Source organism: Salinicola endophyticus (assembly GCF_040536835.1).
GTDB lineage: Bacteria > Pseudomonadota > Gammaproteobacteria > Pseudomonadales > Halomonadaceae > Salinicola > Salinicola endophyticus_A.
This window is the reverse complement of the sequence record NZ_CP159578.1, coordinates 2,843,948-2,956,839: the sequence shown is the minus strand read 5'-3', so window position 1 is coordinate 2,956,839 and position 112,892 is coordinate 2,843,948. Positions and strand designations below refer to the sequence as shown.

At 65.2% G+C, this 112,892-nt stretch carries 106 protein-coding genes (2 of these 106 running past the window's edge); 74 read left to right on the top strand and 32 right to left on the bottom strand.

Translation table 11 applies throughout. The annotated features are described in order from the left end of the window. Together ABV408_RS13280 and ABV408_RS13275 are read right to left on the bottom strand one after the other, a co-directional pair. Positions 1-61, bottom strand: the start of a protein-coding gene (locus ABV408_RS13280) for a hypothetical protein (protein ID WP_353979404.1). Its footprint begins 143 nt before the window's first position; the window shows 61 of its 204 coding nt (coding positions 1-61); the start codon lies at positions 59-61; its stop codon lies beyond the left edge, outside the window. Positions 62-236: 175 nt separating this feature from the next. Further along, the gene (locus ABV408_RS13275; protein ID WP_353979403.1) at positions 237-569 is read right to left on the bottom strand and encodes a hypothetical protein; all 333 of its coding nucleotides are present in this window, start codon (positions 567-569) and stop codon (positions 237-239) included. Between the two features lie 192 nt (positions 570-761). On the opposite strand from ABV408_RS13275, the gene ABV408_RS13270 reads away from it, so the two are divergent. The 13 genes from ABV408_RS13270 (at position 762) to ABV408_RS13210 (ending at position 10,884) form a co-directional block, all read left to right on the top strand. After that, the gene (locus ABV408_RS13270; RefSeq protein ID WP_353979402.1) at positions 762-1,310 is read left to right on the top strand and encodes a terminase small subunit; all 549 of its coding nucleotides are present in this window, start codon (positions 762-764) and stop codon (positions 1,308-1,310) included. Then, a complete protein-coding gene (locus ABV408_RS13265; protein WP_353979401.1) occupies positions 1,285-3,261 on the top strand; it encodes a terminase gpA endonuclease subunit in 1,977 nt (658 codons plus the stop codon). Before ABV408_RS13270 ends, ABV408_RS13265 begins: the two co-directional genes overlap by 26 nt. After that, positions 3,252-3,476: a hypothetical protein gene (locus ABV408_RS13260; protein WP_353979400.1), complete on the top strand. Its 225-nt coding sequence runs from the start codon at positions 3,252-3,254 to the stop codon at positions 3,474-3,476. The genes ABV408_RS13265 and ABV408_RS13260 overlap by 10 nt, the downstream gene beginning before the upstream one ends. Beyond that, entirely contained in the window at positions 3,469-5,067 is a 1,599-nt protein-coding gene (locus ABV408_RS13255; protein ID WP_353979399.1) for a phage portal protein, read from the top strand. Before ABV408_RS13260 ends, ABV408_RS13255 begins: the two co-directional genes overlap by 8 nt. After that, positions 4,964-7,114 (top strand): ClpP-like prohead protease/major capsid protein fusion protein, encoded by a 2,151-nt coding sequence (locus ABV408_RS13250; protein WP_353979398.1) that lies wholly within the window; start codon positions 4,964-4,966, stop codon positions 7,112-7,114. The genes ABV408_RS13255 and ABV408_RS13250 overlap by 104 nt, the downstream gene beginning before the upstream one ends. A gap of 100 nt (positions 7,115-7,214) precedes the next feature. Then, a complete protein-coding gene (locus tag ABV408_RS13245) occupies positions 7,215-7,580 on the top strand; it encodes a capsid cement protein (RefSeq protein ID WP_353979397.1) in 366 nt (121 codons plus the stop codon). Further along, positions 7,580-7,891: a hypothetical protein gene (locus ABV408_RS13240; protein ID WP_353979396.1), complete on the top strand. Its 312-nt coding sequence runs from the start codon at positions 7,580-7,582 to the stop codon at positions 7,889-7,891. Before ABV408_RS13245 ends, ABV408_RS13240 begins: the two co-directional genes overlap by 1 nt. Positions 7,892-7,895: 4 nt before the next feature. After that, positions 7,896-8,495 (top strand): hypothetical protein, encoded by a 600-nt coding sequence (locus ABV408_RS13235; RefSeq protein ID WP_353979395.1) that lies wholly within the window; start codon positions 7,896-7,898, stop codon positions 8,493-8,495. After that, positions 8,492-8,917, top strand: a complete 426-nt coding sequence (locus tag ABV408_RS13230; RefSeq protein ID WP_353979394.1) for a hypothetical protein — start codon at positions 8,492-8,494, stop codon at positions 8,915-8,917. Before ABV408_RS13235 ends, ABV408_RS13230 begins: the two co-directional genes overlap by 4 nt. A gap of 35 nt (positions 8,918-8,952) precedes the next feature. Then, on the top strand, positions 8,953-9,144 hold the full coding sequence (locus tag ABV408_RS13225) for a hypothetical protein (RefSeq protein WP_353979393.1): 192 nt from the start codon (positions 8,953-8,955) through the stop codon (positions 9,142-9,144). Next, positions 9,137-10,096, top strand: a complete 960-nt coding sequence (locus tag ABV408_RS13220; protein WP_353979392.1) for a phage tail tube protein — start codon at positions 9,137-9,139, stop codon at positions 10,094-10,096. The genes ABV408_RS13225 and ABV408_RS13220 overlap by 8 nt, the downstream gene beginning before the upstream one ends. 102 nt (positions 10,097-10,198) lie before the next feature. Beyond that, on the top strand, positions 10,199-10,546 hold the full coding sequence (locus tag ABV408_RS13215) for a hypothetical protein (protein WP_353979391.1): 348 nt from the start codon (positions 10,199-10,201) through the stop codon (positions 10,544-10,546). A gap of 5 nt (positions 10,547-10,551) precedes the next feature. Next, positions 10,552-10,884 (top strand): DUF1799 domain-containing protein, encoded by a 333-nt coding sequence (locus ABV408_RS13210; protein WP_353982240.1) that lies wholly within the window; start codon positions 10,552-10,554, stop codon positions 10,882-10,884. A gap of 12 nt (positions 10,885-10,896) precedes the next feature. Here ABV408_RS13210 and ABV408_RS13205 read toward each other — a convergent pair whose 3' ends face one another. Then, on the bottom strand, positions 10,897-11,250 hold the full coding sequence (locus tag ABV408_RS13205) for a hypothetical protein (RefSeq protein WP_353979390.1): 354 nt from the start codon (positions 11,248-11,250) through the stop codon (positions 10,897-10,899). 74 nt (positions 11,251-11,324) lie between these two features. On the opposite strand from ABV408_RS13205, the gene ABV408_RS13200 reads away from it, so the two are divergent. From ABV408_RS13200 to ABV408_RS13165, 8 genes are all read left to right on the top strand, one after another. Continuing rightward, complete coding sequence (locus tag ABV408_RS13200) at positions 11,325-18,017, top strand: EF-hand domain-containing protein (protein WP_353979389.1); 6,693 nt, start codon at positions 11,325-11,327, stop codon at positions 18,015-18,017. Beyond that, positions 18,014-19,465, top strand: a complete 1,452-nt coding sequence (locus ABV408_RS13195; RefSeq protein WP_353979388.1) for a hypothetical protein — start codon at positions 18,014-18,016, stop codon at positions 19,463-19,465. The genes ABV408_RS13200 and ABV408_RS13195 overlap by 4 nt, the downstream gene beginning before the upstream one ends. A gap of 3 nt (positions 19,466-19,468) precedes the next feature. Beyond that, entirely contained in the window at positions 19,469-20,344 is an 876-nt protein-coding gene (locus ABV408_RS13190; protein WP_353979387.1) for a hypothetical protein, read from the top strand. Continuing rightward, positions 20,344-21,831, top strand: coding sequence for a hypothetical protein (locus tag ABV408_RS13185; RefSeq protein WP_353979386.1), 1,488 nt, complete (start codon positions 20,344-20,346; stop codon positions 21,829-21,831). Before ABV408_RS13190 ends, ABV408_RS13185 begins: the two co-directional genes overlap by 1 nt. A gap of 5 nt (positions 21,832-21,836) precedes the next feature. After that, a complete protein-coding gene (locus ABV408_RS13180; RefSeq protein ID WP_353979385.1) occupies positions 21,837-22,211 on the top strand; it encodes a hypothetical protein in 375 nt (124 codons plus the stop codon). Then, a complete protein-coding gene (locus tag ABV408_RS13175; protein ID WP_353979384.1) occupies positions 22,211-22,648 on the top strand; it encodes a hypothetical protein in 438 nt (145 codons plus the stop codon). Before ABV408_RS13180 ends, ABV408_RS13175 begins: the two co-directional genes overlap by 1 nt. A gap of 149 nt (positions 22,649-22,797) precedes the next feature. Continuing rightward, positions 22,798-22,992: a Com family DNA-binding transcriptional regulator gene (locus ABV408_RS13170; RefSeq protein ID WP_353979383.1), complete on the top strand. Its 195-nt coding sequence runs from the start codon at positions 22,798-22,800 to the stop codon at positions 22,990-22,992. After that, on the top strand, positions 22,943-23,713 hold the full coding sequence (locus ABV408_RS13165) for a DNA adenine methylase (protein ID WP_353979382.1): 771 nt from the start codon (positions 22,943-22,945) through the stop codon (positions 23,711-23,713). The genes ABV408_RS13170 and ABV408_RS13165 overlap by 50 nt, the downstream gene beginning before the upstream one ends. Before the next feature lie 29 nt (positions 23,714-23,742). Here ABV408_RS13165 and ABV408_RS13160 read toward each other — a convergent pair whose 3' ends face one another. From ABV408_RS13160 to ABV408_RS13150, 3 genes are all read right to left on the bottom strand, one after another. Continuing rightward, positions 23,743-24,051, bottom strand: coding sequence for a hypothetical protein (locus tag ABV408_RS13160; protein WP_353979381.1), 309 nt, complete (start codon positions 24,049-24,051; stop codon positions 23,743-23,745). A 177-nt stretch (positions 24,052-24,228) separates the two neighbouring features. Then, positions 24,229-24,474: a DUF1654 domain-containing protein gene (locus ABV408_RS13155; protein WP_353979380.1), complete on the bottom strand. Its 246-nt coding sequence runs from the start codon at positions 24,472-24,474 to the stop codon at positions 24,229-24,231. Positions 24,475-24,953: 479 nt separating this feature from the next. Next, positions 24,954-25,547, bottom strand: a complete 594-nt coding sequence (locus ABV408_RS13150; protein ID WP_353979379.1) for a LysE family translocator — start codon at positions 25,545-25,547, stop codon at positions 24,954-24,956. Positions 25,548-25,687: 140 nt separating this feature from the next. Here ABV408_RS13150 and ABV408_RS13145 point away from each other — a divergent pair, with 140 nt between their 5' ends. From ABV408_RS13145 to ABV408_RS13135, 3 genes are all read left to right on the top strand, one after another. Then, entirely contained in the window at positions 25,688-26,230 is a 543-nt protein-coding gene (locus ABV408_RS13145; protein WP_353979378.1) for a TetR/AcrR family transcriptional regulator, read from the top strand. Positions 26,231-27,169: 939 nt separating this feature from the next. Beyond that, positions 27,170-28,207, top strand: coding sequence for a DUF4062 domain-containing protein (locus ABV408_RS13140; RefSeq protein WP_353979377.1), 1,038 nt, complete (start codon positions 27,170-27,172; stop codon positions 28,205-28,207). Between the two features lie 130 nt (positions 28,208-28,337). Next, positions 28,338-30,230, top strand: coding sequence for an ATP-binding protein (locus ABV408_RS13135; protein WP_353979376.1), 1,893 nt, complete (start codon positions 28,338-28,340; stop codon positions 30,228-30,230). Positions 30,231-30,338: 108 nt separating this feature from the next. On the opposite strand, the gene ABV408_RS13130 is transcribed toward ABV408_RS13135, so the two are convergent. Continuing rightward, positions 30,339-30,791 (bottom strand): GNAT family N-acetyltransferase, encoded by a 453-nt coding sequence (locus ABV408_RS13130; RefSeq protein WP_353979375.1) that lies wholly within the window; start codon positions 30,789-30,791, stop codon positions 30,339-30,341. Positions 30,792-31,425: 634 nt separating this feature from the next. Between ABV408_RS13130 and ABV408_RS13125 the strand changes: the two genes are divergently transcribed. Beyond that, complete coding sequence (locus tag ABV408_RS13125) at positions 31,426-31,932, top strand: GNAT family protein (protein WP_353979374.1); 507 nt, start codon at positions 31,426-31,428, stop codon at positions 31,930-31,932. A 54-nt stretch (positions 31,933-31,986) separates the two neighbouring features. Here the strand turns inward: ABV408_RS13125 and ABV408_RS13120 are convergent, their stop codons facing one another. Then, the gene (locus ABV408_RS13120) at positions 31,987-32,523 is read right to left on the bottom strand and encodes an HPP family protein (RefSeq protein WP_353979373.1); all 537 of its coding nucleotides are present in this window, start codon (positions 32,521-32,523) and stop codon (positions 31,987-31,989) included. A 195-nt stretch (positions 32,524-32,718) separates the two neighbouring features. Here ABV408_RS13120 and ABV408_RS13115 point away from each other — a divergent pair, with 195 nt between their 5' ends. Together ABV408_RS13115 and ABV408_RS13110 are read left to right on the top strand one after the other, a co-directional pair. Beyond that, positions 32,719-33,600, top strand: coding sequence for a methyltransferase domain-containing protein (locus tag ABV408_RS13115; protein ID WP_353979372.1), 882 nt, complete (start codon positions 32,719-32,721; stop codon positions 33,598-33,600). Beyond that, the gene (locus ABV408_RS13110; protein WP_353979371.1) at positions 33,597-34,601 is read left to right on the top strand and encodes a methyltransferase; all 1,005 of its coding nucleotides are present in this window, start codon (positions 33,597-33,599) and stop codon (positions 34,599-34,601) included. Before ABV408_RS13115 ends, ABV408_RS13110 begins: the two co-directional genes overlap by 4 nt. Here ABV408_RS13110 and ABV408_RS13105 read toward each other — a convergent pair. Both ABV408_RS13105 and greB read right to left on the bottom strand, forming a co-directional pair. Next, entirely contained in the window at positions 34,585-35,829 is a 1,245-nt protein-coding gene (locus ABV408_RS13105) for an HDOD domain-containing protein (protein ID WP_353979370.1), read from the bottom strand. The two genes, ABV408_RS13110 and ABV408_RS13105, sit on opposite strands and share 17 nt — an antisense overlap. Positions 35,830-35,933: 104 nt before the next feature. Beyond that, positions 35,934-36,467: a transcription elongation factor GreB gene (gene greB / locus ABV408_RS13100; RefSeq protein ID WP_353979369.1), complete on the bottom strand. Its 534-nt coding sequence runs from the start codon at positions 36,465-36,467 to the stop codon at positions 35,934-35,936. Between the two features lie 173 nt (positions 36,468-36,640). Between greB and ABV408_RS13095 the strand changes: the two genes are divergently transcribed. From ABV408_RS13095 to ilvD, 8 genes are all read left to right on the top strand, one after another. Then, the gene (locus ABV408_RS13095; protein WP_353979368.1) at positions 36,641-37,282 is read left to right on the top strand and encodes a hypothetical protein; all 642 of its coding nucleotides are present in this window, start codon (positions 36,641-36,643) and stop codon (positions 37,280-37,282) included. A gap of 294 nt (positions 37,283-37,576) precedes the next feature. Beyond that, positions 37,577-38,203 (top strand): NUDIX domain-containing protein, encoded by a 627-nt coding sequence (locus tag ABV408_RS13090; RefSeq protein WP_353979367.1) that lies wholly within the window; start codon positions 37,577-37,579, stop codon positions 38,201-38,203. Positions 38,204-38,246: 43 nt separating this feature from the next. Further along, positions 38,247-38,693 carry a DUF1249 domain-containing protein gene (locus ABV408_RS13085; RefSeq protein ID WP_353979366.1) on the top strand — a complete coding sequence of 149 codons (447 nt, stop codon included), beginning with the start codon at positions 38,247-38,249 and terminating at the stop codon, positions 38,691-38,693. Continuing rightward, entirely contained in the window at positions 38,693-39,415 is a 723-nt protein-coding gene (locus ABV408_RS13080) for a phosphodiesterase (RefSeq protein ID WP_353979365.1), read from the top strand. The genes ABV408_RS13085 and ABV408_RS13080 overlap by 1 nt, the downstream gene beginning before the upstream one ends. 183 nt (positions 39,416-39,598) lie before the next feature. Further along, positions 39,599-40,522 carry a sulfate adenylyltransferase subunit CysD gene (cysD, locus tag ABV408_RS13075; RefSeq protein WP_353979364.1) on the top strand — a complete coding sequence of 308 codons (924 nt, stop codon included), beginning with the start codon at positions 39,599-39,601 and terminating at the stop codon, positions 40,520-40,522. Continuing rightward, positions 40,523-41,947 carry a sulfate adenylyltransferase subunit CysN gene (gene cysN / locus ABV408_RS13070; RefSeq protein ID WP_353979363.1) on the top strand — a complete coding sequence of 475 codons (1,425 nt, stop codon included), beginning with the start codon at positions 40,523-40,525 and terminating at the stop codon, positions 41,945-41,947. Between the two features lie 181 nt (positions 41,948-42,128). Continuing rightward, positions 42,129-43,040 (top strand): serine O-acetyltransferase EpsC, encoded by a 912-nt coding sequence (gene epsC / locus ABV408_RS13065; protein ID WP_353979362.1) that lies wholly within the window; start codon positions 42,129-42,131, stop codon positions 43,038-43,040. Positions 43,041-43,173: 133 nt separating this feature from the next. Beyond that, a complete protein-coding gene (ilvD, locus tag ABV408_RS13060) occupies positions 43,174-45,024 on the top strand; it encodes a dihydroxy-acid dehydratase (protein ID WP_353979361.1) in 1,851 nt (616 codons plus the stop codon). A gap of 162 nt (positions 45,025-45,186) precedes the next feature. Here the strand turns inward: ilvD and cmoB are convergent, their stop codons facing one another. Both cmoB and cmoA read right to left on the bottom strand, forming a co-directional pair. Beyond that, entirely contained in the window at positions 45,187-46,227 is a 1,041-nt protein-coding gene (gene cmoB / locus ABV408_RS13055; RefSeq protein ID WP_353979360.1) for a tRNA 5-methoxyuridine(34)/uridine 5-oxyacetic acid(34) synthase CmoB, read from the bottom strand. Then, complete coding sequence (gene cmoA / locus ABV408_RS13050) at positions 46,224-47,021, bottom strand: carboxy-S-adenosyl-L-methionine synthase CmoA (protein WP_353979359.1); 798 nt, start codon at positions 47,019-47,021, stop codon at positions 46,224-46,226. Before cmoA ends, cmoB begins: the two co-directional genes overlap by 4 nt. A gap of 250 nt (positions 47,022-47,271) precedes the next feature. On the opposite strand from cmoA, the gene pgi reads away from it, so the two are divergent. From pgi to ABV408_RS13005, 9 genes are all read left to right on the top strand, one after another. Continuing rightward, positions 47,272-48,921 (top strand): glucose-6-phosphate isomerase, encoded by a 1,650-nt coding sequence (gene pgi / locus ABV408_RS13045; RefSeq protein WP_353979358.1) that lies wholly within the window; start codon positions 47,272-47,274, stop codon positions 48,919-48,921. Between the two features lie 4 nt (positions 48,922-48,925). Continuing rightward, positions 48,926-49,582, top strand: coding sequence for a YqiA/YcfP family alpha/beta fold hydrolase (locus ABV408_RS13040; protein ID WP_353979357.1), 657 nt, complete (start codon positions 48,926-48,928; stop codon positions 49,580-49,582). A gap of 198 nt (positions 49,583-49,780) precedes the next feature. Next, on the top strand, positions 49,781-51,661 hold the full coding sequence (gene parE / locus ABV408_RS13035) for a DNA topoisomerase IV subunit B (protein ID WP_353979356.1): 1,881 nt from the start codon (positions 49,781-49,783) through the stop codon (positions 51,659-51,661). Positions 51,662-51,829: 168 nt separating this feature from the next. Further along, positions 51,830-54,082, top strand: coding sequence for a DNA topoisomerase IV subunit A (gene parC / locus ABV408_RS13030; protein WP_353979355.1), 2,253 nt, complete (start codon positions 51,830-51,832; stop codon positions 54,080-54,082). Between the two features lie 103 nt (positions 54,083-54,185). Continuing rightward, positions 54,186-55,400: a phosphoserine phosphatase SerB gene (gene serB, locus ABV408_RS13025; protein WP_353979354.1), complete on the top strand. Its 1,215-nt coding sequence runs from the start codon at positions 54,186-54,188 to the stop codon at positions 55,398-55,400. Positions 55,401-55,516: 116 nt separating this feature from the next. Then, on the top strand, positions 55,517-57,232 hold the full coding sequence (locus tag ABV408_RS13020; RefSeq protein ID WP_353979353.1) for an HD domain-containing phosphohydrolase: 1,716 nt from the start codon (positions 55,517-55,519) through the stop codon (positions 57,230-57,232). Between the two features lie 109 nt (positions 57,233-57,341). Continuing rightward, positions 57,342-58,394: a M4 family metallopeptidase gene (locus ABV408_RS13015; protein ID WP_353979352.1), complete on the top strand. Its 1,053-nt coding sequence runs from the start codon at positions 57,342-57,344 to the stop codon at positions 58,392-58,394. Then, on the top strand, positions 58,391-58,732 hold the full coding sequence (locus ABV408_RS13010) for a protealysin inhibitor emfourin (protein WP_353979351.1): 342 nt from the start codon (positions 58,391-58,393) through the stop codon (positions 58,730-58,732). Before ABV408_RS13015 ends, ABV408_RS13010 begins: the two co-directional genes overlap by 4 nt. Positions 58,733-58,990: 258 nt before the next feature. Continuing rightward, complete coding sequence (locus ABV408_RS13005) at positions 58,991-59,416, top strand: DUF3465 domain-containing protein (RefSeq protein WP_353979350.1); 426 nt, start codon at positions 58,991-58,993, stop codon at positions 59,414-59,416. A 34-nt stretch (positions 59,417-59,450) separates the two neighbouring features. On the opposite strand, the gene ABV408_RS13000 is transcribed toward ABV408_RS13005, so the two are convergent. Further along, positions 59,451-60,143 carry a glycosyltransferase gene (locus tag ABV408_RS13000; protein ID WP_353979349.1) on the bottom strand — a complete coding sequence of 231 codons (693 nt, stop codon included), beginning with the start codon at positions 60,141-60,143 and terminating at the stop codon, positions 59,451-59,453. Between the two features lie 365 nt (positions 60,144-60,508). On the opposite strand from ABV408_RS13000, the gene ABV408_RS12995 reads away from it, so the two are divergent. The 3 genes from ABV408_RS12995 to ABV408_RS12985 all read left to right on the top strand — a co-directional run bounded on the left by ABV408_RS12995 (position 60,509) and on the right by ABV408_RS12985 (position 62,977). Further along, positions 60,509-61,171 carry a response regulator transcription factor gene (locus ABV408_RS12995; RefSeq protein WP_353979348.1) on the top strand — a complete coding sequence of 221 codons (663 nt, stop codon included), beginning with the start codon at positions 60,509-60,511 and terminating at the stop codon, positions 61,169-61,171. Beyond that, a complete protein-coding gene (locus ABV408_RS12990) occupies positions 61,168-62,562 on the top strand; it encodes an ATP-binding protein (RefSeq protein WP_353979347.1) in 1,395 nt (464 codons plus the stop codon). Before ABV408_RS12995 ends, ABV408_RS12990 begins: the two co-directional genes overlap by 4 nt. 82 nt (positions 62,563-62,644) lie before the next feature. Continuing rightward, positions 62,645-62,977 (top strand): DUF2834 domain-containing protein, encoded by a 333-nt coding sequence (locus ABV408_RS12985; protein ID WP_353979346.1) that lies wholly within the window; start codon positions 62,645-62,647, stop codon positions 62,975-62,977. On the opposite strand, the gene epmB is transcribed toward ABV408_RS12985, so the two are convergent. Continuing rightward, positions 62,972-63,997, bottom strand: coding sequence for an EF-P beta-lysylation protein EpmB (gene epmB, locus ABV408_RS12980; RefSeq protein WP_353979345.1), 1,026 nt, complete (start codon positions 63,995-63,997; stop codon positions 62,972-62,974). The genes ABV408_RS12985 and epmB overlap by 6 nt on opposite strands. 89 nt (positions 63,998-64,086) lie before the next feature. Here epmB and efp point away from each other — a divergent pair, with 89 nt between their 5' ends. From efp to epmA, 3 genes are all read left to right on the top strand, one after another. Then, positions 64,087-64,653, top strand: coding sequence for an elongation factor P (efp, locus tag ABV408_RS12975; RefSeq protein WP_106419814.1), 567 nt, complete (start codon positions 64,087-64,089; stop codon positions 64,651-64,653). Positions 64,654-64,821: 168 nt separating this feature from the next. Then, on the top strand, positions 64,822-65,592 hold the full coding sequence (locus tag ABV408_RS12970; RefSeq protein ID WP_353979344.1) for an SDR family oxidoreductase: 771 nt from the start codon (positions 64,822-64,824) through the stop codon (positions 65,590-65,592). Positions 65,593-65,594: 2 nt separating this feature from the next. Continuing rightward, the gene (gene epmA / locus ABV408_RS12965; RefSeq protein WP_353982239.1) at positions 65,595-66,572 is read left to right on the top strand and encodes an EF-P lysine aminoacylase EpmA; all 978 of its coding nucleotides are present in this window, start codon (positions 65,595-65,597) and stop codon (positions 66,570-66,572) included. Positions 66,573-66,669: 97 nt separating this feature from the next. Here epmA and arfB read toward each other — a convergent pair whose 3' ends face one another. Both arfB and ABV408_RS12955 read right to left on the bottom strand, forming a co-directional pair. Beyond that, the gene (gene arfB / locus ABV408_RS12960) at positions 66,670-67,086 is read right to left on the bottom strand and encodes an alternative ribosome rescue aminoacyl-tRNA hydrolase ArfB (RefSeq protein ID WP_353979343.1); all 417 of its coding nucleotides are present in this window, start codon (positions 67,084-67,086) and stop codon (positions 66,670-66,672) included. 365 nt (positions 67,087-67,451) lie between these two features. Continuing rightward, positions 67,452-68,828 carry an esterase-like activity of phytase family protein gene (locus ABV408_RS12955; protein ID WP_353979342.1) on the bottom strand — a complete coding sequence of 459 codons (1,377 nt, stop codon included), beginning with the start codon at positions 68,826-68,828 and terminating at the stop codon, positions 67,452-67,454. A 485-nt stretch (positions 68,829-69,313) separates the two neighbouring features. On the opposite strand from ABV408_RS12955, the gene ABV408_RS12950 reads away from it, so the two are divergent. Beyond that, on the top strand, positions 69,314-69,964 hold the full coding sequence (locus tag ABV408_RS12950) for a LysE family translocator (RefSeq protein ID WP_353979341.1): 651 nt from the start codon (positions 69,314-69,316) through the stop codon (positions 69,962-69,964). Positions 69,965-69,975: 11 nt separating this feature from the next. Here the strand turns inward: ABV408_RS12950 and ABV408_RS12945 are convergent, their stop codons facing one another. Beyond that, positions 69,976-70,419, bottom strand: coding sequence for an NUDIX domain-containing protein (locus ABV408_RS12945; protein ID WP_353979340.1), 444 nt, complete (start codon positions 70,417-70,419; stop codon positions 69,976-69,978). Next, positions 70,419-71,699, bottom strand: a complete 1,281-nt coding sequence (locus tag ABV408_RS12940) for an FAD-dependent oxidoreductase (protein WP_353979339.1) — start codon at positions 71,697-71,699, stop codon at positions 70,419-70,421. Before ABV408_RS12940 ends, ABV408_RS12945 begins: the two co-directional genes overlap by 1 nt. Positions 71,700-71,998: 299 nt before the next feature. Between ABV408_RS12940 and ABV408_RS12935 the strand changes: the two genes are divergently transcribed. Further along, the gene (locus tag ABV408_RS12935; protein WP_353979338.1) at positions 71,999-72,538 is read left to right on the top strand and encodes a TetR/AcrR family transcriptional regulator C-terminal ligand-binding domain-containing protein; all 540 of its coding nucleotides are present in this window, start codon (positions 71,999-72,001) and stop codon (positions 72,536-72,538) included. 137 nt (positions 72,539-72,675) lie between these two features. Here ABV408_RS12935 and asd read toward each other — a convergent pair whose 3' ends face one another. Next, on the bottom strand, positions 72,676-73,506 hold the full coding sequence (asd, locus tag ABV408_RS12930; RefSeq protein WP_353979337.1) for an archaetidylserine decarboxylase: 831 nt from the start codon (positions 73,504-73,506) through the stop codon (positions 72,676-72,678). A gap of 102 nt (positions 73,507-73,608) precedes the next feature. Beyond that, positions 73,609-74,439 carry a sulfurtransferase gene (locus tag ABV408_RS12925; protein ID WP_353979336.1) on the bottom strand — a complete coding sequence of 277 codons (831 nt, stop codon included), beginning with the start codon at positions 74,437-74,439 and terminating at the stop codon, positions 73,609-73,611. A gap of 282 nt (positions 74,440-74,721) precedes the next feature. On the opposite strand from ABV408_RS12925, the gene ABV408_RS12920 reads away from it, so the two are divergent. Next, positions 74,722-76,056 (top strand): NCS2 family permease, encoded by a 1,335-nt coding sequence (locus ABV408_RS12920; protein ID WP_242495122.1) that lies wholly within the window; start codon positions 74,722-74,724, stop codon positions 76,054-76,056. A 72-nt stretch (positions 76,057-76,128) separates the two neighbouring features. On the opposite strand, the gene rsgA is transcribed toward ABV408_RS12920, so the two are convergent. Continuing rightward, positions 76,129-77,172 (bottom strand): small ribosomal subunit biogenesis GTPase RsgA, encoded by a 1,044-nt coding sequence (rsgA, locus tag ABV408_RS12915; RefSeq protein ID WP_353979335.1) that lies wholly within the window; start codon positions 77,170-77,172, stop codon positions 76,129-76,131. Positions 77,173-77,303: 131 nt separating this feature from the next. On the opposite strand from rsgA, the gene orn reads away from it, so the two are divergent. Next, positions 77,304-77,873: an oligoribonuclease gene (gene orn / locus ABV408_RS12910; protein ID WP_353979334.1), complete on the top strand. Its 570-nt coding sequence runs from the start codon at positions 77,304-77,306 to the stop codon at positions 77,871-77,873. A gap of 17 nt (positions 77,874-77,890) precedes the next feature. Here orn and queG read toward each other — a convergent pair whose 3' ends face one another. Beyond that, complete coding sequence (gene queG / locus ABV408_RS12905) at positions 77,891-79,009, bottom strand: tRNA epoxyqueuosine(34) reductase QueG (protein WP_353979333.1); 1,119 nt, start codon at positions 79,007-79,009, stop codon at positions 77,891-77,893. Positions 79,010-79,130: 121 nt separating this feature from the next. On the opposite strand from queG, the gene ABV408_RS12900 reads away from it, so the two are divergent. From ABV408_RS12900 to ABV408_RS12815, 18 genes are all read left to right on the top strand, one after another. Then, positions 79,131-80,618, top strand: coding sequence for an NAD(P)H-hydrate dehydratase (locus tag ABV408_RS12900; RefSeq protein WP_353979332.1), 1,488 nt, complete (start codon positions 79,131-79,133; stop codon positions 80,616-80,618). A gap of 126 nt (positions 80,619-80,744) precedes the next feature. After that, entirely contained in the window at positions 80,745-81,224 is a 480-nt protein-coding gene (tsaE, locus tag ABV408_RS12895) for a tRNA (adenosine(37)-N6)-threonylcarbamoyltransferase complex ATPase subunit type 1 TsaE (protein WP_353979331.1), read from the top strand. Positions 81,225-81,244: 20 nt separating this feature from the next. Then, complete coding sequence (locus ABV408_RS12890) at positions 81,245-82,735, top strand: N-acetylmuramoyl-L-alanine amidase (RefSeq protein WP_353979330.1); 1,491 nt, start codon at positions 81,245-81,247, stop codon at positions 82,733-82,735. Positions 82,736-82,766: 31 nt separating this feature from the next. Continuing rightward, on the top strand, positions 82,767-84,782 hold the full coding sequence (gene mutL, locus ABV408_RS12885; RefSeq protein ID WP_353979329.1) for a DNA mismatch repair endonuclease MutL: 2,016 nt from the start codon (positions 82,767-82,769) through the stop codon (positions 84,780-84,782). A 166-nt stretch (positions 84,783-84,948) separates the two neighbouring features. Continuing rightward, complete coding sequence (gene miaA / locus ABV408_RS12880) at positions 84,949-85,890, top strand: tRNA (adenosine(37)-N6)-dimethylallyltransferase MiaA (protein WP_353979328.1); 942 nt, start codon at positions 84,949-84,951, stop codon at positions 85,888-85,890. 160 nt (positions 85,891-86,050) lie between these two features. Beyond that, positions 86,051-86,302: an RNA chaperone Hfq gene (hfq, locus tag ABV408_RS12875; RefSeq protein ID WP_035469968.1), complete on the top strand. Its 252-nt coding sequence runs from the start codon at positions 86,051-86,053 to the stop codon at positions 86,300-86,302. Between the two features lie 14 nt (positions 86,303-86,316). Further along, positions 86,317-87,639 (top strand): ribosome rescue GTPase HflX, encoded by a 1,323-nt coding sequence (gene hflX, locus ABV408_RS12870; protein ID WP_353979327.1) that lies wholly within the window; start codon positions 86,317-86,319, stop codon positions 87,637-87,639. A gap of 174 nt (positions 87,640-87,813) precedes the next feature. Beyond that, entirely contained in the window at positions 87,814-89,067 is a 1,254-nt protein-coding gene (gene hflK, locus ABV408_RS12865; protein WP_353979326.1) for an FtsH protease activity modulator HflK, read from the top strand. Further along, a complete protein-coding gene (hflC, locus tag ABV408_RS12860; RefSeq protein WP_353979325.1) occupies positions 89,067-90,026 on the top strand; it encodes a protease modulator HflC in 960 nt (319 codons plus the stop codon). Before hflK ends, hflC begins: the two co-directional genes overlap by 1 nt. Before the next feature lie 223 nt (positions 90,027-90,249). Continuing rightward, positions 90,250-91,431 carry an ATP phosphoribosyltransferase regulatory subunit gene (locus tag ABV408_RS12855; RefSeq protein ID WP_353979324.1) on the top strand — a complete coding sequence of 394 codons (1,182 nt, stop codon included), beginning with the start codon at positions 90,250-90,252 and terminating at the stop codon, positions 91,429-91,431. 55 nt (positions 91,432-91,486) lie between these two features. Continuing rightward, positions 91,487-92,779, top strand: a complete 1,293-nt coding sequence (locus tag ABV408_RS12850) for an adenylosuccinate synthase (RefSeq protein WP_353979323.1) — start codon at positions 91,487-91,489, stop codon at positions 92,777-92,779. Between the two features lie 419 nt (positions 92,780-93,198). Further along, a complete protein-coding gene (locus ABV408_RS12845; protein ID WP_353979322.1) occupies positions 93,199-93,672 on the top strand; it encodes an SUF system Fe-S cluster assembly regulator in 474 nt (157 codons plus the stop codon). A 104-nt stretch (positions 93,673-93,776) separates the two neighbouring features. Further along, positions 93,777-95,219, top strand: coding sequence for a Fe-S cluster assembly protein SufB (sufB, locus tag ABV408_RS12840; RefSeq protein ID WP_353979321.1), 1,443 nt, complete (start codon positions 93,777-93,779; stop codon positions 95,217-95,219). A 76-nt stretch (positions 95,220-95,295) separates the two neighbouring features. Continuing rightward, positions 95,296-96,048, top strand: a complete 753-nt coding sequence (gene sufC, locus ABV408_RS12835) for a Fe-S cluster assembly ATPase SufC (RefSeq protein ID WP_353979320.1) — start codon at positions 95,296-95,298, stop codon at positions 96,046-96,048. Beyond that, positions 96,045-97,382, top strand: a complete 1,338-nt coding sequence (sufD, locus tag ABV408_RS12830) for a Fe-S cluster assembly protein SufD (RefSeq protein WP_353979319.1) — start codon at positions 96,045-96,047, stop codon at positions 97,380-97,382. Before sufC ends, sufD begins: the two co-directional genes overlap by 4 nt. After that, on the top strand, positions 97,382-98,623 hold the full coding sequence (locus tag ABV408_RS12825; protein WP_353979318.1) for a cysteine desulfurase: 1,242 nt from the start codon (positions 97,382-97,384) through the stop codon (positions 98,621-98,623). The genes sufD and ABV408_RS12825 overlap by 1 nt, the downstream gene beginning before the upstream one ends. Positions 98,624-98,628: 5 nt before the next feature. Next, a complete protein-coding gene (sufT, locus tag ABV408_RS12820) occupies positions 98,629-99,192 on the top strand; it encodes a putative Fe-S cluster assembly protein SufT (RefSeq protein WP_370635761.1) in 564 nt (187 codons plus the stop codon). Between the two features lie 227 nt (positions 99,193-99,419). After that, a complete protein-coding gene (locus ABV408_RS12815) occupies positions 99,420-100,076 on the top strand; it encodes an ElyC/SanA/YdcF family protein (protein ID WP_353979317.1) in 657 nt (218 codons plus the stop codon). Positions 100,077-100,226: 150 nt separating this feature from the next. Here ABV408_RS12815 and ABV408_RS12810 read toward each other — a convergent pair whose 3' ends face one another. From ABV408_RS12810 to ABV408_RS12795, 4 genes are all read right to left on the bottom strand, one after another. After that, on the bottom strand, positions 100,227-100,667 hold the full coding sequence (locus ABV408_RS12810; RefSeq protein ID WP_035470638.1) for a hypothetical protein: 441 nt from the start codon (positions 100,665-100,667) through the stop codon (positions 100,227-100,229). A gap of 109 nt (positions 100,668-100,776) precedes the next feature. Continuing rightward, on the bottom strand, positions 100,777-101,685 hold the full coding sequence (gene rimK / locus ABV408_RS12805; RefSeq protein WP_353979316.1) for a 30S ribosomal protein S6--L-glutamate ligase: 909 nt from the start codon (positions 101,683-101,685) through the stop codon (positions 100,777-100,779). 33 nt (positions 101,686-101,718) lie between these two features. After that, a complete protein-coding gene (locus ABV408_RS12800; RefSeq protein WP_353979315.1) occupies positions 101,719-102,156 on the bottom strand; it encodes a RimK/LysX family protein in 438 nt (145 codons plus the stop codon). Between the two features lie 4 nt (positions 102,157-102,160). After that, positions 102,161-103,171: a DUF3549 family protein gene (locus ABV408_RS12795; protein ID WP_353979314.1), complete on the bottom strand. Its 1,011-nt coding sequence runs from the start codon at positions 103,169-103,171 to the stop codon at positions 102,161-102,163. A gap of 300 nt (positions 103,172-103,471) precedes the next feature. Between ABV408_RS12795 and ABV408_RS12790 the strand changes: the two genes are divergently transcribed. Further along, complete coding sequence (locus tag ABV408_RS12790; protein WP_353979313.1) at positions 103,472-103,798, top strand: YqcC family protein; 327 nt, start codon at positions 103,472-103,474, stop codon at positions 103,796-103,798. A gap of 111 nt (positions 103,799-103,909) precedes the next feature. Here the strand turns inward: ABV408_RS12790 and ABV408_RS12785 are convergent, their stop codons facing one another. From ABV408_RS12785 to ABV408_RS12765, 5 genes are all read right to left on the bottom strand, one after another. Next, positions 103,910-104,461 (bottom strand): OmpW family outer membrane protein, encoded by a 552-nt coding sequence (locus ABV408_RS12785; RefSeq protein WP_353979312.1) that lies wholly within the window; start codon positions 104,459-104,461, stop codon positions 103,910-103,912. A gap of 319 nt (positions 104,462-104,780) precedes the next feature. After that, a complete protein-coding gene (gene putP, locus ABV408_RS12780; RefSeq protein WP_353979311.1) occupies positions 104,781-106,271 on the bottom strand; it encodes a sodium/proline symporter PutP in 1,491 nt (496 codons plus the stop codon). Between the two features lie 306 nt (positions 106,272-106,577). Continuing rightward, positions 106,578-109,769, bottom strand: a complete 3,192-nt coding sequence (gene putA, locus ABV408_RS12775; protein ID WP_353979310.1) for a bifunctional proline dehydrogenase/L-glutamate gamma-semialdehyde dehydrogenase PutA — start codon at positions 109,767-109,769, stop codon at positions 106,578-106,580. Positions 109,770-109,969: 200 nt separating this feature from the next. Next, complete coding sequence (locus tag ABV408_RS12770; protein ID WP_353979309.1) at positions 109,970-110,734, bottom strand: helix-turn-helix domain-containing protein; 765 nt, start codon at positions 110,732-110,734, stop codon at positions 109,970-109,972. Between the two features lie 16 nt (positions 110,735-110,750). Further along, entirely contained in the window at positions 110,751-111,122 is a 372-nt protein-coding gene (locus tag ABV408_RS12765; RefSeq protein ID WP_353979308.1) for a hypothetical protein, read from the bottom strand. A 496-nt stretch (positions 111,123-111,618) separates the two neighbouring features. On the opposite strand from ABV408_RS12765, the gene ABV408_RS12760 reads away from it, so the two are divergent. Beyond that, a complete protein-coding gene (locus ABV408_RS12760; protein ID WP_353979307.1) occupies positions 111,619-112,815 on the top strand; it encodes an MFS transporter in 1,197 nt (398 codons plus the stop codon). Between the two features lie 59 nt (positions 112,816-112,874). Here ABV408_RS12760 and ABV408_RS12755 read toward each other — a convergent pair whose 3' ends face one another. After that, on the bottom strand, positions 112,875-112,892 hold the 3' end of the coding sequence (locus ABV408_RS12755; protein WP_353979306.1) for a hypothetical protein. The gene runs 177 nt beyond the window's last position; the window shows 18 of its 195 coding nt (coding positions 178-195); its start codon lies off the right edge, out of view — the gene reads right to left on this strand; the stop codon is at positions 112,875-112,877.

The window sequence follows — 112,892 nt, the reverse complement described above, 5'->3', positions numbered from 1 at the left end:
GGTGCGCGACGTTGAGTGTGGCAATAGTCGTGCCGGTGTTGAGTTCGAAACGAGCAATCATGGTTTGATCCTTATGTGAACAAGAGCAAATCTCTTGACACAGAGATTATATCATGATCGATTTTTAAGCCTGCTTGTGTGTCTCCAATAAGAGACACTGGCGCCTAGTAGCTCCCGCTAACCCTGCCGTGCCCCTGGCTGCCGTCACACTACGACTGAGCGCCACACTGATTCGCCTAGTTAGCAAGCTCGTTTTCTATGTCATCTCTGGCGTCGTACAGGCTTCGGTGAATCTCCTCCAAGTTCCCATTGGTTCTAGCGCTCAGGTGATTGTCCATGCTCTTCAGTGTGGGTTGGTAGATCACCGCCTCGCTCTCGGTCTGGTTGCCAGGTAAGCCAGACACCGTGCCGACTTTGGCGGCTTGGCTGACGCGCTGCTTGAGCGATGCATAGCGCTCTTGGAGCTGCCGCTTGTCGCTGGTGCTCTCTTGCTCAATGGCATGCATGAGTGAGTCGATTTCGGCACTCAGCTGCTTGAGTGCGGCGCTGACGTCGTGTCGATTATCCATGGGCTTGGCGACCTGACTGGTTGGTGTGTGGCGGACAGCATAGCCCGCGCCTCTGCCTGGCGTCGCCCTGGCACGCACCAACCCGGTGCATTTTTTCGAATGGGTCCTCCCCACCCCCTCCCCCCAAGTACGGGGGCAGAGCATCGCGGAATTTGGCTACTTACGACTTTTTCCTGAGCCGAGGTTGTTGTTTTGTCGAAGACCGATAACACCGCCCAGCTCCACCCTGGCTGGCTCAACAAGACCGATATGGCCAAGAGCCTGCGCATCTCTACGCAAGCCTTTGATAAATGGGGTGTTGAGCCGGTGGCGCGTGTTGGGCGATCGGTCTATTTCGACTGTGCCGCGGTGCTCGAAAAACGCCTCGAGCACCAAGCGCAGAAACACCAACCGACACCAACCGAATCCGAAGAGATCGACCCGCTGATCGAGTACAAGCTCGATGTCGAGCGCAAGGGTCTCATCGCCGCCCAGCGAATCGGACAGGAGCAGAAAAACGCAGTCGCCGCCAAGGAGATGATCCCGGCCGGCTTCGCGACTTTTGCCTTGTCGCGAACGAGTGCGGAGATCGCCACGATCCTCGACACACTCGGCGCGACCATGAGGCGCAAGCACCCCGACCTGGAGGTGCGCCACCTTGACACCCTCGCGCGAGAGTTGAGCAAGGCGCGGAATCTGGCGGCGGGGCTCGATCAACGCCTGCCGGAACTCTTGGATGACTACATCGACGCCAACACCTGAGCAGCTCAAGGAGCTGGCACGGTGCATACGCGCGGGTCTGGCGGCGCTGTACAAGCCGCCGCCGATGACCGGCGTGGAGTGGGCCGACGAGCATTTCTACCTCTCGTCCGAATCGAGCTACCACGAGGGTAAATGGCAAACCCTGCCGTTCCAGTTGGCCATCCTCAACGCGATGACCAACGACCTCATCAACGTGGTCAACGTCGCGAAGTCTGCCCGCCTCGGTTACACCAAGATGCTGCTGGCCGCGATCGGCTACTTCATCGAGCACAAGAAGCGCAACACGCTGACGTTTTCGCCGACGGACGACGACCGCGACCGCTTCATGAAAACCCACGTCGAGACGATGATCCGCGACGTGGGAGAGGTGAAGGCCCTGGCGCCGTGGTTCGGCAAGAAGCATCGAGACAACACCATCTCGGCCAAGGTGTTCGCCAACGGCAAGCAGCTCATCTGCCACGGTGGTAAGGCGGCCCGCAACTATCGCGAGATCTCGGCCGACACCGTGATCTACGACGAGCTCGCAGGCTTCGACAGCGATATCGAGAAAGAGGGCACGCCGACCACGCTCGGCGACAAGCGCCTGGAGGGCGCCACCTTTCGCAAGTCGATCCGCGGTTCGACGCTCAAGATCGCCGGCCAATGCATGATGGAGCAGGCCGCCGCCGAGGCACCGGTGCGGCTGCGTATGCACGTACCGTGCCCCCATTGCGGCGAGGAGCAGGTGCTCAAGTGGGGCGACAAGGAGTCGACATACGGCATCAAGTGGGACGCAGGCAAGCCGGAGAGCGCGTTCTATCAGTGCGAGCACAATGGCTGTGTGATTCGCCAGCACGAGCTGCACGACGAGTCAGGCGAATTTCATATCGGCCAGGGGCGCTGGATATGCGAAGTGTCTGGCCTCTGGACGCGTGACGGCATGGACTGGTTCGACGCCGATGGCGAGCCGGCGCCCACGCCGCGCGCGGTCTCGTTCTACATCTGGACGGCCTACAGCCCGCTGACGACCTGGGAGCAGATCGTCATCGACTTTCTCAACGCCAAGGGCGACGCCACCAAGCTCAAGACCTTCGTCAACACGACGCTGGGCGAGACCTGGGACGCCACGGCTGGCCAAAAGCTCGAGTGGGAGATCCTTTACAACCGCCGCGAGAAGTTCCCGCGGGTGCCCGACGGCGCCGTCGGTCTGTTCGGTGGCATCGACACCCAGGATGACCGCTACGAGGGTCGCGTTTACGCCTACGGCGCGGACGAGGAGTCCTGGCTGGTCGATCGCTGGATTCTCTACGGCGACCCCGCGGGTGCCGAGCTGCTGCGCAAGGTGGGCGAGCGGCTGGTCAAGGTCTACGAACGCGACGACGGCCAGCGCATGACCGTGGCGCGCTGGTGCTGGGACTCCGGCGGCCACTACACCGATGAGGTCTACAAGGCCTCCAAGCGTCACGGCGTGCAGTGGGTAGTGCCCACCAGGGGTGCCAACGTCTACGGCAAGCCCATCCAGAACTTCCCGCGCAAGCGCAACAGCAAGGGCGTCTACCTCACCGAGATCGGCACCGACAACGCCAAGGAGCTGATCTTCAATCGCCTGCAGATCCCGCCGGGGACTGGCGAGCCGACGCCGGGCTGCATTCACCTGCCGCTCGACGACAGCATCTGCGACAGCGACGAGGTCAAGCAGATCGTCGCCGAGGTGAAGGTGCGCAAGATCGTCAACGGCCGCGCCGTCTACCGATGGGACGCCGGCGGCCGGCGCAACGAGGGTCTCGACTGCGCGGTGCTGGCGCTCGCGGCGCTGCGCATCTCGCAGGAGCGTTTCGGCTTCGATCTCGACGCCGCTGCCGCTGTGCTGCCCCAGGAAGACGAAGACACGCCACCCGCGCCGCCCGAGACGCCGTCACCGAGTGCGCCGGGCAGCGGCTGGCTACAAACCCCAGGAGGTTCATGGCTATGACGCCAGTCCAGCGCGCTCAGGCGATGGTCGATTTCTACTACGAGGCCGAGGAAGCCGTGCTCATGGGGCGGTCGATCACCAAGGAGGGGCGCACGCTCACCATGGTCGACCTGCCCGCTATCCGCGACGGCCGGCGTGAATGGGAGCGCCGCCTGCAGCAGCTCAAGGGCCGCGGTGGCGGCGTCTACAGTCTGGCGAGGTTCGGCGATGGGTAACCCTCTCGATAGCGTAATCAATGCCCTGGCGCCGCAGTGGGGCGCCCGCCGCGCCGGTGCGCGCCAGATCCTGAGCGCCTACGAAGCGGCGAAGCCATCGCGCACCCAGAAAGCCAAGGGGTCGACGCTGAGCGGCGACCTGACGGCACAGATCGGCGGCCGTTCGCTGCGCGAGCAGGCGCGCTGGCTGGATGAAAACCACGACCTGGTCACCGGCATTTTCGACCGGCTCGAGGAGCGAGTGGTCGGCGCTGACGGCATGGGTATCGAGCCCATACCGCTCGACACCAACGGGCAACGCCTGCGAGAGCTGTCGAAGGCGATCAAGGCGGAGTGGGCGGCGTGGTCTCTACGGCCCGAGACCACCGGAGAGATGACCCGGCCGGAGATGGAGCGGCTCGTGGTGCGTAGCTGGCTGCGCGACGGCGAGGTGCTGGCGCAGGAGCTTCGCGGCCGGGTGCCACTCTACGACCACCTGACGGATGTGCCCTACGCCTTGGAGTGTCTGGAGGCAGACTACCTGCCGCTGCACTTCAATGACCCTGCCCAGAAGATCGCGGCGGGCATCGAGCGCAATGCCTGGCGCCGGGTCAAGGCGTACCACGTCTACAAGCAGCACCCGGGCAGCCTGACCAACTTCGCCATGGCCACCAAGCGCGTGCCTGCCGATAGCATGATCCACCTCGCGCATCGCAAGCGTCTCCAGCAGTCGCGGGGCATCTCGATCCTGCATGCGGTGCTACAGCGGCTGGCGGACCTCAAGGACTACGAGGAGAGCGAGCGCGTCGCAGCTCGCATCGCCGCGGCGATGACGATGTACATCAAGAAGGGCGAGCCGCACGACTACGCCGTCAACTCAGGCAAGACAGACCAGGGTGCCGGCGCTGCGCTACCGCCCGGGCAACGCGCCTTCCAGATCGCGCCGGGGATGGTCTTCGACGGACTCATGCCCGGCGAGGATGTGGGCACGATCCAGTCGAACCGCCCCAGCGCGCTACTCGACGGGTTCCGCGGGGCGATGATCCGCGCGGCCGCCGCCGGCACGCGCATGGGCTACTCGACGGCCAACCGCGATTACAACGGCACCTACAGCGCTCAGCGCCAGGAGCTGATCGAAGCGCAGCTGGGCTACGACCTGCTGCAGGGCCAGTTCCGCGATCAGTGGTCGCGCCGGGTCTACCGCAGCTGGCTCGACATGGCAGTGATCATCGGGCGCATTCAGCTGCCGCCGAATCTCGACCGCCGCACGCTCTACAACGCGTTCTATCTCGGCCCTGTCATGCCGTGGATCGACCCCGGCCGCGAGGCGGACGCCTGGGAGCAGCTGGTCGCGGCGGGCTTCGCCGACGAGAGCGAAGTGGCGCGGGCGCGTGGGCGTAACCCGCAGGAGCTGAAGCAGAGCCGCGAGGACGAGATCGCGGAAAACCGCGAGAAGGGGCTGGTGTTCAGCTCCGACGCCTATCACGAATTCTACGGAGGCAAGAACGGTGCAGACCCCAACGGTAACCCCGCCGGTAACGGCGACAGCGCTCGCGCGCGTAATCGGCAACTTCGCCAGCCGGCCGATGGCCAAGGCGGAAACCGCGATTGAGCAGGTGGGCAACCAGACCTGGTTCATGATTCGCGCCATCGCCCAGGGCGTGGCCGAGATCGCCATCTATGACGAGATCGGCGCCTGGGGCGTCACCGCCAAGCAGTTCGCCCAGGAGCTGAAGGCGCTGGGCGACGTGCAGACGATGAACCTGCACATCCACAGCCCCGGCGGTGACGTGTTCGAGGGCATGGCGATCTACAACCTGCTCGCCAGCCATCCGGCCACGATCAACGTCTATATCGACGGCCTGGCGGCGTCGATGGCCTCGGTCGTCGCCATGGCGGGGGATACGGTCTACATCCCCGAGAACGCCATGATCATGATCCACAAGCCGTGGGGCATTCAGGGCGGCAATTCCGACGACATGCGCCGTTACGCGGAGCTGCTCGACAAGGTCGAGACCACGCTGCTGACGGCGTACACGAAGAAGACCGGGAAGACCGAGGATGAAGTCCGCAGCTGGCTCGCGGCTGAAACCTGGCTGTCCGGTCCCGAAGCGGTGGAGCACGGCTTCGCCGACCAACTGGTGGAGCCGCTGGCCATGGCGGCATCGCTCAAATCGAAACGACTGCAGGAGTTCGAGCACATGCCCGACGCAATGACGAAGCTCATGGGGCCGCGTGCCCAATCCACCCAGCCCCCGGCGGCACCGACGGGCGGCGCACCGTCTGGCGGTGGCCAGGGCGATGGCGGCCAGCCTCAAGGCGGCGCACCGGCGGGTGGTCAGCCGCAGGGTGGGGCGCCGTCACAGGCCCCGACCCCGCAGGCGGGCCAGCAGCAGTGGCAGGAGCAGGAGCGCGCCCGCCGCGAATCGGTGCGCGCGGTGTTCCAGGCGTTCCCGCAGCACAACGACCTGCGCGATACGCTGCTGGATGACATGAACGCCAGCGCCGAGATGGCGCGTGACAAGCTTCTGGCCAAGCTCGGCGCCAACACCGAGCCCACCGCGCCGGCGCGCACCGACCACGGCGCCTACGCCGGCAATGGCAACCTCGTCGGTGACAGCATCCGCAACGTGGTGGCATCGCGGGTTCGTCTCGAGACGCTGGAGAAAGATAACGGCTACGTCGGCATGTCGCTGAAGGAGCTGGCACGCGCCTCTCTCGCCGATCGCGGCGTCGGCATCGCCAGCCTGGGCGGCCACCCGATGGCGATCGTCGGCGCGGCCTTCACCCACACCAGCAGCGATTTCGGCGACCTGCTCGCGGACGTGGCGCGCCGCCAGATGCTCAAGGGGCACGAGGAGGCCGAGGAGACGTTCCAGCGCTGGACCGCCACCGGCACGCTGCCCGATTTCCGCCCGATGGACCGCGTGGACCTGACCACCTTCCCGTCGCTGCGCAAGGTGCAGGAGGGCGCCGAGTACAAATACGCCAGCGTCGGCGATCGCAAGGAGCGCATCGCGCTGGCCACCTACGGCGAGCTGCTGAGCATCACGCGGCAGGCGATCATCAATGATGACCTCTCGGTACTGGATCGTATCCCGCGCATGATGGGGCGCGCGGCAATCCGCACCGTGGGCGACCTGGTCTACGCGGTGCTCGGCGCCAATGCGCTCATGGCGGACGGCAAGGCGTTGTTCGGCGCCAATCGTAACAACCAGCTCTCGGCGGGCGCGCTTTCGATCGCGCGTATCGATCAGGCGAAGACCCTGATGGGCTCGCAGAAAGAGGGCGATGCGGTCCTCAACATCCGGCCGAAGTACCACCTGACGCCGCTGGCACTGGAGTCGACCGCCAAGGCGCTCTACGCCGCCGAGTTCGATCCGCAGTTGGCCGAGGCTCGCGTGCCCAACCCGGTGCGCGGCCTGACCGAGGTGATCGCCGATGCGCGCCTGGATCAGCAGAGCAAGACGACGACCTACATGGTGGCCGACCCCAACCAGTTCGACACGGTCGAGGTCGCCTATCTGGACGGCAACGACACGCCCTATCTCGAGCAGCAGCAGGGCTTCACCGTCGATGGTGCGGTGTTCAAGGTCCGCATGGATGCCGGCGTCGCGCCGCTGAGCTATCGCACCATGGTCAAGCTGACCGGCAACTGATCGCCGCCCGCGGCAACCCATAGCGCCCACCAATGACCGCCGCCGGCGGTTTTTTTGTGGGCGTCTTTCGAGACAGACAACCCACGATGGAGTGAACGATATGGCGAAGAACTACAACGGCGACGGCCAGACGGTCACGCTGCCGGCACCCGCCGGCGGTGTTATTGCCGGCCTGCCGGTGGTGATTGGCAGCCTGGTGCTGGTGCCGCTCGACAACGCCGCCGAAGGCGAGGATTTCGTCGGCGTCACTGGCGGCGAGTGGGGTGGCATTCCCTGCGATGACGCCCTGGCCCTGGGCGCCCGGGTCGCGATGCTGGAGGGCGAGATGGTTGCCGCCGGCACCGCCTCGGCCACAGCCCCGATCGGCGTGCTGACCAGTGACCCGGCGGGTACGGCCACCGTGCTGATCGTGCAGGGCATGGCCGCCACCCAGGCCGAGCTGGATGCTGGCACCGGCGGCGCGTAATGAGCCGCTTTGCCAGGGCCATGGCGCGGGCTAACCGCGTCATGGCCACCGCGCTGGCGGATGGCCTGGCCACCTACCGACGCGCCAATGGCGAGACCATCGAAAGCGTGTCCTACACGCTCGAGCGCGATGCGCTGGTGTATGACGACCCCGCGAGCGGCATTGGGCGAATCACGACCATCGTCGAGATCCCGGTATCGGCGGTGCCCGATAGCGGGCAGGGCGACGTGATCGAGACCCCCGAGGGTCGCTGGTACTACGTGCACATCGTCACCGACGACGGCGATTTTCGGCGTATCGAGGTGAATTGACGCCATGCGCTACAAGTACGACATCCAGCAGCGGCAGAAGATGCGCCACCAGTTCGGTGAGCAGAGCTGGAAGATCGAGAAGGCGATGCAGTGGTCGCTAGACGCCATGCAGAAGAAGGCGGCCACGATGATCTCGAAAGAGATCCGGCAGACTTACAACATCAAGACCTCAGACGTGAAACGCGCGATTCGCCTCGACTGGGCGCGCCGCGCGGCTTCGCGAACGATCCTCTATACCGGGCGGCGCCTGCCGCTAGAGCGCTTCTCGCCGCGTGCCAAGATCGTGCGCGTCAATGCAACCAGTATCAACGGGCGTACGTACCGCACCCGCCGCAAGGGCGTCACGGTGCGCGTACGGCGCGACAAAGGCGCCCAGCTGGTCGGGCGGGCCGGGCGGCAGTCAGGCGGCTGGTACGCCAAGGGCCACGTGTTGCGTCGCGCGAGCTACAGCGATAACCGATCCGAGCCGCATATGCAGTTCGGCCCCTCTATCCCGGGCATGGTCGCCCACCCACAGCTGATCGCCGACACCCAGGAGATGGTGCGGCGAGAGCTGCCCCAGCAGTTCAGCGACCGGCTCGATTACCTGCTGAGTCAATCATGAATGACGATACCGATCTCACCGACGCGCTTATCGCGCGGCTGCGTGAGCAGTGCCCTGACCTGGTGAGCGTCGAGGAGGCGGACACCACCGACCCGCTGGAGAGTTTCCGCGACACGACCCCGTGCGCCCGCGTCTACTACGCCGAGGACGGCGCCAACGACGAGCCGGACGCCATGGGGCGGCGTCAGTCAGTTAGCCAGATCTACGGCGTCTGGCTGGTGTCGCGGGTCGGCGAGGATTTCCGGCAGCAGCGCAAGGCGATCCGCGATGCGCTGTTTGGCTGGCAGCCCGTGCCCCACGGCGCGCTGATGGCCTACAAGGGCGGCAAGGTCGACAAGATCGTGGGCGGCTACCGGCTCTGGCTCGAATTCTGGAGCGTCGACACGATCTATCGACCCGCCTCGCGGACGGTAACCGTTTAACCGGCCACACCCCAGCAACCCCAGGAGGTAACCCCATGGCGACCCGCAAGGGCGGCGTTCAGCGTCGCAGCAAGGGCGGTCGTGTCGAGCAGGTATCGGCACCCACCGTCTCGCGCAAATACGGCTCGCACGCCGAGCACCCCAGCCGCGCGACAGTACCCGCGCCCAGCCCCACCAAGGCGCTGGCGAAATCCACCCAGGCCACCCAGGTGAAAGACGATGAGTGAACCCATCCTGCAGCGCGTCGGCGCTATTTTCGTTGGTGTCGAGACCAATCTGGGCGAAGCGGTGCCGATCGAGGAGTGCACGATGATCCTCGTGACGCAGCAGAGCCGCACCGCCTACGCCGGCAACACGGTCGACCGTGAGCGCCGCACCGAGGAGCTGCGCAACTTCGAGCAGATCAACACCGGCCCCTATGCCACGGTCGAGGTTACCGTGCCCGCCTCGGGTAGCGGCGTTCCGCCGACCGAATCCGCCGTGGTGGCGCCCTCGTATGGCCTGCTGATGCGTGCCTGCAAGCGTGTCGAGGTGCAAGACCTGGAAGCCGGCGAAGTGCGCTGGGAGCCGGTAAGCGGCGAGTCTGACTCGATCACGCTCTATTACATCCAAGACGGGGAGATGCAGTGTTTGCCCGGCACTCGCGGCCAGGTAACCGGCTCTTTCCAGACGGGCAGCTTGCCGACGATCTCGTTTTCGTTCACCGGGCTCTATCGGCGCCCCGAAGCGATCGCGCCGATCACCGCCGAGCCGATCAACCAGGCCGACGAAATCCCCGTCAACTACCAGAACACGCGGAAATTCCAGATTCGCGGGGTTGATTTCAGACTGCAGTCGCTGTCGTTCGATTTCGGCAATACGGTGACCTACCGCAACCTGGTGGGCTATGAAGGCGTGCATATCACCGATAAGCGCGCGACCGTACAGACGAATTTCGAGGCTCCGCGAATCGGCGATTTCGATGTGTTCGAGATGAACGAATCGCACAAGACGGTGACTACCGGCGCCATGGCGTTCGAGCATGGCACCGAGCCCGGCAACATCGTCGGCGTGCGTGCGCCCAAGACCCAGTTCAGCGGGCTCAGCGAGCAGGACAGCGACAATATCATGCATTACCAGATGGACGGCCGCTGCCTGCCCAACGCCGGCGACGATGAGCTGGTGATCTACGCCAAGTAACCAATCAATAGCGTGACACTGTCACGCCATGACGACGACACGCCCGCACCTTGCGGGCGTCGTCGTTTCTGGACTCTACCCCCAACGCCACAAGGAATGACCATGGCCAGATTCGTACTGGGTACGCCGAGCGTGACCAAAACCATCAAGATTCAGAAGCCGGGCCACGACGCGCAGGAGTTCACGGCGGAGATTCGTTTGCGCTCGCGCGATGATCAGGACGCGCTGGAGAAGGCGCGCAACGCCAAGCCGAAGAATTTCGACCAGATCGCGGTGGTGCGCGAAGACGTGCTGAGCGTGTCCGGCATCGACGATGCCAACGGCAAGGAGTTGGAGAGTACCCCTGAGCTGATCGATGCGGTGTTTCAGGACAGCTACGCGCTCAATCGACTGATGCGCGCCTGGAGCGAGGTGCAGCTGGGCCTGCCGGAGGCTGAGGCAAAAAACTAAGCGCCCTGGGCCGGGCGTGGGCGAGTGGTGCGGGTGGCGGCAAGAGCGACTTTCGCTCTGACCTCGACAAGCTGGGGATAACGGTCGCGGAGAAATACCTGGCCCCCAGGGAAGTCGAGGTATGGCCCCAGCATGCGGATGCGCTTGAGGTTTTCCTACAGTGCGCCGGGCAGTGGCTTTATCTGCCCTCGTTCGGCGGCGCGCCCGTGGCCCAGGGGCTCGACCGTGCAGCCGTGGCCAGTGTGATGCAGATGCTGGGTGTCGAGGACACCCGGCAGACGCTCAAGCGGTTGCAGCACATCGAGGCCGGCGCGCTGGAAGTCATGCGGCAGCGTTAGGGCGTTATAGCGTTACTTGCCGATTCGCTCGGTCGCTTCGACCTGCGCGCGGATGGCGGCCTCTTTGCGTGCCGCCTTGTCGACGACAGCTTGCTTGGCCTGCTTCTCTCTGGCCGCTTTATCCTCGGCATCTTTGATACGTTCTTGCCTGAGCTTCAGCCTGGCCAACGGCCTGAAAAGCTCGAGTGCAAGGCACACGACAGATATGCCTAAAACGGGTAGCCAGAATTGCCACCCGTAAGATGTGGTAAGCGCCAGCAGGACCAGGCCGCCGATTACCGAAGCGATGAGCACAATTACGTTGCGCCATAGCCCTGTCGCGATCAGCAACACGATCAAGATCGCTAATAGCAGAAATACCACCATCGAATAATCCTCTTGCGTACAGATGGCCGCCTCTCGGGCGGCTTTTTTGTGCCCGTTTTTCAGGAGTGCCCGGCATGGCAGCCCGTCGTTACCGCACCGAGTTTGTCATTGACGGCGATAGCCGTAGTGCCGTCAAGGCCAACGACGCCGCGCGCGAGTCCACCGAGCGGCTGACGCGCGAGATGCAGCAGGCCGAGCGCCAGTCGGAATCGACCAGCGAAAGCCTGTTGTCGATCGGCTCCAAGGCGACAGCGATGGCGGCAGCGGTGGGGCTGAGTGCCACCGGTATCGCGGCGATGACGGCTCAGACCGCGGCGGCGGTGCGCGAGCAGAGCAATCTGGCGCGCGCCGTGGGCGTTAGCGTGCAGACGCTGCAGAGCTGGAGCTATGCCGGCCGTCAGGTGGGCATCGACAGCGAGAAGATGGGCGACATCTTCAAGGACACCGCCGACAAGATCGGCGATGCCTTCGCCAACGGCGGCGGCGAGGCGATGGACGCCCTCAAGGCGCTCAACCTCTCCGCCAAGGATCTCATCAACCTCTCGCCGGATAAGCAGATTCAGGCTATCGGCGAACGCCTGGTCGGGCTGCCCAAGGCTCAGCAGGTGACCATTCTGGAGTCGATCGCCGACAACGCCAGCCGCCTGATTCCGCTGTTCGAGGATAACTCGCGCCTGCTGACCGAGTACGCCCAGCAGGCGCGCAAACTGCGTATCGAGCTGCCCCAGGAGGACATCGACCGCCTCGATTCTGCCGGGCAGTCGCTGCAGTACCTGCAGGAGGTCGGGCGCGGCCTGGCACAGACGGTCGCGGTAGAGCTATCCCCGGCGATCGACCACACCGCCGATACGGTGAATGGTCTACTCGATACCCTGGGCGGCATGGAGGGTGTCGTTAGCAAGGGCACAGTAGCGCTCGAGCTAATGGCGTCCGTTGCCGCTGGGCGCGCCCTGGTGGGGCTCGGTAATTTGCGTGATCGCCTGGGCGATTATCTGAACGCCCAGAAGCAGCAGACCGCGGCGCAGAACACCGCCATTTTGACCGAGCGCCGTGCCTCGGCCGAGGCGCTGCGTCTGGCGCAATCGCGCCAGGCGTCAGCCAAGCAGGCGCTGGCCAACGCCCAGGCCACGGCCACCGCCACGGGTATCACTACCAACCGCACCAAGGCCATTCGCCAGTTGGCGGCTGCCAATGGTGAGCTGATCTCCGCCGAGCGTCGGCACGAAGCGGCAATGAACGCCTCGACCGTTTCCGCGACGCGCTATGCGGTGGCGATGCGCGGTGTCGGCACCGTCGCCCGTGGTGCGTTGGCCATGCTCGGCGGCTGGCCGGGTCTGCTGATCGCCGGCGCCACGGCGGCGGTGATGCTGAGCGATTCCAGCGACGATCTCTCGGATAGCCTCGACGGCGTGGGCGAGTCGCTGTCGCTGCTCGAAACGCCGCTCGATACCGTGATTGCGAAGTTCGGCCAGCTCTCCCGCGACCAGCAGGCCGCGGCGCTGGCCAACTGGGGCGACAAGCAGCAGGAGCAGGCCGACAAGGCCGCCGACGCGCTGGAGAAGATCAAAGCGCAGGCGGTCGAGGATTTCGGCGGCGTCTCGCTGTGGGGTGGAGTCGATGCCGACCAACAAGCGGCCTATCGCGAGTTCATCGCCCAGCTCGACGAAGCTGCGGCGCGCGGTGAGAGCCTGACCGAGGTTATGTCGCGCAACGCCGAAGCGCTCGGCGTGCCGCAGGAAAAGCTGCGCGAGTGGGCCAAGCTGGCGGGCATCTACGACACCTCGCGCGAGAAAGCGGCCGCCTACGGTGACCGCATGGACGCCGTCGCCGAGTCACAGCGCAATGCCGCCGATGCCGCTCATAGCGCCGTCGGTGGCCTGGCCGCCGTCGAGCGCGCCCTGGGGTCCAGCGGTGAGAAGTGGGGCGACTACCTGGCCAAGTTGCAGGCGTCCCGCGACACCCTCGGCATGACCGCGGCCGAGGCCGCGGCGTATGCCGCCAATCAGGCCGGCTATACCGGGCTCTACGCCGAGCAGTCTGGCGCCATCGCTGGGCAGGCCGACGCGCTCAAGGGCTACCAGACCGCGCTCGAGCAGGGCGACGCCACCGAGGCAGCGGTGCAGCTCGCTCGCGCCCAGCGGTTTGCCGAAGCCGAGGCGATGGTGCAGGCCCAGCTGGGCAACCTACAGACGCTGTCCGGGTTGCTGCAGGGTGTGCAATCGGACCTTTCCGCGACAGCACTGTCGGCCGCGCTGGTGGTGGGCGAGGGCGCTGGCGATGTTAACGACCTGGTGGCGCAGGCCCTGGCCACCATCGAAGCCCGCGCCGCCGCGATCCGCGAAACCACCAACTTTGGCAGCAAGGCCAGCGACGAGGCCAAGGCGCTGGCGAAATCAGTCAAAGACGCCCAGCAGACCTACGACAGCCTGCGCGAGTCGTTCGACCCGCTGGGCACCGCGGCCGACGCCTACGCCAAAAAACAGGACGCGCTCAACTTGCTGCAGCGCGAGGGCAAGATTACCGCCGAGCAGGCGGCGCAGGCGCAGGCCGAGCTGACGCAGCAGTATCGCGAGAGCATCGACCCGTTACAGGGCATCATCGATCGCATGGACCCCGCGGCGGCCCGCGCGCGAGCCTTCCATGATGAGCTGGCCCGAGTCCAGAAAGCCGCCCGCGCCGCCGGGCGTAGCGAGCTGGAAATCACCGCGGCCACCGCGCAGCTGGCGGCGGAATACGCCAAGGCGGATCGCGAGGCGGACCCGTACTATCAACGCACGCTCGAGCTGCGCCAGGCATACGACAGCAGCGCGCTCAAGGCGCGCCAGCTCCAGCAGGATCTTGCCGACCTCAATGCGCGCTATCGCGCCCACGCGATCGGCCCGCAGGAGTATCAGCGTTCCGTTGCCGCCGTGCGCGAGGAGATGAGCGAGCTGGCGCGCCAGACCTCACCTTATGCCGACGAGATGGCCAAGGCGTGGGAAGACGCCGCCGAGCGCATCGACGAGACCTTTGCCGACGCATTTGCCGGGGGGTTGGACTCGTTCGACGATTTCAGCGGCCAGCTGATAGACGGCTTCAAGCGGCTGCTGGCCGAGCTGGCTTATCAAGCCACGCTCAAGCCAATCGTCGTCAGCTTCACGTCGAGCGTGGGCAATGCCCTGGGCATCGGCGGTATCGGTGGCGGCGGTGCCGGCGCGGGTGGTGGTGGGCTCGGCGGGCTGGGTGACCTCGGCAGCCTCGGGCGTAATCTGTTCGACTCGATCAGTAGCGGCTTTGGCGGCATCCAGTGGGCGGGGGCGCCCACAGGTGCTACGGCCTACACCCAGGGTTTCGGCTCCCAGGTGGCCACCGGCGGCGGCATGTTCGGCGGCTCGCTGCAGAATTTCAGCGGCATGAATGGCCTGGCGTCGATGGGTGCCGGCTATGTCGGCAGCCAGTTGGGTACGTCGGTCGGCTCGTCGGTGTTCGGCAAGCAAGCGAACAGCAACTGGGGGGCCACCGCCGGCGGCGCCATCGGGACCTATTTTGGCGGGCCTATCGGCTCGTTCGCAGGCTCTGCCCTGGGCGGCATGCTCGATGCCGCTTTCGGCAGCTCGCGCAAGTACAAGGCAGCGTTTCAGCAGTTCGCCGAGACGCCCGACCGCGACTATGGCACCGGCGGTACGCCCTACTACAGCTCGGGGTACTACCGCGACGGCGATCTCGGCCGTGGGCGGGAGTCGGCATTCGGCTCGTTCGGGTTCCTGTCGAAACAGAAATTCGAACCGTCCGACATGATCGACTTCCTCGACGCCCTGCAGGCGCTCGACAACATCATCGCCAGCGGTGCGGACGCCGATCAGATCGACGCCGTCACCCAGTCGATGAACGGGTTTTACACCTCGGTCAAGAACGACCCGCTGGCGGACATCCTCAGCGACCGGATGGTAGTCATCAAGCGCGCGTTGCTGGCCAGCTCTAGCGACGTGGGGGATGCCCTGATCGAGCGCGTCGGCGACATTACCGCCGACAACGCCGAGCAGCTGGCGCCGCGGCTGGCCCAGGCCCTGCAGTTGGGTAACCTGATCGACGGCTTGGGCGGCGTCGTGCAGGACTACGCCGAGCAGGTGGCCACGACCTCGAAAGCCTCGCTCGACGAGATCATGGCCAATATCCAGACCTCGGCGGCCAACTATCAGGCAGTCACCAGCGCGACCGATCTCCTCGGCCTGCACTTCGACGCCCTGGCCGATGGGGCGGTGGCGGCAAGCAACACCCTGGCCACCCTGGCCGGCGGCATAGACAGCCTCTCGGCGCTGCAGCAGCGCTACGCCGACACCTACCTGACCGACGAGCAGCGCCGGGCCAACGCCTTGCGCGCGGTGGGTGAACAGCTCGAGGCGTTCAACCGCGCCACCGGTGAGAGCGTGACCGACAAGGGCGGGCTCGAGACGCTGATTCGCTCTCTCGACCTGATGACCGAGAGCGGCCAGAAAACCTACGTTGCCGCGCTGCAGCTGGTCGGGGCGTTCGAACAGCTCGACCAGGTGACCGAGCAGATCAACGCCCAGTTTGACGAGCTGGCACGGGAGGCCCAGGGACGTGTCGATAGCGCCAAAGCGGCCGCCGCCCAGGCGCTGGGGCAGTTCAACGACCAAGCCTACCAGCAGCAGCTCGACCTGCTCGGGCTGTTGGGTCGCGATCAGGCCGCGCTGACCCTGCAGCGTCAGCGCGAGCTGGCGTCGATCGACGAAAGCCTGCGCCCGATTCAGGAGCGTATCTGGGCGCTGCAGGACGAGAAGGCCGCGCACCAGGACGCGCAGAAAGCGGTGACGGACTACCAGCAGGCGCTAGCCAGCGCCGGCGATGCGCTGGCGGGCACCCTGGGCAATATCAGCCGCTGGATCGACCAGCAGAACGCTACCGGCGGCGCGCCGGCGGCCGACCTGCAGGAGAGCCAGGCCCAGTTCGCGCGGCAGCTGGTGCTGGCGCAGAACGGCGACCGTTCGGCGCTGGAGTCGATCACCCAATATGCCGACCAGTACCTGAATGCGGGTCAGGGGTACTACGGCAGCGGCACCGGCTATCAGTCGATCCGGGATGACGTGCTGGACGCGCTCGGCTCGCTGCCCGACCAGGTGTCGGCCGAGGAGTACATCGCCGACGAGATCAAGCAGGCGCTACTGGCGCAGACCTCGAGCCTGACCGATGACCTCTCGGCGGTGCTGCGCGGCGACAACCCGTCGTCGATCGCGGATCGTCTCTCGGGGTATTTCGACGCGCTGGCCGGCGGTATCGACGGCGTGTTGACCCGTGACCAGCTCAAGCTGGTGATGAACGGCAAGGCCACCGATGCGCAGCTGGTGGCCATGGTGCGGGCGCTGGATCTCAACGGCGACGCAGTGGTGTCGGGTCTCGAATCCGTGATCATCCGCGGCATGCCGACCGACTCGGTATTGGCCAACGTGCTGATGAGCCAGCTGCGCGCCAACGGCGACAAGGCACTGACCGACGACCAGGTGCGCAAGGCACTGTCGCCGATCGCTACCGATTCGGAGATCCGCCGCCTGATCGCCCAGGTGGACGCCGACGGCAATGGCCTGCTCACCGCCCAGGAGCTGACCAACGCCCGGCTGGGCGGACTCTCGCGCGGCATCGCCGGCGCCCTGAATCCGATGTTCGATCGGATCGATACCAGCCTGGATGGGCTGATCGACTACGGCGAGTTCGGGAAGTATTTCCAAGGGCTGGCCAGCGACACGCAGTTGAAGCGGATCTTCACGCAGCTCGATACCGACGGTGACGGCCAGATCAGTGCGCTCGAGGCGATCAAGGGCGCGACCGATGCCGTGGGCGACAACACCGGGTCGCTCGAACAGCGCTCGCTGGAGCAGCTGGAAAAGCTCACCAGCCTGACCAGCGAGATGACGCGGACAACCGATCAGTTCGTAGATCTCAACGGCAACATGGTGTCGCTGCGCGATGCGATCGGCGCCTTGGGCGTGGCTCAGGAGGAGATGGCGCGCATCGAGCGCGAGCGCGCCGCGGCGCTGCAGGCCGAGCAGCAGCAGGTAGCGGACGCCCGGGCCAAGGAAGCCAAGCGCGCCGCGCTGGAAACGCAGATCAAACAGGCGCAATCGAATGTGACGCGCTTCGATGGCCAGGTCGATGCCTGGGAATCGCGCACCGAGCGCGAGACCGGCATTGACGTGGGTAGTGCGCGTTTCGAGCGGCTGCTATCGATCGCGGAGAGCCGCAACTATCTGACGGCTGACTATGACGTGTTCCGCGCCAAGGTGGCCAAGGAGGGCGACCCGGCGTTCTGGTACGCCGCCGAGATCGCCCGCGACCTGGCCTACCGCAAAAGCTACGTCGACAAAATCGCCGATCTCCGGCGCGAGCTGAGTGCGCTGGACGGCAGCCACGCCAACGGGCTCGACTACGTGCCGTTCGACGGCTACCGCGCCGAGCTACACCAGGGCGAGTTCGTGGCCACCGCCGCCGAGGCGCCGGCCGTGCGCGCGTTTCTCGATGGCGCTTTGCCGCCGGTGGTGATGCCGCCACCGGCGGCTTCGGGCGTCGACGAGCGGCTGGCGGCGATGATGCGTGACAACAACCGGCTGATGCAGCAAAACGCCGAGCTGTTGAGCCGTCTCGAGCAGCACGCCGCGGCCGGGGTGCGCGTCAGCGCCGAGGGGCATCGCCGGCAGATCGCGGCGACCGAGCAGGGTAACCGCTCGCTCGAGCGCCTGGAGTCCGATAAACGACTGGAGAAGGCCCGCGCATGACCTGGACCCTGGAGATGGACGCCCTCGACCCTGGGGGCGAGGCGGTGACGCTGCGCTACTCGCTGGGGCGCTATGACGACCCCGACGACCGCGCTTTTGATCCGCGCATCGATCAGCCCGGCCTATTCAGAGCCGGGCTTTTTGCGGGCTCACTGATCGCCGGTGACCGCTCGAGCTACGGCGAGACCACGCTGATCAACGTCGACGGCGCGCTCGATGCGCTGGTCGATTACGCCGTGGATGGTCGTCACGCGGTGATCAGCCAGGGCGCGGGGGCGGCCCGGCGCACGGTGGTAAGCGGCACGGTGGCGCGTCTGGCGTTCGAGTCCGATCGCGTCTCGGTGGTGCTGCGCGGCCCGCTGGAGCCGCTGCAGACGCCACACCCCCAAGCGACCTATGCCGGTGACAACGTGCTGCCGGATGGGCTCGAGGGCACGGCTGACGACATCGGCGGCCAGCCCAAGCCGCTGGTGTTCGGTGAGGTGGCCAACGCCACCCCGGTACTGGTCAACAGCGCCCGGCTGATCTACCAGGTGTCCGCGCGTGATGACTGCGAGGTGACGGCGGTCTATGACAACGGCGCGCCGCTGGCCCAGGGGGCCGCCTACGACTCGCTGGCGGCGCTGCAGGGCACCGCCCCGGCGGCCGGAGAATGGCGCGCTTACCGCGGCTATGTACGCCTGGGAGCCTCGCCTGCCGGCACGGTGACGCTGGACGCCACCACCGCGGCGCCCAACGCCGGCGACGTGTTCGCCACCCTGGCGACTGAGCGGGGCTGGTCGGTGGCCGCCGTCGACGTGTCGGCGCTCAACGGCCTTGGCGCGGTGCGGCTCTACGTGACAGAGCCGAGCGACACCCTCGACCTGCTCGACCGGCTGGCGGTGTCGGTGGGTGGGTATCTCAACGTCGACGCCGATGGCGTGTTGCGCCTGCGCCGTCTCGAGGCACCACAGGCGCACGGCGTCACCATTCCCGACCACGCCATCGTCGACATTCAGCGCAGCGCCGCCGGGGCGGGGGATAACTCGCTGCCGGTGGGGCGGGTGACGATCAACGCCGACCGCATCGAGACGACGCAGCGCGATGTGGCCGGCAGCGTCAGCGACGCCCGCCGGGCGCGTCTTGCCCAGCAGACCCGGGCGGCCAACGCGCGCCGCGACGAGACGCTGACACGCCACCCGCTGGCGGGCTCGACCACGCTCGACAGCCTTCTGGCGGATCTCACCGCCGCCCAGACGCTGGCCGATGACCTGGTCGCACTGCTCGGCGTGCGGCGGGATCTCGTCACGCTTACCGCCCCGCTCAGCGAGATAGGCCCGATCGCAGTCGGCAGCGCCGTGCAGGTGGTGACCCCGCGACTGGGCTATGCCGCTGGGCGGGTGCTGCTGGTCACCGGCGCGCGCATGGATGCGCAGCGCAACACCCTCGAAATCGACCTGTGGGGATAACCGATGGCACTAGACCCCAAGCGTGTGGTACTGGGCTGGCCCAACTACATCGAAGACGCCACGCTCAGCGGCGGCGCCTACGTCGACACGCTGCCGCTGGCCAACGTGCAGGAGCGGCGCTTTTCGGTGGTGGCCAAGACCGCGGGGCTCGACCCTGCCGCTACGCAGTTCACCCTGGTATTGCCCCAGCGCCGCCCCGTCTCGGTGGTAGCGATTCCCGCGCACAACATGAGCGCAGCCGCGCAGGTGCGGGTGCGCGTCTACCGCGACCAGGCCGGCGCCGACCTGGTGTGGGACAGCGGCCGCCGCGATGTGTGGCCGATCGTCTACGGCATCGGCGACGTGGTGTGGGGTAATTCCAATTTCTGGAACCGGCGCATGCAGGAGGAGACCCGGCGCAGCTATACGCCGCTGCTGACCGTGTTTCTCGACGACCAGCAGATTGCCAGCCGGATACACGTCGAGCTGTTCGATGAATCCAACCTCGACGGCGCGCTGACGTTGGGCCGGGTGTTCGTCAGCGATGCGTGGCAGCCCGAATACAACATGAGCCTGGGGCCGCAGTACGGCTACGACAGCGGCACCGAGGTGACCACCGCCCGCGATGCCAGCCGTACCGAATATTTCGAGCGCTTCACGCCCAAGCGCACGGTACAGCTCTCCCTCGACTGGCTTTCGGAAAACGAGGCGTTCTTGCGCATCCACCGCCTGCAGCGCACCCAGGACATCGTCGGCGAGGTGCTGTTCGTGCAGAGCGTCAAGCCCAGCCCGATCGAGTTCGCGCGTTCGATGATCGCGCGCCAGGCATCGCTCGACCCGCTGGTGCACCCCTACCAGACCACCTACACCAACCAGCTCAACCTGCAGGAGATCCTGTAATGGCGGAAGTCACATTCCCGGCGGCCTACGGCGGCGATGGCCAGACCTACAGCGACGACGCCGACCCTAATACCGGGCTCGACGGTATTGGCTATATGACCCGCTTCGTGCCCTGCCTGTCGGGGGCGGTATCGATGGCCGCATACGCCAAGGGCCGCGCCGATGCGGCCCAGCAGTTCGCCGCCGCGTGCGAAACCCTGCGCGACGAAGCGGCGGCCAGTCGTAACGCTGCCGCGACCAGCGCCAACCGCGCGGCGAGCAGCCAGCAGGCCACCGCCGACGCCCTGGCCGAGGCCAATGCGCGTATCGGCTCTAGCCAAGCCCTGATCGATGCGCGCGACAGTGCCGCCGCCGATGCCCAGGCCACGGCTGCCGATCGCGTGCAAACCGGCCAGGATGCGACGGCGGCGAGCGATAGCGCCGCGGCCGCGAAGGCCAGCGAGGATGCTGCCAAGGCCAGCGAAACCAGCGCGGCTGACAGCGCCGATTCGGCGACCAGTGCCAAAGACTTGGCGGTCAATAGTGCCAGCGCCGCCGCGCGCAGCGCTGACCTGTCCAAGGGCAGCGAGACCAAAGCCGTCAACAGCGCCGACGCAGCAAGAGACAGCCACACAGCGGCCCAGGCGAGTGCGACTAGTGCTGGCAATAGTGCGTCCGCGGCGGCGGATAGCGCCTCGGCGGCAGCGAATTCCGCCGCGCAGATGAACGCCGCCGACATCATGCATCGGCGCGGCTCGGGGCTGCCCAATGAAGTTGGAACAGCGGCGACACGGAATGTGGGTACCGCCGCTGGTGAGCTGCTGGAGGCGGGGGCTTTTGGTATTGGCTCTGCAGGGTCTCAAATCATCACAGAGCCAGCTAATCTGCCTGAATATGGCACTTTCTTTCAATTCAATGGCGCGAACACAGAGGGCCTGCCAGGGTCGTCCAACTACTATGGTGGTATCGCTCTGACCCGCAAGTCAGGCTCGCTGATTAACGCGGTGTGGATTGTTCCAGATAGTACTGCGCTATACACGCTGCGGAAAACCGCTGACGGCGGTATTGAAGCGCTCACCTTCGTCAACAACAAAAACATGGTCGGCTCTGTCGGCGCAGGTCTACCAGGCGTCATCGAGAGCGGCGAGAACAGCAACGGTCGTTACATCAAGTACGCTGATGGTTCGCTGGTGATGACTTTCGAGGCGATGGCGGTTAGGTCGTCGTCTTCAGAGCGCTATTTGCAGTTTCGCTGGACATATCCGCACGCGGTGATTAACCCGCGACCGCTCGCAACAATGGAGTATGCTAACAACTATGTCCCGGGTGGTTCCGATAAAAAGCTATACCCCTCATATGACAAAGATGGCGTTCAGGTGGCATTGATAAGCAAGTCGAGTAATCAGCATGTCTTTGTGGATATATTCAAGACAGACATTTCTGCACCTTTTTTTGAAGAAAACGCGGCAGCCTATGTGTTCCTGCAAGCTATAGGGAGGTGGAAGTAAGAGCTATGAAGCTGATCATGCTACCCCAGCGAAGCGACAATACCGCTCAATACAGGGCAGCCGGGCCGGTGTTGACTGTCACCATCGGCGAGCATACCGACACTTTCGATTTCACCGACGCCCCCGATGGCGAATTCGACGGCTTCGCAAGCGACACGCTGCCGGTCTGCCCGATCCTGCGCGCCGAGAAATCGGGCGGTGAGCTGACCGTATGGGCGCTGGGCTGGTACGGCCCGCGCCCCGAACGCGAGATGCAGCACACGCCGGTAACGGACGACGCCGGCGAAGTCATCGACTACCACCCCGAGCCCGAGGCGGACTATGCCGAGCGGCTGGCGGCCTGGGAAGCGCTCACGCAGGAACGGGAGGTAACAATCTGATGGGCACTTTCACCCATACCCCAGCGCCGACGGATGCCGAGAAGCTGGCGGCGGCCCAGGCCGTCGCCCTCAAGCGCCTCAATGACGCTTACGACGCTGCGGCGCGGCCGCTGGTTCGGGATTACCCCGAGGTCGAGCGGCTGGGCTGGACCCAGCAGCTCAGCGAGGCCACCGCGTACCAGGCGTGGCTGGATGCCGGCGAGCAGGGCGAAGCACCCGCCACCCCGGCGCTGGCGGGTATCTTGCGCGGGCGAAACGGCACCACCGGCACCGAGACCCTGGCGGATCTCTGCCGCGCCGTGCTGACGCGCGCGGATGCGATGATTCAGTGGCAGGAATTCACCGGCGTGCGCCACCGCGGCGAATGGACGATCAACGACGCCCAGACGCCCGATGAGGCGCTGGCGGTAACGTGGGAGAAGTTAGTGGCCGAATAGGCCAGAAGAGAGGAGCGACCGGCACGGGTGCTGCAACACCGCGCGCCGGACCCGACAAGCAGTCCATGCCTGCAAGCCGGCCAGGGCTCCCCGCCTCGCGCGAGGCGATGTGAGTCTAGGCCAACCGTCCACGCGACAACAGGCTTGACATGGCAATCAGCGACATTCGTTGCGGCCGCTGTAACCGCATGCTGGCGCGTGCCAGCGAATTTCAGCTACTCGAAATCAAATGCCCGCGGTGCGGGCACATTCACACCCAGAGGGCCACGAGCCCCAGGAATCGGAGTATCGCTCGTGGCCAAACCTATCATTCCCTGGATGGGCGGCAAGCGCCGTCTCGCTAAGCGTATCTCGCGGCTAATGCCGCCTCACCAGTGCTACGTCGAGCCATTCGCCGGTGGTGCTGCGCTGTTCTTTCTGCGTGAAGATCCGGCCCCGGTTGAGGTCATCAACGACCTCAACGGCGACCTGGTCAATCTTTATCGCGTCGTGCAAAACCACCTCGAGGAGTTTGTGCGCCAGTTCAAGTGGGCGCTGACGAGCCGACAGATTTTCGAGTGGGAGAAGATAACGCGGCCGGAGACGCTGACTGACATCCAGCGCGCGGCCCGATTCTACTACCTGCAGCGGCTTACCTTCGGCGGCAACCCGAGCAGCTACAATTTCGGCACATCCACGACGACTCGGCCAGGGCTCAATCTGCTGAGGCTAGAGGAAAGCCTCTCCGAGGCTCACTTGCGCCTTGCCCGGACGTTCATTGAGAACCTGACGTGGCAGGCTTGTGTCGAGCGCTACGACCGCCCTCACACGCTGTTCTACATGGACCCTCCCTATCTCGACACCGGGGGTTATGGTGTCGAGTTTGGCATCGAGCAGTATGAGCAAATTGCGGAGATGATCGGTCGGATCAAGGGGCGAGCTATCGTGAGCCTCAACGACCACCCCGAGGTGCGCCGGATATTCGCTGGCTATCACATCGAGTCGGCCGACATCCGCTATACCGTGGGGGCGGGTGCAGCCAAGTCGGCCAAGGAGGTGCTTATCTGCAGCTGGCCTGTGGCGTAAATATGAGCGAGCGGTCGCTGTTGGCGATGCTACCAGCGCTTGATCTCGCCGCTGATCAGGTCCATGCACCGCGGCCCCCATAGGGACTCAGCCGCCGCCGGGCGCCAGAACATGAACCGGATCTGCGCTTGGCCGGTATTGAGCATGATGTGAGCGTGGGTGCCGATCGCCAGCCGGTCGTCCTGGTCAAGCTCGTCGATGCGGCACCGGCCCGAGTAGACGAGCTGTGCATGGGTCGCGTGGTACTCGATCCACTGGTCAGCCGGCGGCCGGCCCTCGTGCCAGCCGCGGTCGCGCCGGGTCTGCGCCCAGCTCTCAAGCGCCGCTCGATAATTCATCGCTCTCGCCCTCCAGCAGCTCCCGCCCATCACGTCCACACCAGCAGCAGTGGACGCCCGCCAAAACATCGCCGGCGAGCACGAAGCCGGCGATCTCTTCTCTCGCCTCGGTACTCTCTCGGGTTCCGCATGCACCGCATTCGACCTCTACCCATCCAGCGCCGATGGTGACTTCGATCACATCGCCGCCTCGGCCTCGGCCGGATTCCAGCTCACCAGCGCCTCGCCGTCGGCGGTGCGTGTCACTGTCACATAGTCGACGGTCTCGAACTCCTCGAGCAGACGATCCCAGTCTGCCGGGCTCTCGGTGTCGAAGCGCTCCAGTCGCACCTGCGTCGCCCCGCGGTTGTTGGCGCCGGTGATCTGGTGCCTTACGCGCTCGGCGAGCAGCTCATAGCTCGAGGGTTTGCGTGGCTTGGCCATCTGGTGATGCCTCCCAATTACTGTATTTGCATACAGTATCGCGAAGGAGTTGGCGAGTGTCGACTGGCTTGCGTGGTGGCCGCGATGTGAAGGGTGGGATAGATGGCGGGTAGGTGCTTTGGTGTAGCGTGACTATTTCGTGCGCTACGGCGTCGCAAAATCGCGTGGTTACGTCACGTTCTGTCGTGTGGTCACGGGGCCGCATGACCTAAGCGATTGATTTTAAAGTGTGTGAATAATGGCGCTTCGCCCTCCTAAGGGGCAGGTCATAGGTTCGAATCCTATCGGGGGCACCAAGTGACCTTCCTCACTGTCCCGCTTTTTGCTACCCGCTAGGCCCCACCAAACTCGGCATATGCAGGGTATGCAGTCAGGTATAGCTCTCCGTTCGACGCGCAGCCATCTACCCACGTGCCGCTAGGTATCCGAAAGATCGAATATACCAAGCCGTCTTGGCTCTCTCGGGACATCAAGAGGGCTCAACTCTGTATGAAGGCCCAGAAGACAGCGCCGATCATCAGCAGAGCGAAGGTGAGACGTAGCAACCGGGAGAAGAGAGGGCGCTGCACAAGGGGCCGAATGGCGCCGCCGACGCACATCCAGAAGATATTGGTGAACACGGCAACCGCCAGGCAAACCCCCATGGTGGCCACATAAGCGATGGCCGCTGGCGAGATCGGCAGCAGAAACTGCGAGTAGATCACCAGTAGTACCGCGTAGGACTTCGGGTTGAGCACGTTGAGCAGGACACCATCGCGCATCGTCAGGCGGGCGCCTTCGGCTGCGTGAGTGTCGAGTGGCGTGGTCGCGATGCGGTAGGCGAGGTAGAGCACATAGAGCCCGCCCACGATCTGTAGTGTCAGCTTCGCACTCGGCCAGGCTGCCAGTAGCGCCGCCAGACCCAGGGCAGCGGCCACCATCGATATCGCCAGCCCGGTCAGAATGCCCACATAGAGCGAGAGCGTCTTGCGCACCCCAAAGGTGGCGGATGTCGCCACGATGGTCATGGGGCCCGGCCCCGGAGAGCCGAACAACAGCATTGCCGTCATGGCGAGCGTGGTGAGTGGCGACATGAGCCTTCATCTCCGAGTGCGGTCTCTCGCAGCGACACCGGCGATGACATGTCATCGCCGTTCGGAACCGATCAGTACCGTTTGCGTAAGACGGTACTGATCATTACCATCCCATGTCAATCTCACAGAAGGGATAAACCATGCCGACACAGGCGCGTGAACGACTGATAGCGACAGCGGAAGCGCTCTTCTACCAACGCGGCATCCAGGCGGTCGGCATCAGCGAACTGATCGACACCTCCGGCGTGGGGCGTGCGTCCTTCTACCGTCACTTCGACAGTAAGGATGCCCTGGTGCATGCGGTGCTACGCCACCGCAATGAGAGGTCCCTGGCCGCCTTCGAGGCAGGTCTTGCCGGAAGCGATGGCTCGCCTCTGGGTGTGTTCGATGTGGTCGCCGAGCGCTACGGGCAAGCCGATTTTCGGGGCTGTGCCTTTATCAACGCCATGGTCGAAGCCGCCGACCGGGGCAGCGAGACCCACCGCATCGCCAGAGCGCACAAGCTGGCTCAGATAGAGATCATCGCTCGCCAGCTCCGGCAAGCCGGCTACTCACCGAGCGAAGAGCTTGCCAGTGATTTTCAGCTACTGATCGATGGCGCGGTCATGGGCGTACTACGCGAAGGCAATCTCGAACCGGTCGAGAGAGCCAAGCAGATAGCGGCCAGACTGCTGAGTCTGTAAGCATCACCTCATCCGTAGTGATGGTTCCCCAAGCATGCTCAGCCCGCGATAGGAGCGGGGTGCGATAGCCTCAGTGCCCCCTGGGTTGCACTGGTGGCCAATCTTGATCATCTACTGCTTCCCGAGCCAGTCTCCCTCTCGCACGATCAGAACCCCGCCCGGCCCGTGAGCTAAAGGAGGTAGCAATTGCGCAGCCTCCGACAAACCATACGTTGTACTCCCACTGGTGCTGATATGAGCCTTGGGTAGCGCCAAGAATTTATCTAAATATCTGCAACATTTTTCCCTAAGCCAATTTCGGGGATAACACGCCCGATTGCGACATGCGACCAAATGACAGGGTGTGAGGGTATTCCTAATAAAGACAGACTTGTGCTAAGTGTTACCGTATGGCAACAAAGGGTCGACGGTGATCGCTACTTGGGGGCTGAATCGCGGGATTTCTGCCTGTGACGCTGGCGCGCTGTAGACTCCCCGTCCCGCCTGCGCGCTAAATGGGTCGGTTTTGATACAGCGTTACAGAGAGCGCCAAGTTGGGCCAGTGTTGGAGCAGCGGCCCGATTATGGGCGCGAGAAATAGCGTGAAATGATGCGTTTTGCAGACTAACCGATGAGAGGTGGTGGTGCTGCATGGAGAAGTGCAACGAAGTATGGCAGATTGATACCATAAGTGTTCCTAAAAGGACTTGAGACGGCTGACAGGTTCCGACCCAAAGCGGACATGCTGAAAAAGGCTGCCTGCACGTTCATCGGTGTTATGCAGCCGGCACTATGATTGATGTTATATGGCCAAGCTATACTTAATATGTCGATTTTTCATTATGTTATGGAGAAAACAGTGCGCAGCATAACATTTTTGAACTCGCGTACGCGTTCAAGTCAATAAACGAGCGCGCTGTCTAATACCTGTTGGCTATCTGAAGTCTAGAGTACATGTGTATGGAGCAAAGAAAGTATCAAGTTTTTGTAAGCTCTACCTACATAGATTTGGTAGAAGAGCGACAAGAAATTATGCACGCATTATTAGAGCTCGACTGTATCCCTGCAGGTATGGAGTTATTTCCGGCCGCGAACGAAGATCAGTGGTCGCTTATCAAGGGCGTAATTGAAGAATCGGACTATTATCTTCTGGTAATCGGTGGGCGTTATGGAAGCGTTTCTCCAGAAGGGCTTAGTTACACTGAAATGGAATACCGTTACGCTATCGAAAGTGGAAAACCTGTGATTTCATTTCTTCACAAAGATCCCGAGTCGATCCCGGTTAAAAAAGCCGAGAAATCTAGCGAAGGAAAAGAAAAACTTGAGGCTTTCCGTGACCTTGTCCAAAAAAGAATGTGCAAGTACTGGCAGACGCCTCAAGAGCTTGGCTCTGTAGTGAGTAGAAGCTTGATCATGCTGCAGAAGAAGCATCCAGGTATAGGCTGGGTTCGGGGAGACCAGGTTATGTCAGGTGATGCTTCGAGAGAGATATTAAAGCTTAGAAATAAGATTGAGATGCTAGAAAAAGAAATCGAAGAAAATGAAACTAAAGCTCCATCAGGAACTGAACAGCTAGCGAAGGGCGATGAGGAGTTTGAAATAGATTGTAGCTTTGACTCTACTGATTCGGATGGAACTCCGTGGTCATGGGAATATCCTGTCCAAGTCACTTGGAATGATCTATTTTCTGAAATATCTCCGTTGATGATGCATGAAGCTGACGCATTAAGAATTAAGCAAAGGCTTAAGACGTTTGTATCAAGGTTAGCGCTCGAGGCAGTAAATCAAAATAAAGACTTTAAGGGTCATAGAGCAGCAAGAAACTTTTCAATTGATCAGAGCGCGTTTGAAACCGTTTTAATCCAGTTGAGCGCCTTAGGGTTGATTATTCAAAGTGTAAAAAATAGAAGCGTAAAAGACCAATCAACGTATTGGAAGCTATCTCCATATGGCGTAACTATGATGAACCAATTGAGGGCCGTAGCATCTGCAAAGTAGGTGATAGCCAACCAGTGCGGGCACGGCGACGCCCACTACATTGCGCCTTCGGCTCCATTTCGTGGGCCGCATGCTGCAAGCGTTATATGCTCGTCATGAGCGTTTCGCAAAAAAAAGAGAGATTCTTTGAATGCAACTAATGCGCATGATCATAAAAAATTTTCGCTGCTATCGAGATGAAACCATTCTCGAAGTAAACAACCTAACAGCAATAATCGGTCGTAACGATATTGGGAAGTCCGCGATTTTAGATGCACTTGATGCCTTTTTTAATGACTCAATTGAGGCTGGGGATTTGTCAACGACAGCGAATGGGAACGCTGTAGAGATAACTTGCGTTTTCAGCGGAATGCCACTGGAAGTTGTACTGGATACAACCGAACCAACTTCACCAGAAGAAGAAGGTCTGTTGAACTCGGAAGGTCAGTTGGAAATAAGAAAAATCTTCACCTTTGGGGCAAGGAAAACCTCTTCGATCTATCTCAATTGCAGTCAGCCTAGAGATGCTCGTCTATCCAACCTGTTAAGCCTGAAAAATACACCATTGAAGAACCTGGCTGAGGAATTGAACGTTGACTTAGAGGGGGTGAATAGGAGGAAAAACCCACCAATCCGGCAGGCTATTAGAAATCAAATTGGCGGTGATAGAGAAGAAGTCCTTCTGAAAGTGGATGGGGGAGTAGACAATGAGGACAATTTAAAGGTTGTGTGGAAGTCCATAAAAAAACTCCTTCCAATTTACTCTCTATTCAAATCTGACAAGTCTTTCGATGATAAAGATGGCGACGTTAAAAACCCGCTGCAAGCTGCAGTTGATGAAGCGCTAGCGCTTGATGAAATACGGCAGTTGCTGGATCGAGTAGAAGAGAAGGTCAGGGAATTCTCTACAGAGGTTGCAGGTCGGACCATCGAGAAACTGAAGAACTTTGACGAATCAATAGCAGAAAGGCTTCGCTCGGAATTTGGTAAAACACCAAGCTATAGCAAGATATTTGACCTCACTCTTTTAAATGATGTTGGCATACCTTTGAACAAGCGCGGTAGCGGGATTAGGCGCTTAGTGATTTTGAGTTTCTTTCAAGCTCAAGCAGAAAAGAGGAAAGCTGAATCTGGTGCGCCCGCGATCATCTATGCTATTGAAGAGCCGGAGACATCCCAGCACCCCAACCATCAGAGGATGATAATTGATTCGCTTTCTGACCTCGCAAATTCTGAAAACGTACAGGTGCTGTTTACAACGCACAGTGCAAACTTGGCAAGAGAAATACCCACAGAGTCACTTAGATACATCTCCAACGAAGGAGAGAATGGTATAGCAATAGAGCTCGGCGCCGTAGACGGCGTTAAGAACGAAGAAGTAATCGACAAAATCATTACGGCGCTTGGCATTTTGCCTAACCCAACGGACAGAGTTAAGGTTCTTCTCTATGTTGAGGGGAATCATGATGTAAACGCCCTAAAAAGATATAGCAAGATTCTTTCAGAGCACGATCCTACGATTCTAGATTTGAATACTACTGATTGCGTCGGCTATGTAATTACAGGCGGTTCAGCTCTCAAACATTACCTTGAACAAAAGCATCTTGATGGTTTGGGTAAGCCAGAGGTTCATGTGTACGACAACGATATACCATCCTACAGAGATGCAGTTCAAGCAATAAACGATGATCCAAATCCGTCAAAGGTGGCATTTAACACAGTTAAGAATGAGTTGGAGAATTACCTTCATCCAGATGCAATAGAAGAAGCGTATGCAGCCCAAGGAACTCAAGCTGTAGCCATTGGTGACATTACCGATGAGATAGATGTTCCTGCGGAAGTAGCGAAGAAATTCAATGAGCTCAACGCGAATAACTGGGATGAGTTGCCAGATGAAAAGAAGAAAGAGAAAGCAAGTGATAAGAAAAAATCGCTGAATACCATTGTGGTTGAAAAAATGACTGTAGAAAGACTAAAGAAAAACGGTGGATATGGTGATATCCATACATGGCTTTCTGCAGTAAGTAATTTTGCGGCACGATAAGGTCTCATATAACAAGTCAAAGCATTCGGACGCAGCAAAGCTGCGCCGATGTTTGAGGCGTTATATCCACTTTTGGCTGAACGCCCGCTTTTGGCCGAATGCTACCACTCAGAGGTCACTCGCCACGGTTCGGACTTTGACAAACTTCATTAATCCAAGATCCCGTTTTTCAACGGGAAGCCAGCCGGCACGCTCGTAGAACGCATAGGCTCGACTGCCAATCTCGGTTTCCAGCCAGATCTTGTCGAAGGTGGCGAAGAGGTGGCGCTCGGCGCGTTCGAGAAGACTGCGGCCCACGCCTCGCCCCTCATGGTCGGCGCGGACGAACAGTCCAAACACGCACCCGGTCTCATTACGAACCATTGAAAAGCCCACGGGTACTCCATCAATCTCTGCAACCCAAAGACAAGGTTCCTTAGCGAGCTCGGCGGCGATGGTCTCAGGTGTGATGCCCATTTCGGCGAGCTGCTCGAGCGAAAGATGGTTCTCCGCCACGCTGGTGCGTATGGCGAAGATCTCCCCGATGTCTGTCTCTCTCGCTTCTCTCACTTGAATTGACATGGATCGATACCCTTGGCTGTGACTGAAAAGCCTATGGGCGAGCATTTTGGGGCACACAGTGGCCTCAGGCGAGCTGGCTTGGCGGCGTGGAGTCGTGGCTAAGGGGTGTGCGATGGATAACCGCACGGTCGGCTTTTGAGGCTGAGAGGTATATCGTGTGGTATGTCTAGATTGTCGAACCTATGAAGTCTATCGCAAAAACATATACTTAACTGTGATTATAGAATCCTGTCGGGCCAGCGGCAGCGCGATTTTTTGGGCCTCTCCCTCGATTTTTCATGCTTATCGCAAGGGAGAGCGTGACGAGGCCCTGCCCCCAGGCTGCTCGCCCTTGACCGGCTCCCACATCGCCATCGAGCGCTAAGACGCTGCTCGGGAAGCGGCCCCATGCGGCCTGAGATAGCCCACCGACCCTCGCCTTGTGCGAGATATCTTACGAAAATGGACCAGATAGTCTTAGAAAACTGGTCCTATGGCGGGCGGTCAGATTCGTTATCCTGTGTGGGTGCCCGATTGGGCCTGCGTTTGAACCCGGCCCCTTGGGCCGGGTATTTTCGTTTCAGCCCCCGCAAGCCCCCGGCCGGCTCGGTAACGCTCGCAGGGGTAGGCTGGATCTCGAAAAGGCCCGATCCTAATGACGCTGACACTCGTTCACCCCACGCAGGCGCACCAGTCGGCCTTTCTGGCCGCCGTTCGGCACAGCCAGCCGCTGTTGGGTGGCTGGGTCTTTCCGCCGGAAACGCCACAGGCCTACGCCGATTTCCTCTCCCGCTACGCGGCGGAGACCCACGTGAGCTACCTCGCCATCGCCCCCGATGGCAGCCTGATCGGCTGTATCAACCTGAATGAGATCGTCCGCGGTGCGCTGCAATCCGCTTATCTGGGCTATTACGGCTTTGCGCCGCACCAGGGCAGGGGATGGATGAAGCAGGCGCTGGGCGAAGTGATTACCCGCGCCTTCGATAGGCACGGCCTGCATCGGCTGGAGGCCAATATTCAACCCGCCAACCGCCGCTCGATCGGTCTGGTGCAATCCCTGGGCTTTCGCCGTGAAGGCTTTTCGCCGCGCTACCTGCGCCTCGATGGCGAATGGCGCGACCATGAGCGCTATGCCATCACCGCAGAAGAGTGGGGTGTCTGAGAGAGTCCCACAGATGCGCTCGTCATCTGCGGTTTGGGAAACATCTGGGCTACCTCACCACCAGTGCTGCGGATAGCGCCGGTGCCGGGCGAGGTTATTGATCACCACCGCCACGCTGAGCATCAGGATGCAGCCGAGGCCGACCGGGAAGAAGGCGTAGATCCAGCCGAGTTGGTGCAGGTCGCCCGAGCCGATCACCGCGATCAGTGCGGTGGCGCCGCCGGGCGGGTGCAGGGTGTGGGTCAGCTGCATCAGCAGGATGGCGGTGGAGACCGCGACCGCGGCGGCGATCCAGCCGTCCCCCAGTAGCGACCAGGTGACGAAGCCGCAGAGCGCCGAGAGCACGTTGCCGCCGAGCACATTGCGCGGCTGAGCCAGCGGGCTCTCCGGTGCGGCGTAGAGCAGCACCGAGGTGGCACCGAACGAGCCGACCATCAGCAGCGGGTGGGCCTGGGTCGCCTGGGTGCTGAGCCAGCCCACGCCGGCCATGCCCAGAAAGGCGCCGAGCCAGGACCACAGCGCGTCGCGCCAGTTGGGGGCAGGGCGCGAGACCGGGGCGCCTTTCATCTTGCTCAGATATTGCTTCACCATGGGTTAGGTATCGCCATGTGTGGAATTCAATGGGTGGGATCGAAGGCGCGCTATCTTGCCAGCTCGTGTCCATACGTGGAAATACGCCCTGGCAATAGCCTCATGACCGCCGCGCCGGGACGCCCACGCTGGGCATTGCTACAATGCCCAGCCTTCCCAGATGCAGGGCTTGCCCGTTCATGTTCGAGCTTTTTCATGCCTGATCGCGCCGATAGTGACGCGCCTGTCGGTGGTCTTCATGGCAACGATGTGCCGGTGGTGCAGGACCGTATCTTCGACGGTCTGGCCGACAAGTTCGCCTCCAGCCTGTATGCCAGCGCGCGCGGGCATATCCGCCTGGCGGTGCTGACGCCGCTGCTCGAGCAGGCGCTGCCGGCGGATGGTTCGGCGGCGCTGGATGTCGGCGGCGGCCTGGGCCAGATGAGCGCCTGGCTCGCCGCGCGGGGGCATCGGGTCACCCTGGCGGAGCCCTCCGCCGAGATGCTGGCCCGGGCCCGTGAGACCCTGGCGCAAACTCCGTCGGCGATGCCGGTGCAGGCGCTGCAGGCGCCACTGCAGGCGCTCGGCGAGCTGGCCCCCGGGCCTTGGCCACTGGTGGTGTGCCATGCGGTGCTGGAGTGGCTGGCCGACCCCGCAGCCGGGCTGCGCCAGCTCGCGACACTGCTGGCGCCGCAGGGGCGGCTGTCGCTGATGGTGTTCAACCGCGATGCGCTGCGGTTTTCCAACGTGGTCAAGGGCAATCTCGACAAGGCCCTGGAGGATCGCCTGTCGGGTACCGGTCAGCGCCAGCGGCTGACGCCGATCTCGCCGCTGACCCATGCCGATATCGTGCGCTGGTGCCAAGCCTGCGGGCTCGAGATCGAGCGTGTCGCCGGGGTGCGCATCTTCCATGACTACCTGCGCGAGCGCGAGCCCAGCGAGGCCGACCTGGCCAAGCTGATTGCGCTGGAGCGCCGCTACTGCGAGACCGAGCCGCACTGGCGTCTGGGCCGCTACCTGCACTATCTGATCCGTCCCGCTGTTCCCGCCGGAAGCGAACCCCCGCGAGACCCGCACCTGCAAGGAGAGAGCCGATGAAGGCACAAACGCCCCCGTGTGAACTGCTGGCGCGCCAGGACGCGGATTATCGCGGCTGGCTATGGGTGGCGCCACCACGGGATAGCTGGCTGGAGAGCGGCGAGGGCGTGGTGTGGAGCGCCGATCTCGGCGTGGTGAACGCGTGGCGGGCGGCCGGGCGCGAAGCCCACGCGGAGCTGGCGCTGCCACCACTGGCGCCCCCCGGCGCGGTGCTCTTCTGGCCCAAGAGCCACGCCCTGGGCGAGTGGTGGCTACGCACCCTGAGCGCGACCCTGCCCGGCGGCACGCCGATCCAGGTCGTCGGTGAGCACCAGGGCGGAATCAAGCGGGTGCCCAAGGTGCTCGCAGCCATGGGGCACGCCTGCCGCAAGCTGGATAACGCCCGCCGCTGCACCCTGTTCGCGACCGAGGCGGGAGAGGGTACGCCCGACCCGGAGGCGGGCTGGGAACGCTTCGAGACCCACGGGATGGCGCTGGCGACCCACCCCGGGGTGTTCGGCCACGGCAAGCTCGATGATGGCACCCGGCTGCTGCTGGAGACGCTGGAAACACTCGCCGAGCGCGGTGAGCTGCCCGCCGGGCCCACCCTGGATATCGGCTGCGGTGACGGCATCCTGGCGGCGTGGCTTTCGCGCCGTGGCCAGGCGGTGACGGCCACCGATGTTAGTGCCTTTGCGGTGGCGGCGACCCAGCGCACCCTGGCGCTCAATCAGCTTGCGGGGGAGGCGCGCCAGAGCGATGTGTTCCAGGCGGTGCCGGAGCGCTTCGCGCTGATCGTCAGCAATCCGCCGTTCCATCAGGAGCGGGCGGTCGACTATGGCCCGGCGGCGCGTCTGATCGAGGAGGCGCCGGCGCATCTCGAGGCCGGTGGGGTGCTGCTGCTGGTGGTCAACGCCTTCCTGCCGTATCCCGATTGGCTGACGGCGGCGTTCGGCGAGTTCGAAACCCTTGCTGATGACCGCCGTTATCGGGTTTACCGCGCGGTCAAAAGCCGCCGCTAGCCTGCAGCTCGCCGACGATTTTCAGCGCGCGCTGGTTGGCGGCACCGACGTCGGTGGGCTGGATGCCGAGGGCTTGTAGCCGCGCCCAGGGGATCTCGTTCCAGTCGCCGTGCTCCAGCTTGATCGCGGTGTCGAGTAACGCACCCAGCGGCCCCTCCTGCTGCAGCAGGGCAGCGTTGATCGAGGCGTGCAGCGGCAGGATGGCGACCAGATCCTTCAGCGGGCGGTCGAAGAACGCCTCCAGATAGGAGAACAGGCCGACGATGAAGGCGCGCTCGGAGCGCTGCGGGTCGTCGATCGCCAGCTCCCGGCACAGGCTGGCTCGGGTGAGCGCCAGCTGGCGCAGCGAGTGGGGTTTGTCGTTCAGCTCGCTGAGGGCCAGCAGCGTGGCCAGGCTGCGGATGCGCTGAGTGCCGATCAGCGTCACCGCCTGATGCAGCGAGTCGATCTCGCCGGCGCGCTGGTATTGCGTGGTATTGACCAGGCGCAGCAGGCGCATGCCGAGTGCCGGGTCGCGCTCGATCGTTGCGGCGACATCGCGCGTGCTGATATCGGGCTGATTGAGTTCGGTGATCAGCTTGAGAATAGTCAGGCGGGCGGTGGTCACTGGCTTGCCGTGAATGATCTGCGGGCGTGCCAGGAAGTAGCCCTGAAAATAGTCGCAGCCGACTTCCAGGCAGTGCTCCAGCTCCGCTTCGGTCTCGAGCTTCTCGGCCAGCAGCTTGAGGTGCGGGTGGTGTCGGCGCAGCTGGGTGATGATCCAGTAGAACTCATCGTTCGAGTAGTGCGGGTACTCCAGCTTGACGACATCCACCAGTGGCAGGAACGGGTGGGTGGCGTCGTGCTCGGTGTAGTCGTCCAGCGCCAGGGTGAAGCCCTGTGCGCGCAGCTCTATGAGCCGCTGGCACACGGCGTCGGTGCAGGGCGTGTCTTCGAGGATCTCCACTACCATGTGCACGTTGTCGAAGGGAATCTCGCCGGCCAGGGTATCTGCGGTGAAGTTGACGTAGAGCTGCTTGCCCTGGCCGACAGTTTTCAGGTCGCCCTGGGTGAAGGCGTTGAGCAGCACTGTGCTGGTGGCGCGGTTGCCGTCGAAGGGCAGCGGCATGGGGCCGCCGTCGGTGGGGCGGAACAGCAGCTCGAAGGCGACGATCTCGCGCGAGCTGTCGAAGATCGGCTGACGCGCGAACAGCACCGAGGTCTGATGAGGGTCGGAGAGCGCTGACATGGCAAGCTCCTCATGAGTGTCGGGCCTGGCCGCTGCTGCCCCTGCGGGGCGTCATATCGGCCGTTGCTGATCAATGTGAAGGCGGCTCTAGTGGGAGGCCCGATTCAGCCCGGGGCGTAGTCGATCGCGGTGATGATGTAGTGGGTCTCGCCGCCCGGTGCAGCGACCACCACGTCGTCGTCCAGCGCCTTGCCCAGTGCGGCCTGGGCCAGCGGCGCGTCGATACTGATCCAGTGCTTGTCAGTGTCGGTCTCGTCGTGACCGACCAGACGGATCGACAGCTCCTCGCCGGTGTCGTCCTCGAGGGTGACGAAAGCGCCGAAGTAGACCTTGCCGGTGTCTGCGGGCAAGCGATCGACCACCTGCAGCTCGTCGAGGCGCTTGCGCAGATAGCGGATGCGCGCTATGACCCGATTGAGCTCTTTCTTGTTATAGGTGTAGTCGGCATTCTCGCTGCGGTCGCCCAGCGCGGCGGCTTCGCCTACCTTGGCCGAGAGCTGGGGGCGTTTGACCCGCGAGAGATGGTCATGGATGCCCTGCAATCGATCATAACCCTGAGGGGTGATCAGGTTGCTCTTTTTCTCCTGGCGCGGGTCCTTCTTGGGATCGCGCCAGCGGGTCATGTTGCGTCCTTGCATGCGTTGTCTCTGGAGGGGCTTGCTAAGAGTGGCTGGCTATCTAGATTAACGCATCGAACGGCGCCACGACCACGCGCGCAAGCCCCCCGGCGTCGCATGCGACTAAAACACAATGGTCGTGCATTCAAACGCTCGTTAGATTTTTCCCAGGATCGCAACCGGAGCGACGACTCATGCCACGCTTTGCCAAGACGATGATGGGGATCACCGCTGGGGTAGTGCTCAGCGCGGGGCTGATCGGCAGTGCCGCAGCCCAGCAGAACGAGCTCTTCCCGCTGATGCAGCGCTGGGGCAACGTCGAGTACGAGATGCAGGGCGATGCCCAGCAGCGGGCCTTCGAGAGCCTGACCAAAGAGGTCGACGCGCTGGCCCAGCGCTACCCCGGCAATGCCCACGTGCTGACGGCGCAGGGCGTGGTCCTGGCCTCCTACGCCAAGGCCAAGGGGGGCCTGGGGGCGCTGGATCTGGCCAAGCAGGCGCGCAAGGCGCTGGAGCGGGCGATCCAGATCGACCCTCAGGGCGAGAATGGCTCGGCCTATGTCACCCTGGGTGCGCTCTATCAGCACGCGCCGGGCTGGCCCATCGCCTTCGGCGACGACGACAAGGCCGGGGAACTGTTGAAGCGCGCGGTGGAGATTCGCCCCGACGGCATCGATACCAACTTCTACTATGCGCAGTACCTGGAAGATCAGGGCCAGCATGCCGAGGCTCGCCAGTACGCCGAGCGTGCGGTGGAAGGGCAGGCGCGCAAGGGTAGAGCCTCGGACGAGGCGCTGCGCCAGGAAGTGCGGCAATGGCTGGCGCGGCACGGCTGAGCAATCCGCGACCGCGCCGGGTCTTCGACCCTGCCGCGTCATCTTTCGCTATCCTCCGCTACCGGGGAGCGTCTATGCCGACGCTCCCCGGTTCGTCGTATGGCGCCGCTACTGATATCTTCTGCTCCTAGACCGGTATTCTTTCCTCTTGCTGTCCGCCGCTACCGGCCGCTGCATGCGAAGGTTGGCGTTCCGGGCGGCTGGGCCATGTCCGCGCATGGCGCCGACGGTAGTGGTTGGAATGCCGGTTATCTGCCTCAATAGAGGGAGGCTACCGATGACAGGAGCAGAGGCATGGCGCAGCATCCCCAAGAGCCGGGCCGGTTCGATGCCGATGATGTGGAGCGGGTGGAGACCGAGCTGATCTATGACGGGTTCTTTGCGCTGGAGAAGCGGCGTCTGCGTCACCGCCTTTTCAACGGTGGCTGGAGCGAGACAGTGGACCGTGAGGTTCATGTTCGCCGCGATGCCGTGGGGGTACTACTCTACGATCCGGCGCTCGACCGCGTCGTGCTGGTAGAGCAGATCCGGGCGGGGGCGCTCGACGATGCGCGCTCACCCTGGAAACTGGAACCCGTGGCGGGGCTGGTCGAGGCCGGCGAGTCGCCGGCCGAGGTGGCACGCCGTGAAGCGCAGGAAGAAGCCGGGTGCGAGATTGATGAGTTGATCGAGCTACACCGGTACTATCCCAGTCCAGGTGCCTGCACCGAGCAAGTGACGATGTTCTGTGGTTTGATCGACAGCTCGGGCTTGGGCGGCGTGCACGGGCTAGACACCGAGCACGAAGACATTCTGGTTCACGTCATGCCGTTCCCGGAAGCCTGGGATCGGCTGATGGCGGGTGATTTGGACAATGCCATGGCGTTGATCGGTTTTCACTGGCTGGCGCGGGAACGCGCAGGGCTGAGAGCACGGTCATAGCGGCTTCATCGCGGTCGACGCCAGGCCCTCGCAGGAGAAAAATATGGTCAAGACCGCCTATGTCACTGATCTCAAGGCACTGCAGGCGGAGTGCAGCAGCAACTACGTGAGGCTGTGCCGGCTGGTGGCCGACATGGCCGCGGGAGAGGTGCGCGAAGTGCCTCTCGCAGGTGAGCGTGCGCGCTTCGGCACCCTGTGGCTCGAAGTGCTGGAACAGGCGCCCTACACCACGATCGCCCGGGTTTCGCAGACCGGCGTGCTGGATGGCTTCATCGACTCGCCGCGCATGACCGTGCACCTCTATCACGACGCCAATATGGCCGAGGTCACCGACTTTCAGCGTCAGCGCCACTTCGAGGGCCGCTATCGCTACCCCAATCCGCGCATGCACCAGCCCGATGAGAAGCTCCAGCTCAATCGCTTTCTGGGGGAGTGGCTGCAGCACGGCCTCGCCCATGGTCACGCGGCCGGTGTCCCGGAAGCCCCCTGATGCGCGTGATTCAGATTACCGATTGCCATCTGCTCGCCGATCCCGAAGGGACCTCGCGCAAGGGTTTTCCGCTGCGTCAGCTCCAGGCCGTTGTACGCCGGGCGGCGCAACTGCGCCCCGATGTGCTGCTGGTCACCGGCGACGTCTCCCAGGACGAGACCTCCGCGACCTACCGTCTGGCCAGCGAAGCCTTCGCGCGGTTGGGCTGCCCCTGGTTCTGGATTCCCGGTAACCATGATCAGCCGGAGCTGATGGCGGAGTGGCAGCCGGCGCTGGATGAGATCGATCTCGAGCGCTGGCGCATCCTGCTACTGGACACGCGGATCAGCGGACAGCCGGGCGGGGCAGTCGGGCAGGCCCAGCTACAGCATCTGGCCGCACAGCTCGAAGACGACGACAGACCCACGCTGATCGCGATGCATCATCCGCCGATTGCCATCGGCTCGGTGTGGATGGATGCGATCGGGCTCGAGGATCGGGATGCCTTCTGGCAGACCCTGGCGCCCTATCCGCAGGTGAGGGCGGTCCTGTGCGGCCACATTCACCAAGCCTTTGCCGCCTGGCAGGGGCTGGTGGCGGTCTACGGCTGTCCCGCCACCTCCGATCAGTTCCTCCCTGGCAGCCACGAATTCAGCGTCGACGAAGCCGCCCGCCCCGGGCTGCGGGTGGTCGACCTCGAAGGCGATCGGCTGTCGACCTGGATCGAGCGTGTCGAGCTGTAGCGTCGCCCGGCGGCAGCGCCCTTCGCGGTGTGAAGCGCAGCGTCTGGCTGCGCTTCTTTATAACTAAATCAGATTTTGAGATTAGCTTTCATTCTTTGACGTTATTACCGATCTCTCGCTAGGGTGACGACTCTACGATTCCGAGCCGTGCCTTCACGAAGCACGTGACAGCGAGATTCCCCCATGGCAGATCGATTGGTTAGCGCACAACGTCAAACCCACCTCAAGCAGCTCGAGGCGGAGTCGATTCACATCATCCGTGAGGTCGCGGCCGAGTTCCGCAACCCGGTGATGCTCTACTCGATCGGCAAGGACTCCTCGGTGATGCTGCATCTGGCGCGCAAGGCGTTCTATCCGGGTACGCCGCCGTTTCCGCTGATGCACGTCAACACCACCTGGAAGTTCAAGGAGATGATCGAGTTCCGCGACCGCATGGCGGCCAGCGTGGGCATGGAGCTGATCGAACATATCAACGAGGAGGGGCGCGCCGCCGGCATCAACCCCTTCGATCACGGTAGCGCCAAGTACACCGACATCATGAAGACCCAGTCGCTGAAGATGGCGCTGGACAAGTACGGCTTCGATGCCGCCTTCGGCGGCGCGCGGCGCGATGAAGAAGCGTCCCGGGCCAAGGAGCGGGTCTACTCCTTCCGTGACAAGCACCACCGCTGGGACCCCAAGAACCAGCGCCCGGAGCTGTGGCGGCTCTACAACGGCAAGGTCAACAAGGGCGAGTCGATCCGCGTCTTCCCGCTCTCCAACTGGACCGAGCTGGATATCTGGCAGTACATCTACCTCGAATCGATCCCCATCGTGCCGCTCTACTTTGCCGCGCCGCGCCCGGTGGTCGAGCGTGACGGCATGCAGGTGATGGTCGACGACGAGCGCCTGCCGCTGGCACCGGGTGAAGTGCCGGAAGAGAAGTGGGTGCGTTTTCGCACCCTCGGCTGCTATCCGCTCACCGGGGCGGTGGAGTCGCGGGCGGCGACGCTGCCCGAGATCATCCAGGAGATGTTGCTGACCCGCACCAGCGAGCGCTCGGGCCGGGCCATCGACCGCGATCAGGCGGGGTCGATGGAAAAAAAGAAACGCGAGGGGTACTTTTAAATGTCACATCAGTCTTCGCTCATCGCCGACAACATCGAGCAGTACCTGCACGAGCACGAGAACAAGGACCTGCTGCGCTTCATCACCTGCGGCAGCGTCGATGACGGCAAGTCGACCCTGATCGGGCGGCTGCTGCACGACTCCAAGATGATCTACGAAGATCAGCTCGCCGCCATCACCCGCGACTCCAAGACCAGCGGCACCACCGGTGACAAGGTCGACCTGGCGCTGCTGGTCGACGGCCTGCAGTCGGAGCGCGAGCAGGGCATCACCATCGATGTCGCCTATCGCTTCTTCTCCACCGACAAGCGCAAGTTCATCATCGCCGACACTCCGGGGCACGAGCAGTACACCCGCAACATGGCCACCGGTGCCTCCACCGCCAGCCTCGCGGTGATCCTGATCGATGCCCGCCACGGGGTGCAGACCCAGACCCGCCGGCACAGCTTCATCGCCGATCTGCTGGGTATCCAGCACCTGGTGATCGCGGTCAACAAGATGGATCTGGTCGACTACGCCGAAGCGCGCTTCGACGAGATCGTCGCCGAGTATCGCGCCTTCGCCGAGAAGCTCGACGCCCGCGACATCCGCTTCGTGCCGCTCTCGGCGCTGGAGGGCGACAACGTCGTCAATCCCAGCGAGCACATGGAGTGGTATACGGGCCCCGCACTGCTCGACCTGCTGGAGACGGTCGAGATCGCGCACGACGCTAACCTCTCCGATCTGCGTCTGCCGGTGCAGTACGTCAACCGTCCGCACCTCGACTTCCGCGGCTACTGCGGCACGCTCGAGGCCGGCATCCTGCGCCCCGGTCAGGCGGTCAAGGCGCTGCCTTCGTGCAAGCGCTCGCGGGTGGCGCGTATCGTCACCTTCGACGGCGACCTCGAAGAGGCGTATCCCGGGCAGGCGGTGACGGTGACCCTGGAAGACGAGATCGATCTCTCCCGCGGTGACTGGCTGGTGGCGGCGGATGCCGAGGTGACCCAGGCCAGCGCGCTGGAGGCCGATATCGTGTGGATGCACGAGAACGCCCTCGAACCCGGGCGGCTCTACGACTTCAAGCTGGGTACCCAGGAAGTGGCCGGTCGGGTGGCCGAGATCGAATACCAGATCGACGTCAACAGCCTGGCGCAGCTGCCGGCGGAGCAGCTGGCGCTCAACGCTATCGGGCGCTGCCGGGTGGAGCTGACCGCGAGCGTGCCGCTGGACGACTACCGGCGCAGCCCGGGGACCGGCAGCTTCGTGGTGATCGACCGGCTGAGCAACGTCACCGTGGGCGCGGGGCTGATCCGCGGCGCGGCGGCAGGCCGCGAGGCGAGCGGCGAGGTCGACTGGCAGGCCTTCGAGGTCGAGTTCAACGCGCTGATCCGCAAGCACTTCCCGCACTGGGAAGCGAAGGACGTGCGCGAGCTGCTGAAGCGCTGAGACGCGCCCACGCGACGTCTGTCGTACACCATGGCGGCCCCGGCAGCGGGGCCGCCTTTTTGCGTGGCGCGGGTGGGCGAGGCCGCCACGCCGGGCGCGCGACCCTCGCCGTGGTTGGTCAACGCGGCCTCGAGTCGTATGATATCGCTCCGGCCCGCGCGCAGATTCAAAGGACACGCTGATGCAACACGTCAACTGGCAGCTCGATGGCATCGTCACCCAGCTTCGCGCGACCCGCGAACAGTGGCGCGCCCAGAACGGTCGTGAGAAAGAGCGTGGCTGCCGCGAGCTGCCGTCGCGGCACCGCCTGCGCGATACCCTGGATGTCCTCAGCGGCGCCCTCTTCCCGATGCGCTTGGGGCCCTCGGATCTGCGCAAGGAGAGCGAGGACTTCTACGTCGGTCACACCCTCGACCGGGCGCTCAACGCGCTGCACGAAGAGGTGCTCCTGGAGCTGCGCTACATGGCACGTCTGGACGGTGAGCGCGACAGCGACCCCACCGAGCGCGCCAATCAGATCGTGCAGGGCTTCGCCGACAGCCTGCCGGCGCTGCGTCGACGCCTCGATGGCGATGTGATGGCGGCCTACTACGGCGATCCCGCCGCGCGCAGCGTCGACGAAGTCCTGCTCTGCTATCCCGGCGTGCACGCGGTGATCTACCACCGGATCGCGCACTACTTCTATCGCGCCGGCGCCGGCCTGGTGGCACGGATCATTGCCGAACTGGCCCACTCCGACACCGGGATCGACATTCATCCCGGCGCACAGATCGGTGAAGGCTTCTTCATCGATCACGGCACCGGCGTGGTGATCGGCGAGACCGCGATCATCGGCGACCGCGTGCGTCTCTATCAGATGGTGACCCTCGGGGCCAAGCGCTTCCCGGCCGACGACAAGGGGCATCTGGAGAAGGGCCTGCCGCGTCACCCGATCGTCGAGGACGACGTGGTGATCTACGCCGGCGCCACGATCCTCGGCCGTATCACCGTCGGCCGGGGATCGATCATCGGGGGCAACGTCTGGCTCACCTGCAGCGTGGAACCCGGCAGCAATATCACTCAGGCAAACATCCAGAGTGGTCCGTGTCCTTGAACTTGAGCGACACCTTTCGACGCGCACCCCTGCCGCCGCGTCGTCCTGCGCGGGTGCCCTAAGCCCGCCGCTGAGACCCTGACACGACCCGGGCCCGGCCAGGCCGGCCCCGACCCAGACAGATGAGGACAGCATGCCCGAGTATCGCTCGCGAACCACCACCCAGGGCCGCAACATGGCCGGTGCCCGCGCCCTGTGGCGCGCCACCGGGATGAAGGACGACGACTTCCACAAGCCGATCATCGCCGTCGCCAACTCCTTCACCCAGTTCGTGCCTGGCCACGTGCACCTGAAGGACATGGGGCAGCTGGTGGCGCGTGAAATCGAAAAGGCCGGCGGGGTGGCCAAGGAGTTCAATACCATCGCGGTCGACGATGGTATCGCCATGGGGCACGACGGCATGCTCTATTCGCTGCCGAGCCGCGACATCATCGCCGACAGCGTCGAGTACATGGTCAATGCCCACTGTGCCGATGCGCTGGTGTGCATCTCCAACTGCGACAAGATCACCCCCGGCATGCTGATGGCGGCCATGCGCCTCAACGTGCCGACCATCTTCGTCTCCGGCGGGCCGATGGAAGCCGGCAAGACCAAGCTGCTCGACCACGGTCTCGACCTGATCGACGCCATGATCTCCGCCGCCGACGACAAGTACAGCGATGACGAGATCGCCGAGATCGAGCGCAGCGCCTGCCCCACCTGTGGTAGCTGCTCGGGCATGTTCACCGCCAACTCGATGAACTGCCTGACCGAGGCGCTGGGCCTGGCACTGCCCGGCAATGGCACCATGCTGGCGACCCACGCCGACCGCCGTCGGCTGTTCGAGACCGCGGGCGAGCGTATCGTCTCGCTGGCCAAGCGCTACTACGAGGGCGACGAGGCGCATCTGCTGCCGCGCGCCATCGGCTCCAAGACCGCTTTCCGCAACGCCATGACGCTGGATATCGCCATGGGCGGCTCGACCAACACCATCCTGCACCTGCTGGCGGCGGCGCAGGAGGCGGAGGTCGACTTCACCATGGCCGATATCGACCGCCTGTCGCGGGAGGTGCCGCAGCTGTGCAAGCTGGCGCCCAACACCCAGAAGTACCATATCGAGGATTGCCACCGCGCCGGCGGCATCATGGGGATTCTGGGCGAGCTCGACCGTGCCGGAGTGCTGGATACCTCGGTGCCCACCGTCTATGGCGACTCCCTGGCCGCGGCGCTGGACGAGTGGGACATCATGCGCAACCCGACCCCGGAAGTGGTCGAGTTCTTCAAGGCCGGCCCCGGCGGCGTGCCGACCCAGCAGGCGTTCTCGCAGGCGGCGCGCTGGCCGTCGCTGGACGGCGACCGCGCCGAGGGCTGTATCCGCAGCCTGGAGCACGCCTTCTCGCGCGAGGGCGGCCTGGCCGTGCTCTACGGCAACATCGCCGAGAACGGCTGTGTGGTGAAGACGGCGGGCGTCGACGACTCCATTCTGGTGTTCGAGGGACCGGCCCACGTGGTCGAATCCCAGGACCAGGCGGTCGAGCGCATTCTCGGCGGTCAGGTGAAGGCGGGCGAAGTGGTGGTCATCACCTACGAGGGGCCCAAGGGCGGTCCGGGCATGCAGGAGATGCTCTATCCGACCTCCTACCTGAAGTCGAAAGGGCTCGGCAAGGCGTGCGCGCTGATGACCGACGGCCGCTTCTCCGGCGGTACCTCGGGGCTCTCGATCGGTCACGTCTCGCCGGAGGCTGCCGCCGGTGGTGCGATCGGGCTGGTCGAGAGCGGTGACACGATCCGTATCGACATCCCCAATCGCACCATCGAGGTGCTGCTCTCCACCGAGGAGCTGGCGCATCGCCGCCAGGCCATGGAAGATCGCGGCGCCAAGGCTTGGAAGCCGACGATTCAGCGCGAGCGCAAGGTCTCCGCGGCGCTCAAGGCCTACGCCATGCTGGCGACCTCGGCCGACCGCGGTGCGGTGCGCGATCTGGACAAGCTCGAGGAGCGCTAGGCTGCAAACCTAAAAGGCTGTCCAGACTGAACGAATGCGTTTGGCCGCCATGATAGGGAACGCCCGCTGATCAGCGGGCGTTCTTGTTGCTAGGCCTCTCGTGTGGCGAGCTTGGTGCGCCGCTGGTGCCTACCGCTGTACCAGGGCATAGGCCGGCCAGGGTCAGCGTTGCGGCTTGCGCGCCACCAGCGTTGCACGTCGCGGGGCGGGGTAGCCTTCGATTGTTCGGCTGCGGTCCTGCGGGTCGAGGAAGTCGGCCAGCGAGTGGAACCTCATCCAGTCGGTGGTGCGCTGCTCGTCGAGGCTGGTGACGGTCTCGTCGACGCAGCGGATCGCCTCGAAGCCGCAGCGCGCGAGCCAGTGTGCCAGCGCCTGCGACGACGGCAGGAAATAGACGTTGGGCATGCTCGCGTAGCGCTCGCCGGGCATGAACACGGTCTGTTCGTCACCCTCGACCACCAGCGTCTCCAGCACCAGCTCGCCGCCGGGGGCGAGGGCATCCTTGAGCTGCTGCAGATGTTCCAGCGGCGAAGCACGGTGGTAGAGCACGCCCATCGAGAACACCGTATCGAAGGCGGCGAGGCGCGGCGGTACGTCTTCGATGCCCACCGGCAGAAAGTGGGTGCGGTGGTCGTCGGCATCGCCGACGAAGTGCCGCAGCGCCTGGAATTGATAGTAGAAGCGCGGTGAGGGGTCGATCACCAGCACGAAGGCGGCACCGGCGCCGGCCATGCGCCAGGCGTGATAGCCGCTGCCACCGCCGACGTCGAGCACCCGTCGTCCGGCCAGCGGGGAGAGGTGCGGGGCCACGCGCTGCCACTTCCAGTCCGAGCGCCACTCGGTGTCGATGGTGAGATCGCCGAGCCGGTAGGGGCCCTTGCGCCACGGCATCAGAATGCGCAGCAGGTTCTCGCAGCGGCGGCGATCGGCGTCATCGAGATCGACCTCGACGCTGACCGTGTCGGCGTCGAGCACGACCCGGCGCGTCGCGGGCAGCGCGGGTAGCTTGGCCACCGCCTTCTCCCACGCGGGTAGATCACCGTGGCGCTGGCGGTCGAGCCCGCGGGCGAGCTGCTCGGGTAGGGCGGCCAGCCAGCGGGTCAGCCCCTGGTCGAGAAAGGCCAGATAGAGACGGCGCTCGGCCGCGGCCAGGGTGGTGGCGGCGTCGCCGCTGGCGGATGGCAGGGCGGGGGACTGGCTCATGCGGTTGTATCGCCTGCGTGGGTGTCGCTCGTCTCGGCCCGGGCGCCGCCCCCGCGCTCCTTGAAGGCGATCATGGAGGCGAAGTTGAGGTACTGGAACCAGGTCGTTACGCGGCCGAAGCCGGCCGCCTGCAGTCGCGCCTGGTGCTGCGCCAGGGTGTCGGGCACCAGCACGTTTTCCAGCGCGGTGCGCTTCTGGCTGATCTCCATATCGCTGTAGCCGTTGGCGCGCTTGAAATCGTGATAGCGCTCCACCAGCCAGGCGTTCTCCTGCTCGTCGGGAGCGACGATCTTCTCTGACAGCACCAGGATGCCGCCGGGTTCGAGCGCCTCGAAGAGCCGCGCGATTACCGCGTCACGCTCCGCCGGCGGCAGGAACTGCAGGGTGAAGTTGAGCACGATCATCCCGCTGGGGCGGTAGTCGAGCTCTCGAATATCGCCCTCGACGAATGCCAACTGATGGTGCGGCGCCTCGCTTTGCGCGGTGGCGCGGGCGCGGGCGAGCATCGCCGGTGACAGGTCGACCCCGGTCAGCGCGAACGCCTCCGGCGCCAGGCGCCCGGCCAGTGCCAGCCCTACCGCGCCGAGCGAGCAGCCCAGGTCGTAGACGTGGGCGCCGTGGCGCAGGTGGCGCTCGGCGAGCAGCCCGAGCATGCCCAGGATCTGGCCGTAGCCGGGAATCGAGCGGCGCACCATGTCGGGAAAACACGCCACGACCTGCTCGTCGAACGAAAAACTGGCCACACGATCGAGGGGTGTCGAAAAGATGGCGTCACGGTAAGATGCGTCAGTCATTGTCGGAAGACTACGTGGAAGATCCGTTTCATCGTGGAAGATCATTTTCATCGGGAGCGCGTGACGCGGGCGACGGGTCGCGGACGACGCTGAGCGCTGGGCGTAGTGTACGTTTTGCGCGCCCGGGCTGCACGTGACCGGCGTACGCCGGGAGGGCGCGCCGGCCTACTTTGCGTCGGCCTATACTTGCGCCGGTATGCTCCGACGCCGCTCGTTCGACGCCAGTTCCCGATACAAGGAGAGTCAATCGATGTCGATCCGTGAGACCCAGGCATGGCAGGCGCTCGAGCAGCAGCTCGAGGATGGCATGCGCGATGTCCACCTCAAGACCCTGTTCCAGCAGCCGTCGCGTTTCGAGACCTTCGCCCTCGAGGCGGCAGGTATTCACCTCGATCTGTCCAAGCAGCGCTGGACCCCGGAGGTGCGCGAGCGACTGATCGCGCTGGCAGAGGAGGCTCGGGTCCCCGCGGCCATCCAGCGGCTGCTCAGCGGTGAGCGGGTCAACCAGACCGAGGATCGGCCGGCGCTGCACAGCGCGCTGCGGCTGCCGCGGGAGGCCAAGCTGGAGGTCGAGGGCGTCGATGTGGTCGGCGAGGTGCATGCGACGCTCGACAAGATGGAAACCCTGGTCGGCAAGCTGCTCGACGGGCAGTGGCGCGGTGCCACCGGCAAGCCGATCACCGATGTGGTCAACCTCGGCGTCGGCGGCTCCGACCTCGGCCCCTTGATGGTGACCTCGGCGCTGGCCGACTTCGAGCCGGACCACGCCCATGAGGTGGCGACCCATTTCGCATCCACCATGGATGGCTCCCAGCTTGCGGATTTCCTCAGCTGGCTCAATCCCGAAACCACGCTGTTCATTCTGTCGTCGAAGTCCTTCGGCACCATCGATACGCTATCCAACGCCTCCACGGCGCTCGACTGGATCGCCTCGCGCCTGGGCGGTGACGAGAAGCTGATCAAGCGCTTCCACTTCGTCGGTGTGTCGACCAAGCCGGACAAGATGAGCGAGTGGGGCATCGACCCGGCCAACCAGCTGCTGTTCTGGGACTGGGTCGGCGGGCGCTACTCGCTGTGGAGCGCCATCGGCCTGCCGATCGCCATTCGTGTCGGCATGGACAACTTCCGGCGTCTGCTCGCCGGCGCCCATGCCATGGACGAGCACTTCCGCACCGCCCCGCTGGCCGAGAATCTACCAGTGCAGCTGGCGCTGATCGGGATCTGGAACGTCAATTTCCTGGATATCCGTTCCCACGCGGTGCTGCCCTACGATGGCCGGCTCAAGCATCTGCCAGGCTACTTCCAGCAGCTGGAGATGGAGTCCAACGGCAAATCGGTGACCAATGACGACGCCGTGGTCGACTACTCCACCTGTCCGGTGATCTGGGGCGAGATCGGCCCCAACGGTCAGCACGCCTTCTATCAGCTGTTGCACCAGGGCACCCAGCCGGTGGCGTGTGACTTCCTGGCGCCGATCAATCGCTACAACGACGTCGAGGATGAGCGCTTCCGTGATGACCTGATGGCCCAGCACCGCCTGGCGCTGGCCAACTGCTTCGCCCAGTCACGGGTGCTGATGCTGGGTGACGACGCGATCAAGTCCGAGACTACGCCGCCGAGCTACAAGCGCTACCGCGGTAACCAGCCCTCGACCACGATGCTCTTCGACAGTCTCAACCCGGCTACGCTGGGGGCGCTGATCGCGCTCTACGAGCACAAGGTGTTCGTCCAGGGGGTGATCTGGAATATCGACTCCTTCGATCAGTGGGGTGTGGAGCTGGGCAAGAAGATCGCCACCGAGACCGAGGAGATCATTGCTGCCCGGCAAGGGCTCGACACCCTCGACGACTCCAGTCGTGGCCTGATCGAAGCGATCTGGCGCGGCCAGCAGCAGGCCTGAGCGGGTGTTCTCGCCACATGCCGCGCCGGTGAGCGAGCCCGCCGGCGCGGCGGCGCCGGTGGAGTCGCTGCTCTACCTGCACGGCTTCAACAGCGCCGGCGCCTCACCCAAGGCGCAGCTGGTGGCAGCCGCCTGCGCGACGCTGACGGCGCAGGGCGAACGCGACCTGGTCTGCGCCACGCCGGACCTGTCGCACTACCCCCAGGCTGCGCTCGATCACGCCGAGGCCTGTCTGGGCGAGCTGCCCGGCACCACGCTGCTGGTGGGTAGCTCCATGGGTGGTTTTCTGGCCACCTGTCTGGCCGAGCGCCACGGCCTGCCGGCAGTGCTGATCAATCCTGCGGTTCAGCCGGCGCGCTTCGTGGCCGATTATCAGGGACAGTACCTGGTCAACGCCTACACCGGCGAGTCCTTCACCATCGGCACTGCCCACCACGAGCAGTTGCTCGCGCTGCAGTGGTCGCGTCTGGTACACCCCCAGCGCTATCTGCTGCTGCTGGGCAGCGCCGACGAAACGCTCGATTGCCGCGATGCGCTACACGCCTACGCCGGCTGTCGCACGCTGATCCATCCCGGTGGCGACCACGGTTTCAGCGAGCTGGCGCGCTATCTGCCGGCGCTGTTCGCGCACGGTGGCTGGACGCTGCCCGCGACGCTCTGACCCTGGCCGCTGGCACCTCAGGTGTCAGCGCCTGGTGTAACCCGGTACTGATGATTTGAACAGTAGTGTATGATGTCCGCCGCGGTGACGGATACCGCCGATAGACATGCTATCGATGTCGGCGGCGTCTAGGCCGTGGCGCCGCCGGAACCGCTGCGGCATCACCCCTTCGTTTCTGCAAATACGGCGAGACACTGCATGACGCAATACAGTGCCAGCTCCATCGAGGTCCTCTCGGGGCTCGATCCGGTCCGCAAGCGGCCGGGCATGTACACCGACACCACCCGCCCCAACCATCTGGCGCAAGAGGTGATCGACAACAGCGTCGACGAGGCGCTGGCGGGCCACGCCCACGATATCCGCGTGGTACTGCTCGACGACGGCGGCATCGAGGTCTCCGACGACGGCCGCGGCATGCCGATCGATCTGCACCCCGAACACGGGGTCTCCGGGGTGGAGCTGATCCTGACCCGGCTGCATGCGGGCGGTAAGTTCTCGCAGTCGAGCTACCGCTTCTCCGGCGGCCTGCACGGGGTCGGGGTGTCGGTGGTCAACGCGCTGTCGACGCGGCTCGAGGTGGAGGTATGCCGCGATGGCAGCCGCTACCGGATCGCCTTCGAGAAGGGCGAGAAGGTCGAGGAGCTGGCGGTGATCGGCAGCTGCGCCAAGCGCGCCACCGGTACCGTGGTGCGGTTCTGGCCGGAAGCCGGCTACTTCGACAGCCCCAAGCTGTCGCTGCCGCGACTGAAGCATCTGCTGCGGGCCAAGGCGGTGCTCTGCCCGGGGCTCAAGGTCTCGCTCAAGGAGAGTGACGGCAACGAGAGCGTGTGGCAGTACGCCGACGGCCTGCGTGACTACCTGGCCCAGGCCACCGATGGTTTCGAGGTGCTGCCGGCAGCCCCCTTCACCGGCCATTTCGAGGATGACGAGCAGGCGGTCGACTGGGCTATCCAGTGGCTACCGGAGGGCGGCGAGCCGCTGCTCGAGTCCTACGTCAACCTGATCCCCACCCCCCTCGGTGGCACCCACGTCAACGGCTTCCGCAGCGGCCTGCTCGACGCCGTGCGCGAGTTCTGCGAGTACCGCAATCTGCTGCCGCGCGGGGTCAAGCTGAGCCCCGAGGATCTGTGGGAACGGGTTTCGTTCGTGCTCTCGGTGAAGATGCTCGACCCGCAGTTCGCTGGCCAGACCAAGGAGCGGCTGTCGTCTCGGACCGTGGCCGGTTTCGTCTCCGGCGTGCTCAAGGACGCCTTCTCGCTGTGGCTCAACCACCACACCGATCAGGCGGAAGCGCTGGCCGAGCTGGTGATCAGCGCCGCCCAGCGGCGCCAGAAGAGTGCCAAGAAGGTGGCGCGCAAGAAGGTCACTTCCGGCCCCGCGCTGCCGGGCAAGCTGGCCGACTGTTCGGGCCAGGACCCGGTGGCCAGTGAGCTGTTCCTGGTCGAGGGCGACTCCGCCGGCGGCAGCGCCAAGCAGGCGCGCAATCGTGAAACCCAGGCGATCCTGCCGCTGCGCGGCAAGATCCTCAATACCTGGGAGGTGGAGTCGGGGGATATCTACAGCTCGCAGGAGGTCCACGACATCGCCGTGGCGATCGGTCTCGACCCCGGCAGCGACGACCTCTCCAAGCTGCGCTACCACAAGGTGTGCATTCTCGCCGACGCCGATTCCGACGGCCTGCATATCGCCACGCTGCTGTGCGCGCTGTTCGTGCGCCATTTCCCGGCGCTGGTGGATGCCGGTCACGTCTTCGTCGCCATGCCGCCGCTCTACCGCATCGACCTGGGCAAGGAGGTCCACTACGCCCTCGACGAGAGCGAGAAGGCCTCGATTCTCAAGCGCCTGGAGAGCAAGCGCGGCACGCCCAATGTCCAGCGCTTCAAGGGCCTGGGCGAGATGAGCCCGCTGCAGCTGCGCGAGACCACCATGGCGGTGGACACGCGGCGGCTGGTGCAGCTCACCCGCGAACTCGACGACGGCACGCTGGAGATGATGGATATGCTGCTGGCGCGCAAGCGGGCGAGCGATCGCAAGAGTTGGCTCGAGGATTACGGCAACCTGGCGGATATCGAAGTGTAGCGCCAGGGCGCGCGGCGCCGGGGGCAGGTATCAGCGGAGGTCATTTGCCAGGGATGGCAAATGTAGCGCCCAGGGAGGGGTTCACAGCGCCTCCGCAAAGACCTGTCGCCGGGTAAGCCGCAGCTAGGGCAGACAACGATTCTTGAACCCTGACCAAGGGCTTAGCGTATGACCATGGATATCCAGGTGGCGGAGGGCGACGTCGAACGCCTTTCGCTCAAGGAGTACACCGAGAAGGCGTATCTCGACTACTCGATGTACGTGATTCTCGACCGCGCGCTGCCGCACATCGGTGACGGCATGAAGCCGGTGCAGCGGCGTATCGTCTACGCCATGCGCGAGCTGTCGCTGACCGCGAACGCCAAGTACAAGAAGTCGGCGCGTACCGTCGGCGACGTGCTCGGCAAGTTCCACCCCCACGGCGACAGCGCCTGCTACGAAGCGATGGTGCTGATGGCGCAGCCGTTCAGCTACCGCTATCCGCTGGTCGACGGCCAGGGCAACTGGGGTAGCCCCGACGATCCCAAGTCGTTCGCCGCGATGCGCTACACCGAGGCGCGGCTCTCCAAGTTCAGCGAAACGTTGCTCGCCGAGCTGGGGCAGGGCACGGTCGACTGGACACCCAACTTCGATGGCACCCTGAACGAGCCGTCGGTGCTGCCCTCGCGCCTGCCCCATGTGCTGCTCAACGGTGGCACCGGCATCGCGGTGGGCATGGCGACCGACATCCCGCCGCACAACGTGCGTGAAGTGGTGGAGGCGACCTGTCATCTGCTGCGTCATCCCGGTGCCAGCGTCGCCGATCTGATGGCTTATGTGCCGGCGCCGGATTTCCCCACCGAGGCCGAGATCATTTCGCCGGCCGCCGACCTGCGCAAGCTCTACGAGAGCGGCCGCGGCTCGGTGAAGCTGCGCGGGCGCTATGTGCGCGAAGACGGCAACATCGTCATCACCGCGCTGCCGTATCAGGTCAGTGGGGCCAAGGTGCTCGAGCAGATCGCCGCCCAGATGCAGGCCAAGAAGCTGCCGATGGTGGCCGATCTGCGTGATGAGTCGACCCATGAGACGCCGACCCGGCTGGTGATCGAGCCGCGTTCGAACCGCATCGATGTCGAGGGGCTGATGGCGCACCTGTTCGCCACCACCGATCTCGAGAAGAACGTGCGCGTCAATCTCAACGTGATCGCCCTCGACGGTCGGCCGCGGGTGATGCCGCTCAACGACATGCTCGGCGAGTGGCTCAGCTTCCGCCGCGAGACGGTACGCCGACGCAGCCAGCATCGTCTCGACAAGGTCGAGGAGCGCCTGCACATCCTCGAGGGCTTGCTGGCGGCCTATCTCAATATCGACGAGGTGATCCGCATCATCCGCGAGGAGGACGAGCCCAAGCCGGCGCTGATGGCGGCGTTCGGGCTCAGCGAGCGTCAGGCCGAAGCGATTCTCGAACTGCGCCTGCGCCATCTGGCCAAGCTCGAGGAGATGAAGATTCGCGGCGAGCAGGACGAGCTCGAGGCCGAACGCCAGCGGCTGCAGAAGCTGCTGGGCAGTGAGGCGGCGATGACCAAGCTGATCGAGAAGGAGCTGCGCGAAGCCGCCAAGACCTATGGCGACGAGCGCCGTTCACCGCTGGTCGAGCGCAGCGAGGCCAAGGCGCTCTCCGAGGTCGAGCTGCTCGGCGCCGATCCGGTCACCGTGGTGCTCTCCGAGAAGGGCTGGATCCGTGCCGCGCGGGGGCACGACATCGACCCGGCGGGGCTCTCCTACAAGGCGGGTGATACCTTCCATCTCGCCGCCCGCGGCAAGACCAACCAGCCGCTGGTGCTGCTCGACGACAGCGGCCGCAGCTACACCCTGAGCGCCCACAATCTGCCGTCGGCGCGCGGGCAGGGCGAGCCGATCACCGGGCGGATCAATCCGCCGGCGGGGGCGAGCATGATCGGGGTGATGCTCGACGTGCCCGAGGCGCGCTATCTGCTCGCCACCGATGCCGGCTACGGCTTCGTGGTCAAACTCGAGGACCTGCTCGGCAAGAACAAGGCCGGCAAGGCGGTGCTCTCGGTGCCCCAGGGCTGCAACGTGCTGCCGCCGCAGCCGATTCCGGCCGGCGACACGCTGCGCGTGGCGGTGGTCTCCAACGAGGGCCGATTGCTGGTGTTTGCGCTCTCCGAGCTGCCCGAAATGGCCAAGGGCAAGGGCAACAAGATGATCGCGATTCCCGGTCAGCGCGCCGCCAACCGCGAGGAGTTCGTGCGCGATCTGGTGCTGCTGCCGGAGGGCGCGGCACTGGTCGTGCATGCCGGCAAGCGCAAGCAGACGCTCAAGGCGGCCGATCTCGACTACTATGCCGGCGAGCGCGGGCGGCGTGGCAGCAAGCTGGCGCGGGGGTTCCAGAAGGTCGACCGGCTCGAGGTCGAAGGCTGAGGCGCCGCCCTGCGAAGACGACACCGACTGACAAGCGCGCGGCACGGCGCTGCCGGCCGCGCCACTGACAACAGGGGCGTCGACGGCGCCCCGTGGGGAAAACATGGCACGACGTTTCGTGATAAGCGCCACCGGCCCGGCGCGCCCGGGGCAGACCGCTACCCTGAGCACCGCGCTGGCGACGGCGGGGCTGCGGCTACTGGACATGGACCAGCACGTGGCCTTCGGCCGGGTCCGCCTGGAGGTGCTGGTCGAGACCGACGATGAGGTCGACGTGGCCGCGCTGCTGCCGAGTGCCGGTGACATCTGCGGGCTCGACTGCCGAGTCGAAGCGATCCCCCCCGAAACCACCCTCGGCTGGGTCGAAGAGGCCGCGGCACCGCGTTGCATACTCAGCGTGCTGGGGCCACGCATCAGTGCCGAGGTGGTGGCAGAGGTGGCGACGCTGACCGCCAGCGAGGGTCTGACCATCGAGCGCATCAAGCGACTCTCGGCGCCGCCGAGCCTCGACGCCGGGCCCGAGGCGCTACCACATGGCGCCTGCCTGCAGTGGCGGCTTCGCGGTGAGTCCGCCGACCCTCAGGCGCTGCGCGAACGCATGCTGGCGCTGAGCGAGCGCTTCGCGGTCGATGTCACCCTGCAGCCCGCCGATCTCTGGCCGCGGCATCGCCGTCTGGTCTGCTTCGACATGGACTCGACGTTGATCCAGGCCGAGGTGATCGACGAACTGGCCCGACGCCACGGTGTGTTCGATGAAGTGGCGGCGATCACCGCGCGCGCGATGCGCGGCGAGCTCGACTTCCAGCAGAGCTTTCGTGAGCGCATGCGCAAGCTGGAGGGGCTGGACGAGTCGGTACTCGCCGAGATCGCCGAGTCACTGCCGCTGATGCCCGGAGCGGAGCGTCTGATGCACCATCTCAAGCGTCTGGGCTACCGCACCGCGATTCTCTCCGGCGGTTTCACCTACTTTGCACGCTATCTGCAGCAGCGGCTGGGGTTCGACGAGATTCATGCCAATGAGCTGGTGATTCGCGATGGCAAGGTGACCGGTGAGGTCGCCGAGCCGATTGTCGACGCCGCACGCAAGGCCGTGCTGCTGGAGCAGATCGCCGCCCGCGAGGGGCTCGCTCTGGCACAGACCGTGGCCGTGGGGGATGGCGCCAACGATCTCCAGATGTTGGCGCGGGCGGGGCTTGGCGTCGCTTTTCACGCCAAGCCGCTGGTGCGTCGCGAGGCTGCACTGTCGGTCTCGACGCTGGGCCTGGATGGCCTACTCTATTTACTGGACTATCCAGAACAGGCGCTGGCGCGCGAATGAACGGTGCGTGATATGGCGTTGGGAAAACGTGTATTTCAGCTAATGGGAATAGAAGCGTTTTGAAATAAATTGTTGTAAATTGTATCCAGGATTTGCAGCCGGCATCGAGAACCCGAATGAGTACGTCCGCTTCGACCGATATCGTCAACCCCAAGGCCAAGTGGGAGTGGCTCGATCCGCTCTGCGTACAAGGCAGCGTCAATCTGGCGTTCGACCTGGAGGGGGCGTCGTGGCCGGTGCTGCTCGACGACATCGAGCGCGATCACGCGCTGATCGTCGACATCAGCGCAGTCCCCGCGCTGGCCGAACAGCTGGTGCAGGGCGCTGCCTTCCACCTCTTCGGGCATGTCAACGGTGCCATGGTGCGCACCTCGGCGCTGACGGCGATTGAGTGGCTCGATACCGATGGCGGCGAGGGCGCCCGACGGCGTCTGCGCTGCAGTTATCCCGAGTGGCTCAGCACGGTGCACCGACGCAATACCTTCCGCGCCCCGATTCGCGCCGAGATGGGTGTCGATACGCGCCTGAGTCTGGCCGATCGCGAGGGGCCGGTGCTCGCCGAGCTGCGCAACCTCTCCCTGGGGGGGTGCCTGCTGGCGATGCCGCTGGCGCAGGCGGTTTCACTCTCCGCCAATCAGCGCTTCGCGCCGCTCGAGCTGCATTTTCCCAGCCGTCAGTCGCTGCGCCTCAGTGGCTGTATTCGCCATGTGCGCAGCGATGAGGGGTGGCGCGAGGCGCTGGTCGGCTGTGAGTTCGACGACCCCGGCATCGATACCGAACGACTGCTGTGGTATTGCGTCAAGGAGGCCGAACGCGAGAGCGCACGCAGCGTGACGACGCGTGACAAGGTACTCTCGCCCTCGCCGCTGTTTCGGGCGCCGGATGGCAAGCGCCCGGCGCCGAGACAGCCCGAGACGACCTCGCTGCCAGTCGGCAACGCCACCGCGCGGCGGCTCAAGAAGATCGCCGATTATCTCAGTGCGCAGATCCTGACGCTGCAGAATGGCGGCTCGATCGCGTCATCGCTGCTCTCGCGTCACGCCGACACCCTGGTCACACTGAGCGACCAGGGCGATCAGGCGCTGCTCTATGCGCTCGGTTACCTGCATGGGGAGACGCCGCTGGTGCGCCACTCGCTCGGTGTCGCGGTGCGCGCCACCGACCTGGTTCGCTGGCAGGGCTATCCCGAGGACGTGATCAAGGCGGTGGCGGCCAGCGCGTTGGTACACGATCTGGGCAAGTGTCGGCTGCCGGCGTCGATTCTGGAGAGCCGTGAGCCGCTCGATGCCGCAGCGCGCGAGCGTCTGGCCGAGCACGTGCCAGCGCTACTCACGCAGCTCGAGACGTGTCGCTGGCTATCACCGGAGATCGCCCGTGCCATCGTCGGTGAGGCCAACGAGCGGCGCGACGGCAGCGGCTATCCGGCAGGTCTGGACGACGCGCAATTGAGCCCGCTGGGGCGCATGATGGCGGTGGTCGACGTGATCGACGCGCTGGGTCAGCCCCGCGCGGATCGTGACGCCTGGCCATTGCTCGAGCGCTACCGCCACGTGCTGGGTCATCCCGCGCTGTTCGATGCCACCTGGGCGCAGCGCTACGTACGCCGCTTCGGTACCGCGCCGGTGGGCTCGTTGGCGCGGTTCTCCAGCGGTGCGCTGGCCTGGGTCCAGCGTATCGACGAGCAGGGGCGTCCAGTCCAGGTACACCTGGTGCTCAATGCCAAGAGCCCAGGGCGGCGCCTCGATCAGATGCTCAAGGACAACGATATCGCCCAGCTCGGCAAATTCGAGGGCGTGGTGCCCGAGGCGAGTTACGGCCTGCATCTGAGCTGAACTCTCTGCACGCCGAAGCGGTGACAAAACGCAACAGGGCCGCCACGGCATCGCCGCCATGCCTGAGCCACACTGATCGTGATGTTGGTCTTATCACAGGAGGTGTCCGATGCCAGCGACGACGCGCCCGGGTCAAGCCCACGGCTTCATGCCGCCCCATGTACTGGAGCGTATTCTCTCCCACGGCAACGCGCGCTTGCAGCGCTGCGCCCAGGCCACGCTCAGGGCCGACGCCCAGTTTCGTCTGCGCAACGCTGCTCAGACCGCGGCACGGCCCGCCGATGGCCAGCGTGGCGGCGAGCCCGCCCGCTATATCTATACCGCCGCGCAGCAGGAGATACTGCCAGGGGAGCGGGTGCGCAGCGAGGGCGATCCGGAGAGCGGCGATCTCGCCGTCGACGAGGCCTATCGCTGGTTGGGCGCGACCTACCTCTTTTACTGGGAGGTGTTCGCCCGCGACTCCATCGATGCCCAGGGTATGGCGCTGCTGGGTACCGTGCATTATGGCGAGGAGTATGACAACGCCTTCTGGAACGGGGCGCAGATGGTCTTCGGCGATGGCGACGGCGAGTTGTTCAACCGTTTTACCGTGGCGCTCGACGTGGTCGCCCACGAGTTGACCCACGGGGTGATCGAGCGCGAAGCCGGGCTGATCTACGCCGATCAGTCCGGTGCACTCAACGAATCCCTGGCCGACGTGTTCGGCGCCATGGTCAAGCAGCACCACTTCGAGCAGGCGGCCGAGGAGGCCGACTGGCTGATCGGTGAGGGGCTGCTCACCGAGCGGGTCAACGGTCGGGCGCTGCGCTCCATGGCCAACCCCGGTAGCGCCTACGACGATCCGGTACTGGGCAAGGACCCGCAGCCGGGGCACATGGACGCCTTCGTCAATACGGCCTCCGACAACGGCGGGGTGCATATCAACTCCGGCATTCCCAATCGCGCCTTCTATCTGGCCGCGACGCGTCTCGGCGGCTTCGCCTGGGAGGCTGCCGGACCGGTATGGTTCGATGCGCTGCGTGACCCGCGCCTGGCGCGGGATGCGGATTTCGCCACCTTCGCCGAGATCACCGTGCGCTGCGCGCAGCAGCGTTTCGGCGCTGACAGCCCGGTAATGGAGGCCGTGCGCCAAGCCTGGGTCGATGTGGGAGTGTTGCGGTGAGCGCGCGTGGTGTACCGCGACTGGCACCCACGGCGGTGCTGGCGGTGGTGCGCGAAGGGGGCTTCGCCGCCATGCCCGGGCTGGAACGCCCGCGACGCATCGATTGCCGTGAACTCAGTGAACCCCAGCGCGAACGGCTACAGCGGCTGCTCGACGAGATCGACCGCCAGGCGCCGGCCGAACCGGTAGCGGGTGCCGACCGGCGTGTCTTCCGGCTGTCTCTCGAGCAGCCGGAAGCCGAATGCTGGCAGTGCGCGCTCGACGAGACACAGGCGCCGCGCGGCGTGGTGGGGCTGTGGCAGCACGGCCCCGGGGCGCTGGACGAACCGGAAACCTGAGCCACGCTCACCTATTTCTTTTTTTCAGGAACTCTACGCGTATGTCGCACTCTGATTGAGTAGCCCAGGACGGGCACACAGCGTAGGCCGAGCCCGATTTTTGGGTTCGGCCTCTTTTTTTGCGTCCGGCGCGCCCGTTGTTTGCCTTCGGCGCGTGCGCGGACCGGCGGCTGTCGCTGCGGATCACCGCCCAGGCTTTATCGCGCAGCGGCCCGGTGTCACAGTGGCTCTCCGGCAAGACAAGGGGCCATGACCCGGATGACGAGACGAAGAATCGGCAGTGTGGTGATCGCGCTGCTGTTGGCGGCACTGCTGGTGCCGACGCTGGCTCACTGGCAGGCGCCGGTATCCTCGACGATGACACCGCGGGCGGCCTTCCAGGCGCAACGTGAGGCGGTCTGGGTCGAGGGTGAAGGGCGCGTGCAGCGCCTGCTGCCCGATGATGACGAGGGGAGCCGGCATCAGCGCTTCATCCTTGCGCTCGGCGATGGCCAGACGCTGCTGATCGCCCACAATATCGATCTGGCGCCGCGGCTCGACGGGCTCGCACGCGGGGATTCGGTGCGCTTCCGTGGCGAGTATGTCTGGAATGCCCGGGGTGGCGTGGTGCACTGGACCCATCGCGACCCGCGCGGCGAGCGTCCGGGTGGGTGGCTGGAGTGGAGCGGGCGGCGTTACCGCTAGGAGACGGACACCGTGCCGCGCTGACGCCAGGTGGTCACGCCGGGCGGCGCGATCCTGGGCGCCGGCGCCAGCGGCGGGCCTGGCGCCATTGCCTCAGAGTTTCGCCGAGTGTCGCGAACGAAGGGCGCGGTGCGGATGTCGCGATGGCCTCACCCGGCGTGCGCCAATGGATCGGGTGCTGACCCACGCGGCCGCCGCTGCGGCGGATCAGCAGTGGCAGAAAACGCATCAGGCCCTTTAGCGGTGGGAGGGCGCACAGCGCCTCGCGCTCGATCAGATACAGCCCTTGGGCGAACTGGTGGCTAGTGGTGAAAGGCGCCGCCAGCCGTGCCAGCCAGTGCCCTGCGCCCGAGGCGTGGTGCGCTCGCCCCTGCACCAGGGCCAACCCCTGATGGCGCGCCGCGCAGAGAATGTCGGGAAGATCGTGGGGGTCGGCGCGGCCACTGCTGTCGAGGGTCACCAGCCAGTCGCCCTGGGCCTGGCGGGCTGCCTGGGCCAGGGCGGCGTCGATATCGCTGGCCCATGGCAGCACCTTGATCTGGTCTGCCTTCAGCGATAGCCCTTCGAGTGCCTTTGCGAGACGCGCATCGTGCCCGCCGTCGAGGATCAGGAACTCCAGCGCCCGGGCGTGCACCAGGGCGCTTGAGGCCTCCTCGATCAGCGCCGCGACCCGTGCGGCGGGGTCGGTGGCAAAGACGATCAGCGAGAGCTTGGGCAGTGCGAGCATCGGACCCCCTTTGGCGTGGGTTGATTTGACAGTGGCACCCGGTCGTTCGACGGTCGTTGCCACGCTGGAGTTCGACGATGACAGAGTTTCCTTAACCCAGACTTAGAACCGCGGTTTGAGTATGTTCGCCGCCATTCGCGGCGTGTACGTGCGGCCCGCCGGTGCCAGGTTGCTGGCTGCCGATGACACGACTATGACGGCGCCGGACAGGCGAGCAGACGGCGTTGTATGCTGCGAAGCGGCACGCTGAGACGATGCATGCCGAGACCGTGCATGCAACACCACGCCGAGCGCCGCCTGTAGGTGAGGTGCCAGACGTGATATGCCGGCTCCAGGCGAGCCGGGGCAAGACGAGAGAGAAAGCTATGCGGGTAATGCTGGTGGAGGACGACCCCCTGCTTGGTGAGGGGGTGGTCGAGGTGCTGCGGCGTGAGAACATCACGCCGGAGTGGCTGGGCGAGGGGGAGGGCGTGTGCGAGGCGCTGGCGCACTCGGCTTTCGATGCCCTGATCCTCGATGTCGGCCTGCCCGATATCGACGGGTTCGAGGTGCTCAAGCGGCTGCGCGAGGCCCAGTGCCAGATACCGGTGCTGATGCTCACCGCCCGGGACGGCGTCGAGGATCGCATCCGCGGCCTCGACGGCGGCTGCGACGACTATCTGGTCAAGCCGTTCGACAGCGGCGAGCTGCTGGCGCGTCTGCGCGCGCTGGTCCGGCGTAGCGCCGGACGCGCCTCGCCACAGGTGACCCATGGCCTGCTCAGTCTCGACCCGGCCGCCCACGAAGTGCGTCTGGCCGGAGAGCTGGTCCCCCTGGGGCGGCGGGAGCACGATCTGCTGGCCTATCTGATGACCCATCCGGGCCAGGTGTTTTCCCGCAACCAGCTGGTCGAGGTGCTCTACGGCTGGGATGCCGAGGTCGAGAGCAACGTCATCGAGGTGCATGTCCACCATCTGCGACGCAAGTTCGGCAGCCGCGTCGTCGCCACCGTGCGTCATGTCGGCTACCGCATGGGGGAGACCGGTTGATTTCGATCAGACGCTATCTGCGGCGCGTGCTGCTGATCTCGGTGACGTCGATCACCGCGGTGGCGGCGCTGTGGAGCTACTACGACACCCGCGACCAGATCGATGAGCTGTTCGATGCCGAGCTGGCGCAGACCACGCGCACCATGGTGGCGCTCTACTTCGCCTATCGCGCCGGCTCGGAGAATGCCGCCAACGCGCCGGTGGACATTCAGCTCGAGGCGCCGCTGGTGCCGGACAACGCCACCGATGCGCCGACCGCTCTCGGCCACCCCTACGAGAAGAAGCTGGGGTTCCAGGTATGGGACGAGCAGGGCCGCGCGCTGTTTGGCATGCAGCCGACCGGGGCGCTGCCGGCACTGGAACGGCGCCCCGGCTACTCCCATGCGCGCAGCGGCGGTCACGACTGGCGCACCTTCACCCTGCATGACGCGGCCCATGGCGTGTGGGCCAGCGCCGCCCAGCGTGACGACGTGCGCGACGAGCTGACCTGGCAGATCGCGCTGCGCAACCTGATGCCGCCGGTCATCGGGGTGCTGTTGATCGCACTGCTGATCCCGTTCGCCATTGCCCGCGGCTTTTCGCCGCTGTTACGGGTCAGTCGGCAGATCACCGCGCGCCAGCCCAACTTCCTCGAACCGCTGGATGCCAGCCAGGTGCCGGAGGAGATTCGCGGCATGGTCGATGCGCTCAATGGGCTATTCGCACGCCTGGCCGAGACCCTGGAGAAGGAGCGCCGCTTCACCGCCAACGCTGCCCATGAGCTGCGCACGCCACTGGCGGCGGTCAAGGTGCACGCCCAGAATCTGCTCAGCGAGACCGACACCGAAAGCGCGCGGCGCGCGGCGCAGTCGATCATCAACGGGGTCGATCGCATGACCCGGGTGGTCGAGCAACTACTCACCCTGTCGCGGCTGGAGAGTGGCCAGGCGATCACCCGCCAGATCGTGCGGCTGGCGCGGCTGGGCAGCGAGCTGGCCCGCGAGACCCAGCCGCTGGCCGAGCAGCGCGATATCCACCTGACCCAGCAGCTGCCCGAGGGGCTCAGCGTGCAGAGCTACGAGAATGGCCTCTATGTGCTGCTGCGCAACCTGCTCGACAACGCCATGCGCTATACCCCCAGCGGTGGCCAGGTGCATCTGCGCATGGCTGCCGAGGCGTCGCAGCTGCATATCGAGATCGCCGACACCGGCCCCGGTATTCCGCCCCAGGATCGCCAGCGGGTGTTCGAGCGCTTCGTGCGTCTGGCGGGGCAGAAGACCAGCGGCTCGGGCCTGGGGCTGTCGATCGTCAAGGAGCTGGTCGAGCGCCTGGAGGGCGAGATTCGTCTCGATGATACTTCGCTGCCGGCGACCAGCGGCCTCAGCGTTCATGTCTATCTGCCGCTATCCTGAGCGTGAGCGGTAGCGCCGCGAGCGCTACCCGTCGGGGTGGTGCGGTGGCCCGGCCACCGCACCCGTGAACGGGAGATGAGAGATGCTGCGTTTCTGGGTGCCGCTGACGGCACTGATCGCCTTTTCGGCCTATACCGCCTATGCCATTGCTACCAGTGACCAGAGCCTGAGTGCCTTCGCCGGCGAGCTGATGCGCAAGCCGACCACCGCGCTGGTGGTATTCGATGTCTACCTGGCACTGCTGATGCTGGCGGTTTGGATGTTCTTCGATGCCCGACGCCGGGGGCACGGGCCGGGTTATCTGCTGGTGTTCTACGTGATTACCTTCTGCTTCGGGTCGGCCGGGCCGCTGGCCTATCTGACCCTGCGCGGCTGGCGTGACTGGCGAGCCCAGCGGCGGCGCCCGCTTTCATAGCGGTGTCTTGCTCGCCGCGCCGGGAATTTCGCGCACCAGCCGCGGCATCAGAAAGCCCGGCAGACGCTCGCGTAGCGCCGCCACCAGGGCCCTGGCGCTGTCGTCGTCGACATCGAAGTGGGCTGCACCGCTGACCGGATCGAGCACGTGCAGGTAGTAGGGCAGCACGCCGGCGGCGAACAGCCGTTCCGACAGCTCGGCCAGGGTATCCACCCGGTCGTTGATGCCGCGCAGCAGCACGCTCTGATTGAGCAGGGTGACGCCGGCAGCCGACAGGCGGCGGCAGGCGTCGACCACCGCGGCATCGATCTCCTGGGCGTGATTGATGTGCAGTACCATCACCTTCTGCAGACGTGTGCCACCGAGCCAGTCGAGCAGGGCGGCGTCGACCCGGTCGGGAATCACTACCGGCAGGCGTGAGTGGATGCGCAGGCGCTGAAGATGGGGGATCGCCTCCAGCCGCGCGACCAGTTCGGCAAGGCGCCGGTCCGGCGAGGCCAGCGGATCGCCGCCGGAGAGGATCACCTCACGGATCGAGGCGTCGCCGCGCAGATAGTCGAGGCTGGCGTCCCACTCGCGCATCGAGGGGGCATGCTCGGCGTAGGGAAAGTGGCGCCGGAAGCAGTAGCGGCAGTTGATTGCGCAGGTCGGGCTGGCGATCAGCAGCACGCGCCCGGCATATTTGTGGATCAGCCCGGGGCGCGGGGTATGCTCGCGCTCGGCCAGCGGGTCGGCGACGAAGCCGCCCACCGTATCCTGCTCCGCCGCCAGCGGCAGCACCTGACGCAGCAGCGGGTCGTCGGGGTCGGCGTGGCGGATACGCGCCAGGTAGGCTTCGGGCACCCGTACCGGGAACAGTGCATGACCCGCGCTGGCGCCGGGCAGCAGCGCCGGATCGAGGCCGAGGCGCTGACACAGCACTCGCGGGTCACGGATCACCTCGCGCAGCTGGTGCTGCCAAGCCGCGGGAGCGCGCGGTTCGGCTTCACGATGCACGGCGATCGGGGTTCGGGTTATCATGCGGACCACCTGAGTTAGAACGCGCCCTGGCAGCGCTGTTACGGAATTCTCGTCGCGGACGCGCCGCGATCGTTCATTAGTGAGGAAACATGGCGAACTATTCTACCAACGAATTCAAGGGCGGCCTGAAAGTCATGCTGGATGGCGACCCGTGTAACATTCTCGAGAACGAATTCGTCAAACCCGGCAAGGGCCAGGCGTTCAACCGCGTCAAGCTGCGCAACCTGATCACCGGTCGGGTCTGGGAGCGTACCTTCAAGTCGGGCGAATCGCTCGAAGGCGCGGATGTCATGGATCTCGACATGGAGTACCTCTACACCGACGGTGACATGTGGCACTTCATGAAGACCGACGGTTCGTTCGAGCAGTACGCGGTGGATCGCAAGGCGATCGGCGACGTCGAGAAGTGGCTCAAGGAGCAGGCGGTCTACACCGTCACCCTGTGGAACGACAACGCCATTGCCGTCAGCCCGCCCAACTTCCTCGAGCTCGAAGTGGTCGAGACCGACCCGGGTCTCAAGGGTGACACCGCCCAGGGCGGTTCCAAGCCGGCGACGCTCTCCTCCGGTGCGGTGGTGCGTGTCCCGCTGTTCATCAACCAGGGTGAAGTGCTCAGGATCGATACGCGCAGCGGCGAGTACGTCTCCCGCGCCTGATCCTGGCGCCGCACCGGCGCTGAGATGGCACCGGCGCAGGCGGGATACCAGCCAGATGGGCCACGCTTCGGCGTGGCCTTCTGCGTTTTCTGCCGGCAGCGGCCGCGGGGCGGAATTGCCGGCGTGCTCGAGCCGTTGATCGCTGCGGCGCCGTTGGAGGAGATCGGGATGGGCAGACTGACGGGGCGAACCGCCCTGATCACTGGCGCGGCCAGCGGCATCGGCCTGGCCACGGCGTTGCGCTTTGCCGCCGAGGGCGCGGCACTGGGGCTGCTCGACCGTGACCGGGCAGCCCTGATGCGCGCACGCGAGCGTGTCGAGCGGGAGAGTGGCCGTCGGGTGGTGGGCGTCGAGGCTGACGTCGCCGAGGCCGATGACGTCGCCCGTGCGGTGGCCGAGGCCGCAGCGGCGCTCGGGCCGCTCGAACTGCTGGTCAATGCCGCCGGGGTCAATGTCTTCAGCGATCCGCTGACCACCGACGAGGCGAGCTGGCGGCGCTGCCTGGCGATCAATCTGGAAGGCGCCTGGCATGTGATCCAGGCGCTGCTGCCGCAGATGCTGGCACGCGGCTATGGCCACGTGGTCAATATCGCCTCGGTGCACGGCCACAAGATCATTCCCGGGGCCTTTCCCTATCCGGTGGCCAAGCATGGTCTGATCGGGCTGACCCGCGCGCTCGGCATCGAGTACGCCGCCCGCGGACTGCGCTTCAACTCGATCTCGCCGGGGTTGATCCGTACCCCCTCGGCCCAGGCGTGGCTGGATGGCCTCGACGACAGCGAGCGCCAGCGCCAGATTGAGCTGCTACCGTGCCAGCGCATCGGCGAGGCGGAGGAGGTGGCCAACACCGCCCTGTTCCTGGCCAGTGACGAGGCGCGCTTCATCAATGCCACCGATATCCTGATCGACGGTGGCCGCAGTCAGGTCTATCACACGTGACGATGACGCCCAGCCCAGACGACTGGCAGCCCTCGGCAACGCGCGAGACATTGCGCCAGCGGGCGCGGCTGCTGGCGGCGGTGCGCGCCTTCTTCGCTGCCCGCGACGTGCTCGAGGTGGAGACCCCGATTCTCGGTCATGCCGGCAGTACCGACCCGCATCTCGATTCGCTCTCACTGAGCGCGACAACCCCCGCCGGACGCGAGACGCTGTGGCTGCAGACCTCGCCGGAGTTCCACATGAAGCGCCTGCTGGCGGCGGGCAGCGGCCCGATCTTCCAGCTCGCCCGCAGCTTTCGCGATGGCGAAGTGGGCCGGCGCCACAACATCGAGTTCACCATGCTCGAGTGGTACCGCCCCGGCTTCTCGCTGGGGGCGCTGATCGACGAGTGCGAGGCGCTGATCCGCACGCTGACGCCGGCGGCCGGCCCGGCACGCCGGCGACGCTATCGCGAGCTGTTCCGTGAGGCGCTGGCGCTCGACCCCTTCACCACGCCACTGGCCGAGCTGCAGCGGGTGGCGGGCGAGCGCGGCGGGCTCGATATGTCAGACAGCGATCGCGACGGCTGTCTCGACCTGCTGATGAGTCTGGTCATCGAGCCGACGCTGGGGCGCGAGGGTATCGATGTGGTGGTCGACTATCCTGCCAGCCAGGCGGCGCTGGCGCGCAAGCGGGTCGATGAGGCGGGCACCGAGGTCGCGTCTCGCTTCGAGATCTACCTGCAGGGTATCGAACTCGCCAACGGCTACGACGAGCTGACCGATGCTTGGGAGCAGGCCGCCCGCTTCGCGGATGACAACCGTCAACGCGCAGCGCTTCACAAGCCGGTCGTGGATGTCGACCGCCGGCTCGTCGCCGCCCTGGCCCACGGCATGCCCGCGGGCAGCGGGGTGGCACTGGGGATCGACCGCTTGATTCAGCTGGCGCTGGGCAAGGCGTCGATTGCCGAGGTCATGGCATTCCCGACGCCGCGGTGCTGACCGGTCATGGCGCTATCACCGCCCCGCCGGTAGCGGCGGCTGCGATGGCGAGGCGACCGGCGCTACGCATCAGTACCTTCCGAGATGAGACAGCGCTTCAATCATCGACTCGCCCGCGCAGACGTTTCTTCTGGCCGTGTTTGGTCTTTTGATCGACCCGCTTGCGTTTGGCGCTGCGGCTCGGCTTGGTCGCCTGGCGTGGCTTGTCGCCATAGAGCACGGGTTTGATCAGCTGTTTCAGGCGGACGAGTGCCGCCTCCCGGTTGAGCTCCTGAGTGCGGTGCTCCTGGGACTTGATCACGATGATGCCGTCACGGGTGATGCGTTTGTCACTCAGGGCCAGCAGTTTCTCCTTGAACCCGGGATGCAGGCTGGAGGCGCGGATATCGAAGCGCAGATGAATCGCCGAGGAGACCTTGTTGACGTTCTGGCCGCCGGCGCCCTGGGCGCGCACGGCGATGAGTTCGATCTCGTGGTCGGGGATCGAGACGTTGCGCGAAATCTCTAGTGCCATTCACGGGACCTCAGGTGTCGCGGGAAATGATGATAGGGGCGAGATCGCACGGCGTGGCAGCGAGGATGGGTGTCTGGCGAAGCGGCGCTGGTGCGCCATGATGATCTCGCCCCCGGGAAGAGGGGCGAGACAAGGTAGCGGCGCCACCCGCTGAGTGCAATAGACGAGGCGATGGCGACCTGGCCTAGGCACTGTCTGAAAAGTACTGTACTCGCCCATGCGGCGTTAAAAATAGACTCAAAGTGCTCATTTACACCCCGTAAACTCCGCGTTTTCGCCGATTTTTGCCTTGCCTGGCCTTCGCTCGTCGACTTTTCAGACGAGCACCTAGCTCGTCACCACACCGTGCTGCCGAGCGCCGCTCCCTACTGGCTCGCGCGAGGCAGCGGTAGCACCGTGAAGACGCTGTCGGCGCCCGCGATACCGAAGTCGTTGTCGTTGGCGAGCAGCAGATGCCGGTCATCGAGGATGGCGACGCCCTCGACCTTGCTGACCAGCTCGGGGGCATCGGTCAACGAGTCGAATATCCGCTGCTTCGTCACCGGCACGACACCGGCACTGGCGGGGTTGTCCAGCTGGGCCAGCGTCGGGCGTGTGTCGAGGGCGTCGTACCGGCCGCCCAGCAGGTCGGTCGCGGCACTCGCATCGATTCGATAGAGTTTGGTGGTCTTGTCGATACGCTCGAGCACGATCAGCTGGCCGTCGGGCAGCATACTCATCTCGCTCACCTTGACGTCGCTCTGCCTGGCGCCGGCGTCGCCGCGCCCGCTAGCGGTATCGAAAAAGGTCTCCGGTGTGTCCAGGCGGTAGAGATATTCGTGGGCGATACCGGCGAATTCTCCCTGGACGTCGAGATGGGCCGCGAACAGGCGAAGGTTGCGCGAGGTCTTGTAGGCCGCTTTGTCGGGATTGGCCAACGGGCTCTGCAGTGCGAAATAGAGCGTGCGGCCATTCGGCGACAAGGCCAGCGATTCGATACCCCGATTGAGCTTGCGCCGTGACAGGATGCTGGGCAGTTCGCCGCTGATCGGATAGGTGGCGGCCTCCAGATCCTCGAGTTCGTTGGCCGGCACCAGACGCTGCAGCACGCGGCCGTCGGCGGCGACGTGGACCAGGCTTGGGCCGTACTCCTCGCCCAGCCAGAAGCTGCCATCGGCCAGGCGCACCAGCCCCTCGGGGTCGAGCCCATCGGGATCCAGGGACAGCTGCCGGCCCTTGGCGTCATAGGCGTTCTCGGTATCGGTCACCGCGAGCGGGTTGCTGATGCCCGAGAGGGGATTGCCATTGGCGTCCTTGAGCTCGATGCGCTGCTCGGCCTCGGCGGTAAGCTGGCCGTCGGCATCGGCGCCCAGCCGGATGAACGCGATTTGCGGCGTGAACTCGGGCAGGGGAAAGATCTTGCCGGCATCGTCGACGCCCTGAGCATCACGACAGAAGTCCGTTACGCCAATGATCTGGCCGCTGGCATCGCAATGGATGTTGGGTCCGCGATCGGTCAGCGTATAGACGAGATCGGCGGGATCACCCGGGCGATGGGTGGCGCTGCTGGCGTAGCCCAGGGTCAAGTCGAGCTGCCTGCCCCCGGGAAAGACCACTTCGGCCAACGGCGTGTCCAGAGTAGCGCTGCCGGTCCCGATGGCGGCGGAAGTCGCGCCCGTGGTATCGGCTAGCGCGCTATAGAGGCTGATGAGTGCCATGACCAGGGGCAGTAGACGCACGGCGAGAGCGGTAGTACTGGGCATATGAACATTCCCCGACACGCAAAACGTCAAGCCTGACACACGCCGCGTGTCGGAAAGGTTTCGGTTTTATGTCATTGAGGCCAACGTCCAGCTGCTTATGCTAGGTGCTGTCTGAAAAGTCGACGAGCGAAGGCAAGGCCGGGGCGCGCAGCTAAGGCAAAAATCGGCGAAAACGGGCCGGGTTGGCGCTCCAGCCGATTTTTCACGCCGCCGCAGTACTTTTCAGACAGCACCTAATGTCGACCAGTATAGAAATGTTGCTTACAATGCATGCGCTGCCAGTTTGGGGTTGTTGGAGAGAAGGAGTACATTTCCTGTATGAACAGCCTTTGTTGATGAATGTTTCCCTTTAATGACAGATTCAGAAGTGGAAGAGGCATTGTCTATTCAGCCGACTCTCGCTGCGCTTAGGAGTAGATGATCCGATCTTTTGTTTTAGAGACGTTGTGCGTCTGTTGTCGGGTTCTTAGCAAGGAAGGGCTAGAATGTCTTTCGATATTCTATTGAATGGAATACTGGGGTTGATGCTGACCAGTGCCGTTCTCATTGCTGTGCCTGGCCCCAGTGTCATGTTCTTCATTGGACAGGTCATGGCTGCCGGAAGAGCTCATGCCGTACGTGGCGTCTTGGGTAATGCTCTGGGTATGGCGCTGGTGGCGATCGTCCTATCCTTTGGGTTGGGGCGACTCATCACTCACAATGATGGCGTACTAGTCGTGCTCCGCTTGATAGGCGCTTTGGTTCTGCTCATGATAGGTCTTAAGTATCTTAGAGTGGATAAGTCGAGAGGGGTAGCCAATGGCCAGACTGTCGAGCATCAAGCCGGCTCGTTTCTGTCTGGGGCAATAGTGGGCGTGACTAATCCCAAAGCCTTGATCATGTTTGGCGTTTTGGTTCCTAGCTTCCTGGCGAAAGGCTCGGAAAGCCCTGTTGCCGTGTTGATGCTCTACTCTCTCATTCCAATTGTCCTCGGTGTCGTGATTGATCTGACTTGGGTGATGGCAGCACACATGATAAGCCGCAGCGCTTTTCTCAAAGGTGCCGCCATTCAATGGATCAATAGGGGCGGTGGCCTATTGATCGTTATGATGGCGATCTTATTATTCTGGGAGGCATGGGATACCATGACCGCCTGATTTTTCCCACATTATCTCAGGCCATAGGCATGCCAGCCATCCGGCAGGGGCTGGCCCGAGGCCTGTGCCAGCAGCGCCGCGCTGGCGGGGAACAGCGGCCGGGGCAGCGCATCGCGGGGGAACCAGCGCCACTGGTCGAACACCTCGGGTTCGGTCACCCGAGGGATGGGGGCATCTTGCAGATGGAGATGCGCGGCGACGGTGATGGCCGCGCATTCGGAATTCAGCTGATGCAGGAAGGCGTCGATCTCGATGGTTGCCTCGGTGAGGATGCCGGTCTCCTCATGTAGCTCCCGCCGCGCCGCCGCGGCAAAGGTCTCGTTGGGTTCGACGTGGCCGCCGGGCATGCACCAGCAGGGTGTCTCGCCCACCTTGATGCGGTAGCCCAACAGGATCTCGCCCGCGCCGCGGGTGAGTATCAGACCGACGCCGATTCTCGACTTAGGGGCTGGCATCAGGCGCGCTCCTGGAGGCGTGCCGGCTGGGCCAGCGTTTCGGCCACGGCGCTGGCGGCGTAGTGGCCGCTGACGAAGGCGGCGACGATGCCGCGGAACAGCCCGCAGGCGTCGCCCACCACCCAGGTGGGTCGGTCGACCAGCCGCAGGCTGTCATCGACCTCCGGATACCAGCCGACGCCTTCGAGGGTGGGGCCGATCAGGCGTGTGGTTTCGTCCTCTAGCCGGGGGAAGTTGTCGACCAGCTGGCGTAGCCCGCGCTGCATCGCCTGTGCCAGCGGCGCCCCATAGACCCGCTCCATGGTCGCCGTGGCGTCGCGGTCGTCGGCGAGCCAGGCGCTGAGCGGGAGGTCGAAATGCGAATCCGCGCGGCCCAGCGTGCGGGTCAGCGCAGTGATGGTCTCGCGGGCCAGCGTCTCGTCGAGAATGCGCGTATTGAAGCCGACGTTGGAGCGCTCGGTGGGCGGGCCGTCCGAGTGTCCGGAAACCGTCCATAGCCCCTGGGTTCGGGTCAATACGGTGCGTCCGTGGCGACAGGCGCAGAAGGTGCGCCACTCGGTCGCCTTATCGGCGGCATGCAGGGTCAGCTTGGGATCGAGATCGACGAAATCCTGAAAGAAGGCTCGCTCGCTGGGCTGCTCGATACGGAAGCCCACTTCCAGCCGGCGAAAGCGCGTGTTGATGCCTTCACCTAGTCCCAGCGGTCCGAAGCGTCCAGCGGCCCAGACCAGGGTGGTCGCGGTTAGCGCGCTCGGCGTGCCGTCGGCGGCGCGCAGCTCGAGATGGTGGCACGTTTCGTCTTCGTCGTAGCGCTGGCTGATCACCTGGGTGTCGCTGACGATATCGACATCGAGCGCGGCGATCAGATCGGCGATCATCGCCTCGCGCTGGGTCAGCGGCAGATAGTAGGAGGGATAGTGCTTGAGCGACCAAGCGTCGTGACACGGCGTGTAGACGTCGGCGCGATCGGGGAACGGCGGGGTCGTCATCCCGTGGCTATTCAGCAGCTCGCGGGTCCAGGCATAGGCCTGGTGCAACGGCGCCCGGCGTGGCAAGCGCCACAGTTCGGTGGCTGAAGGGTAGAACGAGAACTTGCCGTCGGAGTATAGGCCGGCACCGCCGTGGCCTTGGGTCAGCTCGGCCTCGGTCTGGTGATCTCGGCGGCCTATCGCGTGGCCCTGGTCGACCAGCAGTACGCGCAACCCGCGATGTGCAAGACGACTGGCGGCAGCGAGTCCGGCAGGGCCTGCGCCGACAATGACGCTGTCGTAGTGTGTCACTGGAGCCTCCAGTCGCACGGTGGCGAAAGATGGAAAGAGTCGACACCTCGTGTAGAGTGCCGCTTCATTGAGGGTGGCGTACACCGTTTCATGGTAGTGTTTTACAATTCCTGACCAAAAAGTGATACGAGCCGCTGCGTATCAGATAGTATCGTATTTTCCAGGAGCTGTTTTTGACAAGGATGTCTCCCATGTCTGCGTCTACATCGTCTATGTCCGCATCTACCGCATCTATGTCTACATCTACCGATTCACCTGCTCGCCCCGGTCGACCGCGCAGCGCCACGGCCTCGGCCAAGGTGACGCGCGCCGCCCTCGAGCTGGCGCTGGAGGGCGGCTTGCCCTATGCCACCATCGAGCGTATCGCCAGCGTCTCCGGGGTGGCCAAGTCGACCATCTACCGGCGTTGGCCCAATGCGGGCGCCATCCTCATGGATGCGTTTCTCGACGTCGTCGGCCCGGCCATTGCCTATGACGACAGCTTGCCGATCCTGGCCAACTTCCGGCGCAGCGTGGCAGGGCTCTCCGAGGTGCTCAACGGCCCCCACGGACGCCTGCTGCAGCATCTGCTGGGGGCGGCCCAGTCGGATCCCGAGCTCAGCCGCGCCTTCGTCGAGCGCTGGATCGCCCCGCGCCGGCAGATGGGGCGCGAGGCGATCGAGCATGCGGTGGCGCGCGGGGAGCTGGCCGCCGAGATCGATCCTGGGCTGAGCATGGATCTGATCTACGGGGCGATCTACTACCGGCTTACGGTGTCGTTCAGCGAGATCGACCGCGACTTCGTCGAGACCGTGGTGATGCGTGTGCTCGGCCCTTATCTGGACGAAGGTGCGGGTTGAGCCGATAGCGTGAGCGCCGCGAGGGCGAGAGCCCAGAGGTAGGTGGCGAGCGCTGAGAGATAGACGACGAACGCCGCGGTCGGCCGACCGCGGCGTTCGTCGTCCTGGGCCAGTTGCTGAAAACCAGACGCCGAGAATCAGGCGCCGAGGCTTTGGCCCATGCTGACTGGGGTGCCGGTGGGATCGAAGTCGTGGAATTCGGCCTCGCGGCCCAGGCACATCACCACCGTGGAGCCGAGCTTGAAGCGGCCCATTTCGGCGCCTTTCTCGATCACCACCGGGGTATCGAAACAGGTGGTCTGCGCGCGGCCGCTGAGCGGTGTGATCTGACCCGCCCATACGGTCTCGATAGCGGCGACGATCATCGCGCCCACCAGCACCATCGCCAGCGGGCCGCGCTCGGTGTCGAACACGCAGACCAGCCGCTCGTTGCGCGCGAACAGCCCCGGCACATGGTTGGCGGTCGCCTGGTTGACCGAGAACAGCCGGCCCGGCACATAGGTCATCTCGCGCAGGGTGCCGGTGAGCGGCATGTGCACGCGATGATAGTCCTTGGGCGACAGGTAGACGGTGGCGAAGCTGCCCTGACGAAACGGCGCCGCGCGGGCGCTGTCGCCCCCGAGCAGGGCATTGAGCGAATAGTTCTGGCCCTTGGCCTGGATCAGCGTGCCGTGGTTGATACGGCCGAAGCGAGAGAGCGTGCCGTCGGCGGGCGAGATCAGCCCCTCGCCGAGGGGGCGGGCACCGGGCTTGAGCGCACGGGTGAAGAAATCGTTGAAGCAGGCATAGGCGCCGGGGTCAGGCTCCTGCGCCTGGCTCATGTCGACACCGTAGTGCTTGATGAAGTGGCGGATGAAGGGATCCTTGATCCAGCCGATGCGGCTCTCGGCGAGCTTGCCGATCAGGCGCGAGAGCGCGTGCTGGGGCAGCGGATACTGAATTTTGGCGAAGAGTTCCTGGCGATCCACGGTATGACTGCCCCTCGAGTCGGAAAGGCGCACAAGGTAGCGGCCGTACCGCGTGGGCGCAATAGCCCGCAGCATTGACCGCACGGCCGCGTTCAGGTGAGCCTAGCGCTCGACCGGCGTATCGTCCCGATTCCCCCACTCCTTCCACGAACCGGGATAGGCGCGCACGCTTGCATAGCCCAGTGCACGCGCGGCGAGCCAGGTCAGTCCGCTGCGGTGATGGCTCTGGCAGTGGGTGACGATCTCCTTGTCCGGCGTGATGCCGCGGGCCTCGAGCTCCGCCACCAGTTCGGCGTAGTCGCGCAGGCGCAGGTCGCGCTGGCTGTCCATGACCTCCAGCCAGTCGAAATTGACCGCCCCCGGCAGATGGCCGAGCTTGCGGTTGTCGCCCTTGAGGCCGCGATACTCGGCGTCGGAGCGAGCATCCCAGATTGCCAGATCGCGGGAGCCCAGACGCTCGAGCAGCTCTTCGCGGCGAATCTGTACCCCGGGGTTGAGATACTCGGCCTGGTAGTCGCTGGGTACCGGGGTGCTGGGTGTGGTCTCCACGGGATGGCCGTCGGCACGCCAGGCGTGGATACCGCCGTTGAGATAGGAGTAGCGCGGGTGGCCGATCAACTCCAGGGTCCACAGCAGGCGTCCGGCCCAGCCGCCGCCCTCGTCGTCGTAGGCCACCACATGGGTTTCCGGGGTCAGTCCCAGATCCGAGAAGAGTGCGCTGAGGGCCTCGGGGGAGGGCACGTCGTTGGGCACGTCGCCGCTGCCGGCGAGCAGCCGGCGATGATCGAGAAAGCAGGCGCCGGGGACATGGCCGTCGCGATAGCTCTCGGCCTTGAGCGGTACGTCGATGATCAGCAGATGCGGGTCGCCGAGATGGGTGGCGAGGGTGTCCGGTTCCAGAATCAGCGGTAGCTGCGGTTTTTCCGAGCTCATGGGGACTCCTGACTGAGAGGGGGCCTGTTTCTGGCAGAACAGCGCCCGGGTCGAGGGGCGAGCGGCACGCCGGGATCTCTTCATCATGGCATAGCGGCCGGACCCTGGCATAGCTGCCGGCGCCGGCGGATGGCGCCGTGCGGTGGATTCGATATACTGCGCCCCGCTCGGCCGCCGCCCGAGCCCTTTACGGCTTTCCAAGCCCCCGCTTTGTGTATACAAGTTGTCAGACGCGATGCGCTCGCGTGCCAACAATAATCGACTCTGCCAGGAGATTGCTGCGTGCTCGACAAATACTTCTCTCTGCGCTCGCTGGGAACCAGCCTCAAGACCGAGGTGCTGGCGGGCGTGGCCACCTTCCTGGCGGCGATGTACATCATCGTGGTCAACCCTTCGATTCTCTCTGCTGCCGGCGTGCCTTTCGCCGGGGCGTTGACCGCCACCGTGCTGATCAGCTTCTTCGGCAGCGTGATGATGGGCCTGTATGCGCGCAACCCGATCCTGGTGGCGCCGGGGATGGGCATCAACGCGCTGTTCACCTACACCATGGTGATGGGCGCGGGCATTCCGTGGCAGACCGCACTGGGCTGCGTGTTCTGGTCCGGGGTGCTGTTTGCGGTGCTGGCGCTGTTCAACGTGCGCCGCTACGTCGTCGACGCCATTCCGGCGACGCTGCGCCACGCCATCGCCTGCGGTATCGGGCTGTTCATCACCGTGATCGGGCTGGTCAATGCGCGGCTGCTGGTTTCCAACCCGGCCACCGTGGTCGGTCTGGGCGAGATGACGCCGGCGCTGGTGACCTTTCTGATCGGCCTCGGGGTGACCGCGGTGCTGGTGGCTCGACGCATCCAGGGCGCGCTGATCCTGGGTATCGTCTTCACCACGCTGGCGGCGGTGCCGATCGGGCGCCTGTGGGGCGACGGCAGCGTCTATTTCCCCGAGGCGATCGCCACCCCGACGCTGGTCAACTTCCAGGGTATCTTCGCCTGGCCCGACTTCAGCGCGCTGTGGCAGGTCGACTTCAGCGGTGCGCTGGCGGTGGCCTACTGGCCGTTCATCTTCGTCATCCTGTTCACCACCTTCTTCGATGCCATGTCGACCTTCATCGGCGTGTGCCAGGCGGGTAATCTGCTCGATGAGAACGGCGAGCCGCGTAATATCCGCCGTTCGATGATGGTCGACGCCTTTTCGGCGCTGATCTCGGCGCCGCTGGGCACCAGCCCGGCCAACGCCTACGTCGAGTCCGCTGCCGGCATCAGCCAGGGCGGTCGCTCGGGGTTGGTGGCGGTGGTCTCGGGGCTGCTGTTCCTGCCGTTTCTGTTCCTCTCACCGCTGCTGGCGCTGGTGCCGGCGATCGCCACTGCGCCGGCGCTGATCATGGTCGGAGTGTTCATGCTCTCGCCGATCCGCACCATCGACTGGCAGCAGTACGACGATGCCATCCCGGCGTTCGTGGCGATGATGCTGATTCCGCTCACCTACTCGATCACCCACGGGGTGGTGTTCGGCTTCCTTACCTATGTGGTGGTCAAGGTCGGCGTGGGTAAGGCGAACGAAGTGCGCCCGGCGATGTGGGTGCTCTTTCTGCTCTCGATTCTGATGCTGTTCGAGGGCTGATCCGGGCCGGTCGCCATCATGGCGGGAAAAGATCGTCGCGTATCGACGCGGCGATCGATCCTATCCGTAGGCTCAGCTGTTGGCGACGTCGTCGCGGATACGCTGAAAACTGGCGAAGCGCTCGGGATGGATCTCGCCGCGTTCGACCGCCTCGAGCAGGGCGCAGCCCGGCTCCTCGCGATGGCGACAGTCACGGAAGCGGCAGCGGCCGAGCAGGGGGCGGAACTCGATGAAGCCCTCGGCCAGCTCTTGCTCGTCGAGGTGCCAGAGACCGAACTCGCGGATACCCGGCGAGTCGATCAGGTCGCCCTCACGTGGCCGGCCGCTTTCGCCGTTTTCCGGCAGCGCATAGAGGCGCGCGGTGGTGGTGGTGTGCTTGCCCTTGCGCGTCTCTTCCGAAAGGGCACCGATGCGCAGGGTCTCGTCCGGCAGCAGGCGATCGATCAGCGACGACTTGCCCACCCCGCTCTGACCGACGAACACCGAGGTGCGCCCCTTGAGACGGGCGTGCAGGGCGTCGAGCCCGTGGTCGCGCTTGGCCGAGGCTTCGATCAGCGGATAGCCGAGATCGCTATAGCGCGCCAGCAGGGCGCGCACCTCACCCGCCTGTGCCGGCAGCAGGTCGCTCTTGTTGAGCACCAGCACCTGGGCGATGCCGGTGCTCTCCGCGGCGACCAGGTAGCGGTCGACGAGATTGGCGTAGGGCGTGGGCTCGGCGGCGATCACCACCAGGATCTGATCGATGTTGGCGGCCACCGGGCGTAGCTGGCCGTGGGCATCGGGACGTTCGAGCACGCTGTCGCGTTCGCCGCGGGCGACCACCACGCCGCTGCCGTCCTGGGCCTCGCGCCAGATCACGCGGTCGCCGGTGACCAGCCCCTCGAGATTGGCGCGCAGGTGGCAGCGGTGGCGCGAGGCCTGTTCGCCGTCGACGGCTTCGACCTCCAGCGTGCGGCCGAAGTGGGCGGCCACACGTCCTGAACGCTCGGCACCGTACTCACCGCCCTCGAGGGTGCGCTCATCGCGCGCCGCGCGGCGATCGGCACGGGCGGCGCGTTCGGCCTGGACCTTTTCCACGCGCCAGCGTTGCTGTCGGGTCAGTTTGCGTCGGCTCATCGGTGGCGTCGGTCCTCGGGTCATGGCCGCTCGGGCGGCGCGGGCTTACAATGGCGGGCATTGTAGCCATCCCTGTCCGTCGTGTCCGCCCATCTCGGTCGGCACCAGGGCGGACCCCACTGGAGATAGTCATGTCGGCGACCCCCGAAGCCTCCCCGCGCAGCGACCTGCTGGTCTGGATCGATCTCGAGATGACCGGGCTCGACCCCAACCGCGAGCGTATCATCGAGGTGGCGACGCTGATCACCGACGGCGACCTCGAGCTGATCGCCGAGGGCCCGGTGCTCGCCGTGCACCAGCCCGAGGCACTGCTCGACGGCATGGACGCCTGGAACCAGAAGACCCACGGTGACTCCGGGCTGATCGAGCGCGTGAAGCGCAGCGAGATCGATGCCGCCGAGGCCGAGCGGCGCACCCTCGATTTTCTCCGCCGTTACGTGGCGCCGGGCACATCGCCGGTGTGCGGCAACAGCATCCATCAGGACCGCCGTTTTCTCGAGCGCGAGATGCCGGCGCTCAACGACTTCTTCCACTACCGCAACCTCGATGTGTCGACGCTCAAGGAGCTGGCCAAGCGCTGGAACCCGGCGGCGGCCAGCGGCTTCAGCAAGCGCAACACCCACCAGGCACTGGATGACATCCGCGAATCCCTGGCCGAGCTCAAGCACTATCGCGAGACTTTCCTCAAGCTGTCCGAGTGAGCTGGCGCGACCAGGCGCTAGGCGCTGACGATGCGCGCCTGACGCTTGTGTCGCTGCTCGGCGAGCGCCCAGCGCACGTGCTCGCGCACCAGGTCCGAGGGGTAAGCCAGCCGCGCGCGCAGGGCGCCCTCGACGCGCGCGCTCCAGGGCGCATTGCCCAGCCCCACGGCGAGATTGCGCAGCCAGCGTTCGTAGCCGATGCGCCGGATCGGGCTGCCCTCGGTGCGCTTGAGGAACTCCGTCTCGCTCCAGGCGAACAGCGCCACCAGCTCGGCCCGGTCGAGGTCGTGGCGCGGGGCGAAGTCGGGCTCGGCGCTGGCGCGGGTGAAGCGGGTAAAGGGGCAGAACAGCTGGCAGTCGTCGCAACCATAGACGCGATTGCCCATGGCGCGGCGATACTCGACGGGAATGGCACCATACAGCTCGATGGTCAGATACGAGATGCAGCGCCGCGCGTCGACCACCTTGTCCTCGACGATGGCGCCGGTGGGGCAGGCGCTCCGGCAGCTCGAGCAGGAGCCGCAGTGCTCGCGGGAGAAGGGCGCATCCACCGGTAGCGGCAGGTCGGTATAGAGCTCGCCGAGAAAGAACAGCGAGCCGGCCTTGGGGTCGAGCAGCATGGCGTTCTTGCCGAACCAGCCGATGCCGGCCTTCTGCGCCAGGGCGCGCTCCATCACCGGTGCCGAGTCGACGAAGGCGCGGTAGCCGAAGGGCCCCACCGCCGCCTCGATCTGCCGTGCCAACTGATCGAGGCGCTTGCGGATCAGCTTGTGGTAATCGCGGCCGAGAGCGTAGCGCGAGATATAGGCGCGCTGGGGCTGCCCCAGTACCCGGGTGGTCTCCACCTCCGGCGGCAGGTAGTCCATGCGCGCGCTGATCACGCGCAGGGTGCCGGGGACCAGCTCGGCGGGGCGCGTACGCTTGGTGCCGTGCTTGGCCATGTAGGCCATCTCGCCGTGGTGGCCGGCCTCCAGCCAGCGTGCCAGATAGCGCTCGTGGGTGGCGAGATCGGTGTCGGTGATACCCACCGCCTGGAAGCCGAGTTCGCGCCCCCACTGCTTGATCTGGGTGGCGAGGGCGGCGGTGTCTATCTCGCTGGACGGGGTGCGCGCGGAGCACGGGCGCTGCTCGCTCATGCGTCTTCCTGCTCGTCTCGGGTGGTTCGGGCCGCGAGCGGTGCTCGGGTGCGCTACCCTACACCAGATCGAACAGCAACGGCAGGCCGGGCGCGCCGCCATGGGCTCCTCAGGAGGCGACATGCAGACACGGATCGAGGCGAGGCCGCTCTATCTCGCGGCCCAGGTACGCGAGATGGACCGCCGCGTGATTGCCGAGGCGGGCGAGGGGTTCTGGCTGATGCGCCAGGCGGGAGAGGCTGCCTATGCGCTGCTGCGCGCGCGCTGGCCCAAGGCGCGGCGACTGTGCGTGCTCTGCGGCGGCGGCAACAACGGCGGCGACGGCTATGTGCTGGCGGCGCTGGCTGCCGCCGACGGCCTGGCCGTGGAGCTGGTCGCGTTGACCCCGCCGGAGAGGCTCGCGGACGATGCGCGACGGGCCTATGAGCTGGCCGCGGAAGCCGGGCTCGATGCGCTCGGCTGGCGTGATGCGCTGACCCTGGATGGTGAGATCATGGTCGACGCGATGCTCGGCACCGGCGCCCGGGGGGCGCCACGCGGCGACGTCGCCACCGCGATCGCCCAGCTCAACGCCGCCGGCAGGCCGGTGATGGCGCTGGACGTCCCCTCCGGGGTCGATGTCGACAGTGGCCATGTCGAAGGCGCGGCGGTGCATGCCACGCTGACGCTCACCTTCATCGCCGACAAGTTCGGCCTGCACACCGGTGCCGCGCTGGATCATGTCGGCGATCTGACCCTGGCCGATCTGGGTGTGGATGCGTGTGCCTTCACCGACCTGGCGCCGGTGGCGTGGTGCCAGGAGGCGCAGTGGCTGGCTACGGCCCTGCCGCCGCGCCGCCCCAGCGACCACAAGGGTACCCACGGTCATGTGTTGGTGATCGCCGGGGCACCGGGCATGGGCGGGGCTGCGCTGATGACCAGCGAGATGGTGGCGCGGGTCGGGGCCGGCAAGGTAAGCCTGGCAACCGATGCCGCCCACGTCGCCGCGAGCCTCACCCGGTTTCCCGAGATCATGGCCCACGGCGTTCGCGGGGGCGCCGACCTCGCCGCGCTGGTGACGGCTGCCGATGTCATCGCGGTGGGGCCGGGTATCGGCACCGGCGCCTGGGGGCAGGCCGCACTGCAACAGGCGCTGGCCGTCGACAAGCCGTGCGTGGTCGATGCCGATGGCCTCAATTTGCTCGCCGCCCGCGAGTCACCGACTCGGCGCGACGACTGGGTGCTGACACCGCATCCCGGCGAGGCCGCGCGTCTGCTCGGCTGGAGCACGGCGGCGGTGCAGCGTGATCGGCGTGGCGCGGTGATCGCGCTGCAGCAGCGCTGGGGCGGCTGTGTGGTGCTCAAGGGCCCCGGGACGCTGGTATATGACGGCGAGCGACTCGACCTGTGCCCCTACGGCAACCCGGGAATGGCCAGTGGCGGGATGGGGGATGCGTTGACCGGGTTCGTCGCTGGCCTGCTGGGGCAGTTCGGCGAGCCGGCACGGGCGGCGCGGCTAGGGGTGCTGATCCATGCCCTGGCCGCGGACGCGGCGAGCGCCGCTGGCGGTCAGCGTGGTCTGCTGGCGAGCGATCTGGCATCCTATGCGCGACGCTTGGCCAACCCCTGACGGCCGGCAGCGTGAGCCCTGGCGGCTATGCCGTAGCCACGCTGCCGCCGCCGCTCTGCTGTGGCCGTTTCTTGACTCGAGGCCGCTGCGTGAGGCGGGCCGAACTTTGACGAAGCTAGTGCAACCATGCCGATCCTACTGCAAGACGAAGCCGCCCAGGTGGCCTTCGGCGAATCCTTGGGATACGCCCTCGCCGGGCGCGGCCAGATTCATCTGATCGGTGAGCTGGGCGCCGGCAAGACCACGCTGACGCGCGGTATCCTGCGCGCCCATGGTCATACAGGGGCGGTCAAGAGCCCCACCTATACGCTGGTCGAGCCCTACGAGCTGGGCCGTTACCGGGTCTACCATTTCGACCTCTACCGCCTCGGCGATCCCGAAGAACTCGAGTTCATGGGCGCACGCGACATGCTGGACGACAGCGTCCTCAGCGTGATCGAGTGGCCCAGCCGCGGTGCAGGATGGCTGCCGCGACCCGATCTCGAACTGCATCTGAGCCTGGCCGAGAGCGGGCGTCGGGTCGCGGCGGTAGCGCACACTCAACATGGACGTGACGTGCTGGCCTCGCTGCCGGCGGCGTTGAGCGACAAGGAAGATGCATGCTGAAGGATGTGGCACACAGGGACATGACTGCAGCGGGCGCGTTAGCGCGCGGCTGGCGGCGCCGCTGTGGCGGGCTGGCACTGCTGGCGCTCGGCTGTCTGCTGCTGGTACTCGGCTGTCTGCTACCGACCTCGGCGGCGCAGGCGGCCAAGGTCAATAATCTGCGGCTGTGGTCGGCGCCCGACCACGTGCGCCTGGTGTTCGATCTCTCGGGGCCGGTGCAGGCCAACGTCTTCACCCTGGACAATCCGCGTCGGGTGGTGATCGATCTCGACAGCACCCAGCTAGACGTCGACATCGCCAAGCTCGACCTCGACGCCAGTGCCATCGACAAGGTGCGTACCGGGGTGCGCGAGAGCGGCGGGCTGCGCGTGGTGCTCGACGTCAATCGCGCGGTGGTGCCCAAGAGCTTCACCCTGCCGCCCAACAAGCAGTACAGCGATCGCCTGGTGGTCGATCTCGACTACCCCGGCGCCAGCGCCGTGGCCGATCCGATCGATCCGATCGAGGCGATGATCCGCGATCAGGAGATCGCCGCGCAGCGGGCGCAGAAGGAGGCGGTGGTCGAGGGCAATCCGGAGCAGGCCGATGCGGTCGCCGCCACGGTGGAAGCGCAGCCGCACCCCAAGCGTGACATCATCATCGCCGTCGATCCTGGCCACGGCGGCGAGGACCCGGGGGCGATCGGCCCCAACGGTACGCGTGAGAAGGACGTGGTGCTGGGGATCGCGCGCAAGCTGAAGCAGCGCTTCGACCAGACCCCTGGGTTCAAGGCCTTCATGACCCGTGACAGCGACTACTATGTCGGCCTGCGCCAGCGCACCCTGCTGGCGCGCCAGCAGAAGGCGGACTTCTTCGTCTCGATCCACGCCGATGCGGTGCGCAGCCGGCAGCCCTCGGGCAGCTCGGTATATGCGCTCTCCCAGGGCGGGGCGACCTCCGAGACCGCGCGCTGGCTGGCGGCGAGCGAGAACCAGTCGGACCTGATCGGCGGCGTCGACGGCAATCTCAGTCTCGACGACAAGGACGAGGTGCTGCGCGGCGTGCTGCTCGATCTGACCATGACCGCGACCATGAACGACTCACTGGCCACCGGTGGTCAGGTGCTCGACAAGCTGGGGCGGATCAACAAGTTGCACAAGTCCAAGGTGGAGCAGGCGGGCTTCGTGGTACTGAAGTCGCCGGATATCCCCTCGCTGCTGGTGGAGACCGGCTTCATCTCCAACCCTAGGGAGGAGGCGGAGCTGCGCTCCTCGAAGCATCAGGCCGAGCTCGCCCAGGCGATCTACGCGGGGATCGTGGCGCATTTCCGGCAGCATCCGCCGCCCGCCAGCCTGCTGGCGTGGCAGCGCGATCAGGGTCGCGGCAGTGCCAGCAACGAGTACCGGGTGCGCGCCGGCGATACCCTGTCGCAGGTGGCGGCGGGTCACGGTATCAGCATGCGTGCGCTGAAGCAGGCCAATGGCCTCGACAGCGACATCCTGCGCGTGGGCCAGGTGCTGACGATCCCGTGAGCTGGCGATATCGGACGAGGAGAACAGAGAGATGAGTGAGGCGTCACGTATCCGCGTTCTCGATCCGCGCCTGGCCAACCAGATTGCGGCGGGTGAGGTGGTCGAGCGGCCGGCCTCGGTGGTCAAGGAGATCGTCGAGAACGCCATCGACGCCGGTGGGCGGCGTATCGAGATCGAGCTGGAGTCCGGCGGCACCCGCCTGATCCGGGTACGCGATGACGGCAGCGGCATTGGTGAAGAGGATCTGCCGCTGGCGTTGTCGCGCCACGCCACCAGCAAGATCGCCTCGCTCGATGACCTCGAGGATGTCGCCAGCCTGGGCTTCCGTGGCGAGGCGCTGGCCTCGATCAGTGCGGTGTCGCGGCTGGAGCTGATCTCCAACGCCGCCGACGACCCCACCGGAGGGTGGCGGGTGGTCGCCGAAGGTCGCGAGATGGCCCCAAGGGTAACGCCGGCACCGCACCCCCGGGGCACTTCGGTGCTGGTGCGCGATCTGTTCTTCAATACGCCGGCGCGGCGCAAGTTCCTGCGCACCGAAAAGACCGAGTTCGGCCACGTCGAGGAGGCCTTCCGCCGCCTGGCGCTGTCACGTTTCGACATTGCCTGGCTGCTGCGCCACAACCAGAAGGTGGTCCACCAGCTGCCGGCGGCGGCGGACGATCAGCGCGGCCACGAACGCCGCATCGCCGCGCTGCTGGGCAAGCGCTTCATCGACGAGTCGCTGCATCTCGACCTCGAGGCGTCCGGTCTGCGCCTGTGGGGCTGGGTCGGGCTGCCCACCCACTCGCGGGCCCAGGCCGATCAGCAGTACTTCTTCGTCAATGGGCGCGTGGTACGCGACCGCCTGGTCGCGCACGCTATCCGTCAGGCCTACCGCGACGTGCTGTTCCACGGTCGCCACCCGGTGTTCGTGCTCTATCTCGAACTCGACCCCCGGGTGGTCGATGTCAATGTGCACCCGACCAAGCACGAGGTACGCTTCCGCGACGGGCGTCTGGTCCACGACTTTCTGTTCTCGAGCCTGCATCGGGCGCTGGCCGAGGTGCGACCCAACCCTCAGGGCGTGGCCGATGCCGCTGGGCAAGCGTCCGAGGGCGTGGATGGCGGGGAGACACAGCGACCGGAAGGCATGCCACCAGAGGGCGATGACGCGGCGCTGCCGGCGTGGCAGCAGCAGCGTATGCCGCTCTCCGGTCAGCATGAGCGCGGCGCTGCGGGCGGCTACGCCCCGCGCCAGGACGGCAGTCCGCGGCCGCCGGCCCAGCGCATCCGCGAATTCATGGCCGGCTACCACGCCCTGCACCCGGATCATGAGTCGACCCTGCTCACGCCGCGGCAAGCAGCAGACGAGACCGCGGGAGAGGCGGCGTTAGAGGGTCCCGGCGGCAGCGCCGCCGCGCTCGCCAGCCGCGAGCGCCCGGCGCCGGATGTCGCCACGCTGGCCGCTGACGATGGTACCCAGGCACCGCCGCTGGGCTATGCGGTGGCGCAGCTGCACGGCGTCTATATCCTGGCTCAGAGCGAGCGTGGCATGGTGATCGTCGACATGCACGCGGCCCACGAGCGCATCGTCTACGAACGCATGAAACAGCAGATCCACGCCGGCGCCCTGGACGCCCAGCCGCTGCTGGTCCCGGTCTCGATCGCGGTCGGCGCGGCCGAGGCGGAGACCGCCGAACGCGAGCGCGAGGCGTTCTCGCGGCTGGGTGTCGAGCTCGATGCCGCTGGCCCTGAGACCTTGCTGGTGCGCCAGGTGCCGGCGCTGCTCGCCGATGCCGATATCGAGCCGCTGATCCGCGACATGCTCGGCGATCTCGAGCGCTACGGACGCTCCGACCGCTTCGAGACGCACATCAACCAGCTGCTCGGCACCATGGCCTGCCACGGCAGCGTGCGCGCCAACCGCGCGCTGACGCTGCCGGAGATGAATGCGCTGCTGCGCGACATGGAGCGCACCGAGCGCAGCGGCCAGTGCAACCATGGCCGTCCGACCTGGACCGAGATGTCGATGGCGCAGTTGGACAAGCTGTTCCTGCGCGGCCAGTGAGAGGGTACTTACAAAATGCCTGCGCTCGGCAATACGGCGTTAAAATCGGCCTCAAAATGCTCATTTACCCCGTGTAAACTCCGCTTTTTCGACCGATTTTGCCTTGTCTTGCCTTCGCTCGCCGAATTTGTAAACACCCTCTGAGACACACTTTTAGAGAATACACGTGACCCGAGATGACCGCCCGACGGCGATCCTGCTGCTGGGGCCGACCGCCGCCGGCAAGACCGATACCGCGATCGCGCTCCACGAGCAGTGCGGCTGCGAGCTGATCAGCGTCGATTCGGCGATGGTCTACCGCGGCATGAATATCGGCACCGCCAAGCCCAGTGCCGAGGAGCTGGCACGTGCGCCGCATCGGCTGATCGATATTCGTGACCCGGCCGAGCGTTACTCGGCGGCGGATTTTCGCGAGGATGCCCTGAGCGCCATGCAGGCGATCTCTGCCGGCGGCAAGACGCCGCTGCTGGTCGGCGGTACCATGATGTACGCCAAGCGTCTGGTGGAGGGGGTGGCCGAGATGCCGGCGGCGGACCCCGAGCTGCGCGAGGCGCTGCGCCAGCACGGGGAGTCGCACGGCTACGCGGCGCTGCACGCCGAGCTGGCGGCGGTTGACCCCGAGGCCGCGGCGGCGATTCATCCGCACAACCGTCAGCGTCTGATCCGTGCGCTGGAGGTGCAGCGGGTGAGCGGCGTGGCGCTGAGCGAGCACTGGCGTCGGCAGCAGCGGGCAAACTTTCCGTGGCGACTGTTGTCCATTGCTCTCGCGCCTGCCGATCGTGGCGAACTTCACCAGCGTATCGCGGTGCGATTCGAGGCGATGCTGGATGGCGGATTCATCGAGGAAGTGGCTACATTGAAACAGCGGGGTGACCTGCACCTCGATCTGCCCTCCATGCGCAGTGTCGGTTATCGTCAGACGTGGGAGCATCTCGATGGCGCCTACGACCGCGACGGCCTGCGGGCCCGAGGGGTCGCCGCCACCCGTCAACTGGCCAAGCGCCAGCTGACCTGGTTGCGGCGTTGGCCCGGGCTGGTGTGGGTCGACAGCAGCGCCCCTGACGCCCTCGCGCAGGTCGTGAAAATCGTGCGTGCCCATGGGAGTTAGCGTAAAATAGGAAGCTTCGTCACGACGATGGCGAGCGGTGATCGCTGCCGCGCCACGCTGCCGGAACCGAGTGCGGCGTCGCCGACAACAGAAAAGCAAGTCAAAAACAGTATGGCTCGTCTCGCCAAAGCGATGAGTTTTCACATTATGGGAGAGCAACATGTCCAAAGGGCAGTCCCTTCAGGACCCGTACCTGAACATCCTGCGCAAGGAGCGCATCCCGGTTTCCATCTTCCTCGTCAACGGCATCAAGCTGCAGGGTCAGATCGAATCCTTCGATCAGTTCGTCATCCTGCTGCGCAACACCGTGAGCCAGATGGTCTACAAGCACGCCATCTCCACGGTCGTGCCCTCCCGTAACGTCCGGTTGCCGCCGCAGGACCCCAACGCAGCGCCCGGGCTCGACAATTGATCGAGAGGTAGTGATTGTTTTTCGAACGTCCCGACGCCGGCGAAACGGCGATTCTGGTCCATGTGGACTTTCAGGACGAGCAGGATCGCGAGGATCCAGGTGAACTCCTGGAGCTGGTGCGATCCGCTGGTGCGGTGCCGGCGACCCTGATTCAGGGCAGCCGGCGCCGTCCCGACCCTCGTTCCTTCATCGGCAGTGGCAAGCTCGACGAGGTCAAGCACGCCCTCACGGCTCACCACGCCGAACTGGTCATCTTCAACCACGCCCTGTCTCCCTCCCAGGAGCGCAACCTCGAGCGCAGCCTCAACTGCCGTGTGCTCGATCGTACGGGGCTGATCCTGGATATTTTCGCGCAGCGTGCGCGAACCCACGAAGGCAAGCTGCAGGTCGAGCTGGCCCAGCTCGAGTACATGTCGACCCGGCTGGTGCGCGGCTGGACTCACCTGGAGCGGCAGAAGGGGGGGATCGGCCTGCGCGGCCCCGGCGAGACCCAGCTCGAGACCGACCGTCGGCTGCTGCGTGCACGCATCAAGTCGATCCACAAGCGTCTCGAGAAGGTGCGCAAGCAGCGCGATCAGAACCGTCGGGCGCGGGCCCGGGCAGAGGTGCCCAGCGTGTCTCTGGTGGGCTACACCAACGCCGGCAAGTCGACGCTGTTCAACGCCATCACCGCGGCCGAGGTCTACGCCGCCGATCAGCTCTTCGCCACCCTCGACCCGACTCTCAGGCGTCTCGACGTGCCCGACGTGGGCGAGGTGGTGCTGGCGGATACCGTGGGCTTCATTCGCCACCTGCCGCACAAGCTGGTCGAGGCGTTCCAGGCCACCCTGCAGGAAGCCACCGAGGCGAGCCTGCTGGTGCATGTGATCGATGCCGCCGACCCCGACCGCGAGCTCAACGTGGCCCAGGTCGACAGCGTGCTGGCCGAGATCGATGCCGACGACGTACCGCGCCTGCTGGTGATGAACAAGATCGACCTGATGGATACCGCGCCGCGCATCGAGCGCGACGGCCAGGGACGTCCGCAGGTGGTGTGGCTCTCGGCGCGTGACGGTCAGGGGCTCGAACTGCTGCGTGAGGCGATCGGCGAGTGGCTGGCGGAGGACATTCTCGACATCCGCTTGACGCTGACGCCGGAGCAAGGTCGACTACGGGCAGCGCTGCATGAACTGCAGGCGGTACGCGAGGAGTCGTTCGATGAGGGGGGTCGGACGATTCTCGAGATTCGCTTGCCCCGACGGGAGTTTATGCAGATGATGGCCCGCTTGGGCGAAAGCGCCGATAACTACTTGCCCGTACACGAGCAGGCCCCGATCGACGACTGGGAACGGGTCTGACGCGGGAACTGATTACGCAGGGGAGCTTCGTGGCCCGCGGGCCCGATTCGCACAGGGCGACGACGATTCGACATCAGGCCGAACACGCCCAGTGCGCCGACGCCAACCGCCTCGGCGGCTCGTACTCCCCACGCCTGACGCAACGCTTTGATCGCATCGAGTGGAGACTTAGGTATGGCTTGGAACGAGCCAGGTGGTGGCAACAACCAGCAGGACCCTTGGAGTGGCGGGGGGGGCCGCCGCCCGAGCGGGAATGGTGGTGACAATGGCGATGGCAACAATCGCGGCGGCGGCAACAATCAGGGGCCGCCGGATCTCGATGAGGCGCTGAAGAAGTTTCAGGACAAGATCAGCCGTCTGTTCGGCGGCCGCGGCAAGCGCGGCGGCGCCGGTGGTGGTGACGGCAGCGGTGGTGGCAAGCGCAATCCTTTCGTGCTGCCGCTGCTGGTGGTGATCGTCGCCGCGGTGGTGTGGGCCGGTTCCGGCTTCCACCTGATCGATCAGTCCGAGCGCGGCGTGGTGTTCCGCTTCGGCAAGTACACCACCACCCTCAATCCCGGGTTGCACTGGAATCCGCCGATCGTGGATCAGGTCAAGAATGTCAACGTGACCAGTATCCGTTCGGCCAACCAGACCGACTCGATGCTCACCAGCGATGAGAACATCGTTCGCGTCAGCGTCTCCACTCAGTACGTGGTCAGCGATGCCCATGCCTTCCTGGTCAACGTCAACGAGCCGGAGATGACGCTGCAGAACGCGATGGACTCGGCCCTGCGCCAGGAAGTCGGCAACATGAAACTGCAGCAGATCCTGACCACCGGGCGTGATCGCCTGGGGCAGCGCGTCTTCGATCGCCTCAGCGCCTATATGGATGCCTACGGCACCGGCCTGCGCCTGCAGACCGTCAACGTCGAGTCGACGGCGCCGCCTGATCAGGTCCAGAACGCCTTCGACGATGTCATCCGTGCGCGTGAAGAGCGCCAGCGTTCGATCAACCAGGCCAATGCCTACAGCCAGGCCGTCGTGCTCGAGGCCAAGGGTCAGAAGCAGCGGCTGGTCGAAGAAGCTCAGGGTTACAAGGCCGCCGCCGTGGCCGATGCCACTGGTCAGACCAACCGCTTCAACTCGCTGCTGGGCGAGTACCAGCAGGCGCCCAAGGTCACCCGCGAGCGCCTCTATCTGGAGACGATCAGCCAGGTGCTGAGCCAGACGCCCAAGGCGCTGGTCGATCTCGGTGACAGCAGCGCGGTCACCGTGCTGCCGCTCAACCAGATGCAGGCCGGTGGCAACGCCAGCAGCGACGGCAACGCGACCAAGATGAGCATGCAGCAACTCGAACAGATTTCGCGTGAGGTGGTCGATCACATGAACAGCAGCAGCAACTCGCAGCAGCAGACGCGTAGTTCCAGCCTGCGGGAGGGCCGTTAATGTTTAACAATCGTGCCCTGATCGGCGTCATCGTCCTGGCGCTGCTGGCGTGGTTCGCCAGCGCGAGTTTCTACGTCGTCAACGAGACCCAGCGCGCCATCAAGCTACGCTTCGGCGAGGTGATCGAGAACAATATCGGTCCCGGGCTGCACTTCAAGCTACCGGTATTCAATACCGTGCGTATCTTCGACGTGCGCGTACAGACGGTGGACTCCGGCGCTACGCGCTATCTGACCGCCGACTCCAAAGCGGTCATCGTCGACTCCTTCGTCAAGTGGAAGATCGCCGATCCGAAGCAGTTCTACGAAGCGACCCGGGGTAACATCCAGGTTGCCGAGAACCTGATCGCCCCGCGGACCGACGAGGCGTTGCGCAACAAGTTCGGCCAGACCCAGATGTCCGACATCATCCAGGAGCGCATCGCCGCCGAGAGCAAGAAAGAGGACCTGGCCGGGAAGAGTAAAGGCCCGGACACGGTCGAGGGCGCCCGCGAAGAGCTGATGGTCGAGCCGGTTCAACAGCTCGATGCGGCCATGCGCAAGGAGCTCGGCGTGCATATCCTGGATATCCGGGTGAAGCGCATCGAACTGCCCACCGAGGTGACCCAGGCGGTCTACGAGCGTATGAACTCCGAACGTGAGCAGGCCGCGCGCACCTACCGCGCCGAGGGTCTGCAGCAGGCCGAGGCGATTCGCGCCGACGCCGACCGCCAGCGTCAGGAGATTCTTGCCAGCGGCCGTCAGGAGTCTGAGACCACGCGCGGTGAGGGTGATGCCCAGGCGGCCAAGATCTACGCCGGCGCTTACCAGAAGGACCCGGACTTCTACGCCTTCTACCGCTCGATGCAGGCCTACCGCGACAGCTTCAACGGCGAAGGCAAGGATCTGCTGGTGCTGAGCCCCGAGAACAGCCAGTTCTTCCGCTACCTGAAGAACCCGCAGCCGGGGGCGGCGCAGTGAGCGCATGAGAAACCCACGTCCGCGGGATTTCCCCGCGGGCGTTTCGTGGTACCATTTTCGACGCCGGGTCTTGCCCGGCTTTTTTGTGCGAGAGGTTCGTGCCGCCGCACGCTGCAAGGGGCGTGCGGGGTGTGGACACGGCCGCATCCAGATGACGTTGTCGGGCGGCGCCGCGCGCCGGCGCCCTCGATCCTCACGACTTACCGCTTGGCAGGACAGGCTCATGACGATCGCTGACCGCTGGCTGCTTCCAGACGGCATGGACGAGATTCTGCCGCCGCAGGCAACCCGTATGGAGGAGCTGCGTCGGACGCTGCTCGACCTGTACGACCGCTGGGGCTATGACCTGGTCATGCCGCCGCCGGTCGAGTTCCTCGATTCGCTGCTGACCGGCACCGGCACCGATCTCGATCTGCAGACGTTCAAACTCACCGACCAGCTCACCGGACGCATGATGGGCGCCAGCGCCGATGTCACCCCGCAGGTGGCGCGGATGGACGCTCACTCGCTCAAACGCCAGGGCCCGGTGCGGCTGTGCTACTGCACCACCGTGCTGCGCGCCCAGGCGGACAAGCATCAGGGTGGACGCAGTCCGATGCAGGTGGGGGTGGAGCTGTTCGGCCATGCCGGCCTCGAGGCGGACATCGAGGTGCTGCGCCTGGCGCTCTCCAGTCTCAAGGCGGCGGGCGCCGGCGAGATCCACCTGGCGCTCAGCCACATCGCCATCTATCGCGCGCTGACCCAGGCGGCGGCGTGCGACGATGAGGTGGAGCGGGCGCTGTTCGACGCCATCGAGCGCAAGGCGTTCAATCGGGTCGATACGCTGGTGGCAACGCACGTCAGCGATCCGGCGCTGGCGCGCATGCTCGGTGAACTACCGCGGCTTCACGGCGGTGCCGAGGTGCTCGAGGCGGCGCGCGATGCGCTTGCCGGGGCGCCGGCCACGGTGGCCGAGGCGCTGGCGCAGCTGGTACGCCTGCATCGTGGGGTGGCCGCCGAGCATCCCGAGGTGTCGGTCTACTTCGATCTGGCCGAGCTGCGTGGCTACCAGTACCACACCGGTATGGTCTTCGCTGCCTACGTGCCCGGCTATGGTCAGGCCCTGGCCAAGGGCGGGCGCTACGACGATACCGGCCGCGCCTTCGGCCGGGCTCGGCCGGCGACCGGGTTCTCCATGGATCTCAAGCAGCTGGCGACGCTGGCCGAGCGCGAACCGCCGGTAAATGGCATCTGGGCGCCCGACGACGACAGCGCTGCGCTCACCGAGACCATCAACTACCTGCGCGCTCAGGGAGAGCGCGTGACTCAGGCACTGCCCGGGCAGCACACCGGTCCGGGCGCTCACCGCTGCGATCGCCAACTGGCGTTCGAGGCGGGCGAGTGGCGCATCGCGCCGTTGAACTGAAACGAACGGGATTCCGACGCACGCGTCGCAACGAGTCGAGCGAGAGACGAGAGCAATGGGCAAGAACGTAGTCGTATTGGGTACCCAGTGGGGTGACGAGGGCAAGGGCAAGGTCGTCGACCTGCTGACCGAGTCCGCCTCGGCGGTGGTGCGCTTCCAGGGCGGGCACAATGCCGGTCACACGCTGGTGATCGATGGTCAGAAGACCGTGCTCCACCTGATCCCTTCCGGGGTGCTGCGCGATGACAAGATCTGCGTGATCGGCAATGGCGTGGTGCTCTCGCCGGAAGCGCTGATCGACGAGATCAAGGAACTCGAGGCCAAGGGTGTGCCAGTGCGCGAGCGTCTGCGCCTGTCGCCGGCGTGTCCGCTGATCCTGCCCTATCACGTGCGCCTCGATCAGGCCCGCGAGAAGGCCCGCGGCGTGGCCAAGATCGGCACCACCGGTCGCGGCATCGGCCCCGCCTACGAGGACAAGGTCGCGCGTCGCGGTCTGCGCCTCGGCGACATGCTGCATCGCGAGCGTTTCGCCTCCAAGCTGGGCGAAGTGCTCGACTACCACAACTTCGTGCTGACCCGTTACCACGGCGAGCCGGCGGTGGACTTCCAGGAAGTGCTGGATCAGGCCATGGCATTCGCCGAGGAGCTGCGGCCGATGGTGTGCGATGCAGTGACCCTGGTGCATGACATCCGCAAGTCGGGCGAGAACATCCTGTTCGAAGGCGCCCAGGGCTCGCTGCTGGATATCGACCACGGCACCTACCCGTTCGTGACCAGCTCCAACACCACCGCCGGCGGGACTGCCACCGGCTCCGGCGTGGGGCCGCTCTATCTCGACTACGTGCTGGGGATCACCAAGGCCTACACCACCCGTGTCGGCTCCGGTCCTTTCCCCACCGAGCTGTTCGACGAATTCGGCCGCCATCTGGCCGAGAAGGGGCACGAGTTCGGCGCGACCACCGGGCGCGCCCGTCGCTGCGGCTGGTTCGACGCGGTGGCCCTGCGCCACGCGGTGCAGATCAACTCGGTTTCCGGCATCTGTCTGACCAAGCTCGACGTGCTCGATGGGCTCGAGAACATTCGCGTCTGTGTCGGCTACCGCAGCAAGGATGGCGAGACCATCGACAACCCGGTGGATTCCGAAGGCTACGAGGTGATCGAGCCGCTCTACCACGATCTGCCGGGCTGGAACGAGTCGACCCTGGGCATCAAGCGTGTCGAGGAACTGCCGGCCAATGCGCGCGCCTACATCGCCTTCCTGGAGCAGGAGGTCGGGACGCCGATCGATATAATCTCCACCGGTCCGGACCGCAACGAGACGATCGTGCTGCGCAATCCGTTCGACTGAGTCGCGACGCGATCCGCCCTCCCGGCCCGCTGCCTCGGCAGCGGGCTTTTTATTGCCCACAATTCTTTCAATTCCGGTGATAGGCAAAGTCTGTTTCCCGAGACGAGTGCCCCTGATGCGTCCCCTTGGCTGAGCCATCACGTTTCGCCGCGGGGCCGCGCGCGGCGCGGTCTGGCACCGGATCCGTGTGTTGCTGTCAGGCGGCGGGTAGCGGCACTGTCGGGGCCTGCCGCAGGGCCCGGCAGCGCGGGCGTTTGACGTATGGCGAGGGTTCACACTCTGTGCAAAGGGGACTAAAATGGTCCTATATGATCTCGCGGGCACGGATGCCCGTATCGGCCCGCGACAAGGGTCGATGATCGAACCGTTTCACCCAAGGTGGCTCGCACCTGTCGAGTCGTCGAGTGCAGGCCCGGTGCATGCTGAAACTTTCCAAGCTGACGGACTACGCCGCGATGATGATGGCGCAGATCGCGCGGGCGCCCGAGGAAGCGCATACGGCTTCCGAGCTGGCCCAGCGGCTGCATCTGCCGCATCCGACCGTAGGCAAGACGCTCAAGATGCTGGCGAAAGAGGGGCTGTTGGTATCGCGGCGAGGCTCCCACGGCGGCTATGTGCTGGCACGGCCGGCGGTGGACATCGCTGCCAGCGATATCATCGCGGCGATCGAGGGGCCGATCGGCATGACCGAGTGCAGTCATGTCGACGGTGAGTGCGAGCTGATCGGCACCTGCGGCGTGGCCGACAACTGGCAACGCGTATCGCAGGCGATCCGCACGCTGCTCGATGGCGTCACGCTGGCCCATCTGGCCCAGGAAGCACCGATCAAGTTACCCGTACTGATGCCGATCCAGAGCGTCACGCTGCCCAGCGTGGCCGAGGGCCGGCGCTAGAACAGTCAGCACGACTCCCGGGGTCCCGTGGTCGCGACCGGAAGGGGCGTATCGCGGAGAAGAGGCTGGCGCGACAAGACTCTCGAGAGAGAGGAGAGGAGACCATGGCTAGCGAAGAGATGGAGCAGTTGGTCCGTCGCGAATACAAGCAGGGATTCGTGACCGACATCGAGAGCGAGACCGTGCCGCCCGGCCTGGACGAGAGCGTGATCGCGTTCATTTCCCAGAAGAAGGGCGAGCCCGAGTGGATGCTCGAGTGGCGCCTGGAGGCCTACCGGCAGTGGCTGAAGATGACGCCGCCGTCCTGGGCGCATCTGGACTATCCGCCGATCGACTACCAGGCGATCTCCTACTTCAGTGCGCCGAAGAAGCCCGAGGATCGTCCGCAGAGCCTGGACGAGGTCGATCCCAAGCTGCTCGAGACCTACGAGAAGCTTGGCATTCCGCTGCACGAGCGGGCCGCGCTGGCCGGCGTCGCGGTGGATGCGGTGTTCGACTCGGTGTCGGTGACCACCACCTTCAAGGAGAAGCTGGCGGAGGCGGGCGTGATCTTCTGCTCGATCTCGGAAGCGATCCGCGAATATCCCGAGCTGGTGCGCCAGTACCTGGGCACCGTGGTGCCGCGCAGCGACAACTACTTCGCCGCGCTCAACTCGGCGGTGTTCACCGACGGCTCCTTCGTCTACGTCCCCGAGGGCGTGACCTGTCCGATGGAGCTCTCCACCTACTTCCGCATCAACGCCGCCAATACCGGGCAGTTCGAGCGCACCTTGATCGTGTGTGACAACAAGGCCCAGGTCTCCTATCTCGAGGGCTGCACCGCGCCCCAGCGTGACGAGAATCAGCTGCACGCCGCGGTGGTCGAGCTGGTGGCGCTGGAAGAGGCCTACATCAAGTACTCTACGGTACAGAACTGGTACCCCGGCGATGAAGAGGGCAAGGGCGGTATCTACAACTTCGTCACCAAGCGCGGTGACTGCCGCGGCGACCGCTCGCGCATCAGCTGGACCCAGGTCGAGACCGGCTCGGCGATCACCTGGAAGTACCCCTCGTGCATGCTGCGCGGCAAGGAGAGCATCGGCGAGTTCTACTCGGTGGCGGTGACCAACGGTCGCCAGCAGGCCGATACCGGCACCAAGATGATCCATATCGGTGAGGGCACGCGTTCGACCATCGTCGCCAAGGGCATCGCCGCCGGGCGCAGCGATCAGTCCTACCGCGGTCTGGTCAAGATCGGCTCGCGGGCCAAGGGGGCGCGCAACTACACCCAGTGCGACTCGCTGCTGATCGGTGACCAGTGCGGTGCGCACACCTTCCCGTACCAGGAGATCGGCAACTCCAGCGCCACCGTCGAGCACGAGGCGACCACTTCCAAGATCGCCGACGATCAGCTGTTCTACTGTCGCGCCCGCGGGATCGACGAGGAGGACGCCGTCAGCATGATCGTCAACGGCTTCTGCAAGGACGTCTTCCAGGAGCTGCCGATGGAGTTCGCCGTCGAGGCCGAGGCACTGCTCAACGTGACCCTCGAGGGGTCGGTCGGCTGAGGCCGCGTCACCCGAGCCGTTTATCGTCATCATCGAGTGGCCGCGCGGCGGCGCTCATCGTTTCAAGGGTTTTTTCATGCTCGAAGTCAAGGATCTTCACGTCACGGTCGAAGGCAAGGCCATCCTCAAGGGCCTCAACCTGACGGTCCAGCCCGGCGAAGTTCACGCCATCATGGGTCCCAACGGTGCCGGCAAATCCACCCTGTCCGCGGTCATCGCCGGCAAGGATGGTTACGAAGTCACCCAGGGCAGTATCCTGTTCGAAGGTCAGGACGTGCTCGAGATGGAGATCGAGGAGCGCGCCCGTGCCGGCCTGCTGCTGGGTTTCCAGTACCCGATCGAGATTCCCGGGGTGAAGAACATCTATCTGCTCAAGGCCGCCCTCAACGCCGCGCGTGAGGCGCGTGGCGAGGGCGAGATTCCGGCACCGGAGTTCATGAAGCTGGTGCGCGAGAAGAGCGCCGAGATGCAGATGGACCCCAGCTTCCTGCAGCGCGCGGTCAACGAAGGCTTCTCCGGCGGTGAGAAGAAGCGTAACGAGATCCTGCAGATGCTGGTGCTGCAGCCCAAGCTGGCGATGCTCGACGAGATCGACTCGGGGCTGGACATCGATGCCATGAAGGTCGTCGCCAAGGGGGTCAACTCGCTGCGCAGCGCCGATCGCGCGATCCTGCTGGTGACCCACTACCAGCGCCTGCTCAACCATATCGAACCGGATCGGGTACACGTGCTGGTCGATGGGCGCATCGTCAAGAGCGGCGACAAGAGCCTGGCGCTCGAACTCGAAGCGCGCGGTTACGACTGGGTACTGGAGGAGTCCGTCGCATGAGTGCACCGGAACGCTTTCTCGAGCGTCTGAACGCGCGTCGCGAGAACGATCCGAGCTGGGTGGCGGCACGGCGCCAGGCCGGCGCGGCACGCTTCGCGGCGGTCGGTTTCCCGACCCGGCGCGACGAGGCGTGGAAATATACCGACGTACGCGCCATCGCCGAGGGTGACTTCGCCCTGGCCACGGACGCCGAGTTCTCGCCCGAGCGTCTCGACGCCTGCGCCCTCGAACTCGACGCCCATCGCCTGGTGCTGGTCGATGGTCGCTTCAACGCCGAGCTGTCGTCGCTCGACGCGCTGCCCACCGGCGTCAGCGTGATGCCGCTGTCGCAGGCGTTGGAGAACAATCACGAGCAGGTCGGTGGCAGCCTGGGCCGTCTGGCCGGCGTCGACTTCTCCGCCTTCACCGCGCTCAACACCGCCTTCGCCGATGAAGGGGCGGTGGTGCGTCTGGCACCGGGCACCGTGGTCGACAAGCCGATCTACGTGGTGCTGATCTCGCGCGCCAACGCGCAGGCGGTGATGAGCCACCCGCGGGTGCTGATCGAGGCCGGCGCGCGCAGCGAGGCGACCGTGATCGAACACTACACCGGCGAAGACGGGGCGGCCAACTTCACCAACGTGGTGACCGAGGCGCTGCTCGAACGCGGTGCCATCGTCAACCACTACAAGCTGCAAGAGGCTGCGCTCGGCGACCTGCACGTGGCCAGCATCCACGCCGATCAGGGCCGCGACAGCCGCTTCAACTCGTTCAACCTCAATCTGGGCGGTAGCCTGGTGCGCACCGACCTGGTCACCGACCTCAATGCCGAAGGTGCCGAGGCGGCCTACTACGGGCTGTTCTTCCTGCAGGGGCGCCAGCACGTCGACAACCACACGCTGGTCAACCACAACGCGCCGCGGACCTTCTCCAACGAGAGCTACAAGGGCATCCTCGACGATCGCTCCCACGGCGTGTTCAACGGCAAGGTCTACGTCAAGAAGGACGCTCAGCAGATCGAGGCGTACCAGAACAACGCCAACCTGCTGCTGTCGGATCGGGCCGAGATCGACACCAAGCCGGAGCTGGTGATCTACGCCGACGACGTCAAGTGCTCCCACGGCGCGACCACCGGCCAGCTCGACGAGGACGCGGTGTATGCGCTGCGCACCCGCGGCATCGACACGGCGATGGCGCGGGGTCTGCTGACCCTGGCCTTCGCCGGCGAGGTGATGGAGCAGGTCAAGCTGGGCGAGATCGCCGAGCGCGTCGAACGTGCGGTGGCTGGGCGCCTGCCGGAACGCTTCAACCTGGCCGATCTGGTCGAGACCGCCGAGGCGGTGCAGGAGGCTTGATGACCGCGATCACCGATTTGACCCTGGACGTGGCCGCGGTGCGCCAAGACTTTCCGATCCTGGAGCGGGAAGTTCACGGCAAGCCGCTGATCTATCTCGATAACGCGGCGACCAGTCAGACGCCCACGGCGGTGATCGAGAGCCTGAGCGACTACTATCGCCGCTACAACGCCAACATCCACCGCGGGTTGCACACCCTGGCCGATGAGGCGACCGCCGCCTTCGAGGGCGCGCGGGCACGGATCCAGGCACATCTCAACGCCTTCGAGCCGCGCGAGATCGTGTTCACCCGTGGCACCACCGAAGCGATCAATCTGGTCGCCAACAGCTGGGGGCGGGCCAACCTCCAGCCGGGTGACGAGGTGCTGGTGTCGCTGATGGAGCACCACTCCAATATCGTGCCGTGGCAGCTGCTGGCGCAGGAGTTGGGCATCGTGGTGCGGGTGATCCCGGTGGACGAGCGCGGTGTGCTCGATCTCGCCGCCTACCGTGATCTGCTCGGTGAGCGCACCCGGCTGGTGTGCGTCAACCATGTCTCCAATGCCCTGGGTACGGTCAACCCGGTGGCCGAGATGGCACGCGACGCCCACGCCCACGGGGCCTTGATCCTGGTCGACGGTGCTCAGGCGCTGCCGCACCAGCGGGTCGACGTGCAGGCGCTGGATGTCGACTTCTACGCCTTCTCGGGCCACAAGGTCTACGGCCCCATGGGTATCGGTGCGCTCTACGCCCGAGCTGCGCTGCTGGAGGCGATGCCGCCCTGGCAGGGCGGCGGCGAGATGATCTCGCGGGTCTCCTTCGACCGCGGCACCGAGTTTGCCGCTATTCCCCATCGTTTCGAGGCGGGCACCCCCGCGGTGGCCGAGGCGATCGCGCTGAACGCCGCGCTCGACTGGGTCGACGGTATTGGTATCGAGCGCCTGGCGGCCTGGGAGCAGTGGCTGCTCGCACACGCCACACAAAAGCTCGAAAACATCGATGGGCTGCGGATCATCGGGACTGCGCCGGACAAGGCGAGCGTGATCTCGTTCGTCGTCGACGGCGCCCACGCTCAGGATATCGGGCTGCTGATCGATCAGCTGGGCGTAGCGATCCGCACCGGTCACCACTGCGCCCAGCCGCTGCTCCAGCATTTCGGGGTCGAGGCGACCTGCCGCGCCTCGCTGGCGGTGTACAACACGCCGGAGGAGGTCGATGCCTTCGTCGAGGCGCTCGAGCGGGTGCTGGGGATGTTGCGCTGATGGCGATGGATGCGAAGCACGGACTCTACAAGGGGCAGGAGATGCCCCTGCAGCGGGATGTCGAGGTGATCTCGATCCCCTTCGGCAAGACCATCACGCTGCCCGAGGATAGCGTGGTGGCGGTGATGCAGGCCAAGGGAAGTTCGGTGAGTGTCTCCTACGAGGGGCGGCTCTATCTGATCGAGGGCCAGGACCTCGATGCCCTGGGGCTGACGCCGACACCGCGCCCGACACTCGACCCGGCGGCCTCCGAGGAGGAGATGGAGGCCTTCGTGTGGGAGCAGTTGCGCACCTGCTTCGATCCCGAGATCCCGGTCAATATCGTCGAGCTGGGGCTGGTCTATGGCTGCCGTATCGAGCGTCTGCTCAGCGGCGAGCGTATGGTGACCATCCGTATGACGCTGACCGCGCCCGGCTGCGGAATGGGCGACGTGATCGCCGAGGATGCCCGGCGCAAGATCCTGGGTGCGCCGCAGTTCTCCAAGGTGCACGTGGAAATCGTGTTTGATCCCCCCTGGAGCCGTGAGATGATGAGTGAAGAGGCGCGCCTGGAACTGGGCATGTTCTGATGAATCGGCCTGGCGCTGGCGCCATGAGAGAACCCTGAGCGTGCGAGGTTCGGCGCTGCGTCGCGCAGACGTGCCGGCTTTCCGACAAGGCAACGACCGCAAGACGAACGCAAGATGCAGATCGACACTGGCCTTTGCCGCTTATCCCGCTGTTTCCGCCCCTGTCTCTCCCCCCATCGAGGCGACCGCTGGCGGCCGCCTCGCTGTCCACGTGGCCGCGGCGCGCTATGCTGCGAATACTGAAGGGCCTGATCAAGACGCTGCTGGTCGGACTCGTGCTGCTCGTGCTCGGCGTCGTCGCGATCAATCTATGGGTGCTTCACCACACCCAGTCGCGTATCGAACACGATGTTCTGCTGTGTCGGCCGCAGCCGGTGGGGCTGGTCTTCGGCACCGCCCAATGGCTACGCGCGGGTGGACCCAACCCCTACTATCGGGCACGCATGGAGACGGCCGCGGAATTGCTGCGTCTCAATCGCGTGCAGCACCTGCTGCTCTCCGGCGATAACCGCACCCGCTATTACAACGAGCCGGTGAGCATGTGGCGCTCGCTGCGCCACCGTAACGTCGAGGACGCGCACATGACTCTCGACTACGCCGGATTCAGCACCTTCGATAGCGTGGTGCGGGCCAAGGAGGTGTTCGGGGCCAAGCGCCTGATGCTGATCTCGCAGGCGTGGCATCTGCCACGGGCGCTGTTCATCGCCGATGCGCTGGGGCTCGATGTCAGCGGATGTGCGGTGCCCGACGAAGGGATCGCCGGTGAGTGGCAGCTCAGGCTGCGCGAGTGGCTGGCGCGGGCGGCGACCTTCGGCGATCTCTACCTGTGGGGGCGCGAGCCCTATTTTCTCGGCCCGCTGGAGCCAATCCAGCTATCGCCGTAAGCGCGGCGTTAGAGCATTGGCATTGGCGCGGCACGCCAGGATGTCGGCTGCGGCCGAGGAGGGGATCCGCGTGTCGACCGAGCGGATAGGTCAGGCGGGTGGGGCGTAGAATGGCGCAGTGAGCCGCCGCCGACGGCGGCGACGCAGGATTCAGCGCTGACGCTGTTGCAGTTTGGTGATCTCGCGGATCAGCGCGCGGCAATTCTTCCAGCAGCGCTCCAGTGCGGGCTCCAGCGGGTCCGGCAGGGGATGGGTGAAGGCGTTGCCCAGCGCCTGCATCAGCACGCGCTCCTGTTCCAGCAGCTCACCCAGCAGCACGGCGCTGTCGTTACCGACGAAACTCTTGATGCGGCTCCATAGCCACAGATAGTCGTCGCGCTCGACGTCGGCGTCGCGGGGCAGCATGGCGAGGTGTTCGCGAACCAGATCCTGCAGCTCGCGCATCGCCGCGCCACGTTCCTCGTAATGGGGTTTCAGGGCATTGCGCAGCGCCGGGCGCAGGCGATCGAGATTGTCCTGAAAATAGTCGAGACTGTCGGCCAGCGCCTCCAGGACGCTGTCCATCGCCACCTGGCGATTGTCGAGAAACATGTGCGGTCACCTCCTGAGGTGACACAAATTGTGCGGCCGGAAACACTGTTTTTCTACCCCTGCGAGGATAATTTTTTAGGTTTTCCGGCTATTTGTTGAGATTTATGGGTCAGCCCTTGGGTTTGGGCGGTGCCTTGCGCGGCGTCGCAGCGTTCTTCTCCAGATGCTCGATGATCTGCCCGGCGATATCCTTGCCGGTGGCGGTCTCGATCCCCTCGAGCCCGGGTGAGGAGTTGACCTCCATGATCACCGGTCCATGGTTGGAGCGCAGCAGATCGACCCCCGCCACGCGCAGCCCCATCGCCTTGGCCGCGCGGATCGCGGTGGAGCGCTCCTCGGGGGTGATGCGAATGACGCTAGCGGTGCCGCCGCGATGCAGGTTGGAGCGAAATTCGCCCTCGGCTGCCTGACGCTTCATCGCCGCAATCACCTTGTCGCCGATCACGAAGCAGCGGATATCGGCGCCCTTGGCCTCCTTGATGTACTCCTGCACCATGATATTGGCCTTCATGCCCATGAAGGCCTGAATCACCGACTCTGCCGCCTGGTTGGTCTCGGCCAGCACCACGCCGATACCCTGGGTGCCCTCCAGCAGCTTGATCACCAGCGGCGCGCCCTTGACCATGGTGATCAGGTCGGGGATGTCGTCCGGCGAGTGGGCGAAGCCGGTCACCGGCAGCCCCAGCCCCTTGCGTGACAGCAGCTGCAGTGAACGCAGCTTGTCCCGCGAGCGGGTGATCGCCACCGAGTCGTTGAGCACGTAGGTGCTCATCATCTCGAACTGACGCAGCACCGCGCAGCCGTAGAAGGTCACCGAGGCGCCGATCCGCGGCACGATGGCGTCGAAGGCCTCCAGCTCCTGCCCCTTGTAGTGGATCGAAGGTCGATGCGAGGCGATGTTCATGTAGCAGCGCAGGGTGTCGATGACCCTGACCGTGTGGCCCCGCGTCTCGGCGGCCTCGATCAGGCGGCGCGTCGAATAGAGATTGCGATTGCGTGACAGGATGCCGATGTGCATGAGCGAGGGCTCCAGAGTGAACGATCCGGCGAGTCAGGGCTCGCCGTGCAGAAAAGCGGCACCCGGGGCGACCAGCAGCCGCCGCATCGCGCGCCGTCCCAGCAGCATGGGGTGACGCATGTCGCTGCGGTCGGTCAGGGTGAGTTCGATGGGGAAATCCAGGTTACCCAGTACCAGGCGAGTACGAATCACGTAGCGCCACTCCTCCTGGCCGTTGGAGCTTCTGACCTTGCGCCGGTCATGCAGCGGCTGCAGACACTCGTGCGCCGGGGTGGCGTGGCCACTGGTGCGGGTGACGAAGCGCACCCAGGGGTGACCGTGCTCCTCGAACGGTTCGATCAGCTCGGCATGCAGCGCCGAGGTGCGGGCACCGGTATCCGCCTTGCAGCAAAGGGTCAGGTCGAGATCGGGCAGCGAGACCATCTCGCGCCGTCCGATCACCGCCTTGGCCTGATAGGGCAGTGCTTTCATGAGTTCAGACGTTCCACTCTGCAACGCGCCGGCCGAGGGCAGAGTCCCGCGGCGCCTGACGCAACATCATCAATATTGGCAGTCTCAGGCGCGGGATCAATGCCAGATCGCGTACAACGCGACGAAAGTGAAGCTGCTCGCTCGCCGCCAGGCGCTCGAGGAACCTGGACAGGCGCCCTTCCTCCTCCAGGTGGTGCCAGCCACGTGCCGCCACCGCGACCAGGCAGTCGGCCGCCATCAGCTCGTCGCATTCGAGCCACTGCCCCAGCCAGGCGCTCACCGTGGCATCGCGACTGCCCAGCAGGGCACGCAGCAGCGCACAGTAACGCTCCAGATCCTGATCTGCGTGAGCCTGCTCCAGACAGGCGATCAGCGGCGCGTGCAGAGCCGTGGGCAGATCGCCGTGCTCCATCAGATAGCACAGCGGGATCAGCACCTCCCGCGGTAGCTGACTCAGCCGCGGGGCGAGTGCGGCGCAGGTCGCAGGATCGGGGTCGACGACCCAGTCGGCCAGCCCCTGCAGCCCGAGCAGCTGCCAGTGCACCGCGGCATCGCCGGCCAGATAGCGCGCGGCCAGCGCACGCTGGGACGAGGGCGGCTGCGCAAAGTGGCGTGAAAGCCGGGCGTGGAGCAGGGCGCGCTGATGCAACTCCGGCTCCAGCGCCACCGGGTTGTCCTGCATCAGGTTGTCCGGCGCCGAGCTGTTCGGGGCCTCGCCGCTGGCGCCCAGGGTCAGCAGCAGGCGCTCGAGAAAAGCGTCCCGTGACGCCGGGCTGAGCATGCCCTGCTCGTCCAGCGGCAGAGCCAAGAACCATACTACCGGATCGGCACCCGCCGCCGGCCAGCGCAGGGCACAGGCGAACTGCGCCTGGGCGTTCCACGGCAGCGGCCAGGCCTGGCGCTCGCGCTCGAAGGCTTCGAAGGTGTCGCGGGTCAACGGCGCCACGCGCCGGCCCAGGCTCGCAAGCGCCACCTCGGCGCCGCTCTGGGCGAAAAAGTCGCTCAGCGTCTGCATCGATCGTCGCTAGCCAGTGAAGAGAGGCGCGCACTGTAACGCGCCTGCCCGGGAGTGAACAGAGGCTGGCCAAAAATTGAGCATGCCTCGCGATATCTCATGGCGAGCCGCCAAGGGCGATCTGTTCAGAGTTTATCCACAGTCTCTTTCAGGGTATCTGTGAGCAACCCGAATGGGTCACAATGGGCGCGCAACGACACCGGGGCGGTGCTGCCAGCGCGCGCGCGGCAACTTCGCCATCGCAGCGGCGCCGGGCGCTGACGGCGAACGGTCCCGGACCTCGGCAAGCAAGGAGCCTGAATGACTTCACATGATGCGCTGGCGCAGGCGTTGCGCCAGCTGGAAAGTGCGCTGGATGAGGCCGAGCTGTGGGAGGTGTCAGCGCCGCCGGCGGACGCCTTCGACAGCCAGCAGCCGTTCTGTGTCGATCGCATGACGCTGCCCCAATGGCTGCGCTACGTGTTCGTGGCGCGACTCCAGGCGCTAGTGGACGCGCGCGCGCCGCTACCCGCCAAGTGCGAAGTGGCCCCGGCACTGGAGGTCTGGCTGAAGGATGTCTCGGGACCACACAAGACGGTGGTGGTTGAGGCGCTGCAGAGAGTGGACCGGCTCGTCACCGAAGGGTGACGCCGGCGGGTGTCGCGCTGCCTGTGGACGGCGCCCATCCCGTGAGCCTGCAAGACGAGCGGGCATAAAAAAACCGGGCCATTGGCCCGGTTTTTGTCGTTGCGATGACGCTTAGAAGCGCAGCATCGCGCCGGCACCCACGGTGACCGGGTCGAGGTCGATGTCGCGGCCGCCGCTGATGTCGGCGCTGACGTCGGTGTACTGAGCGAAAGCGTTGAAGCCGAAGTTCTGGGTGACGTTCAGGTCGACACCCAGTTCACCCGTGGCGCCCCAGGAGTCATCGACGCTGCCCACACCGCTCTCGTCAGAGAAGGTGGTGTAGTTGACACCGACGCCTGCGTACGGCTGCACGCGGGAGTCCATGCCGCCCAGCGGGTAGTACTGCGCCATCAGGTTGACCGGAACCTGCTTGAAGGTGCCGCCTTCGGCGTGGACCTTGGTTTCGGTCATGGAGCTCAGCTCTACGCCCAGCTTGTCGTGGAACATGTAGCCGAGACCCAGATAGGCGCCGGTGTCGCTATCGGCGTAGCCGGTGTCGACGTCGGTCTTGGCAACGCCAGCACGGGCGAAGAAGTCACCGGCGCCGTAGGCGAATGCGGCCTGGGTTCCGAATGCGCAAGCGCCGGCAACAACCATGGCAGAGAACAGTTTGGTCTTGGTCATGATCAAGGACTCCTTTCTTTACATCATGCAGCCGTATTACCGGCCTTCACATTCTATGAGACAACGATGGGAATGATAGGAAACGCTGTTCTATAAGTCCAGTAAAATTTTGAAACAGTGTTTTCTAGCTGATCGGTACGGTGCCGCCCGCACGCATCCGGTGCCCGCAGACGCGCCTTCAACGTAGTCGCTGTGAGTCCGGTGCGCCAGCGTCGGTGGTGCACCGGACCCCGGGGTGTCAGTTGCGCGACGAGCCGCCAGATGCCTCCACGCAAAAGGGCTCCCGCAGGAGCCCTTGATCTTGGTGGTCGAGCAGCGCTCAGCGCGTGATCTGACGGTACTCGCCAGCGTCGCTGGTCATGCGGCTCACCAGCACGATGGCGAGGAAGGAGGCGATGAAGCCGGGGATGATCTCGTAGACGCCGGGGCCGCCCAGGAACGAGCTGCTGAAGCCCAGCGCGATCCACACGATCACCGTCACCGCGCCCACCACCATGCCGGCGATGGCGCCGGCGCCGTTGGTCCGCGACCACATCAGCGACAACAGGATCAGCGGGCCGAAGGCGGCGCCGAAGCCAGCCCAGGCGTTGCTGACCAGCCCCAGCACCTGGGAGTCGGGGTTGGAGGCGATGATCGCTGCCACTACGCCCACCGCGACCACGCTCAGGCGGCCGATGGTGACGGTCTCCTTCTCGCTCGCCTCCTTGCGCAGGAACAGCCGGTAGAAGTCCTCGGTGAGCGACGAGGAGGCGACCAGCAGCTGGCTGGAGATGGTGCTCATGATCGCCGCCAGCAGCGCCGCGTAGAGGAAGCCGGTGATCAGCGGATGGAACAGCAGGTTGGAGAGGATGATGAAGATCGTCTCCGGGTCCTGCACGTCGAGGCCGTTGCGGATCGCGTAGGCGCGGCCGAAGATACCGACCGAGATCGCGCCGACCAGCGAGATAAACATCCAGCTCATGCCGATGTTACGCGCCGCGGGCACGTCCTTGACCGAGCGGATCGCCATGAAGCGCACGATGATGTGCGGCTGGCCGAAGTAGCCCAGGCCCCAGGTGACCGCGGAGAGCCAGCCGACGATGGTCAGGCCGTCGGTCCACGAGAGCAGGGTGGGATCGACCTGGTTGAGCGTCTGCTGAGCCTGGCTGAAGCCGCCGCCACCCTCGCCGAAGAGCACCACCGCGGGCATGATCACCAGTGCCAGCATCATGATGCAGCCCTGGACAAAGTCGGTCATGCTCACCGCCAGGAAGCCCCCGACCACGGTATAGACCAGCACTACCCCGAGGGTGAGGATCACGCCGGTGGCGTAGTCGCTCAGACCGCCGATGTCGATGACGCCGGAGAAGGCGCTCTCGAACAGCTTGCCGCCGGCCACCAGGCCCGAGGCGGTGTAGACCGAGAAGAACACCACGATGACGATGGCCGAGACCGTGCGCAGCGACAGCGCGCGGGTCGGGAAGCGGTTGGCCAGAAACGCCGGAATGGTGATGGCGTTGCCGTAGTGCACGGTCTGCTCGCGCAGCCTGGGCGCCACCAGCAGCCAGTTGAAGAAGGCGCCGACGAACAGGCCGATACCGATCCAGGCGGAGGCGAGGCCGGAGACGAACATCGCTCCGGGCAGGCCCAGCAGCAGCCAGCCGCTCATGTCCGAGGCGCCGGCCGAGAGCGCGGCGACCTGCGGGCTCAGGGTACGTCCCCCGAGCATGTAGTCTTCGGAAGTGGCAGTGGACGTGCGCATGGCGTAGAGGCCAATGGCGATCATGAGCACGAAGTAGGCACACAGGCTGATCCAGACACCGATAGCCATAGAAGCGTCTCCTGTTACGTAGTTATTAGGCTGGAGGGGGTAGAGGCCGATCGAGGACGCCGACGCGACTTGCTTCGGCCTCCTCGATCGACGGGCGCTAGGCCGGAGCGCGGCTCCGGCAGCTCAGCGATCGTCACTCGGGTCGCCGTCGCGTCAGCAGGTGCGCAGCGACGTCCTCGGGTGAGCACGCCTCCCACCCGCGCGCGTCGCGGGGGGAGTATATCGGTTGCTGTTGTTGTCGGGGATGGCCGAGTGCGGTCGAGCATGAGCGATTTCCTTCTCGGGTGATCACCCGGGGCGCCGGGTTCAGTCGTCGCCCATGGCCAGCAGCGAGGCGTTGCCGCCCAGCGCCGCGGTATTGATGGTGCGTGTCTTCTCGGTGGCGAAGCGCAGCAGGTAGTGCGGGCCGCCGGCCTTGGGGCCGGTACCGGAGAAGCCCTGACCGCCGAACGGCTGCACCCCGACCACCGCACCGATGATGTCACGGTTGACGTAGACGTTGCCGACGCGAATGCGACTGGCGACATAGTCGGTGAAGCTCTCGTTACGGCTGTGGACACCGAAGGTCAGACCGAAGCCCTTGGCGTTGATGGCGTCGATGACCGCGTCGAGCTTGTCGGCAGGGTAGCGGGCGATATGCAGCAGCGGGCCGAACTGCTCGCTCTCCATCGACGCGATGCCGTCGATGGCGAACGCCATCGGGGCGACGAAGGTGCCATGGTCGGTGTGGGTCGGATCGAGCTTGGCCTCGGCCAGCAGGCGACCTTCGGCCTTCATCTTCTCGACATGCGCGAGCAGCCCCTCGCGGGCCTCTTCGTCGATCACCGGGCCGACGTCGGTGCCCAGATCGCGCGGGTCGCCGATACGCAGCTCCGCCATCGCCCCGCGCAGGATCTCGATCACGCGATCGGCGATATCATCCTGCAGATAGAGGACGCGCAGGGCCGAGCAGCGCTGGCCGGCGCTCTGGAAGGCGGAGTGGACGACGTCCGCTACCACCTGCTCGGGCAGTGCGGTGGAGTCGACGATCATCGCGTTCATGCCGCCGGTCTCGGCGATCAGCGTGGGCAAAGGCGCGTTCTCGCGCGCCGCCAGAGCGCGGTTGATGATCTGTGCGGTGCCGGTGGAGCCGGTGAAGACCACGCCAGTGATCCGCGCATCGCTGCTCAGTACGCTGCCCACGGTGGGGCCATCGCCCGGCAACAGCTGAACCACGTCACGCGGCATGCCGGCCTCGTAAAGCAGCTCGATCACGCGGTTGGCGACCAGCGAAGTCTGCTCCGCCGGCTTGGCCACCACGGTGTTGCCGGCGACCGCGGCCGCCACCAGCTGCCCGGTGAAGATCGCCACCGGGAAGTTCCACGGGCTGATCGCCGCGAATACACCCTTGCCGCCGAGCATCAGCTCGTTGGACTCGCCGGTCGGCCCGGGCAGGCTGGTGGGTTCGGCAAACAGCTCGCGGGCGCGGGCGGCATAGTAGCGGCAGAAGTCGACCGCCTCGCGAATCTCGTCGACGCCGTCGGTGAGCAGTTTGCCGCCTTCGCGCGAGCACAGCGTCATAAGCTCTGCCAGGTGCGTCTCCATCAGGTCGGCGTGACGCTCGAGGATCGCTGCCCGCTCCTCGACCGGGGTCTCGCTCCAGCGCGGGAAGGCCTGCCAGGCGATCTCCACTGCCTGCTCGGCCTGGGCACGGGTCGCCCACTGCACGCTGCCCACCGCCTGGCGCCGGTCGAAGGGGCTGGTGACGCGCTGGCGCTGGGACTCGTCATCGCTGACCTCGACCCCGAGCAGCGGTTTGGCGTGGTAGTCGCGCTCCATGAAATCTTGCATGCGCGCGATCAGCGGCTGGTATTCACTATTGATGTTCAAATTGACGCCTTTGGAGTTCTTGCGGGCCGGGCCATAGATGTCTTGGGGCAGCGCGATGCGCGGATTGGCATAGGTGTCGTAATAGGCCAGGGTGGCGACCGGGTGGACGCAGAGCGACTCCACCGGCACGCGCGGGTCGACCAGCTGATGCACGAACGAGGAGTTGGCACCGTTCTCCAGCAGCCGGCGTACCAGATACGGCAGCAGATCCTTGTGCGCGCCGACCGGGGCGTAGATGCGGCAGTAGGTACCCTGCGGGGCGCGCTTGAGCGCCGCCTCGTAGAGCGCCTCGCCCATGCCATGCAGACGCTGGAACTCGAACGCGCGATCGGCGTCGTTGGCCAGTTCCAGGATATGCGTGATGGTGTGGGCGTTATGCGTCGCGAACTGCGGGAAGATCCGCCCACGGGTGTTCTCGGAGAGCAGGAACTTGGCGCAGGCAAGGTAGGCCACGTCGGTGCAGGCCTTGCGCGTATAGACCGGATAGCCGGCCACGCCGAGCTTCTGCGACTCCTTGATCTCGGTGTCCCAGTAGGCGCCCTTGACCAGCCGTAGCGGGATCTCGTCGCCCTGCTGATCGGCCAGCCGATTGACGTAGTGGAGCACCGTGAGGCAGCGCTTGGAGTAGGCCTGCACGACCAGGCCGAAGTGGCCCCAGCCACGGCAGGCGTCGCTTTCGAAGACCGCGCGGAAGACCTCCAGCGAGAGCTCCAGACGGTCGACCTCCTCGGCGTCGATGGTCAGTGCCACCTGTCGCTCGCGGGCCATTTCGACCAGCTGCTTGACCGTGCCCACCAGCTCCTCGAGCACCTGGGTGCGGCGGCCGAACTCATAGCGCGGATGCAGCGCCGAGAGCTTGATCGAGACCGAAGGCGCCGGCGTCTTGGCATCCAGCCGGCGGCTGGTTTCGCCCACCTGACGGATCGCTGCGGCGTAGTCGTCGAAGTAGCGCCGGGCGTCGTCACGCGTACGCGCGGCTTCGCCGAGCATGTCGTAGGAGTAGGTGTAGCCCTTGTTGAACAGCGGCTTGGAGCGCTTCAAGGCTTCATCGATGGTGCGCCCCAGGACGAACTGCTGGCCCATGATCTTCATCGCCTGGTACATGGCGCTGCGGATCACCGGCTCGCCCATGCGGTTGACCATGCGATTGATGAAGTTGGCCGGCTTGCCGTCGCGGGGCTTGTCGAGCTGGATCACGTTGCCGGTCATCAGCAGGCCCCAGGTGGAGGCGTTGACGAACCACGACTCGCTCTGGCCGACATAGCGCTTCCAGTCCGCCACCCCCAGCTTGTCTTCGATCAGTGCATCCGCAGTGGCCTTGTCGGGCACGCGCAGCAGTGCCTCGGCCAGACACATCAGCAGCACGCCCTCCTGGGTGTCGAGGCTGTACTGCTGCAGCAGCTCGTCGATCGAGTCGACCGCTGTATCCATCTCGCGCACGTCGTGCACCAGCGCGGCGGTCTTGTCGCCGATGCGTTTGAACTCGGCCTCGTCGGCCCCCAGCAGGGTGACCAGTTCCGCGACGTAGGTCTCCTCGGCGACGATATAGTGTTCGCTGATCCGCGCGAACAGCTCATCGAGCGAGGTCTGCCACGTTTCGGGCTTCAACATCTGATCGGCTTTTAACATTGTTCAACCCCTGAATGGACATCGGCGGGACGTGTGATCGCCTGTCACCAGACGAGCGTCTCCGGCACGGAGGGAAGGATGGTGGGTGACTCTAGCGTGAAACAGAGCGCGGCGACTTGCCAATTCCGCGGAGAGATTTGTCAAAAATCCGGGGTGGCGGACTCTCGAGGAGACCGTCAGCTGCGCCGTGGTCGCCGTCTTTAGACCAAAGTCTGACGTCGCAGCGTGATCGGCGGATAGCCGAAGTGGCGGCGGAAGGCATGGCTCAAGCCACTCTGGCTGGCAAAGCCGGTACGCTCGGCAATCTCCGACAGTGGCGTGTCCGAGGTGGTGACCAGGTGGCGCGCTGCTTCCAGGCGCTGGCGCATGACGAACTGGTAGGGCGAGAGGCCGGTCTGCTGGCGGAAGCGCTCGCTGAAGTGGGCCTCGCTGAGGCAGGCCACCCGGGCCAGGTCGGCGACACTGATGCGGCGGTCGAGGTGGGCGTGCACGAAACGCTCCAGACGCGCCACGTCGAGGGTGCGTGCCAGGCGCGAAGAGACTGTCTCGGCCGGATCACGACGCGCATCGAGCGAGCTCAGCAGGGTGGTGATCAGCAGCTCGCCCGGGGCGTGCTGGGGGCTAGCCATCTCGTGCAGCAGAAACTGGATGAAGTGCTGCAGCGACTCGTCGAGACTGAAGTAGCCGGGTCGGTCGAACAGTCGGCGCAGCTCACGCTGACTGCCGGTGAGAGAGGCGGCGTCGTCCGGCAGGTCGATGATCAACTGACGGTTGTCGCCGATGCCCTCGTAGTAGTGCTCGACGTTGGCTGGGACCAGGCAGCCCGATAGCGGGGCGACCAAGCCGCCGTGGCCGCCGACCTCGAACTCGGCGTAGCCGGAGAGCCCGATCACGATCTGGTGGTAGTCGTGGTGGTGATGCTGGATGGCGTTGTCCAGCGGTGTCAGGCGGATGGTATCGGTCATGTTGCGCTCCGCCGGCTCACGCCGAGTACTCGCCCTGGTTCAGGGCCTGGTGGGCGGTGAGATGGGCGCGCAGCGAGACCAGCTCTTCGCGTCCCTGACGCGAGAACAGCGATCCACCCTGAGCCACCTGCCAGGGGCGGCCGTGGGCTTCCATCAGATGCTGGCAGCGGCGGCGCAGGCTCTCCAGATAGGCGTCGTGGCGGATGGGGTAGCCGATGACGCTGTCCCAGCGGGCCTGATCGGCGCGGTTGTCGAGCACGGCATCGAACAGGGCGATCAGGTCCTCGGCGCCGGTACGATAGCGCGGCGTGCGCGAGAGCATCAGCGCGGCCACGGTGCCCAGGCTCACGAGTAGACAGACGGCGAAGACGATAAAGAAAAGCTGCACGAGGACGCTCCCGGCGGCGGAATGACCAAGACCTGCGACCAGAGCCGCAGTCTATCACGTTCGCCGCGGCCTGCCCCAGCGCCACGCCACCGGCCCGCCAGGGCGGGTGGCGGCAGAGAGGTCGAAGGTGCGGAAGCGCGTGTCGAAGACACAAAAAACGCCGGGAGCGGCTTTTGACCTCGGTTCCGCCGACGGCCCGAAGGAGGGGCGCCAGGGAAAGTGGTCACAAAAAAGCGACCACAAAAAAAGTCGCCGCGCAGTGAGCGCGGCGACCAACGATCGCTAACAGTAAGCTAGAGACCCCATCGCAGGAATCTCATGTCTCTTATGAGTCCGGGTTGCGGAAAAAGTTCCTCGCGGCCTGTCCGGTGTTGCCCGAGCTGGCGCAAATCTCTCGGGGGTAGGAAATTGACGGGCATCAGCGGTTCCCAAGGCAGCGACGAGCAGGAATAATGACGCGATCTCCGTTATTAGACGAAAGTATGAAGAGGGCGCTATGAACGCAGCTACGGACGTCCGTCCCGACGCCCGCGTCGCGATACTCATCGAGCTGGCGCTCGCTGTCGGCGGTTTCGCGATCGGTACCGGTGAATTCGCCATCATGGGGCTGATGCCGAATGTCGCCCAGGCGCTCGGCGTCGGCGAGACCCAGGTCGGCCATCTGATCAGTGCCTATGCGCTGGGCGTGGTGGTCGGCGCGCCATTGATCGCGGTCTTCGGCGCTTATCTCTATCGACGCCATCTGCTGCTGCTGTTGATGGCGTTCTTCGCCATCGGCAACTTCGCCAGCGCGCTGGCACCCGGCTACGCCTCACTGATGCTGTTCCGCTTCATCTCGGGGTTGCCCCACGGGGCTTACTTCGGGGTCGCCGCGCTGGTGGCGGCGTCGATGGTGCCGCCGCACAAGCGTGCCAAGGCGGTCAGCCGGGTGATGCTCGGTATCACCACCGCGATGCTGATCGGCAACCCGCTGGCGACCTGGCTGGGGCAGTTGCTGAGCTGGCGCTACGCCTTTGGCCTGGTGGGGGCGATCGGGCTCGTCACCGTGGTGCTGGTCTTCATCTATCTACCGTTCAATCGCGATGAGGTGCGCAATAGCCCGCTGCGCGAGCTGACCGCACTGCGTCGCCGCCAGGTCTGGTTGACGCTGGGCATCGGCGCGATCGGCTTTGCCGGCATGTTCTGCGTGTTCAGCTATCTGGCGCCGACGTTGATCCAGGTCACCGGCCTGGAAGATCACTGGGTGCCGGTGATTCTGGCCGCGTTCGGTGTGGGGGCGATCCTCGGCAACATGGCCGGCGGTTGGCTGTTCGACCGCCTGCAGTTCCGCTCGGTGGGTTGGATACTGGGGTTCAGCGCGATCATCCTGCTGCTGTTCCCGTTGGCGGCCCATTCGGTATGGACGGTGTGGCTGTCGGTGTTGGCGGTCGGCGGGATGGTGGCGCTGTCGCCGCCGCTGCAGATCCGGCTGATGGACGTGGCCAAGGACGCACAGACCCTGGCCGCGGCCTCCAATCATGCTGCCTTCAATGTGGCCAATGCGCTCGGTCCCTGGCTCGGCGGCCTGGCGATCACCGCGGGCTACGGCTGGACCTCCACCGGTATCGTCGGCGCGATCATGGCGCTGGGGGGGCTGCTGATCTATGCCTTGGCGCGCTGGCAGGAGCCGCGCCGCGCCTCGAATGAAGCCTGAACGGCAGACGCCCACGTGCGCTGGCACGGGGGCGTCTCGGATGAACTTGCGGCGACGCGTCAGTTGATCGGCGCGGC

Coding starts and splice junctions, on each gene's coding strand:
- ABV408_RS12795 (WP_353979314.1), bottom strand. CDS start 103,171: ATGCAGACGCTGAGCGACTTTTTCGCCCAGAGCGGCGCCGAGGTGGCG.
- ABV408_RS12945 (WP_353979340.1), bottom strand. CDS start 70,419: ATGCCAGCCCCTAAGTCGAGAATCGGCGTCGGTCTGATACTCACCCGC.
- sufT (WP_370635761.1), top strand. CDS start 98,629: ATGGATGCGAAGCACGGACTCTACAAGGGGCAGGAGATGCCCCTGCAG.
- ABV408_RS13135 (WP_353979376.1), top strand. CDS start 28,338: ATGCAACTAATGCGCATGATCATAAAAAATTTTCGCTGCTATCGAGAT.
- ABV408_RS13150 (WP_353979379.1), bottom strand. CDS start 25,547: ATGTCGCCACTCACCACGCTCGCCATGACGGCAATGCTGTTGTTCGGC.
- ABV408_RS13235 (WP_353979395.1), top strand. CDS start 7,896: ATGCGCTACAAGTACGACATCCAGCAGCGGCAGAAGATGCGCCACCAG.
- sufC (WP_353979320.1), top strand. CDS start 95,296: ATGCTCGAAGTCAAGGATCTTCACGTCACGGTCGAAGGCAAGGCCATC.
- ABV408_RS12845 (WP_353979322.1), top strand. CDS start 93,199: ATGCTGAAACTTTCCAAGCTGACGGACTACGCCGCGATGATGATGGCG.
- ABV408_RS13105 (WP_353979370.1), bottom strand. CDS start 35,829: ATGTCAGCGCTCTCCGACCCTCATCAGACCTCGGTGCTGTTCGCGCGT.
- greB (WP_353979369.1), bottom strand. CDS start 36,467: ATGCAAGGACGCAACATGACCCGCTGGCGCGATCCCAAGAAGGACCCG.
- epmB (WP_353979345.1), bottom strand. CDS start 63,997: ATGATAACCCGAACCCCGATCGCCGTGCATCGTGAAGCCGAACCGCGC.
- epmA (WP_353982239.1), top strand. CDS start 65,595: ATGACGCCCAGCCCAGACGACTGGCAGCCCTCGGCAACGCGCGAGACA.
- ABV408_RS12950 (WP_353979341.1), top strand. CDS start 69,314: ATGTCTTTCGATATTCTATTGAATGGAATACTGGGGTTGATGCTGACC.
- ABV408_RS12995 (WP_353979348.1), top strand. CDS start 60,509: ATGCGGGTAATGCTGGTGGAGGACGACCCCCTGCTTGGTGAGGGGGTG.
- ABV408_RS12855 (WP_353979324.1), top strand. CDS start 90,250: ATGACGATCGCTGACCGCTGGCTGCTTCCAGACGGCATGGACGAGATT.
- ABV408_RS12800 (WP_353979315.1), bottom strand. CDS start 102,156: ATGAAAGCACTGCCCTATCAGGCCAAGGCGGTGATCGGACGGCGCGAG.
- rsgA (WP_353979335.1), bottom strand. CDS start 77,172: ATGAGCCGACGCAAACTGACCCGACAGCAACGCTGGCGCGTGGAAAAG.
- putA (WP_353979310.1), bottom strand. CDS start 109,769: ATGTTAAAAGCCGATCAGATGTTGAAGCCCGAAACGTGGCAGACCTCG.
- ABV408_RS12890 (WP_353979330.1), top strand. CDS start 81,245: ATGACTGCAGCGGGCGCGTTAGCGCGCGGCTGGCGGCGCCGCTGTGGC.
- ABV408_RS13005 (WP_353979350.1), top strand. CDS start 58,991: ATGACGAGACGAAGAATCGGCAGTGTGGTGATCGCGCTGCTGTTGGCG.
- ABV408_RS12790 (WP_353979313.1), top strand. CDS start 103,472: ATGACTTCACATGATGCGCTGGCGCAGGCGTTGCGCCAGCTGGAAAGT.
- ABV408_RS13190 (WP_353979387.1), top strand. CDS start 19,469: ATGGCACTAGACCCCAAGCGTGTGGTACTGGGCTGGCCCAACTACATC.
- ABV408_RS13095 (WP_353979368.1), top strand. CDS start 36,641: ATGCCACGCTTTGCCAAGACGATGATGGGGATCACCGCTGGGGTAGTG.
- ABV408_RS13255 (WP_353979399.1), top strand. CDS start 3,469: ATGGGTAACCCTCTCGATAGCGTAATCAATGCCCTGGCGCCGCAGTGG.
- ABV408_RS13155 (WP_353979380.1), bottom strand. CDS start 24,474: ATGGCCAAGCCACGCAAACCCTCGAGCTATGAGCTGCTCGCCGAGCGC.
- ABV408_RS13265 (WP_353979401.1), top strand. CDS start 1,285: ATGACTACATCGACGCCAACACCTGAGCAGCTCAAGGAGCTGGCACGG.
- ABV408_RS12925 (WP_353979336.1), bottom strand. CDS start 74,439: ATGAGCTCGGAAAAACCGCAGCTACCGCTGATTCTGGAACCGGACACC.
- ABV408_RS13130 (WP_353979375.1), bottom strand. CDS start 30,791: ATGTCAATTCAAGTGAGAGAAGCGAGAGAGACAGACATCGGGGAGATC.
- ABV408_RS13225 (WP_353979393.1), top strand. CDS start 8,953: ATGGCGACCCGCAAGGGCGGCGTTCAGCGTCGCAGCAAGGGCGGTCGT.
- ABV408_RS12825 (WP_353979318.1), top strand. CDS start 97,382: ATGACCGCGATCACCGATTTGACCCTGGACGTGGCCGCGGTGCGCCAA.
- epsC (WP_353979362.1), top strand. CDS start 42,129: ATGCAACACGTCAACTGGCAGCTCGATGGCATCGTCACCCAGCTTCGC.
- mutL (WP_353979329.1), top strand. CDS start 82,767: ATGAGTGAGGCGTCACGTATCCGCGTTCTCGATCCGCGCCTGGCCAAC.
- efp (WP_106419814.1), top strand. CDS start 64,087: ATGGCGAACTATTCTACCAACGAATTCAAGGGCGGCCTGAAAGTCATG.
- ABV408_RS13245 (WP_353979397.1), top strand. CDS start 7,215: ATGGCGAAGAACTACAACGGCGACGGCCAGACGGTCACGCTGCCGGCA.
- ABV408_RS13240 (WP_353979396.1), top strand. CDS start 7,580: ATGAGCCGCTTTGCCAGGGCCATGGCGCGGGCTAACCGCGTCATGGCC.
- ABV408_RS13120 (WP_353979373.1), bottom strand. CDS start 32,523: ATGGTGAAGCAATATCTGAGCAAGATGAAAGGCGCCCCGGTCTCGCGC.
- hflC (WP_353979325.1), top strand. CDS start 89,067: ATGTTTAACAATCGTGCCCTGATCGGCGTCATCGTCCTGGCGCTGCTG.
- ABV408_RS13200 (WP_353979389.1), top strand. CDS start 11,325: ATGGCAGCCCGTCGTTACCGCACCGAGTTTGTCATTGACGGCGATAGC.
- ABV408_RS12970 (WP_353979344.1), top strand. CDS start 64,822: ATGGGCAGACTGACGGGGCGAACCGCCCTGATCACTGGCGCGGCCAGC.
- ABV408_RS13175 (WP_353979384.1), top strand. CDS start 22,211: ATGGGCACTTTCACCCATACCCCAGCGCCGACGGATGCCGAGAAGCTG.
- ABV408_RS13230 (WP_353979394.1), top strand. CDS start 8,492: ATGAATGACGATACCGATCTCACCGACGCGCTTATCGCGCGGCTGCGT.
- ABV408_RS13080 (WP_353979365.1), top strand. CDS start 38,693: ATGCGCGTGATTCAGATTACCGATTGCCATCTGCTCGCCGATCCCGAA.
- ABV408_RS12850 (WP_353979323.1), top strand. CDS start 91,487: ATGGGCAAGAACGTAGTCGTATTGGGTACCCAGTGGGGTGACGAGGGC.
- ABV408_RS12955 (WP_353979342.1), bottom strand. CDS start 68,828: ATGCCCAGTACTACCGCTCTCGCCGTGCGTCTACTGCCCCTGGTCATG.
- ABV408_RS13220 (WP_353979392.1), top strand. CDS start 9,137: ATGAGTGAACCCATCCTGCAGCGCGTCGGCGCTATTTTCGTTGGTGTC.
- ABV408_RS12810 (WP_035470638.1), bottom strand. CDS start 100,667: ATGTTTCTCGACAATCGCCAGGTGGCGATGGACAGCGTCCTGGAGGCG.
- ilvD (WP_353979361.1), top strand. CDS start 43,174: ATGCCCGAGTATCGCTCGCGAACCACCACCCAGGGCCGCAACATGGCC.
- hfq (WP_035469968.1), top strand. CDS start 86,051: ATGTCCAAAGGGCAGTCCCTTCAGGACCCGTACCTGAACATCCTGCGC.
- queG (WP_353979333.1), bottom strand. CDS start 79,009: ATGAGCGAGCAGCGCCCGTGCTCCGCGCGCACCCCGTCCAGCGAGATA.
- hflK (WP_353979326.1), top strand. CDS start 87,814: ATGGCTTGGAACGAGCCAGGTGGTGGCAACAACCAGCAGGACCCTTGG.
- serB (WP_353979354.1), top strand. CDS start 54,186: ATGGCACGACGTTTCGTGATAAGCGCCACCGGCCCGGCGCGCCCGGGG.
- cmoA (WP_353979359.1), bottom strand. CDS start 47,021: ATGACTGACGCATCTTACCGTGACGCCATCTTTTCGACACCCCTCGAT.
- ABV408_RS13205 (WP_353979390.1), bottom strand. CDS start 11,250: ATGGTGGTATTTCTGCTATTAGCGATCTTGATCGTGTTGCTGATCGCG.
- pgi (WP_353979358.1), top strand. CDS start 47,272: ATGTCGATCCGTGAGACCCAGGCATGGCAGGCGCTCGAGCAGCAGCTC.
- ABV408_RS13110 (WP_353979371.1), top strand. CDS start 33,597: ATGAAGGCACAAACGCCCCCGTGTGAACTGCTGGCGCGCCAGGACGCG.
- ABV408_RS12985 (WP_353979346.1), top strand. CDS start 62,645: ATGCTGCGTTTCTGGGTGCCGCTGACGGCACTGATCGCCTTTTCGGCC.
- orn (WP_353979334.1), top strand. CDS start 77,304: ATGTCGGCGACCCCCGAAGCCTCCCCGCGCAGCGACCTGCTGGTCTGG.
- ABV408_RS13085 (WP_353979366.1), top strand. CDS start 38,247: ATGGTCAAGACCGCCTATGTCACTGATCTCAAGGCACTGCAGGCGGAG.
- ABV408_RS13185 (WP_353979386.1), top strand. CDS start 20,344: ATGGCGGAAGTCACATTCCCGGCGGCCTACGGCGGCGATGGCCAGACC.
- ABV408_RS13180 (WP_353979385.1), top strand. CDS start 21,837: ATGAAGCTGATCATGCTACCCCAGCGAAGCGACAATACCGCTCAATAC.
- ABV408_RS13160 (WP_353979381.1), bottom strand. CDS start 24,051: ATGAATTATCGAGCGGCGCTTGAGAGCTGGGCGCAGACCCGGCGCGAC.
- cysN (WP_353979363.1), top strand. CDS start 40,523: ATGTCACATCAGTCTTCGCTCATCGCCGACAACATCGAGCAGTACCTG.
- ABV408_RS13115 (WP_353979372.1), top strand. CDS start 32,719: ATGCCTGATCGCGCCGATAGTGACGCGCCTGTCGGTGGTCTTCATGGC.
- ABV408_RS13020 (WP_353979353.1), top strand. CDS start 55,517: ATGAGTACGTCCGCTTCGACCGATATCGTCAACCCCAAGGCCAAGTGG.
- ABV408_RS13215 (WP_353979391.1), top strand. CDS start 10,199: ATGGCCAGATTCGTACTGGGTACGCCGAGCGTGACCAAAACCATCAAG.
- parE (WP_353979356.1), top strand. CDS start 49,781: ATGACGCAATACAGTGCCAGCTCCATCGAGGTCCTCTCGGGGCTCGAT.
- sufD (WP_353979319.1), top strand. CDS start 96,045: ATGAGTGCACCGGAACGCTTTCTCGAGCGTCTGAACGCGCGTCGCGAG.
- ABV408_RS13275 (WP_353979403.1), bottom strand. CDS start 569: ATGGATAATCGACACGACGTCAGCGCCGCACTCAAGCAGCTGAGTGCC.
- ABV408_RS13090 (WP_353979367.1), top strand. CDS start 37,577: ATGGCGCAGCATCCCCAAGAGCCGGGCCGGTTCGATGCCGATGATGTG.
- parC (WP_353979355.1), top strand. CDS start 51,830: ATGACCATGGATATCCAGGTGGCGGAGGGCGACGTCGAACGCCTTTCG.
- ABV408_RS13170 (WP_353979383.1), top strand. CDS start 22,798: ATGGCAATCAGCGACATTCGTTGCGGCCGCTGTAACCGCATGCTGGCG.
- ABV408_RS12785 (WP_353979312.1), bottom strand. CDS start 104,461: ATGACCAAGACCAAACTGTTCTCTGCCATGGTTGTTGCCGGCGCTTGC.
- rimK (WP_353979316.1), bottom strand. CDS start 101,685: ATGCACATCGGCATCCTGTCACGCAATCGCAATCTCTATTCGACGCGC.
- putP (WP_353979311.1), bottom strand. CDS start 106,271: ATGGCTATCGGTGTCTGGATCAGCCTGTGTGCCTACTTCGTGCTCATG.
- ABV408_RS13195 (WP_353979388.1), top strand. CDS start 18,014: ATGACCTGGACCCTGGAGATGGACGCCCTCGACCCTGGGGGCGAGGCG.
- ABV408_RS12770 (WP_353979309.1), bottom strand. CDS start 110,734: ATGACCGATACCATCCGCCTGACACCGCTGGACAACGCCATCCAGCAT.
- cysD (WP_353979364.1), top strand. CDS start 39,599: ATGGCAGATCGATTGGTTAGCGCACAACGTCAAACCCACCTCAAGCAG.
- cmoB (WP_353979360.1), bottom strand. CDS start 46,227: ATGAGCCAGTCCCCCGCCCTGCCATCCGCCAGCGGCGACGCCGCCACC.
- ABV408_RS12900 (WP_353979332.1), top strand. CDS start 79,131: ATGCAGACACGGATCGAGGCGAGGCCGCTCTATCTCGCGGCCCAGGTA.
- ABV408_RS13125 (WP_353979374.1), top strand. CDS start 31,426: ATGACGCTGACACTCGTTCACCCCACGCAGGCGCACCAGTCGGCCTTT.
- ABV408_RS12760 (WP_353979307.1), top strand. CDS start 111,619: ATGAACGCAGCTACGGACGTCCGTCCCGACGCCCGCGTCGCGATACTC.
- ABV408_RS13000 (WP_353979349.1), bottom strand. CDS start 60,143: ATGCTCGCACTGCCCAAGCTCTCGCTGATCGTCTTTGCCACCGACCCC.
- tsaE (WP_353979331.1), top strand. CDS start 80,745: ATGCCGATCCTACTGCAAGACGAAGCCGCCCAGGTGGCCTTCGGCGAA.
- ABV408_RS12815 (WP_353979317.1), top strand. CDS start 99,420: ATGCTGCGAATACTGAAGGGCCTGATCAAGACGCTGCTGGTCGGACTC.
- ABV408_RS13015 (WP_353979352.1), top strand. CDS start 57,342: ATGCCAGCGACGACGCGCCCGGGTCAAGCCCACGGCTTCATGCCGCCC.
- sufB (WP_353979321.1), top strand. CDS start 93,777: ATGGCTAGCGAAGAGATGGAGCAGTTGGTCCGTCGCGAATACAAGCAG.
- arfB (WP_353979343.1), bottom strand. CDS start 67,086: ATGGCACTAGAGATTTCGCGCAACGTCTCGATCCCCGACCACGAGATC.
- ABV408_RS13260 (WP_353979400.1), top strand. CDS start 3,252: ATGGCTATGACGCCAGTCCAGCGCGCTCAGGCGATGGTCGATTTCTAC.
- ABV408_RS13145 (WP_353979378.1), top strand. CDS start 25,688: ATGCCGACACAGGCGCGTGAACGACTGATAGCGACAGCGGAAGCGCTC.
- ABV408_RS13140 (WP_353979377.1), top strand. CDS start 27,170: ATGGAGCAAAGAAAGTATCAAGTTTTTGTAAGCTCTACCTACATAGAT.